This window comes from Cellvibrio sp. QJXJ (genome assembly GCF_024452345.1).
GTDB lineage: Bacteria > Pseudomonadota > Gammaproteobacteria > Pseudomonadales > Cellvibrionaceae > Cellvibrio.
Genome location: NZ_CP101662.1, coordinates 4,092,365 through 4,195,000, shown reverse-complemented (window position 1 = coordinate 4,195,000; position 102,636 = coordinate 4,092,365). Strand labels below are relative to the sequence as shown.

General features: G+C 50.0%; 85 protein-coding genes (2 of these 85 only partly in view). 29 read left to right on the top strand and 56 right to left on the bottom strand.

Going from position 1 to position 102,636, the window contains the following annotated elements; all coding sequences use genetic code 11:
- Positions 1 to 533, bottom strand: the beginning of a protein-coding gene (gene tyrS / locus NNX04_RS18140) for a tyrosine--tRNA ligase (RefSeq protein WP_261946710.1). Its footprint begins 775 nt before the window's first position; 533 of the gene's 1,308 nt are visible here — the first part of the coding sequence; the start codon lies at positions 531 to 533; the stop codon falls past the left edge of the window.
- 207 nt (positions 534 to 740) lie between these two features.
- Here tyrS and NNX04_RS18135 point away from each other — a divergent pair, with 207 nt between their 5' ends.
- Positions 741 to 2,144, top strand: coding sequence for an OapA family protein (locus tag NNX04_RS18135; RefSeq protein WP_007644855.1), 1,404 nt, complete (start codon positions 741 to 743; stop codon positions 2,142 to 2,144).
- A gap of 55 nt (positions 2,145 to 2,199) precedes the next feature.
- Positions 2,200 to 3,309 (top strand): anhydro-N-acetylmuramic acid kinase, encoded by a 1,110-nt coding sequence (locus NNX04_RS18130; RefSeq protein ID WP_261946709.1) that lies wholly within the window; start codon positions 2,200 to 2,202, stop codon positions 3,307 to 3,309.
- 20 nt (positions 3,310 to 3,329) lie between these two features.
- On the opposite strand, the gene erpA is transcribed toward NNX04_RS18130, so the two are convergent.
- The 4 genes from erpA to argC form a co-directional block, all read right to left on the bottom strand.
- Entirely contained in the window at positions 3,330 to 3,683 is a 354-nt protein-coding gene (gene erpA, locus NNX04_RS18125) for an iron-sulfur cluster insertion protein ErpA (RefSeq protein WP_040393300.1), read from the bottom strand.
- A 74-nt stretch (positions 3,684 to 3,757) separates the two neighbouring features.
- Positions 3,758 to 4,138 carry a bactofilin family protein gene (locus tag NNX04_RS18120; protein ID WP_007644858.1) on the bottom strand — a complete coding sequence of 127 codons (381 nt, stop codon included), beginning with the start codon at positions 4,136 to 4,138 and terminating at the stop codon, positions 3,758 to 3,760.
- Positions 4,139 to 4,159: 21 nt separating this feature from the next.
- Positions 4,160 to 4,906 carry a DUF6776 family protein gene (locus NNX04_RS18115; RefSeq protein ID WP_261946708.1) on the bottom strand — a complete coding sequence of 249 codons (747 nt, stop codon included), beginning with the start codon at positions 4,904 to 4,906 and terminating at the stop codon, positions 4,160 to 4,162.
- Between the two features lie 69 nt (positions 4,907 to 4,975).
- The gene (gene argC / locus NNX04_RS18110) at positions 4,976 to 6,022 is read right to left on the bottom strand and encodes an N-acetyl-gamma-glutamyl-phosphate reductase (protein WP_040393347.1); all 1,047 of its coding nucleotides are present in this window, start codon (positions 6,020 to 6,022) and stop codon (positions 4,976 to 4,978) included.
- Between the two features lie 218 nt (positions 6,023 to 6,240).
- Here argC and NNX04_RS18105 point away from each other — a divergent pair, with 218 nt between their 5' ends.
- From NNX04_RS18105 to hemL, 4 genes are read left to right on the top strand one after another with little or no spacing between them, the layout of a single operon-like run.
- Entirely contained in the window at positions 6,241 to 8,058 is a 1,818-nt protein-coding gene (locus NNX04_RS18105) for a chloride channel protein (protein WP_261946707.1), read from the top strand.
- A gap of 47 nt (positions 8,059 to 8,105) precedes the next feature.
- Positions 8,106 to 8,528 carry a CopD family protein gene (locus NNX04_RS18100; protein WP_007644872.1) on the top strand — a complete coding sequence of 141 codons (423 nt, stop codon included), beginning with the start codon at positions 8,106 to 8,108 and terminating at the stop codon, positions 8,526 to 8,528.
- 1 nt (position 8,529) lies between these two features.
- Entirely contained in the window at positions 8,530 to 9,147 is a 618-nt protein-coding gene (thiE, locus tag NNX04_RS18095; RefSeq protein ID WP_261946706.1) for a thiamine phosphate synthase, read from the top strand.
- 14 nt (positions 9,148 to 9,161) lie between these two features.
- Entirely contained in the window at positions 9,162 to 10,445 is a 1,284-nt protein-coding gene (gene hemL, locus NNX04_RS18090; RefSeq protein WP_261946705.1) for a glutamate-1-semialdehyde 2,1-aminomutase, read from the top strand.
- A gap of 80 nt (positions 10,446 to 10,525) precedes the next feature.
- Here hemL and NNX04_RS18085 read toward each other — a convergent pair whose 3' ends face one another.
- The 7 genes from NNX04_RS18085 to NNX04_RS18055 all read right to left on the bottom strand — a co-directional run bounded on the left by NNX04_RS18085 (position 10,526) and on the right by NNX04_RS18055 (position 15,867).
- Positions 10,526 to 11,125: a Yip1 family protein gene (locus NNX04_RS18085; protein WP_261946704.1), complete on the bottom strand. Its 600-nt coding sequence runs from the start codon at positions 11,123 to 11,125 to the stop codon at positions 10,526 to 10,528.
- A 272-nt stretch (positions 11,126 to 11,397) separates the two neighbouring features.
- Positions 11,398 to 12,075, bottom strand: coding sequence for an SCO family protein (locus NNX04_RS18080; RefSeq protein WP_261946703.1), 678 nt, complete (start codon positions 12,073 to 12,075; stop codon positions 11,398 to 11,400).
- A complete protein-coding gene (locus tag NNX04_RS18075; RefSeq protein WP_191966543.1) occupies positions 12,068 to 12,493 on the bottom strand; it encodes a copper chaperone PCu(A)C in 426 nt (141 codons plus the stop codon). Before NNX04_RS18075 ends, NNX04_RS18080 begins: the two co-directional genes overlap by 8 nt.
- 25 nt (positions 12,494 to 12,518) lie before the next feature.
- Positions 12,519 to 13,445 carry a heme o synthase gene (gene cyoE, locus NNX04_RS18070; RefSeq protein ID WP_261946702.1) on the bottom strand — a complete coding sequence of 309 codons (927 nt, stop codon included), beginning with the start codon at positions 13,443 to 13,445 and terminating at the stop codon, positions 12,519 to 12,521.
- A 34-nt stretch (positions 13,446 to 13,479) separates the two neighbouring features.
- Complete coding sequence (locus NNX04_RS18065; protein WP_261946701.1) at positions 13,480 to 14,601, bottom strand: COX15/CtaA family protein; 1,122 nt, start codon at positions 14,599 to 14,601, stop codon at positions 13,480 to 13,482.
- The gene (locus NNX04_RS18060; protein WP_261946700.1) at positions 14,598 to 15,116 is read right to left on the bottom strand and encodes a hypothetical protein; all 519 of its coding nucleotides are present in this window, start codon (positions 15,114 to 15,116) and stop codon (positions 14,598 to 14,600) included. Before NNX04_RS18060 ends, NNX04_RS18065 begins: the two co-directional genes overlap by 4 nt.
- Positions 15,103 to 15,867, bottom strand: a complete 765-nt coding sequence (locus NNX04_RS18055) for an SURF1 family protein (RefSeq protein WP_261946699.1) — start codon at positions 15,865 to 15,867, stop codon at positions 15,103 to 15,105. Before NNX04_RS18055 ends, NNX04_RS18060 begins: the two co-directional genes overlap by 14 nt.
- Positions 15,868 to 15,935: 68 nt before the next feature.
- On the opposite strand from NNX04_RS18055, the gene NNX04_RS18050 reads away from it, so the two are divergent.
- Positions 15,936 to 16,103 carry a DUF2909 domain-containing protein gene (locus NNX04_RS18050; protein ID WP_410004065.1) on the top strand — a complete coding sequence of 56 codons (168 nt, stop codon included), beginning with the start codon at positions 15,936 to 15,938 and terminating at the stop codon, positions 16,101 to 16,103.
- Between the two features lie 55 nt (positions 16,104 to 16,158).
- Here NNX04_RS18050 and NNX04_RS18045 read toward each other — a convergent pair whose 3' ends face one another.
- From NNX04_RS18045 to NNX04_RS17995, 11 genes are all read right to left on the bottom strand, one after another.
- Complete coding sequence (locus NNX04_RS18045) at positions 16,159 to 17,040, bottom strand: cytochrome c oxidase subunit 3 (protein WP_007644904.1); 882 nt, start codon at positions 17,038 to 17,040, stop codon at positions 16,159 to 16,161.
- Positions 17,041 to 17,067: 27 nt separating this feature from the next.
- On the bottom strand, positions 17,068 to 17,595 hold the full coding sequence (locus NNX04_RS18040) for a cytochrome c oxidase assembly protein (RefSeq protein ID WP_040393305.1): 528 nt from the start codon (positions 17,593 to 17,595) through the stop codon (positions 17,068 to 17,070).
- Positions 17,596 to 17,655: 60 nt separating this feature from the next.
- Positions 17,656 to 19,275, bottom strand: coding sequence for a cytochrome c oxidase subunit I (ctaD, locus tag NNX04_RS18035; RefSeq protein WP_261946697.1), 1,620 nt, complete (start codon positions 19,273 to 19,275; stop codon positions 17,656 to 17,658).
- Between the two features lie 2 nt (positions 19,276 to 19,277).
- Positions 19,278 to 20,441: a cytochrome c oxidase subunit II gene (gene coxB / locus NNX04_RS18030; protein WP_261946696.1), complete on the bottom strand. Its 1,164-nt coding sequence runs from the start codon at positions 20,439 to 20,441 to the stop codon at positions 19,278 to 19,280.
- Positions 20,442 to 21,006: 565 nt separating this feature from the next.
- Positions 21,007 to 21,819, bottom strand: coding sequence for a putative porin (locus NNX04_RS18025; RefSeq protein WP_261946695.1), 813 nt, complete (start codon positions 21,817 to 21,819; stop codon positions 21,007 to 21,009).
- Between the two features lie 147 nt (positions 21,820 to 21,966).
- Positions 21,967 to 22,779, bottom strand: a complete 813-nt coding sequence (locus NNX04_RS18020) for a symmetrical bis(5'-nucleosyl)-tetraphosphatase (RefSeq protein ID WP_007644915.1) — start codon at positions 22,777 to 22,779, stop codon at positions 21,967 to 21,969.
- Between the two features lie 11 nt (positions 22,780 to 22,790).
- Complete coding sequence (gene apaG, locus NNX04_RS18015; RefSeq protein WP_410004064.1) at positions 22,791 to 23,159, bottom strand: Co2+/Mg2+ efflux protein ApaG; 369 nt, start codon at positions 23,157 to 23,159, stop codon at positions 22,791 to 22,793.
- A gap of 1 nt (position 23,160) precedes the next feature.
- Positions 23,161 to 24,003, bottom strand: coding sequence for a 16S rRNA (adenine(1518)-N(6)/adenine(1519)-N(6))-dimethyltransferase RsmA (gene rsmA / locus NNX04_RS18010; RefSeq protein WP_261946693.1), 843 nt, complete (start codon positions 24,001 to 24,003; stop codon positions 23,161 to 23,163).
- Positions 24,000 to 25,016, bottom strand: a complete 1,017-nt coding sequence (gene pdxA / locus NNX04_RS18005) for a 4-hydroxythreonine-4-phosphate dehydrogenase PdxA (RefSeq protein ID WP_261946692.1) — start codon at positions 25,014 to 25,016, stop codon at positions 24,000 to 24,002. The genes rsmA and pdxA overlap by 4 nt, the downstream gene beginning before the upstream one ends.
- A 151-nt stretch (positions 25,017 to 25,167) precedes the next feature.
- Positions 25,168 to 26,472 carry a peptidylprolyl isomerase gene (locus NNX04_RS18000; RefSeq protein ID WP_151056187.1) on the bottom strand — a complete coding sequence of 435 codons (1,305 nt, stop codon included), beginning with the start codon at positions 26,470 to 26,472 and terminating at the stop codon, positions 25,168 to 25,170.
- 15 nt (positions 26,473 to 26,487) lie between these two features.
- Entirely contained in the window at positions 26,488 to 29,103 is a 2,616-nt protein-coding gene (locus tag NNX04_RS17995) for an LPS-assembly protein LptD (RefSeq protein WP_261946691.1), read from the bottom strand.
- A gap of 167 nt (positions 29,104 to 29,270) precedes the next feature.
- On the opposite strand from NNX04_RS17995, the gene NNX04_RS17990 reads away from it, so the two are divergent.
- From NNX04_RS17990 to NNX04_RS17970, 5 genes are all read left to right on the top strand, one after another.
- The gene (locus NNX04_RS17990; protein WP_261946690.1) at positions 29,271 to 30,359 is read left to right on the top strand and encodes an aminoglycoside phosphotransferase family protein; all 1,089 of its coding nucleotides are present in this window, start codon (positions 29,271 to 29,273) and stop codon (positions 30,357 to 30,359) included.
- Entirely contained in the window at positions 30,356 to 31,075 is a 720-nt protein-coding gene (gene murU, locus NNX04_RS17985; RefSeq protein WP_261946689.1) for an N-acetylmuramate alpha-1-phosphate uridylyltransferase MurU, read from the top strand. Before NNX04_RS17990 ends, murU begins: the two co-directional genes overlap by 4 nt.
- Positions 31,076 to 31,190: 115 nt before the next feature.
- Positions 31,191 to 31,460, top strand: coding sequence for a 30S ribosomal protein S20 (rpsT, locus tag NNX04_RS17980; protein WP_007644930.1), 270 nt, complete (start codon positions 31,191 to 31,193; stop codon positions 31,458 to 31,460).
- A gap of 288 nt (positions 31,461 to 31,748) precedes the next feature.
- Positions 31,749 to 32,135 (top strand): DUF413 domain-containing protein, encoded by a 387-nt coding sequence (gene maoP, locus NNX04_RS17975; protein ID WP_007644932.1) that lies wholly within the window; start codon positions 31,749 to 31,751, stop codon positions 32,133 to 32,135.
- Positions 32,136 to 32,337: 202 nt separating this feature from the next.
- The gene (locus NNX04_RS17970; protein WP_261946688.1) at positions 32,338 to 32,697 is read left to right on the top strand and encodes a TFIIB-type zinc ribbon-containing protein; all 360 of its coding nucleotides are present in this window, start codon (positions 32,338 to 32,340) and stop codon (positions 32,695 to 32,697) included.
- A gap of 89 nt (positions 32,698 to 32,786) precedes the next feature.
- On the opposite strand, the gene NNX04_RS17965 is transcribed toward NNX04_RS17970, so the two are convergent.
- The 3 genes from NNX04_RS17965 to NNX04_RS17955 form a co-directional block, all read right to left on the bottom strand.
- On the bottom strand, positions 32,787 to 35,156 hold the full coding sequence (locus tag NNX04_RS17965; protein ID WP_261946687.1) for a GH36-type glycosyl hydrolase domain-containing protein: 2,370 nt from the start codon (positions 35,154 to 35,156) through the stop codon (positions 32,787 to 32,789).
- Between the two features lie 89 nt (positions 35,157 to 35,245).
- Positions 35,246 to 36,613: a glycoside-pentoside-hexuronide (GPH):cation symporter gene (locus NNX04_RS17960; protein WP_007644945.1), complete on the bottom strand. Its 1,368-nt coding sequence runs from the start codon at positions 36,611 to 36,613 to the stop codon at positions 35,246 to 35,248.
- A 31-nt stretch (positions 36,614 to 36,644) separates the two neighbouring features.
- Positions 36,645 to 37,682, bottom strand: coding sequence for a LacI family DNA-binding transcriptional regulator (locus tag NNX04_RS17955; protein WP_261946686.1), 1,038 nt, complete (start codon positions 37,680 to 37,682; stop codon positions 36,645 to 36,647).
- A gap of 157 nt (positions 37,683 to 37,839) precedes the next feature.
- Here NNX04_RS17955 and NNX04_RS17950 point away from each other — a divergent pair, with 157 nt between their 5' ends.
- Both NNX04_RS17950 and NNX04_RS17945 read left to right on the top strand, forming a co-directional pair.
- A complete protein-coding gene (locus tag NNX04_RS17950; protein WP_261946685.1) occupies positions 37,840 to 38,415 on the top strand; it encodes a gluconokinase in 576 nt (191 codons plus the stop codon).
- 119 nt (positions 38,416 to 38,534) lie between these two features.
- Positions 38,535 to 38,828, top strand: a complete 294-nt coding sequence (locus tag NNX04_RS17945) for a hypothetical protein (RefSeq protein WP_261946684.1) — start codon at positions 38,535 to 38,537, stop codon at positions 38,826 to 38,828.
- 31 nt (positions 38,829 to 38,859) lie between these two features.
- On the opposite strand, the gene NNX04_RS17940 is transcribed toward NNX04_RS17945, so the two are convergent.
- Together NNX04_RS17940 and NNX04_RS17935 are read right to left on the bottom strand one after the other, a co-directional pair.
- Positions 38,860 to 40,842 carry a phytase gene (locus NNX04_RS17940; protein ID WP_261946683.1) on the bottom strand — a complete coding sequence of 661 codons (1,983 nt, stop codon included), beginning with the start codon at positions 40,840 to 40,842 and terminating at the stop codon, positions 38,860 to 38,862.
- Positions 40,843 to 40,940: 98 nt separating this feature from the next.
- On the bottom strand, positions 40,941 to 43,700 hold the full coding sequence (locus NNX04_RS17935; protein WP_261946682.1) for a TonB-dependent receptor: 2,760 nt from the start codon (positions 43,698 to 43,700) through the stop codon (positions 40,941 to 40,943).
- 175 nt (positions 43,701 to 43,875) lie between these two features.
- On the opposite strand from NNX04_RS17935, the gene NNX04_RS17930 reads away from it, so the two are divergent.
- Together NNX04_RS17930 and NNX04_RS17925 are read left to right on the top strand one after the other, a co-directional pair.
- Positions 43,876 to 44,871 (top strand): GGDEF domain-containing protein, encoded by a 996-nt coding sequence (locus tag NNX04_RS17930; protein WP_007644964.1) that lies wholly within the window; start codon positions 43,876 to 43,878, stop codon positions 44,869 to 44,871.
- 1 nt (position 44,872) lies between these two features.
- Positions 44,873 to 45,916 carry an AraC family transcriptional regulator gene (locus NNX04_RS17925; RefSeq protein WP_261946681.1) on the top strand — a complete coding sequence of 348 codons (1,044 nt, stop codon included), beginning with the start codon at positions 44,873 to 44,875 and terminating at the stop codon, positions 45,914 to 45,916.
- 15 nt (positions 45,917 to 45,931) lie between these two features.
- Here NNX04_RS17925 and NNX04_RS17920 read toward each other — a convergent pair whose 3' ends face one another.
- From NNX04_RS17920 to NNX04_RS17900, 5 genes are all read right to left on the bottom strand, one after another.
- The gene (locus NNX04_RS17920) at positions 45,932 to 46,330 is read right to left on the bottom strand and encodes a GFA family protein (protein WP_261946680.1); all 399 of its coding nucleotides are present in this window, start codon (positions 46,328 to 46,330) and stop codon (positions 45,932 to 45,934) included.
- 11 nt (positions 46,331 to 46,341) lie between these two features.
- Positions 46,342 to 47,151, bottom strand: coding sequence for a class I SAM-dependent methyltransferase (locus tag NNX04_RS17915; RefSeq protein WP_151056167.1), 810 nt, complete (start codon positions 47,149 to 47,151; stop codon positions 46,342 to 46,344).
- Positions 47,152 to 47,211: 60 nt separating this feature from the next.
- Complete coding sequence (locus NNX04_RS17910) at positions 47,212 to 47,814, bottom strand: flavin reductase family protein (RefSeq protein WP_261946679.1); 603 nt, start codon at positions 47,812 to 47,814, stop codon at positions 47,212 to 47,214.
- A gap of 89 nt (positions 47,815 to 47,903) precedes the next feature.
- Complete coding sequence (locus NNX04_RS17905; protein ID WP_261946678.1) at positions 47,904 to 50,093, bottom strand: hypothetical protein; 2,190 nt, start codon at positions 50,091 to 50,093, stop codon at positions 47,904 to 47,906.
- Between the two features lie 184 nt (positions 50,094 to 50,277).
- Complete coding sequence (locus NNX04_RS17900) at positions 50,278 to 52,194, bottom strand: L,D-transpeptidase family protein (protein ID WP_261946677.1); 1,917 nt, start codon at positions 52,192 to 52,194, stop codon at positions 50,278 to 50,280.
- Between the two features lie 216 nt (positions 52,195 to 52,410).
- Here NNX04_RS17900 and NNX04_RS17895 point away from each other — a divergent pair, with 216 nt between their 5' ends.
- The 4 genes from NNX04_RS17895 (at position 52,411) to NNX04_RS17880 (ending at position 59,588) form a co-directional block, all read left to right on the top strand.
- Positions 52,411 to 53,190: a murein L,D-transpeptidase catalytic domain family protein gene (locus tag NNX04_RS17895; RefSeq protein ID WP_157152625.1), complete on the top strand. Its 780-nt coding sequence runs from the start codon at positions 52,411 to 52,413 to the stop codon at positions 53,188 to 53,190.
- 206 nt (positions 53,191 to 53,396) lie between these two features.
- Positions 53,397 to 54,182 (top strand): 3-keto-disaccharide hydrolase, encoded by a 786-nt coding sequence (locus NNX04_RS17890; RefSeq protein WP_261946676.1) that lies wholly within the window; start codon positions 53,397 to 53,399, stop codon positions 54,180 to 54,182.
- 117 nt (positions 54,183 to 54,299) lie between these two features.
- Positions 54,300 to 57,551 (top strand): cytochrome c, encoded by a 3,252-nt coding sequence (locus NNX04_RS17885; RefSeq protein WP_261946675.1) that lies wholly within the window; start codon positions 54,300 to 54,302, stop codon positions 57,549 to 57,551.
- A 174-nt stretch (positions 57,552 to 57,725) separates the two neighbouring features.
- The gene (locus NNX04_RS17880) at positions 57,726 to 59,588 is read left to right on the top strand and encodes a TonB-dependent receptor plug domain-containing protein (protein WP_261946674.1); all 1,863 of its coding nucleotides are present in this window, start codon (positions 57,726 to 57,728) and stop codon (positions 59,586 to 59,588) included.
- Positions 59,589 to 59,719: 131 nt separating this feature from the next.
- Here NNX04_RS17880 and NNX04_RS17875 read toward each other — a convergent pair whose 3' ends face one another.
- The 7 genes from NNX04_RS17875 to NNX04_RS17845 all read right to left on the bottom strand — a co-directional run bounded on the left by NNX04_RS17875 (position 59,720) and on the right by NNX04_RS17845 (position 67,489).
- Positions 59,720 to 60,586, bottom strand: coding sequence for a hypothetical protein (locus tag NNX04_RS17875; protein WP_261946673.1), 867 nt, complete (start codon positions 60,584 to 60,586; stop codon positions 59,720 to 59,722).
- Positions 60,587 to 60,719: 133 nt separating this feature from the next.
- Positions 60,720 to 61,493: a YesU family protein gene (locus NNX04_RS17870; RefSeq protein WP_261946672.1), complete on the bottom strand. Its 774-nt coding sequence runs from the start codon at positions 61,491 to 61,493 to the stop codon at positions 60,720 to 60,722.
- Between the two features lie 77 nt (positions 61,494 to 61,570).
- Entirely contained in the window at positions 61,571 to 61,882 is a 312-nt protein-coding gene (locus NNX04_RS17865; protein WP_315973058.1) for a 4a-hydroxytetrahydrobiopterin dehydratase, read from the bottom strand.
- 5 nt (positions 61,883 to 61,887) lie between these two features.
- The gene (locus tag NNX04_RS17860; RefSeq protein ID WP_261946671.1) at positions 61,888 to 62,658 is read right to left on the bottom strand and encodes an arylamine N-acetyltransferase family protein; all 771 of its coding nucleotides are present in this window, start codon (positions 62,656 to 62,658) and stop codon (positions 61,888 to 61,890) included.
- Positions 62,659 to 62,733: 75 nt separating this feature from the next.
- On the bottom strand, positions 62,734 to 64,290 hold the full coding sequence (locus tag NNX04_RS17855; RefSeq protein WP_261946670.1) for a S41 family peptidase: 1,557 nt from the start codon (positions 64,288 to 64,290) through the stop codon (positions 62,734 to 62,736).
- A 316-nt stretch (positions 64,291 to 64,606) separates the two neighbouring features.
- Positions 64,607 to 65,938 carry a xylose isomerase gene (gene xylA, locus NNX04_RS17850; RefSeq protein WP_261946669.1) on the bottom strand — a complete coding sequence of 444 codons (1,332 nt, stop codon included), beginning with the start codon at positions 65,936 to 65,938 and terminating at the stop codon, positions 64,607 to 64,609.
- Between the two features lie 66 nt (positions 65,939 to 66,004).
- The gene (locus NNX04_RS17845; protein WP_261946668.1) at positions 66,005 to 67,489 is read right to left on the bottom strand and encodes a xylulokinase; all 1,485 of its coding nucleotides are present in this window, start codon (positions 67,487 to 67,489) and stop codon (positions 66,005 to 66,007) included.
- 412 nt (positions 67,490 to 67,901) lie between these two features.
- On the opposite strand from NNX04_RS17845, the gene NNX04_RS17840 reads away from it, so the two are divergent.
- The 3 genes from NNX04_RS17840 (at position 67,902) to NNX04_RS17830 (ending at position 72,410) form a co-directional block, all read left to right on the top strand.
- The gene (locus NNX04_RS17840) at positions 67,902 to 68,618 is read left to right on the top strand and encodes an NUDIX hydrolase (protein ID WP_410004093.1); all 717 of its coding nucleotides are present in this window, start codon (positions 67,902 to 67,904) and stop codon (positions 68,616 to 68,618) included.
- Positions 68,619 to 68,943: 325 nt separating this feature from the next.
- Positions 68,944 to 70,356, top strand: a complete 1,413-nt coding sequence (locus NNX04_RS17835) for a sugar porter family MFS transporter (RefSeq protein WP_007645017.1) — start codon at positions 68,944 to 68,946, stop codon at positions 70,354 to 70,356.
- A 194-nt stretch (positions 70,357 to 70,550) separates the two neighbouring features.
- Positions 70,551 to 72,410: an endo-1,4-beta-xylanase gene (locus NNX04_RS17830; RefSeq protein ID WP_261946666.1), complete on the top strand. Its 1,860-nt coding sequence runs from the start codon at positions 70,551 to 70,553 to the stop codon at positions 72,408 to 72,410.
- A gap of 82 nt (positions 72,411 to 72,492) precedes the next feature.
- On the opposite strand, the gene NNX04_RS17825 is transcribed toward NNX04_RS17830, so the two are convergent.
- Together NNX04_RS17825 and NNX04_RS17820 are read right to left on the bottom strand one after the other, a co-directional pair.
- The gene (locus NNX04_RS17825) at positions 72,493 to 73,023 is read right to left on the bottom strand and encodes a cytochrome b/b6 domain-containing protein (RefSeq protein WP_261946665.1); all 531 of its coding nucleotides are present in this window, start codon (positions 73,021 to 73,023) and stop codon (positions 72,493 to 72,495) included.
- A complete protein-coding gene (locus NNX04_RS17820; protein ID WP_007645023.1) occupies positions 73,023 to 73,289 on the bottom strand; it encodes a PepSY domain-containing protein in 267 nt (88 codons plus the stop codon). Before NNX04_RS17820 ends, NNX04_RS17825 begins: the two co-directional genes overlap by 1 nt.
- Before the next feature lie 355 nt (positions 73,290 to 73,644).
- Between NNX04_RS17820 and NNX04_RS17815 the strand changes: the two genes are divergently transcribed.
- From NNX04_RS17815 to NNX04_RS17805, 3 genes are read left to right on the top strand one after another with little or no spacing between them, the layout of a single operon-like run.
- Positions 73,645 to 76,548: a glycosyl hydrolase 115 family protein gene (locus NNX04_RS17815; protein WP_261946664.1), complete on the top strand. Its 2,904-nt coding sequence runs from the start codon at positions 73,645 to 73,647 to the stop codon at positions 76,546 to 76,548.
- A 55-nt stretch (positions 76,549 to 76,603) separates the two neighbouring features.
- Complete coding sequence (gene manD / locus NNX04_RS17810) at positions 76,604 to 77,812, top strand: D-mannonate dehydratase ManD (RefSeq protein ID WP_007645027.1); 1,209 nt, start codon at positions 76,604 to 76,606, stop codon at positions 77,810 to 77,812.
- 54 nt (positions 77,813 to 77,866) lie between these two features.
- Positions 77,867 to 78,985, top strand: coding sequence for a glycoside hydrolase family 43 protein (locus NNX04_RS17805; protein WP_261946663.1), 1,119 nt, complete (start codon positions 77,867 to 77,869; stop codon positions 78,983 to 78,985).
- A gap of 77 nt (positions 78,986 to 79,062) precedes the next feature.
- Here the strand turns inward: NNX04_RS17805 and NNX04_RS17800 are convergent, their stop codons facing one another.
- From NNX04_RS17800 to NNX04_RS17735, 14 genes are all read right to left on the bottom strand, one after another.
- Positions 79,063 to 80,577, bottom strand: a complete 1,515-nt coding sequence (locus NNX04_RS17800; protein WP_261946662.1) for a tryptophan halogenase family protein — start codon at positions 80,575 to 80,577, stop codon at positions 79,063 to 79,065.
- A gap of 197 nt (positions 80,578 to 80,774) precedes the next feature.
- Entirely contained in the window at positions 80,775 to 84,104 is a 3,330-nt protein-coding gene (locus NNX04_RS17795) for a TonB-dependent receptor (protein ID WP_007645033.1), read from the bottom strand.
- Positions 84,105 to 84,303: 199 nt separating this feature from the next.
- Positions 84,304 to 85,983, bottom strand: a complete 1,680-nt coding sequence (locus NNX04_RS17790; RefSeq protein WP_040393319.1) for a family 15 carbohydrate-binding domain-containing protein — start codon at positions 85,981 to 85,983, stop codon at positions 84,304 to 84,306.
- A gap of 554 nt (positions 85,984 to 86,537) precedes the next feature.
- The gene (locus NNX04_RS17785; RefSeq protein ID WP_040393320.1) at positions 86,538 to 87,836 is read right to left on the bottom strand and encodes an adenylosuccinate synthase; all 1,299 of its coding nucleotides are present in this window, start codon (positions 87,834 to 87,836) and stop codon (positions 86,538 to 86,540) included.
- A 46-nt stretch (positions 87,837 to 87,882) separates the two neighbouring features.
- Positions 87,883 to 89,055 carry an ATP phosphoribosyltransferase regulatory subunit gene (locus tag NNX04_RS17780; RefSeq protein WP_261946661.1) on the bottom strand — a complete coding sequence of 391 codons (1,173 nt, stop codon included), beginning with the start codon at positions 89,053 to 89,055 and terminating at the stop codon, positions 87,883 to 87,885.
- A gap of 173 nt (positions 89,056 to 89,228) precedes the next feature.
- Positions 89,229 to 90,104, bottom strand: a complete 876-nt coding sequence (gene hflC / locus NNX04_RS17775) for a protease modulator HflC (protein WP_007645037.1) — start codon at positions 90,102 to 90,104, stop codon at positions 89,229 to 89,231.
- Positions 90,104 to 91,234: an FtsH protease activity modulator HflK gene (hflK, locus tag NNX04_RS17770; protein WP_261946660.1), complete on the bottom strand. Its 1,131-nt coding sequence runs from the start codon at positions 91,232 to 91,234 to the stop codon at positions 90,104 to 90,106. The genes hflC and hflK overlap by 1 nt, the downstream gene beginning before the upstream one ends.
- Positions 91,235 to 91,280: 46 nt before the next feature.
- Positions 91,281 to 92,609, bottom strand: coding sequence for a ribosome rescue GTPase HflX (hflX, locus tag NNX04_RS17765; protein WP_007645039.1), 1,329 nt, complete (start codon positions 92,607 to 92,609; stop codon positions 91,281 to 91,283).
- A gap of 36 nt (positions 92,610 to 92,645) precedes the next feature.
- Positions 92,646 to 92,909 carry an RNA chaperone Hfq gene (hfq, locus tag NNX04_RS17760; protein WP_007645040.1) on the bottom strand — a complete coding sequence of 88 codons (264 nt, stop codon included), beginning with the start codon at positions 92,907 to 92,909 and terminating at the stop codon, positions 92,646 to 92,648.
- 118 nt (positions 92,910 to 93,027) lie between these two features.
- Positions 93,028 to 94,029: a tRNA (adenosine(37)-N6)-dimethylallyltransferase MiaA gene (gene miaA / locus NNX04_RS17755; RefSeq protein WP_261946659.1), complete on the bottom strand. Its 1,002-nt coding sequence runs from the start codon at positions 94,027 to 94,029 to the stop codon at positions 93,028 to 93,030.
- A gap of 4 nt (positions 94,030 to 94,033) precedes the next feature.
- Positions 94,034 to 95,920, bottom strand: coding sequence for a DNA mismatch repair endonuclease MutL (mutL, locus tag NNX04_RS17750; RefSeq protein ID WP_151056118.1), 1,887 nt, complete (start codon positions 95,918 to 95,920; stop codon positions 94,034 to 94,036).
- 23 nt (positions 95,921 to 95,943) lie between these two features.
- The gene (locus NNX04_RS17745; RefSeq protein ID WP_315973057.1) at positions 95,944 to 97,602 is read right to left on the bottom strand and encodes an N-acetylmuramoyl-L-alanine amidase; all 1,659 of its coding nucleotides are present in this window, start codon (positions 97,600 to 97,602) and stop codon (positions 95,944 to 95,946) included.
- A gap of 136 nt (positions 97,603 to 97,738) precedes the next feature.
- Entirely contained in the window at positions 97,739 to 98,203 is a 465-nt protein-coding gene (gene tsaE, locus NNX04_RS17740; protein ID WP_151056114.1) for a tRNA (adenosine(37)-N6)-threonylcarbamoyltransferase complex ATPase subunit type 1 TsaE, read from the bottom strand.
- 10 nt (positions 98,204 to 98,213) lie between these two features.
- A complete protein-coding gene (locus NNX04_RS17735; RefSeq protein WP_261946657.1) occupies positions 98,214 to 99,707 on the bottom strand; it encodes an NAD(P)H-hydrate dehydratase in 1,494 nt (497 codons plus the stop codon).
- A gap of 139 nt (positions 99,708 to 99,846) precedes the next feature.
- On the opposite strand from NNX04_RS17735, the gene NNX04_RS17730 reads away from it, so the two are divergent.
- From NNX04_RS17730 to NNX04_RS17720, 3 genes are all read left to right on the top strand, one after another.
- On the top strand, positions 99,847 to 101,661 hold the full coding sequence (locus NNX04_RS17730) for a DUF1631 domain-containing protein (RefSeq protein ID WP_261946656.1): 1,815 nt from the start codon (positions 99,847 to 99,849) through the stop codon (positions 101,659 to 101,661).
- A gap of 45 nt (positions 101,662 to 101,706) precedes the next feature.
- Positions 101,707 to 102,105 carry a PilZ domain-containing protein gene (locus NNX04_RS17725; protein WP_007645050.1) on the top strand — a complete coding sequence of 133 codons (399 nt, stop codon included), beginning with the start codon at positions 101,707 to 101,709 and terminating at the stop codon, positions 102,103 to 102,105.
- 162 nt (positions 102,106 to 102,267) lie between these two features.
- Positions 102,268 to 102,636: the beginning of an alpha/beta fold hydrolase gene (locus tag NNX04_RS17720; RefSeq protein ID WP_261946655.1), read on the top strand. 564 nt of this gene lie beyond the right edge of the window; only the first 369 of its 933 coding nucleotides appear in the window; its start codon is at positions 102,268 to 102,270; its stop codon lies beyond the right edge, outside the window.

The window sequence follows — 102,636 nt, the reverse complement described above, 5'->3', positions numbered from 1 at the left end:
ATGTAGGTGAACTCGGTAAAAGAAATCCCCTCCCCCTCACGTTCGATACGCTGCTTTACCGATTCTTTATTAATCATGTTGTTGACAGAGAAATGCTTACCCACATCGCGCAGAAAGGTAAGTACATCGATTTTTCCAACCCAATCCAGATTATTCACAACCTCGGCCGAATTTTGGCCGCAAGAAAAATCGATAAATTGACTCACCTGACATTTAAGCTTATCAACCCAATTAGCAACCACATCAGCAGTATTGAGCTTACGCTCCTGCGCTTTGAAACTTGGATCACCAATCAACCCCGTGGCGCCGCCCACCAGGGCAATAGGCTTGTGGCCGGCGAGCTGGAAGCGCTTGAGCATCAGCAACGGCACCAAGCTACCAATATGTAAACTGTCCGCAGTCGGATCAAAGCCACAATAAAGGGTGCGACTGCCAGAATTGAGATGCTCGACTATGGCATCGCCGCCAGTCATCTGTGCAATAAGTCCGCGGGCTTGCAACTCTTGCAAGAAATTAGTGTCAATTGCTGTCATAACGCACCAACCAAGGTTAAAAAAAGTGTTTCGATTAGGAACAAAAAGGCGGCAAAGATACCTCAACTTTCCTCAATTACAAGACCAAAACAGACCCTTGTTACGGAGTGATGAACTTTTGGGGTGTTAATGGCATATTTTTCTGCTATAAATGCTCTTTCTTGGATCACATTCCTATAAAGAATTACGACTTTTACGATGCCACCAATGAAACACTATTACACCATTGCCCGATCGACCCTGCTTGAGCATGTGCCGCGCGGACACCTTGCGGCCGCAGCATTGCTCTCTGCTGGTCTAGTGATTTTGTTAGGTACGGATAGCAATACAACACAATCCTCAACGATAATACAAAGCAGCAATATCCCAGGACTGGAAATTCAAGGCACAGAAACCCAAGCCGCCCCCATAGCTATTCCTCCTGTAGAAACCATCATCCAGCAAATTGCCGCTCCGGCAGAAAAAGAACCTGTCGATGTGGTGCCACCAAAACCCCAATGGAAAGAGTTTACTGTTCAGAATGGCGACAACTTGTCGGTTTTGTTCAAGCGCGCTGGCCTCAATGATCGCGCCATCTACGAATTATTTAGCGATGCCAAGGATGCCAAGGATCTGCGCAATATTCGCCCGGGCCAAAAGATGGCATTCCTTGTCGAAGACGGCCACCTGAATGGCTTGAAATATGTTGTCGATGAACTCAATAGCTTGACCTTTGATCGCGGCACCAAAGGCTTTACCAGCAAAGAAATTGCACTTAAGCCCGACGTGAAGTATGCCTTCCGCCAAGCATCTATTGACAGCTCTCTTTATATGGCCGGCAAACGCGCAGGCATGCCAAGCAATTTGACCATGGAAATGGCAAATATTTTTGGCTGGGATATCGACTTTGCTCTGGACATACAAAAAGGCGATAGCTTTAAAGTGATGTATGAAGAGCAATTTCTAAATGGAAAAAAAATTGGCGTCGGCAAAGTAATAGCGGCGGAATTTACTAACGGCGGCAAAACATTTAAAGCAGTGCGCTACACCGACAAAACTGGTAATAGCGCCTACTACACGCCGGATGGTCGCGGCATGCACAAGGCATTCCTCCGCACCCCCATTGAGTTCGCTCGCATTAGCTCTCACTTTAATCTGGCACGCAAACACCCTGTTTTGCATATTATCCGTGCGCACAAAGGCACAGACTATGCTGCTGCACGCGGAACACCTATTCGCGCCACAGGTAATGGTAAAGTTTCCTTTGCGGGACGCAAAGGTGGCTATGGCAACACAGTTATCATCCAACATGGACAAGGTATACAAACACTCTATGGCCATATGAACGCATTTGCCAAAGGTATGCGGAATGGCGCCAGAGTGAGCCAAGGGGATGTGATTGGCTATGTTGGCTCTACCGGTTTAGCCTCAGGCCCGCACCTACACTATGAATTTCATGTGAATGGACAGGTACGCAATCCGGTTACAGTTCCGCTGCCAAAATCTATTGGCATAGAGAAGACCGAGCTTGCACGATTCAACGAAACCACACGCCCACTGATTGCCAAACTGGATCAATTCAAATCATCTAATCGTCTGGCAGTTGCAAACAACGGCACCAGCGGCAATTAGCTCTTTAAATGATGCCACCTGCAAGGTGGCATCATTGCACATCGGGAATAATCCAATGTCCCACTCCAATCTCTATATCGGTTTAATGTCTGGCACAAGTGCGGATGCAATAGATGCTGTGCTGGTGGAATTCGGAGCGCAGCCGCGTCTGATCGCTAAATATAGTGAGCCATTGAGCAATGCCATTCGCCAGCAAATCCATGCGCTTGCACTACCTGCCGCCAATGAGATTGATCGCATGGGCGCACTCGATATTGACTTGGCACGACTATTTGCAAACACAAGCCTAAAACTGCTCGATCAAGCTAATATCCTACCCGATCAGGTAATTGCTATAGGCAGCCACGGGCAGACTATCCGCCATCGCCCACCAGGCTCCCCTGAAGGTTGCTTCACCCTGCAAATTGGCGACCCCAACACTATTGCCGAATTAACCGGGATCACCACAGTTGCGGATTTCCGGCGGCGCGATATAGCCGCAGGTGGCCAAGGCGCCCCATTGGTACCGGCTTTTCATCGCGCCATTTTTCAAACACCTGAACAGCATAGAGTTATTGTGAATATTGGCGGCATGGCCAATCTCACCTGGCTCCCCAAGCTAGGGCTTACATTGGGCTTTGACACTGGCCCCGGCAACGCCCTGATGGACGAATGGACACTACTGCATACAGGCAAACGTTATGATGAATCGGGAGCTTGGGCGGCAACAGGCAAAATTAATCAGGAGTTACTGAACAGGCTTCTACAGCATAGTTTCTTCGCACTAGCCGCCCCCAAGAGTACCGGGCGCGAAGCATTTAATCGTCAATGGTTAGACCAAGCATTGGCCGGAATTAATATCCCAGCCAACGATGTGCAGGCAACACTGCTTGAACTAACAGCCATTACGATTAGCGATGCCATTACAGCACTCAGTACTGAATCCAAAGCAGTTTTTGTCTGCGGGGGCGGAACCTACAACTCGCATTTAATGAGGCGCCTGCAAGCTCTACTGACAAGAGATAAGCTAGAAACCACCGCCACCCTTGGTGTAAACCCACAATGGGTAGAAGCCATGGCGTTTGCATGGCTGGCCCAACAAACCATGAACCGGCAGCCAGGAAATTTAAAGGAAGTAACGGGGGCTAATAGAGAGGTAATTCTGGGTGGCGTGTATTACGCGTGAGCAATACACGCCAGATAAACCTAGACAGTAAACGATGAACCACAGCCACAAGTGCTGGAAGCATTGGGGTTTTGAATAACAAATTTGGAACCTTGCAATCCCTCTTCGTAATCTACTCGGGCACCGACCAGATAAGGGTAGCTCATAGCATCAACTACAACCTTTACCCCCTCCCGCTCAACTACAGAGTCATCCTCAGCAACTGCCTCATCGAACGTAAAACCGTACTGAAAACCTGAGCAACCGCCACCAGTCACATAAACACGCAGCTTGAGGTCCGGGTTATCTTCTTCCTCAATCAGGCTTTTGACCTTCGCCACCGCACTGTCGGTAACAGTGACAACTTGAGGGATATAAATTTCAGCGGTAGACATAAACACTCCGGATAACAACAAAGCCCGCAAGGGCGAGATTTATTATCCCTTTACCCTAGTAAAACAGTCAACTATTAAGCTTGATCGGCCGCTATTTCCAGAGCACTGGCGGTTTGCTGCTGGGTATTGATCATACTGCCATTCACTTGCGCACCTTTTACCATTTCTATCGAGTGATAATGTACCGTGCCGATAACATTCCCCTTGGCCGCGAGCTCCAGATGCTTGGTGGAGTAGATATTGCCCTGCACCTTACCGTTTACTATGACTACCGGAGCGCGAACTTCGCCTTCAACAACACCGGTATCCGCGATCACCAATTTGGCATCCTTTTCATTCTCGGCAATGATATTGCCAGTCACCTTGCCCTCCAGTTGCAGCTCACCAGTAAAGTACAAATCGCCGACTACTTTGGTTGCGCGCGAAATCAAGGTGTGGTTATTGGAAAATGCCATCAGGGGCTCCTCAGTAAAGGTCTATTTATGTTTCGGCCATTCCAGCTGCGCCTCTACCGTTACGGGATTCCGGCGCGCATTGGACTTTACCGCCAATTCAAGGCGATCTGGAGTAAAGCCATCTGGCATAAGGATTTCCGTATCAATATTTTGAAAGAATTTGAAATTCAGGGGGATGGTGGCGGCCATCGATTCGCCTTGGTTTATCGCTAGTTCGTGCAATGAAAATCTGCGCTCTTTGCCCTCTTGCTGACCGACTACTGTTGCCTTGAGATCGCCCACAAAATCATCATCCCCCTCGGCCAGTTTCTGTATCACCAACTTGAACTGGTGTTTGCTGTCAGTAGTTGGCGAGACTGAAAACACACCAAAACTAATTCCCTTGGGATTGCTGTTCTTTTTGGAGGTCATAATGCGGTATACGTCGATATCCCGCTGCAATGCAGCTTTTTCCTCGCGCAACTCCATTACCCGTTGACGCAGCTCCTCACCAGCTTTGCGATCCACCTCGGCACTGAGCTGATAGGTTGCCAGCTCACGCCGCAACTCAGCCGATTCTGTGGTCATAACGTCCAATTGACCGCGCAGCGCTTTGGCTTCGGCGGGTGAAAGTCGCTCAATACTGGCCTTATATTCCGCATAGCGATAAGCGGCAACAACCGCAGCCAAGACCAAGGCAATAGATAGCAGGGCAATAAGCGCCGATTTCAACGGGCGATGAGGCACCAGCTTGAGACGGTAAACGGGAGAACCTTTAACTTTGGCCATAGCAGATTTCATCTGTCATCGTTTTTATTATTCGCGGGATGACAGCTCATCCCGCGCGCTAAACCGTCATTAGGGCATTAAAGCCACAACATCCAGACCGGCAGTCTCTTCAAAACCGAACATAATGTTCATGTTTTGGATCGCCTGACCAGAAGCGCCTTTGGTGAGGTTATCAATCACCGATAACACCACCACTGTATCGCGCTGTTGCGGGCGCACAATGGCGATACGGCAAACATTGGAGCCTTTCACACTGCGGGTTTGCGGCAATACACCTGCGGGTAACACATCCACAAAAGGTTCATTGGCATAACGATCTTCATACAGCTTTTGCAGATCTGGCACTTTGCTGGCATCAAGCAGAGTTGCATAAAGCGTCGCGTGAATTCCGCGAATAATCGGCAACAAATGCGGTACAAAAGTCAGCGCTACTGGCGCAACACCGGCGGGCTGTACATCGCGTAAGCCCTGCTCGATTTCTGGCAAGTGACGATGCCCCGCCACACCATAGGCTTTGAAGCTATCGCTGATTTCCATTAATAGATTGTCGATTTTGGCCTGCCGACCGGCACCACTCGCGCCACTGGCGGCGTTGGCGATCAAACGGGTTGGATCGACCAGATTGTTTTCAATCAGCGGCAGATAACCCAATTGGGTGGCGGTGGGATAACAACCGGGGCAAGCGACCAGTTTGGCCGTGCGAATCGCCTCGCGGTTCACTTCGGGCAGGCCATACACAGCTTGTGCGACCAAATCGGGGGCACCATGGGGCTGGTTGTACCATTTTTCCCACAGCGGCACATCGCGGATACGGAAGTCAGCGGACAAATCGATAATGCGCGCCTTGGTATTCATCAAACCGCTCATCATGTTCTGTGCGACACCGTGAGGCGTGGCAAAAAAGATCACATCGCATTCGCCCAATAGCGCCACGTCTGGCTCGGTAAACGCCAGATCGACATGGCCACGCAGATTGGGGTACATATCAGCAACCTTGGTGCCCGCTTCGGCGCGTGAGGTGATTATAGTCACCTCAACCTGCGGATGTTTGGACAGCAGGCGCAACAACTCAACCCCTGTATAACCGGTTCCACCAACAATCGCCGCTTTAATCACCTCAACCCCCTGAAATTTGCTCAATATCATCGCTGTGTTTCTAACTATGGAGAATCATAAGGGCCATATGACTCTGGTATTCTGAGCGCGCCCTGTGCCATGGTTAGTAATAAAGAGGGCTATCATAAGAGCCTTATTCATAAATCGAAAGTAAAAGCTGCCGCCGCATCCGGAAAACGCTGGTGGCGTCGCAGTTAACGCTTTAGCAGGAACACACTGTGCCCGCCAACCTTCCACCGAACGCCACCAATACTCCCACTGACAGCAACCGCGCCAACAGCGGCCGCCTTGGTTTTAGTCGATATGCCGAATCCCTGCGCGATCAACTGGCGGGGGCGGAATCCCTGCCGCAATTGACGCTACTGGGGTTGCTCACCGGAATTATCGCCGGCGCAGTGATTGTGTTGTTTCGCTGGGCGGTGGAATTGCCACTGGGATATTTCCTGCCGGGTAGCTTTGAAAACTTTGAAGCCATCAGTTCCCTCATGCACTTTGCGTTACCGGTCGCCGGAGCAATCCTGCTGGGGTTGATATTGCAACTGGTCGATAAGCGCCATCACGCCACCAGCATTGGGCATGTCATGGATCGCCTGCAGAACCATCAAGGGCGATTGCCTCTGGGCAACGTAATCACCCAGTTTTTCGGCGGCGCCGCCTGCTTGCTAACCGGGCAATCGGTGGGTCGCGAGGGCCCAGCCGTGCATCTGGGTGCAGGTAGCGGCAGTTTGCTCGGCCAATGGTTAAAGTTGCCTGCCAACAGCTTGAGACCACTGGCTGGCTGCGGAGTCGCCGCTGCCATCGCTGCCTGTTTTAACACGCCGATGGCGGGAGTAATTTTTGCGATGGAAGTGGTGATTATGCAGTACACCATCGCCGGTTTTATCCCTGTCACCCTCGCGGCCGTTGCTGGCGCCACCATGACGCGACTGGCCTTTGGCCCCGAAATCGCGTTTATCAATGCACAATCCGTCATGGGGGATTTACGGGAGCTGCCGCTGATGGGTTTGGTCGGGCTGGTAGTCGCCGTCTTTGCGGCGGCCTATATTCGCCTGCACGGTGCCAGTTGTCGCTGGGCGTTAAACCGGCCTATCGCCCTGCGCTTCGCCTTGGCGGGATTGTTTACCGGTATCTGCGCCCTGTGGATTCCCCAAATTATGGGCGTAGGCTACGACACTATTAGCAGCGCCCTCGCAGGCGAAATAGGCTTTGCGCTGCTTCTGGCGATTGCAGTCGTTAAGCTGCTCGCCACATCCATTAGCCTTGGCGTGGGCATGCCCGGCGGTGTAGTAGGACCATTGCTGTTTATCGGCGCCTGTATCGGCGGCGCAGTGGGTAGTGCCGCGCAAATACTGATGCCCGGCTCCGCCAGCGCCATCGGTTTTTATGTGATTTTGGGTATGGGCGCAATGATGGGCGCCACACTCAATGCCCCACTCGCCGCGATGATGGCAATACTCGAACTCACCTATAACCCAAACATTATTTTCCCCAGCATGCTGGTAGTGATTGCCGCTTGCCTGACCACCCGCTGGGTATTTCGCTGCGATGGCTTGTTCCAACACGTACTGCGTATTCAGGGAAAATTCCGCAGTACCGAAGCAATGGAACAACTCCTCGGCAGTACCGGTGTACGCGGTTTAATGGATCGCCATTTGGTGATAAGCGATAACCTCATCAACGTCTCGACCGCGCAGCAACTGCTCAGTCATCATCCACACTGGATTTTACTGCGCGAAAATAATCAGCTGCTGCAACCGGCGGACCTGCATAGCTATTTACAAACACTGCAAAACGATCCGCAAAATTTAGGCAGCGATTTGCAAACCAGTGCTAGCGAAGATCAAATCAACCTGCAGGAAATTCCCGCGCGTCGCTACGACCTTGAACGAATCCCTGCGGATGCAAATCTATTTGAAGCCTTGGAATTGATGAATCGCCAACAGCTGGATGCACTTTGGGTTGAATCACTTAGCGATTCACACCAGCCACTGGGTATAATCAGCCGCCGCAACATCGATAACTACTATCGAATCTAGCGTTTGTTGAATTGAACCCTTGCCGAATTTATCGTTGAGATGCACTTATGCTGTGGATAAAAGCACTACACATTATTGCTGTCATCACCTGGATGGCGGCGCTGTTTTATTTGCCGCGGCTGTTTGTGTATCACACCATGAGCGAAGATGAAATCAGCCGCGAGCGTTTCAAAATTATGGAGCGCAAACTGCTACGCGGTATCGCCAACCCCTCAATGGTCGCGGTATTTATTTTTGGGATTTGGATGAGCTGGCTCGGTTGGAGCTATTACTCAACCCAAGGCTGGTACTGGTGCAAATTAGTTTTGGTGGCCATTCTCACCGGTTATCACCACGCCTGCGTCGCCTACTGGAAGCAGCTGCGCGATGATCGCTGCACCAAAAGCCACGTATTTTTTCGCTGGTTTAATGAGTTCCCGGTATTGCTATTAATTGGCATCGTCATTTTGGTGGTGGTGAAACCTTTCTAATATGAACAATAAACTCTACGCGATTACCGACTCACAATTGCTCCCGGGGGATCAACTCTTCACCGCCGTAGCCGCCGCATTAAAAGGTGGCTGCAAGCTGGTGCAATATCGAGACAAAACCTCGGACAAAGTACGCCGATCATTTGAAGCCAGAAATTTGCTTGCGCTATGCAATCAATATCAGGCGCAATTATTAATTAATGATGATGTAGAGCTTGCAAAAGAAGTTGGCGCACATGGCGTACACTTGGGGCAAGGTGATACTAACCCAGTGGCGGCACGTATTATTCTCGGCAATCGCGCAATCATCGGTGTCACCTGCCACGATTCACTGACACTCGCCCAACAAGCAATAAAAGACAGCGCCAACTACATCGCCTTTGGTCGATTCTTTCCATCGAGCACCAAACCCAACGCGCGCCCTGCGCCAATTTCATTGATTGGCGAAGCCCGCCAACAATTTAGCGCTATACCGATTGTGGTAATTGGCGGCATCACATTAGAGAATGGCAAACAATTACTGGATGCCGGCGCTGATATGCTCGCCGTTTGTCATAGTTTATTTGCGGCGGATGACATTACCGCCCAAGCCAAAAAATTTACTGAATTGAAAAATTAATTTAAGGATTCACCATGAGCCGCTCCGAAGAACTATTTTTACAAGCCCAAAAAACAATTCCCGGTGGCGTGAATTCGCCAGTACGTGCATTTAAAGCCGTGGGCGGCACACCGGTATTTTTTGAACGCGCACTGGGCGCCTATGTGTGGGACGCAGACGGCAAAAAATATATCGATTACGTCCAAAGCTGGGGGCCGATGGTTCTGGGCCACGCACACCCGGACGTGATCAACACCGTGATCGAAACCGCCAAGTTTGGCTTGAGTTTTGGTGCGCCTACTGAACGCGAAACCACGCTCGCTGAAAAACTCTGCACTTTAATTCCCAATATGGAAATGGTGCGCTTCGTAAGCTCCGGTACCGAAGCCACCATGAGTGCCATCAGGCTCGCGCGCGCTTTTACCAAACGCGACAAAATTATAAAATTCGAAGGCTGTTATCACGGCCACTCTGATTCTTTATTAATTAAAGCCGGTTCCGGCGCACTGACCCTGGGTGTGCCCAGCTCACCGGGTGTGCCAGCCGTATTGGCTGATCACACACTCACTCTCGATTACAACAATGCCGAACAAGTGCGCGAATGTTTTGCCAAGCTCGGTGACCAAATCGCCTGCATTATTGTTGAGCCGGTAGTAGGCAATATGAATTGTGTGCCACCGGTGCCAGGCTTTTTGGAATGCCTGCGTGAAGTGTGTGATGAGTACGGCAGCGTCTTGATTTTTGATGAGGTGATGACCGGTTTCCGTGTTGCGCACAAAGGCGCACAAGGCCACTACGGTGTAAACGCCGATGTCATCACTCTGGGCAAAGTCATTGGGGGCGGTATGCCCGTGGGCGCTTTTGGCGGCCGTCGCGACATTATGCAAATGATTGCGCCCTCAGGCCCGGTTTACCAAGCTGGCACCTTGTCTGGCAACCCCGTAGCCATGGCCGCTGGTTTAAAAACTCTGGAGTTATTGGAACAGGAAGGCTTTTACAACAACCTTTGTGCACGCACTACGCAATTAGTAGAAGGCTTACAAAAGCTGGCAGATGAAGCGGGCATCCCCTTCACCACCAATCATGTAGGTAGTATGTTTGGTTTCTTTTTTACCAGCGAGAAAAAAGTCACCAACTTCAAACAAGTCATGGCCTGCGATATTCCACGCTTTAATAAATTTTTCCACGGCATGCTGGAGCGCGGCGTTTACTTGGCACCAGCATCCTACGAAGCAGGTTTTATGTCAGGTGCGCACACCGAAGCGGACATTAACGACACCTTGCAAATTGCTGCCGAAGTATTTGCCAGCCTGAAATAATTATCGGAAGACCACAAAAACAAAAAAAGCCGACGCAGTTTTGCTGCGTCGGCTTTTTTATTGCGACCAAATTTTAATTGCTAACCTGTATAGGCAGGCCCGAAACCAAAACTCCAAATCAACACAGTAATCGCCATTAAGGCTACAAACATTACCAACCCGATAGTGAGGATGGAACTGGCGTAAACGAAGCCTTCATCCTCAGGGATTTTCATAAAAATGGGAATGCCGGTATAGAGCAGATAAACGGTATAAAACACCGCGCCTATACCGACCAACATGGTCAAAATCACATTGGGATAAAGTGCACAAAGCCCTGCAACAAACAAAGGCGTGGCCGTGTACGCAGCGAATACAATCGAGCGTGCAAGCCCGGGAGCCGAATCATAAGTGCGCGACATCCAATCGATAAACGCGCCCATAACGCCCACACCTGCCAACAGCGCCAAGTACATTAAAACACTCATAGTTAATGCGCTGGATTCAGTGAGCATCACTGGCGCACCATCGCCAATTACCCACCCCACCTTCGTGGTGCCTACATACATTGAGATGGGCGGGATAAGCGCAAGAAATAAAACATGCGCAAAGTACAAGTGGGACACTGTCTCTTGGGTATCGCGAATTTCTTCCCACTCTTTATGTGGATGGGTAAAAAGCCCTGCAACATGAGAAATCATATTTTCCTCCAACAACTCTGCGACTGGTTATTCACTATTAGATTGTTCGACTAAATTGTTCGACGCGTTTCTGGTAGGGCGAAAAATAAATGCATTCGTCTTACAGATTCAGTATATAGCGTGATTGAAATGGCCTCCTCCACCCCGCTAGATCAAATACTGTTAAAAATTCAGCAGTAGATAACTGCTTCATCTAGCCCTACAAGTTCTCTCTCTAAGCAATTTATTGCTAAGTACTTTGCTGCCTATACCGAAACGACAAACAACAGAATTTAGTGTGTCATCATCAGGTTGAGGTCGGCCTCAAGTTGTTCGACATCGAACGGCGGCATAAAACTGCCACTGTAAGCGCCCTCAGGGTTGACGATAAAAATGCGTGTAGAATGATTTACTTGATACACATCGCCACTGCCATCAGGCATATCTATTCCCGCAGGCACACTTAATAATTTACTGTCAATAATCACCGAGCGATCATACGCAGCACCAAAAAATTGTGCAGTTCGGGCAAGCTCACTGTTGCTTCCCTGGAGTGCCACAATGTCCGGGTGAAAAAAACCGACGTAGTCGCGCAGCTTAGTGAGAGTATCACGCTCGGGGTCAACACTGATAAAAACCACTTGTAATCCGGTATTTCCCTGCATCACTCGCAACAATTTTCCCAGCTTTTGTAATTCCAGCGGGCAAATATCGGGGCAAGAGGTAAAGCCAAAAAAGACCAGCGACCAGCGACCTCGCCAAAGACTTGAACGGATTGCTTCACCATAATGATTGGTCAAATTGAATTCCGGCAGCATTTTCGGTGCTGGCAATAACTGTGCGTTGTTATAAACCGGTTCGGGCGACAGCTGGCGAGCCCCCACAAAAATGCCAAGCGTTAGGCTCACCACAATAACCATTGCATAGAGCCAATAATGATGAAGTTTGCGGGTGGCATTCACACTAATCATCTGCAGCCTTTTTCACCGGAATACTGACGCTGTGTTGTGTTCCATCAGCAAAATCAAAATGAATATTTACCTTGTCGTTTAGGGTCAACGGAGCGTTTGCACCCAACAACATTAAATGTAAACCACCGGGCGCCAACTGAAGCTCCGATTGCGCAGGAATTATCAGCCTGTCGTGATGATCCATATACACTTTGTCGCCCTCGCGCCGCGTTTGGTGCATCATCACTTGCGTGCAGCAATCTGCACTGACTGCCACAATTATTTTTTCCTCCGGCGAATCATTGCGAAGATTCATATAAGCCGCATTCACGGAGGCGCCCGGCGGTGCCAATTTAACCCATGGGTTTTGCACAGTAAGTTCAGCCTGGGCAATCGCTACGCCAGGACACAACAGTGGGCTGAAAAATAAGATCACCATAATTGCGATTGGTTTAAATATTGTATTAACCGGCAAAAAAGGCAATAACATAATGATCCACCAACAGTGCTAAAAACAGCAGCATTAAATGCACAATAGAAAAACGGAATGTTGCCATAGCACTATTTGCATCAGGCTTGAATTTCAACCGCCAGGCATGGCGAATAAAAACAATATTTAAATAAAGGCTTGCGCACAAATACACGACTCCAGCCATGCCAATTAAATAAGGGAGCCAGCACACTGCCATAAGCAACAAGGTGTAAAGCAAAATAAGCGTTTTGGTAAATTCAATGCCGTGCGTAACAGGCAACATGGGAATATTGGCTTTGGCATAATCATTGACGCGGTGAATTGCCAGCGCCCAAAAATGTGGTGGTGTCCAAGCGAATACAATCATCATTAACAATAGCGCTTCGCTGCTGACGCTGCCGGTGACAGCCGTCCAACCCAACACCGGCGGTAGTGCACCCGCCACACCGCCAATTACAATATTTTGCGGTGTGGCGCGCTTTAATAGCATGGTATACACCACCGCATAACCAAATAAGCCAAGCAGCGTTAAATAGGCAGTGAGTGCATTTACGGCCAGCATCAACAATAAGAATCCGGCAACGGCTAACAAACAGGCAAAAATCACAGCTTGATTGCTTGTCAGCCGACCTTTAGGCAAAGGCCGCATGTGAGTGCGTGCCATTTGTGCATCAATTTTTTGATCAAGCACATGATTAAATGCCGCCGCCGCGCCGGACACCAATGCAATACCCACGCTGGCCGTGGCAATAAGCAAGAAGTCTGGTACTCCCGGGCTTGCCAACATCATGCCGACCACCGCCGTCAGCACCAAGAGTGCAACGACTTTGGGTTTGGTTAACTGATAATAAGCACGACCATAGCTACTTATTTCTGCGCGCCAATTCACACCGGGCGATACACTTTTTGTTATGGCCATGTTATTTCTCCCCCTTAGTTTGAATGATCCCTATCTAAATTTTATTTGGTGTTTGTGAAAATTTATTTTCATTCACAACAGAACGAACAACACTATGCCTTGGCGACGAAATTTCTGTTTGTGCTGGCATTACTGACGCAGGGAAAATAACATCCCTACGCAAAGCAATTTGTCGTAAAAAAACTACCAGCATCATTAACAGATTAGCTGCAACCACATTATGTGCAACTGCATTCCACAGCGGCACCAAGGCAATAATATTGATTAAGCCCAAGGTCAATTGCAGTAATAACAATAAACTCATTGCGATTACCATCTTGCGCATTACGTGGGATTGGGCACGGCGCCAACAGGCGTATAAAAAAGCACCGAACACCAGGAGCGTAACAATCGCACCCACGCGATGCGACACATGAATACTCATGCGCGCTTCGTAAGGTAAAACTCCATATTCATAAGTTTCATGCCCTAACGGCAAATGAAAAACTTGTGCCAGAGAAAAGCGCTCCTGCCAACCCGCTTCACAAAAAGGCAGTTGGTTGCAAACTGCAGCCGCGTAATTGGTAGAAGTCCATCCGCCCAATGCAATTTGCGCGATTAATACCAACAACACCACAAAACCAAAACCGGCCAAGCGCGACAAAGCCGGTTCAGCGAAGTTATTATTCTTAGGGGTTGAGTTTTGTGCTCGATCCCATGCTATTTCTGCGCGCAATAATGCCAACAAACACAGCAGTGTGAACCCGCCCAACAAATGCGCTAATACAATTAGCGGTAACAGATTGAGCGTTACTGTCCACATTCCCAAGGCTGCTTGAAAAATTACTAGCAACAAAAGAGCCGATGCCAAACGGCGATAGCGTTTAATGTAATGACTGGTAATAAAAATGGCCAACACTGCCAGGCCCAATAAACCAGCAATATAACGGTGCAGCATTTCATTGCGCGCCTTGTAAGGATCAACTTCCAAGTGCGGAAATTTTTCTTGCGCATCGGCAATGTGATGATCCAGCACTGGCGCATGATATTTCCCATAACAGCCCGGCCAATCCGGACAACCAAGTCCGGCATCGGTTAAGCGTGTATAAGCACCTAGCGCGATGACAACCAACGTTAATACCAGCGTAAAACTGACTAAAGTAGAAAAATATTTCATGTTCCGCTCCGGTCATAATTCATTAAACGCAATAGATCGGTGCGGATATCTTTGGCAATATTCTGCATTTGCTCAGGATCGGCATTCACCGGATAGCGCAAAAGAGCAAGTCCGTCACGATTCACGATCACGATTTGATTTTGCAAAGATTCGGCAAGAGTATTTTTTTTCAACCACGAAAGGGATGAAAATTTCTGGAGTGAATTCGGACTTTCTGCCGCAATCACCAGCGGTTGAATATTCAATTGTTTACGTCCAAGGCCAGTATAAAGCTGCTGCATAGTGAATAACGCTTGCTCGCAATCTTTTGCGCAGGACTCTGGTGCCACATAAACCAAACGCCACGCGGGAGTATTCACCTCGGCGTTGGGTAACAATTCAATCTCACGCTCCAGCCAATAACCTTTATTCACCGAGTCGTGACTAAACCATCCAAATGCCAGGCTGACTTTGGCCGCAAGTAATGGCACCAAGGCGCAAAGTAGAAATAAACTAAAAAATTTACGACTGGTCATGAATCAACTCCTTTTTTGCACTTGCACTCAGCGCAATCACAATGACTGCTACTGCCAACAGCGCCCACTGCAATGCATAAGCTCTATGGCGTTCGGGTGGTAATATCACGGGTTGATAATGCACGCGGTAGGGCGATTGTTGTTGCTGAAAAATCACACCCAAGGTAGTTAATGACGGGAGATAGGGCGCAAGGCTTAATGCATCCAATTGCTGAATGCGCATTGGCCAGTGCCCCTTATCTTCAATATTAGTTCCTAACAATAACCCTTGAGGGGCGGTACGAAAAACTCCATCAACCATTAATTGCGCTGGAATCGCAACATCCGGTAACTGCTCGCGCCCACCAACCGCAGCAACCCATCCAAGATTAATCAACACCGGAGGAACTAAGTTGGTAGATGCGGAGTTTGATAAGTCAGCAGGAATTTCTTCAACCGCAATCACCACATCGTAACCGATGCGGCCATCGACTAATTGATTGTCCAACAACCAGATAATGGGGGAGACCCAACGGGCAGCGAATTTGACGTGCACACCGTCCAGATCCTGATCGCCAAGTGCTAATAGCTGCTGTGAAGTCAGTGCTCCGGCCGCTTGCCATTGCGCAATGCGCGCCAGAGTTTGTTTTTTTTCCGTGGCGCGCGACAATTGCCAAAACGACAATGACATAAGAAAGGCAGTGGCGAGCAAACAGATGAATACCCAATGCCACCGCATAACCCAATAGCGATTGAACGCTATAATTGTCATACCTCCACTCCTGCAAGGGATTTATTATGTTTATAAAAATAGTCTTAATCTGTTTACTGGCATTGGTTGTGTTTAGCTTGTTTCAGGCACTAGTTGTGATGATTAAAAATGACGACAAAGCTCCGCAAATGTCCAAGTTTTTAGGTCGTCGCTTATTTTTTTCTGCCGCCGTTGTTTTACTACTCATCATCCTCTTACTGACTGGTGTTATTACACCTAATCCACGCCCTTACTAACCGATATCCAAACCTAACCACAAGCTTGTAAACGAACCAGCAAGGTTGTGGTTAGTTACAGTACATACACAAAAATAAATAAGTTAAGCCATACCACGTCCACAAAGTGCCAGTACCAGGCAGCGGCCTGAAAACCGAAGTGCCGCTCTGGAGTAAAATGTCCTTTAATCAAAATTCGTAAAAAAATAACTAATAAAAACACCGTTCCCAAGGTCACATGCAGCCCATGAAAACCTGTCAGCAGGAAGAAGGTATTGCCATAAACACCAGAATCTAGCCGTAAGCCCAAGTCGCTATAGGCATGCATATACTCATAACCCTGCAAATATAAAAATACTGCGCCCAGCACTATGGTTAACATCATAAAAAAACCCAACTGGGCATGTTTATTTTTCTCTATGCCTATATGCGCAAATTGCAGTGTGATTGAAGACGCCAACAAAATAAGTGTGTTGTACAGTGGAATCCCCTCCCACGGCATAGGCTGGGTTTCTATACCGCCTGGGGTTTTTGTCAGCGGCCACATTGCCTCAAAATTCGGCCAGAGAATTTCGCCCGTCATCACATTATTACTTGCCCCATCCAACCAAGGCACCGCAATCATTCGGGCGTAAAAAAGCGCACCAAAAAACGCCGCAAAAAACATCACTTCCGAAAAAATAAACCAGCTCATGCCTTGGCGAAATGAGCGATCCATTTGCGAACTATAAAGCCCTTCCATAGATTCGCTGATTACATTTTTAAACCAGCCAAATAACATATAACACAAGAGTGCAAAACCAATGGCTAACACATAGCCTCCGGCGCCGTGCTGGTCTTTGGCCAGGTCATTCACCAATAGCGCGGCACCAATACCAATAAAAAATAACGACACAGCCCCCACTATCGGCCAAATACTTTGCTCGGGAACATAGTAACGCTGATGATCTACACGCATAGTGATTCCTCCAATCGCACAAGCAAACTACCGCCCGACTACCTGTGGTGTATTTTTGTATAAACGATACGAGAGAGTGATGGTGGTAAAATGCGCAGGTAGTTTTGGATCTATATAAAACTGAACCGGCATAGCTCTGCGCTCATGAGCATCCAATGGTTGCTCGGTAAAACAAAAGCATTCAATTTTTATAAAGTATTTGGCGGCCTCACCGGGCGAGACTGATGGCACGGCGCGCCCTACCATTGCTTCATCGGTTGGATTTTCCACAATAAAATTCACTACTTTTATCTGCCCGGGGTGAAGGCTTATATCCGCCATTTCCGGCGAGAAACCCCAGGGAATAGAACTATCGCGATTAGCCAAAAATTCCACTTTAATCGCACGCGACTCATCAACCTTGGCTCTGGTAGTTGCAGGTTGATTGCTGGTTTTGCCATTAATACCGGTAATTTCGCAAAACACGTCGTAGAGCGGAACCAAGGCATAACCGAAGGCAAACATCGCAATACAAATAAGTATTAATTTGCGCATTAATGTTCTGTGCGAAACCATGCGCCCTCCGGACTCTGTGTGAAAACCAATTAGGCCAAACAATCAACCATTCACAACCTGTTATTTCACATGAGGTGGTGTTTGAAACGTGTGATAAGGCGCTGGCGACGGAATTTCCCATTCCAACCCCTGAGCACCTTCCCATACTTGGCTACTTGCCTTTTTACCTTTTCCGCGCATGCAGCGAACCACCATCCACACAAAAATAAGCTGTGACAAACCAAACAATAATCCACCAATGCTGATAAACGCATTCATATCTGCAAACTGCAACGCATAATCAGGAATGCGCCGGGGCATTCCCGCCAAGCCGACAAAATGCATAGGGAAGAACAACATGTTGACGGAAACAATTGAACACCAAAAATGAAACTGGCCAATTTTTTCGCTGTACATTACTCCCGTCCACTTGGGTATCCAGTAATAAACACCGGAGATAATGCCAAACACAGCGCCCGTCACCAGCACATAATGAAAATGTGCCACCACAAAATAGGTATCGTGGTATTGAAAATCGGCGGGCACTATCGCGAGCATCAAGCCGGATAAACCGCCAATGGTGAATAACACAATAAATGCCAAGGCAAACATCATCGGCACTTCAAACGTCATCGAGCCGCGCCACATAGTGGCTACCCAATTAAATACTTTCACGCCGGTTGGAACTGCAATCAGCATGGTCGCGTACATAAAAAATAATTCAGCCGCTACCGGCATGCCAGTCGTAAACATATGATGCGCCCATACAATAAACGACAAGAACGCAATACTTGCGGTGGCAATCACCATGGATTCATAACCAAACAAGGGTTTACGCGCGAAGGTTGGAATAATGCTGGAGACAATCCCGAAGGCGGGCAGAATCATGATGTAAACTTCCGGGTGCCCAAAGAACCAAAAAATATGCTGAAACATAACCGGGTCACCGCCGCCCGCCGCATCAAAAAAACTGGTGCCAAAATATTTATCGGTAAGCACCATGGTGACCACACCCGCCAGTACCGGCATCACAGCAATTAATAAAAATGCGGTGATTAACCAAGTCCATACAAACAGCGGCAATTTCATCCACTTCATGCCTGGTGCGCGCATATTAAAAATGGTGACTATCACATTCATCGCTCCCATGATGGAAGATATCCCCATCAGGTGAACTGAAAACACAAAAAATGCGGTGCTATCGCTACTGTAAGTAGTGGAGAGTGGTGCGTAAAAAGTCCAGCCCGCTGCCGGTGCGCCCCCCTCCATAAAAAAGGTAGAAAGTAAAATCGTAAAGGCAAAAGGTAAGATCCAGAAACTCCAGTTATTCATACGCGGCAACGCCATATCGGGCGCGCCAATCATGAGCGGAATCATCCAATTCGCCAAACCAACAAATGCAGGCATAACTGCACCAAACACCATCACCAAACCATGTACTGTGGTGAGCTGGTTAAAAAAATGTGGATCAACAAATTGCAAACCCGGTTGAAATAATTCGGCGCGAATCATCATTGCCAAAATGCCGCCGGTAAACAGCATTAGCAGCGAGAACAACAAATAAAGCGTGCCTATATCTTTATGGTTAGTCGTAAACAACCAGCGGGTGATGCCGTGTGGCTTGTGGTCATGCGCATGATGATCATCGCTCTGGTGATGATCTAATTCACTACCCAATGCGCTGCTATTTTCGGTGCTCATTATTATTCTCCTCCCTTAACTGCGGCGACATCGGCAGCTTGCACCAACTCACCGGTATTATTACCCCACGCATTGCGCTCGTAAGTAATAACCGCCGCCAATTCGCTATTGGTTAATTGCTTACCATAAGCTTGCATGGCGGTACCGGCTTTACCGTTCACGACAATTTGAATATGTGCAGGAATATCGGTTGTTGCCATCACACTACCTTTGAGTGCGGGAATGACACCGGGCAAACCTTCACCGGAAATTTGATGACAAGCGGCACAATGGGTTTCATAGGTTTTTTGCCCTTGTGCCATTAGCTCATCCATTGTCATATTTCCGCGCGCTGCCTCTGCAGCCTTTTCTTGTGCCTGACGCTCCAACTCCTGCGCCACCCACAGATCAAAATCCTCCGGGCTGCGCACATCAACAACAACGGGCATAAACGCGTGGTCTTTTCCGCACAACTCTGCACACTGCCCGCGATAAATACCTGGCTTATCCACCTTGGTCCATGTCTCGTTGATAAACCCGGGGTTGGCATCTTTTTTCACGGCAAATGCAGGCACCCACCAGGAGTGAATTACGTCATCCGCAGTAACCAGAAAACGAATTTTTTTGCCGGTTGGCAACACCAAGGGCTTATCCACATCGCGCAGATAAAGATCGGTTTTTTCGGCTTGATTATTAATAGCGTCGCGCGGAGTCGCGAGCAGGGAATAAAACTCTATAGGGTAATCGAGATATTTGTAGTGCCATTTCCATTGTGAGCCGGTGATCAATACGGTGATATCGGCTTCGGAGGTATCCTCCATAGCGATTAACGTTTTGCTCGCCGGGATCGCCATAGCCACCAAAATTACTACCGGTATGGCGGTCCAAATAATTTCGATTTTTAAGCTGCCGTGGAATTGCGCGGGAGTGACTCCCTTGGCTTTGCGATGATGCAAAATGGACCAAAACATCAACCCAAACACTATGGCTGCGATGGCACAACAAATATAAAAAATGATCATGTGCAAATCGTAAACCTGACCACTGATGTCGGTAACACCGCGTGTCATGTTGTATTTTGCATCCTCTGCCAACAGAGGGTTAATGCAAGCCAATAAAAAAATGGGCAAGGCATAGCGAGCAGAGTGCATGTAAAAATAGCGCAGACTGGATAAACAATATTTCACTGCACAACTCCTTTATCCCATGGGTTATCGTTTTTATTACAGGCGACTAAGAAATAATGTTTGAGCAATAGCGTCCAGCTTATAAATGCCGGAAATACTGGTTTCGCAGACGGGCCACGAACAATAGCTATTACTTTTTCAGGCGTTGAGTTTCGACTCAACAGAGGAATCAGGTGTTCTTATCCCAAAACAGGCGCGACCTGACAACAGAAAAGCCAACTGGCAAAAACGGGGGCAGAGACTGACGGAAGCGACTGCTAACCGAAGGCTCTAACGACACAGCCAGAACACAGGACGTACCAGAACTAACAACCGGACACCTTAATTCCACGACCACGCGGGCAAACCTAACTCTAAGCTGAAAAAATGCTGAGAACAAAACACTACCCGACGGATTAACTATAAACCCATCGACTTAAAACGCAAGGGTAAAGATAAAAACAAAAAATGCATTTAAAAAATGTATTTATATAACAAAAAAGCCAGTTCAAAACTGAACTGGCTTTTGGTGCAACAGACGACTAAGAAAGCGAATGCTACTAGCAACCCTCACTAAAAGAGAACACTAGAAACGAATGGTTCCGCCGATCATTAAACTATTCTCGACTTCACCATCCACATAGCTGAGCTCCAGGCTAGCCTTGTCGGTGAAGAAATTACGCGCACGCACAAAGTAATCCGTCTCTGCGCCACTCACCGCAGTGTAAGAGGTATTAACAAATCCGGTGCCGATACTCAGGTTGCGATCTATGTAATAATCTGCAGCCATAGTGATAGTATCGTCAGTAAAACCCAGTTTGGATTTTTCGTAACTGGCCTCTACATTTAATGCCTGCTCACCCGAAAGCGGCAATACATACTTACCGTTAATATTCCACTCTTCCGACACATCAACATCTTCAACAAATTCAGACCACACCAATAAACCGGTGACAGGCGCGACACCCGCTTTTATAAACCAATTTGATTCCCAATCAGATGATTGACCTACAACAGCGGGCACTTTGGATTTAAATTCTTGTACTCCGGCACCAAGGAAAAAAAGTGAATTAGGGATGTAAAAATCAACACCAATTAAACGCCCATAAAAATCAGCTTTTTGCCCTGCAAACTTAACTTCTTCAGTAGCAAGCTGAGCATACACATTGCTTGATTTTTCGATAAATGCTGCTTCGGCAAGCGGATGATTAGAAGTATCTACCGGGGCAAAATAATATTTTCCTTCGATCCCAATAACACGACCGTCTGCATCTGAATCCTCATAATCAACATCGTCATATGCAGCAGACAATTCACTTTGATAGGTTGCAGCAAGTGCAAAGGGGGCGCTTAAAAAACCAGCAGCAGCGATAATAGCGGGAAGCAATTTAATTTTCATAATCTATCCTCGAAGAATTACAACGGCATCTGCATTGATGCACGGTTTCATACTAGCGATAGAAAATTGAATCAAAACTGAATGGAACAACTTTTTACAGAGCGGGATAAATTCATATATTTTTTATAACGGACAAAAAATATACATCTACGCCAAGCAATTACAGGAAAATAATACTTCATCTTCCAAGCGCAAAGCCGTTAACTCCCCGCCCCACACACAGCCGGTATCCAAGGCGTAAATATTTTTGGTATTTGCTTGCCCTTCAAGCGCAGCCCAATGTCCAAAAATAATTTTATGGTTGCGCATTTTACGCCCGGAGAGAGAAAACCAGGGGGCAAAACCGGTTGGCGCTGCATCGGCACTTTCTTTAGTTTCCAACTCAAGCTCACCTTGTGCAGAGCAAAAGCGCATACGGGTAAAATAGTTGGTAATGACACGTAACCGTTCGGCGCCTTGCAGCTCATCACTCCAGCGCGCCGGGGAGTTACCATACATATTTTCCAAAAGCAGTTCAGGCGAATTACTCTGTAACACAGTTTCCACTTCGCGCGCGCGCGCCAGCGCATCGTCCAATGACCATTGCGGTGGTATACCTGCGTGAACCATGGTGAAATTTAATTGTGCATCGTGATGCACTAACTTTTGTTGGCGCAACCAATAAATTAAATCGGCGCGATCAGGTGCGAGTAACAGCGGTTCGAGCGTATCGTTTTTACCTGCTTTCCGCAGGCCGTAGTAGACCGCAATAAAATGTAAATCGTGATTACCCAATACCAACGTAATGGAGTCGCGCAATTTGTATAACAAACGCAATGTCGCCAGTGAGTCTGGCCCGCGATTAATTACATCACCAGCAAGCCACAATTTATCTTTAGCGGGATTAAAATTAATCTTTTTTAACAGACATTGCAGCGGTTCAAGGCAACCTTGAATATCGCCAATTGCATAGGTAGCCATAAATTTATTTATCAGTGAATCGCATGGGGAGGCACAAGGGCAAAAGCGGGAATGTCAGCATCGAACAGCGAGCCGTCTTCAGCGCGCATTTGATAACACCCCTGCATAATACCCGTTTCGGTTTCAAGAATAACACCACTGGTGTAAGTATAGCTGTCACCGGGTTTAATATGCGGCTGCTCCCCCACCACACCTATGCCTTGCACTTCTTGCCGCTTGTCATTTGCATCGGTAATTAGCCAATGGCGACTAATTAACTGCGCAGGTACATCACCTTGATTGGCGATGGTGATGGTATAAGCGTAGACGTAACGATGCGCCAAGGGCTCCGACTGGGCATTAATATAAGTTGTTTTTACTGATACCTGGATCGCACACATTTTATTTATCACCGCTGCTGATGACCGCAGAATTTAACGAAAGCTCGCCCAATAAATTGCTCATCGCCACATATTCGGGCAAGCTGATTTCCTCTGGACGCAGGCCAAGATCAACCGGTAGCGACTCCATTTGCTCAGCGCTTAATAATTGTTTAAGCGAATTGCGCAAGGTTTTACGGCGCTGCTGGAATGCAACGTTCACTAATGTCTCCAAACTTTTTATATTGTTTGCAACATAGGGTAATTGCGTATAAGGAGTAAGGCGCACGATCGCCGAATCCACTTTTGGCGCTGGGTCAAACGAGGTAGGCGGCACATCAAATAAATCTTCTACCGCACAATAATATTGCACCATAATTCCCAAACGGCCATAGGCGCCATCGCCCGGTTGTGCAGCCATCCGTTTTACGACTTCTTTTTGCAGCATAAAGTGCATGTCTTGCACTTTATTGGCGTAAGTCAGCAGGTGAAAAATTAATGGCGTGGAAATGTTATAGGGCAAGTTGCCCACAATGCGCAGAGGCTGTTCGTTTTTAATTAACTGATTAAAATCAAACTGCAGCGCATCGGCCTGAAACAATTGAAAGTTGGGATGATGTTCAAACTTTACTTTTAACCAGGGAACCAAATCGCGATCCAGTTCAATCACACTGAGATTGTCGCAGCTATCAGCAAGCAATTGGGTAATCGCGCCTTTACCTGGACCGATTTCGACAATTTGATCTGTTTTTTGCGGGTGCACTGAACGAACTATGTCGCGAATAATACCGTGATCAATCAAAAAGTTTTGACCAAAACGTTTGCGCGCTTTGTGTTGGGATTCCTGAATAACATTTTTGCTCATGAAATTTGTTCCAATAAATTAGCGCGTGTTTTTGCTTGTACCATTGCCATGGCGTAAGCCAGCGCGGTGCGCAAGCTGCCTAAATCAGCTTTGCCGGTGCCGGCCAGATCCAACGCGGTGCCGTGATCGACTGAGGTGCGAATGATCGGCAGGCCGAGCGTGACATTCACCGCCTGACCAAAACCTTTATATTTTAATACGGGCAACCCTTGATCGTGATACATGGCCAGCACCGCGTCGGCCTTGTCCAAATATTTGGGCGTAAATAAAGTGTCGGCGGGCAGCGGACCAATCAGATTCATGCCGCGCGAGCGCAGTTGCTCCAGCACCGGTTCAATCACCTCAATTTCTTCGCGCCCCAAATGACCGCCCTCCCCCGCATGGGGGTTTAAACCGCAAACCAAAATGCGCGGCTGCGCTATGCCAAATTGCAACTGTAAATCGCGCTGCAGAATTTCCGTCACCTGTGTGAGTTCATCACGGGTAATTGCAGCAGCAACATCTTTGAGCGGCAAATGGGTTGTTGCCAGTGCCACACGCAACCCCTCAGTTGCCAACATCATGACGACTTTCGCGGTATGGGTTTTATCGGCGAGATATTCAGTGTGACCACTGAATGGAATACCCGCATCATTGATCACACTTTTTTGCACCGGGCCGGTTACCAGCGCGGCAAAATTCCCCGCGAGACAGCCGTTAATCGCCGCATCCAGTGTTTGTAAAATATAGGGCGCATTACGCACATTCAGCTTACCGGCCTCAGCAGGCTCCGCCAAAGCAACAGGCAATACCGCCAGCTCCCCGGCAACACTTGGACGTGGGACATCCTGCAGATCGATAATACGCAACCGCAGCGGCATACCTAATTGAGCCGCACGCGCTTGCAGCAGCTGGGGATCGGCAATAACTACAATTTCATAATCCTGCGGTTCCTGCGCGAGAGCGATTACCAAATCCGGGCCTATGCCCGCCGGTTCACCGGGAGTAAGTGCGATACGAAAACAGCTGGTCATAAATATCAGTGCCTGAAGAAGTCGAGTGAAAAATAATGCGCAACAAAAAATGATTGCTCAAAAAGCACAGCGGCCAAAAACAAAATTGCAGTGTGCAATCCCATTTTTAGCCGCGCTTATTGCCGATGCACCGCTCAGGCGGCGCACTCGCTTAGAGCTTGATTTCGACGTAAGCCTCTTCGCGAATTTGGGTCAACCAAAGCTGGAACTCTTCATCAAAACGACGCGCACGCAAAACGTTTGCAGCCTGGTTGCGCTTCATCTTATCGCTCATATCTTCTTTGCGGCGCTCCAATACTTGCAGTATGTGCCAACCAAATTGACTCTTGAAGGGGCGGCTGATGCCGTTGATTGGCGTATTTTTCATAGCCTCTTCAAACTCTGCTACAAACATCCCGGGCATGGACCATCCGAGATCCCCACCACTTAACATCGAACCTGTGTCTTCTGAGTTTTCCCGTGCAAGCACAGCAAAGTCTTCGCCTTTTTCAATGCGCGCTTTCAAGTCCAACAATTTCTGGCGCGCCTGGGCGTCATCCATAATTTCAGAGGTTTTAACCAGAATGTGGCGCGCATGGGTCTGTTCAACCAACTGCTCGCCACCACCACGCTGCTCAATATTTTTCAGGATATGAAAACCTGCACCACTGCGGAATGGTTTGGACACCTGTCCTTCAGCCAAACCAAGCATTTGATTGCCAAACAACTCCGGCAACTGCGCGAGTTTGCGCCAACCGATATCACCACCTTGCAAGGCGGCCTGATCATTGGAGAAACTGATTGCCATTTGTGCAAAGTCACTGCCATTCAGCAGTTTCTGATAGATATCGTTAGCTTGCTTTTCCGCTTCCGCAATCGCTTCGGCATCGGCGCTGCTCGATACCGCAATTAAAATGTGGCCTATATGATAGTCGGGTGAGGTGGCATATTTCCCATCACTGGAGGCCAGGAAGTTATTGATATCCTGCTCGGTGATTTTAATGCGGCTATTAACAACACCCTGCTGCAAATTATTGATGGTCAACTCATTGCGCATCTGCTTGCGCAAACCATCCAGATTCAAACCCTGACGCTGTAAATCGGCCTCAAGTTGCGCCAATGTGATCTGGTTTTTTTGCAGCACACGGCCAATCGCCTGATCGATTTCAGATTCTTCAATGGTGATCTCATAGCGCTCGGCCATGCCTAGCTCAATGCGCTCAATAATCAACTGCTCCAGAATTTGTTTATTGAGCACATCTTCCGGCGGTAGCTGTTGATACTGGCCACGCAGCCGCTCCATGATTGACACTTTGCGGGCATTCAGTTCACTTTCCAGCACAACATCTTTATCGACAATTGCTACCACACGATCCAGTGATACAGCACCGTTTTGTGCCATGCCGAGCTGGCTGCCAATCAATAAGAGGCCACCCAGTACTACTTTCCAGCCCAGAGGGTTTTGACGCTTACTCATAATTCAATCACTGTTTTATTGTAAAGATGCTTCACGCTCGCCGTAGCCGTACATGGCATTGTCGAGCAGGTTACTAATACGCTGACTCAAGGTGCCAAAACCACGCAACTGCACTTCAAAGAAGATGCCGCGGTCATAGTCATTGCTCTTGAGGTTTTCCATAAAGTTTTCGCTGAAATCAAAATCCACCCACTGGCGCGCCAGAATGCGAACCCGATAACAACAATCGGTATATTCGAGCCCGGCAAAGGTGTCGAGTTCCGCATTGTACGTAAAATCGTAGTTGGTACGGGCAATAACCGCCCATTGGTTGCTGACCGGCCAGAGAGTGGTGACATCCAATTGATTGCGGGTTTTACCAATAGATGAGCTGGTATCGAGTGGACTCAGGGATACTGGATCGCGATTGTAACGATAGCCAAGGTTAAAAATCCGATAGCGATCATCCATGTAATGCAAACTGCTGCTGAGCGCACTGAGTTTTTCACTTTGATGATCGTAGAGCACATCATTGGTCAAACGAAAATGATCGCCAAGCTGCGCGCTTAGCTCACCCGCAATAGCAGAGCTGGTGCGGGTATTCGCATAGTCATCCGGTTTATCGAGTATTCCCACACGGCGATCATCAAAATAGGTGATTTGACCAACACTCATGCGCAGCCGCTCTACCCCGGTAGTAGATTCTACAAAACGACTGGTCACCCCCAGCGTAAGGTGATTTGCATCATCAATACGATCACCACCGGAGAAGCGAGTGTCGCGAAACAGCTGGTTGTAGGTAAACACTATATCCGAGGTATCGAAGTTCACGTAACTCGTATCAGAGGTCAAACGATAAAGCGAAGACTGGTCTTCGTAGTCGCGGTAGAGATAGTAGGCGCGAGGTTCAAGCGTTTGGGTAAAGTCTTCTGCAAAGAGATTGGTGTCGCGCTCAAAAAACAACCCCATATCGAGGGAGCCTTGAGGGGCGGCAAATTGCTGCTCAGTCTCGGCATCAGCGCGCATGTTGCCGGCGTCCAAGTGATAGGCCAGCGTTTTCACTCCTGCGCCAGGCTTGATATAACCGGCAGTGTATTTTTTATCCCAATGAAGACTGTAGTTGGTACGCAGACGCTCACCGACAATCAAATCCCCCAGCTTCGACGCATTGGCAGGATCATCACTGAAATAACGGTTCATTGAGAAGTTAACATACTCGTTTTCCAACCCAACAACCCAGTCGTCAAAGCGGTAGTTACCATCCGCCGACAAACGCGGCAGCTCGCGATAGGGCAACTGACGATCAGTCAGGAGCCGGAATTCCTCGATTTTGCCGTCCAAGCGCCAATTATCGGTACGATAACCTGCGGCAGCACTCTGGCGAATGTAGGCCTGGCGATTGAGATCGACTGATCCCCGATCGACATCGCGCAGGTAATCTGTGTCACTCACTTCAGTGTAATCAACGAGCGTTGACCAGCGCTGATTGCGCCCACCGGTCTGAACCAGGCTGTATTGCCAGCGATCCTTTCCTTTGTAAGGGTAGGCTTGCGCCTCACTGATTTCACCCGCCTCAATTTGATCCTGTAAGCGCTCGCTGAATCCACCACGATCATTGCCCAGGGAGCTGCCGCTCAATTCAGTATCAAAATACACCGACTTGTGGCGGAATTCGCTCAACAACATGTAGCCGTGATCTGCCAGGTAACGAGGCGTAAATGTGGCGTCGTAGTTGGGGGCAATATTCCAATAAAAAGGGGCAGAGAACTCATCAATCCCATCACTGGTATCAAAGCCGACAGACGGAAACAGAAACCCGGTAAGACGATCTGGACCAATCGGGAAGCGAAAATACGGGGCGTAGGCAATCGGGATATCTTTGACTTTCAAACGCATATGGCGGGCAGTGCCATAATGCTTATCGTTGTGCAGGGTGATATTGGACCCTTCAATCAACCAGGTATTGTCGCCCGGCTCACAACTGGTGAAGGTTCCCTGATCCAGGCTGATAATTTTATCGCCAAACTTCTCCAAGCTTTCAGCTCGCCCACGCACTCGCGTTTCATACATTACAAAACGCGCATTATCGAGACGGGCATTGCCGCTTTGCGTATCGACATAAGCGCTATCCGCACGCAACAGCAAACCCGGTTCGCGCACCTGAATGTTGCCATCCAGCTCGGCCTCCCGGCTCACCTTGTCAAAGGTAAATGTATCGGCATAAAAAGAGCGACGCCCTTGAGTCAGGCGAACATTGTCGCGCATGATAAATTTGGTCTGCTTTTCGGATTCAGAATAATCTGCCGTACCAAAAATACTGGCCTTCTCAGGATCAAGCTCTGACTCTGCATCATCGCGTGCGGGAGCTATATAAGCACCACAGCAGGCAGCAGGGACCAGTGCTCGCTGCTCCGCCGTCAACTCTTCCAGCGGCACCCAATCCAATTCGCGCAACTGCTGATTGGGGTCTGGCTTTACAGCTGCTGCATCAACAACTGCCACCTCATCCTGTGCATAGGCTAAAGGCGCCAAGGACAGGAGAGCACCAGCACACTGCGCCGCCACAAGGAGTGCCAAGCGGGAGCGGGAGAAGGGACTGTGCAATTTCTGTGTGGGGTAATTCTGGGTTGGAGCCATTAACCGCGGTCTCATATACGTGACACTGCTTTCTGTCACCTAAAAAATTGCAGCGATTCTACTGTAAAGCCGCTGTACAGGGAATGAATTGGGGGAAATCACCCGAGTGGGGTAGAATTCAGTCAATTCCAAGCCCCCCCCTAGGGAGAGGCTCGCTCACATTTATCCAATGCGGATACTACATGTCATCACACAATATAAAGACTGACTCGCCACAGACAGCCAATTTGCAACAAGATTCCCGCACCCGTGCGCTGGCAGAGTGGGTAGCTGAACAAATTGCAGACAACAATACCTCCGTCGAACTGCGCAGCCTCGGTAGCGATGCAGGATTTCGTCGCTACTTTCGTTTCAATCAAGGCCCAACCCTTCTTGCCGTGGATGCCCCGCCCACCACGGAAGACAGCAATCAGTTTATCGCCATAGCAATGTTTATTGCCCAGCAAGCCGTACGCAGCCCGCGCATTATTGCTACCGATACAAACCAAGGTTTTTTGCTGGTGGAAGATTTTGGCGATCAACTGCTCTTCAAGATTGTTGACTCCCAAAATGCAGATGGACTCTACCAACTGGCAATGCAAAACCTGCTCAAATTGCAACAAAGCACTGATGATCCCTTACTGATTCCACGCTATGACCGGGCCCTGTTGCGGCGCGAACTGGAGATTTTCAGCGAGTGGTTTGTCGGCCAACTGCTGGATTACTCACTGACACCCGAAGAGCTCGCACTGCTGGATAACACGTTTAACCAACTGGAAGCTATCGCCCTTAACCAACCGCAGAGCTTTGTGCACCGCGATTACCACTCGCGCAACCTGATCCTCTGTGCGAATGGCGAATTGGGGGTAATAGATTTCCAAGGCGCACTCTGGGGTGGCATTACCTACGATCTGGTGTCGCTCTTGCGCGATTGTTATCTGCGCTGGCCAACACACAAAGTAACAACCTGGGCACTGGATTATCGCCAACAAGCGATTGCCCGTGGACTCATCAATCAACACATTAGCGAAGCGGAATTTATGCGCTGGTTTGACTGGCTAGGCCTGCAGCGTCACATCAAGGTACTGGGTATATTTGCGCGACTGAATCTGCGCGACGGCAAAGCTGGCTATCTACAGGATCTACCACTAGTCATTCGCTACACCTTGGAGGTAGCTGAAGCCTACACTGAACTCCGCCCTTTTGCCGATTGGTTTAAAACCACACTTTTGCCCATTGCAACCACTCAAGACTGGTATCGCGACTACCAAACTGCAGGAGACCGCACATGAAAGCCATGATTCTTGCGGCAGGCCTTGGCAATCGTATGCGCCCACTCACCGACCACACCCCCAAACCGCTCCTGCGGGCAGGCGGAAAACCGCTGATCGAATATCACCTACTCAACCTGCAACGCGCAGGTATTCGCGAGGTCATCATCAACCTCGCCTATCTGGGCGACAAAATCCGCCATCACCTGGGGGATGGCAGTGGATTTGGCTTGAACATTCACTACTCAGTCGAACCCGAACCACTGGAAACCGGCGGCGCCATAGTGCACGCCAGTCAGCTATTAGGTAGGGAACCTTTTCTACTGGTCAACGGTGATGTGTGGTGTGATATTGAATTGAGCGATTTTGTCGGGCGCGCCCTCGCGCATAACGACAATAAAGGCCACCTGCTATTAGTGCCTAACCCGGATTTTCATCCGCATGGTGACTTTGCGCTCGCCGATAAGGGCAAGCTGCTTGATGACCCGGAAAAAAACGCGCCGCATCGCTTTACGTTTGGTGGTATAAGCCTGCTTCACCCTTCGCTCATCGATGACTACCCGCTCAAGCGGCAGAAATTCCCTCTGGTTGAAGTATTTCGTCACGCGATAAACGCAGGGCAATTGACTGGCGAAGTGTACAATGGTCACTGGAGCGACGTAGGAACCCCCGAGCGGCTCAACACCCTTGATGACTACTTGCACCACCAACGCACCACAATAGGCGCAGGAGTTTGAACAAAAAACCATATGTTTGGTTGACAAACCGACCGAACACGGCATAATGTCGCGTCCTTGAATTTAGACCCTTTTTCGATAGTTTTATCCAGAATTTATATATAGGAGCACTAAGGTGGCAAACTCACCCCAAGCCAAAAAACGCGCGCGTCAAAATGAAAAAGCTCGCAAGCACAACGCAAGCATGCGCTCTATGGGGCGTACTTACCTCAAGAAAGTGCTGAGCGCTATCCAAACTGGTGATAAAGAAGCAGCTACCGCCGCTTATGTATCAGCAGTTGCCGTGATCGACCGTATCGCCGATAAAGGTCTGATCCACAAAAACAAAGCTGCTCGTCATAAGAGCCGCTTGAATGCAAAAATCAAAGCATTGGCTGCCGCCTAATTATTTGTTTTGACTCAATGCATAAAAAAACCGGCTAAGGCCGGTTTTTTTATGCCCGTCGTTTGTTCAAACGCTTCTCGTATTGCACACAAAGCACCCGACTGACTCTATACACTGCAATAAAAACAGATTATCTTCGGCAGCAACTTTTCACCGGAACAAGAGTCCGGCGCCACACGAACGGACTTATGGGGCAATAACTGATTACAGCCGGTCATCCCAAAAAAAGATGCACCACTGACAACAGCTTTGCCACCAAAGTGCACATACTAATAATGGAGATAACCTATGCTGCCACGCGAACATTATCTGAAACAAACCTTTCAGGATGCAGTGAATTTCCCCGAAGGATTTGAAAAGGGCGGATTATCTGACATTCAAGCGCGCCTGGTGCGCAAACACGGCGCACTTATCAATGCGATAACCCAGGAAGAGGTGTCCGACCCCACCACCGACGATCTGCATATCCTCAAAGTTGTTGCCAATCAAAGCGTCCCCAAAAGCCCCATTGAACAAGCCTGGATCAAATACCTTTCAATTGTTAAAGCCCGTCAAGCTGCAGCACCAGCAAAAGTCAGCAAACCCAAAGCCCCCAAAACCAAAGCAGCAGAACCTGCCGCCGCAGAAACAGCAGCAAAAACCGTAAAGAAAACTAAAAAAACCGAAGCAAGTTGACAGCGCCGGTGTGTTACTAAAGAATTCACCTACCGAAGGGGAGTAGTTCCCGCTGTGGATGTCGTCATCACGAGCCAGTAGCTCCGGCGCCACAGGCAGTTGCATAGCAACTGTGAACGAGACCTTTGTCGTAATGACAAAGGTTTCGCGTGCCCGGTCGTTACGTATTTAACCTTACGCGCAAACACCGGAGAATCAGAACATGTATTGCCCAAACCCAAGTTGCAGTGAATCCCCTGATCGCCCCCACCTGCTTATTGCTGATCGCAACGGCATTGAGATTGATTATTGCCCGAAGTGTCGCGGCGTTTGGTTAGATCGCGGCGAGCTGGACAAACTGATTGAACGCGCGCAGGCCGATGCAGCACCCGCACCACAAGCGGCACCGCAACGTGAGCAGTATCGGGAACCGGAACGCGACTACCGCCCCCAAGAGCGGCGCGACGATCACCAGCATATTGACCATCGCCCACACTATGGCGCCCACCATAAAAGTTCTGGGTATGACAGCTACGGCAAGCCGCGGAAAAAATCCATTTTGAGTGAGATTTTTGATTTTTAAACCAATGAACAATCCAAAATTACCATTAATAAAAAAAGGCGTGTGAGAAACACGCCTTTTTTGTTTTTTACAACCAGATTAATTTTGCACTAAACCATCGGCACGACGACATTCAATAAATAAACCTGACCCACCTGAATATTCCGCACGCAATTATCGGCCAACAACTCACCATTGCAGCTCAGCAGAATTTTGTCGGTTGCACCGCGTGCAATCGCCACATGGAAAGTCGCACCGCGAAATTGACGCACCGCTTTGACCTGACGCCAAGCGGACGGCAACTGCGGCGCAACACGTAAGCCTTCATCGCAGCCTTGTAAACCGAATACACCTTCTACCAAACAGCGATATACCCAGGACACAGTGCCGGTATTAAATAATTGTGATGATCGCCCTGCCGTGCGTGGATACTGATGATAAGCGCCACGATAATAATTCGGGATATACACCGGCAACTGACCGCGCTGGAGATAATCCGCCTCGCTTGGGCCGGGAATCATTTGGCGCAGCAATTTATAAGCGCGATCCCGCTCCCCGATGCCAAACAAACTGAAAATATAAAACACCGCCGCATGATTATAAACAGAACCATTTTCGGCTGAGCCGGGGTGTTTTTGGGTCACACGCCCGACATCATCGCGCATGGCGGTATAAGCGGGAGCAAGCATGGCAACACCGTAAGGTGTCTCCAATTGTTGCTCTACCGCGGCGATCATTTTTTCACGCTGTTCCGCGTTTGCCGCCCCCCCTAAAATCGCCCAGCTTTGTGGATTCAAAAAGATGCGCCCCTCCTGATCCTTGCTAACACCAAACACCACATCATCATCGGTAATACCGCGTCCAAACCAATTGCCATCCCACAAGTATTTATTCACGGCCACATTAATTTCCTGTGCACCCGCACGAAACTCCTGCTGCAAATTTTCCTCCGCAAGTTTTGCGCAAACATCTGCCCACAAATTCAATGCGTAAGCGGTGGCAACCGAAAGCCAGCCGGAAACACCTTTACCTTTGTAACCCACCATATTCATGGGGTCGCACCAATCACCCTGGGCGATAAAACTTAAACCGCGCTGATCACGCGCCTGTAATAACCAGCGCATTGCATTGCTAATCCGCTCAAATACCGACAAGGTTTTGCCGTCATGACCTGTGACCATTTCCTGCAAAAGCGCATAGTCATTAGTTTCATCAAGGTAGGTTTTTAAACATACCGGCAGCCATACGCAGTGATCTGTATGGGGAATTTGGTTGATATATTTCAACTCAGCCTCCGCACTCAACAAAATGCCATCGGGCATTGCGCCCGACACTTCTTGCTGACTCAGCGCATGCAAAAATGCCGCGCGCGCAACCTGCGGTTTAATAAAGGTCATGCCCATATTATCTTGCAAGTAATTACGCGTTTGCGGATCGGTCGTTAACCGATTGACATCGCCGTGATAAAAAACCTGCCGCGGCAGCCAGTGGTTTACAAAATTATCCAATTCGGCATCGGGAGTTTCGATCTGCAAGCAACCACTACCTTTTTGGATATAGTCAGCGTAATTCGCCTGTGCCTGCGCAAAACCGTCGGCACTTAAATATTTTTCGCGCAACTGCTGTATTTCCGCATCATCAAATGCGGGGCCAAACATAAACCGGTATTGCTGTTGGGCTGATTCAGCCAATTCCAAACGATATTGCAGTACCGCCGCTGGCGTTTCATAGCGCGCATCGCCGCCACGCAATAAATCTTCCTGCAGCGCAGAGGGATTGTGCAAGCCGCCCTCGCCTTCAAAAGTTTCTTGTTTAGCCTCCCAGGCGACGGGGGCTCGATCGTGCAAGAAAAACGTTTTGTCTTTGAAAAATTTATTTTTAAAATGATCCGCGACTTTTTGATAAGGCGTTACGCAGGTGGCGACAATACCGCCCAAGTCTGCACGATACTCGGCTGACTGATTCATCCACGACATATAACCCACCGGGAAATAGGGATAAACACTAATGCGGCGTGCACGCTTAGAGCGATTAGTGATTTTTACATCCCAGAGTTCAACTACATCTGCCACAGGCAGTGACAAACCGAGTTCAACTTCAACACCCAACGCTTGCACAGTCCAGCGCAAATCACTTTTACCCACTGAAAATACAAAATTTTCGTAAGGTGCGCGCACCGGTTCATAAGGCGCAGAAAAAATCTCACCGGTCTCTTCATCTTTGATATAAAAAAAACGGCCGGGGTGATGGGCGTAATAGGGTTGCTCTGGCTGCATAAATGTTTTTGCTTCCAGATTTGGTGCGTAGGCATATTTCGCGGGCTCTGGCTGCATAAATTGGGCAACCGCATAACCGCGACAGGTAACCTGAATCATCATGCGCTGATTCCACAAAAAACCGGCAGCGCGTGGCAGCGAGGTGGGGGAATACAATTCATAGCGCTGCCCCTGCTGGGCGGGCTGCAATAATGGTTTGGACATAACACACTCCGGCAAAATAACGGACAAAAAAGCGGGCAAAAAAAATGCCGCAATCCGGTACTAAACCAGTGCGGCACAAGGGAGAATAATCAGGGAGTCGGCACTTCGCGGTTTTTCAAATCGGACTGAATTTGCGCGAGCATGGCGTTGGTTAAAGGATAAAAACTAATAACCGCTACCGCGATCAATGCAATTACACCGGGGATAACTGTTTGCAATAATGCAATACCGGTTTGCGAAGCGTCAGACTGCGCTTCTTTAGCAACATAGCCTATGCCCGCCAACACCCACAACATTACCGCCGAGCCCAATGCACCACCCAATTTTTGTGCAAAAGTGGCAGCAGAAAATGTCATGCCTGTTGCGCGGCGCCCGGTTTTCCATTCGGTGTAATCTGCAGAATCCGCGTACATTGACCAAGCTAGCGGCGACTTGGGGCCAAGCGCCAAACTGATCAAAATATTCAGCACAAAAATAACCGACACATACTCTGCCGGAACAAAATACATAGCGATCGAAAGCACGCCCACAATCGCCATCAGTAGCATTAATAATTTGGTTTTATCAACGTATTTAGTGAGCAGCGGGGTGATGGCAGCGCCCACACCAAGCGCCAAACCTTGTACAAATAAATAATCAGAAATTAATTCCGGGCGCAGCAAATAATATTTGAGATAGTAGTAACTCGATCCGCCGCGCAGGGTGATAGTCATCATAATCACAATGGCTAACCCGATTAAAATCAACCAGGGGCGATTATCGAGCAGATCTTTAATGTCACCCCAAGGTGAGGTTTTTTGTTGCGGCGGTGGCGCAATGCGCTCGCGGGTGGAAAAAAAAGTAATTGCAAATGCGGTACCCGCAATCAGGCCATAGAGCGCCATGGTGAGCTGCCACCCTAAAGATTCATCGCCCGCCCCCAAATAATCCACCAGCGGTAAGGTAAATTTATTCACCAATGTTGTGCCCGCAAACGCGGCGATAAAACGAAAACTGATCAGGGTATTGCGCTCTTGTGGATGCGCTGTCATCACTCCTGAAAGCGATGAGTAGGGTGTGCTCAAAATGGTGTAACACAACATCATCAACGAGTAAGTGATGTAGGCATAAATAATTTTCCCACTATCACTTAATTCCGGCGTACTAAAAGTGATGACCGCAGCGCCCGCCATGGGTGCACCGGCAAAAATTAAATAGGGGCGAAATTTTCCCCAACGGGTTTTGGTGCGATCCGCCACCGCGCCCATAATCGGATCGGTAATCGCATCGATAATTTTGGTCACTAAAAACATGGTGCCAGCCGCCGCGGCGGGAATGCCAAATACATCGGTGTAGAACACGGCTAAAAACGAGGCGATACTGGCCCAATACAAATTAAAACCCAAATCGCCCAGCGCAAAGCCCATTTTTTCGCGCAGCGAAAGCCGCGCCAAGCGATCATTTGTTGAAGTAGTCATAGACTGTCCCGGTTTTGATTATTGTTGAAAATTAGGCTTGGCGATTAGTAGAGTCGCGCTGTTTGATGGCGTAACCCATATCGATTTGTTTGTGCTCCGACGGCTGCTTGTTGAGTGATTGAATAATCAATTCGGCAGCCTTAATACCCATTTCGTAACGGCCCACCGCCACACTGGTGAGCGAGGGGTTAACGTAAGCCGCGGCTTCAATATCGTTAAAGCCACAAATCGCCAATTGTTTGGGCACCGCAATATTCATGCGCTGGGCCTCAAATAATGCCCCCAGTGCCAAATCATCGTTCGCGCAAAACACGGCATCAATACGGCCTTCGTTGGCTGCCATCAAACTCTTGAACAAGGCGCCACCCAAGGCGATGGAGGAGGGTTCGGGCGAGGTAGCGATCAGGCTGGCCTCAAATAGATCCTGCTGGCTAAGCGCCTGGGTGTAACCGCGAATACGCTGCTGCACCCGTGAATCCATACGCGCACCAATAAAACCAATGCGCTTGCAGCCTTTGGCCAGCAAATGTGCGACCACATCAGTACCCGCCAAGAAGTGGGAAAAACCGATATTCATATCTATGGGGTTAGGTAACAGCTCCATGATTTGCACCAGCGGGATACGCGATTTACGCAGCAACTGGTCGCAGGCGGGCGTTTGGTCGCCACCGGTAATGATGAGCCCTTCGGGAGATTGGCTGAGCAGAGTGCGCACCATTTTTTCTTCTTCGAGGGGCGAGTAATGGGTGTCGACCAACAAGACCTTATAACCCGCCGCCCCCATCACCTTATAAATACCGCGCAATACATCAGTAAAGACCACGTTGCTGAGCGAGGGAATGGCGACGCCAATCACGCCCGAGCGCGAAGAGGCAAGCGAGCTGGCATGCTGATTGGGGATATAACCCAGCTCATCGATAGCCTTCTGCACCTTGAGCCGGGCGGACTCAGACACTTTATCCGGCTGATTGATAACCCGTGACACAGTGATGGGGCTGACCGCTGCAGCAAGCGCCACATCGACCAGAGTAATTTTGCCGTCAGAACCGCCTTTTCTCGATTTTTTCATGGTTTTTAGTGCTTTTTGGCAGGATGTAGTGGTTGGTTATTGATTATTTTTTTATACCCTACCACGATCAAAATGATTGCGCTATCATTCGATGGCTAATTAGGCGCCAAGCCGCTAGTATCCCAGCCTTATCAACACCCATCCCAGGAAGATCGCGATGCAATCTCACCGCCAAGCGCAACCCAGCAACCCTGACGCCCAGACCTGCCTGATTATTGTGATGGGTGTTTCTGGCAGTGGTAAATCCACCCTCGCCCAAGCGCTGGCAGCTCACTATGGCTACGCGTATTTGGACGGTGACGACTTTCACAGCCAGGAGGCGCGCGACCGCATGGCCCAGGGCTTACCGCTGGACGATGCGATGCGCCTACCCTGGGTAATGCGCATGCGCGATTACTTTAGCGCCGCCGCCAACGAAGGCAAACATGCCACCCTCGCCTTCTCCGGCTTAAAACGCGCGCATCGCAAGGAATTACGCAACGCGGGCCGCAAAACCCTGTTTTTGTTTCTGCACAGCGATATCAGTACCATCCAGCAGCGGGTTGATAATCGCGCCGGGCACTTTATGGCACCGAGCCTGGTCAGCAGCCAATTCGATAGCCTGGAGCGCCCGGTTGATGAAACAGATGTGGTGGATATTGATGTGCGTGCGCCGTTCAATGAAGTACTGCAGCAGGCCATTGCGATTATTGATCAGCAGCTGCTCGGTGCAACGCAAATCCAGCACGCCTGAAATCGCAAATGACTGCTTGCATTCGCGAGCACGCGGTAGAGAATAGGAACTTCAGCACCTTGTCTTAATCAAAGTTCTTGATTGATACAACAATCCCGTTCACTTAGATGGAGCAACCTATGCCAGCCGTAAAAATACCTTCAATCAGCGCCCTGCTTGTTATTGCCCTGTTGCTCTCTGCTTGCGCGGGCAAAACCCAGTATCGCACTGCATGCGCCAGCGAGGTGGATGCGGCCTGGAGTGAACTGTCGATCGCCAAAGCAGAAGGTTTTAGTGGCACGGTCAGCTACGGCAAAGCCTTAGGGTTAATTACCAGTGCACGCACCATGCAAACCGTGGAAAATTTTGACAACTGCTATCGCCACGCCAAAGACGCACGTTTTTATATTCGCGAATCGCGCAAGGGCCAATAAAGCCCTTGCCCGAAACATCGGCGCGCATTAACTATTCTGTAGGCAAATTTAATGCGCGACGAATTTTTTCCCAACTTACATATTTAAAGTTTTGCGGTGCTTCCGGCATCACCTTGTGGCCGTCTTGCACTACCAACATACCCTCTGGAAATGCAGCGCCAAAATCAATACTGCTCACTTCCAAGCCATCGGTTTCAGAAACACCATCAATATTTTTAGTGGCATCCAGTGCGATGCGCACAATGCCGCGCAACGCGTAAGGTGCGGCTGCATCCAAAATCACAAAACTGTTATTGCCCTGACTGGAGATCACCAAATAGGATTGGCTTTTGCCCTGATAAACACCGACACCTTCAATATCCGCGACCAGAATTTCACCGGCACCAAGCACTTTCTCCAAACGAGTTCCGCTGTCGGGTTCAGCACCAATAGTCCAGAGCGCAACGTCCTCCTCACCTACAAATAAACGTTGGTTTTTATCGTCGGCGACACAGCCCTCAGGTTGGCTCTCTACAGAAAAACGGCGCTTGACTTGCCCCTGCCACTGCACAACATTTTTATCTGCAGCACTCACTGCGGCGCTCAAATGAATTTGCTGAAACTCACCACTTTTATCGTTGGGAATCGCATAGAGTGCACCTTCAGCTTGCGCTGCACTGGCAGGCGCTTGATACATACAAAAACCATAGATTTCTTTCATGTCGGTCGCAACACTGCCAGAAAAGGCTAATTTACCGCTGCGAGGATCAATAGTGTAAATGGACAAACTATTATCATCACGGTTAGTTGCCACCGCCAGATCAACTACTTTTTTGCCTAGGCGCACACCGTAACGCACATCGACGTTATTGAGTTTGCCCGTATTAAAATGCTGCACCTCACGGCCCTGCAAGTCGTAAACAAATAAACCCTGTTGTTTATTGGTGCCGAGTATCAAACTTTTTTGCGGACGCTTTTTATTGACCCAAATCGCAGGGTCATCTGCCGCATCGCCAAAACGCAGCATCGACTCGGTTTGCACATCAGCAGTAACGGTCACAATCGGATGTGCGGGTGATTGTTGAGCTGTCGGATTCCACGGCAATTGCAGCAAATGATTACCGGTTTTTTCATCGTTTACGATTAACGCCAGGCTTTTTTGCTCAGCCACATACGCAGCCTTCACCACTTCCGGCTCATCGGTTTGCGGTAAGTCGATTAGTTGCTGCTGCGTAAATTTACCCTGTTGCACGGAATAAACCGCGAGCTGTTTTTCCTCAGCAATCGCTGCGACTAAACCTTGTGGCATAACCGTCAGCGATTCCACACTGCCCGGCAATTTTCCAAACGGCTGCTGCATATCCACCGCAATACGACCGGGCGATGACTCCTCACTCGCGCCCTGCGCCCAAATACCCACGCCTTCTTCGGCGATAAATAATAAATCCTGTGCATCATCTACGGCGCAGGCTTTGCTATTCGGCGCAATCGGTACACGGCGCAACAGTTTTGCATCCGGCTTCCCATTGGCATCAATAACTAACCAATGCTCGGCAGTGCCGCGCTCATCCAATAAATACAGCGACAAATTATCGCCCACCGCGCGACTCAAACAAATATTTTCAATTTTAAACGCGGGGGTCGGCACGCGCAGCAATTCACTCAGCTCACCTGTCACAGGGTTTAATGCAACCAAACCCGGCTGTTGTTCCGGTAAAAATACGGTAGCGGCGATAAGACCAGGTATGGATTTGCCTTGCGCTTGCACAGTCACCGGGTAGCGCCAATCCAATAACTCAGCGGCTTGATCTAACTGCGCTAATGATTCACCACTTGCCGCACGCCAATGAATTTGGTTGTTATCACCCAGAGTTAAATACGTAGCTTGCTGATTTTTTTGCAGCGGGAGCGGCGCAACCAGGTCTGCATTCAACTTGGCAGTAAGCAATTTATTGCCTGGTGAAATCGCCATCACAGAGAATGAACAAACCCCAAGAACAACCGCCAGGATTTGCGGAAAATATTTTTTATTCATAGCTTTACTCTCAAATTAAAAGTGACAGCTGTGATTATTATAAAAAATCGATTAATCACAACCATCACACAAATTACAGCAGCAAACTTAATTCATTATTAAAATTGCATAAAGGTAATGCCCAACTTATAAGTTGCACCGTAGCGCTCATACTGGGCATTGTAATTATGCTTGTTCACGTAGGTGTAATAGACCTCATCGGTTAAATTCAGCGCTTCAAAATGCAGCTTAATGGTTTCAGTCAAGTAATAACGCAGGGAGAAATCCAGCTGGACTTGATCATCCACATAGGCATCGTAATTTGCTTCCATGGGATCAAGCACTTCCAACAAATAATTGGATTTGTAATTGGCCGATAAACGCATGCTGATCAAATCAGATTCATAACCCACCATCAGGTTAGCCGAGGTATCCGACTGACTGGGCATGGGGATATCGCGTGCAATAAATTCACCGTCGTCATAACCACCAATTTCTGCAGTGGAGTCCACAAAGGTAGCGTTACCGCCAATCAATAAACCATCCCAAGGCGCCGGCAATTGCGTGAATTGTTTGGATGCCGCCAATTCAATGCCCATTAATTCTGCTGAATCACCATTGACATAAGTGAAAGCCTTATCAAATTCTTCATAACCGGCGGTGCCGCCCAAATCCGTTTGATAGGCAAAATTTTCTATATCTTTATAAAACACAAATGCAGAGAGCACGCTCGCCATGCCCGGGTAATGTTCAATGCCCAAATCAATATTGCTGGACTCAAGCGATTTTAATGCCGGGTTACCAAATTCTGCTTCAACATCACCGTCGTCCTCTTCGATTAACTGACCGGGTGATAACTGTGCAAAACCGGGGCGCACCACGGAATTAGTCCAGGCCGCACGCACTTGGGTTTTATCATCGATACTGTAGCGAATATGCAGCGCCGGTAAGAAGTAATCATCAGAGTTACTAAAGTTTTGCGTGGTTATTGCCTCATCTTCGCTGTTATACGAAAAGCCTTCTGCAGTGAAGTCTGTATTTTCATAACGCACACCGGTGAGTATGCGCCAGTTATCAATATCAATTCGCCCCATTAAATAGGCTGCAGAGGTATCTTCGGTAATCTCGTAATCACCAATACTGGATTCAGCGGTATCCTCTTCCAGCTCACCTATAGCTGCCTTTATCGCACGGGCATTGATTTGATTACCAAACTGACCCAGTTTGTAATCCACGGCCTCGCCGGAAAATGCGCTCAGGGAGGTATCACCCACAAAATCTTCCGACGTCCAGACAGCCAAATCGTTATCCTTGCTGCGCGCCTGATGTTTTGCCCCAAATTTTAGTTGCGCAGCATTGCTACCCAATTCCAATTCGCGGGTGAAATCCATATTTACCGCCGTACTTTCGTCGTTGGTATTAGTGCTGCCTAACTCGACTTCATCCAATTTATAACTGGCACTTTGATAAAATTCGGAGGGCGCGGTCAAACTGATTTTTTTGCTATTGTTAAAGGAGAGATCAAATGTCTCATCGGCAATCACGTCATCGTCAATTTTAAATACGGCGCCCGCGATATTCTGCGGCTCGTCTTCGCTGGATTTGCTGTAAGCAACGCGATAATCCACCGTCCAATTATCCAGACGGGTCTGACCACCCAATGACGTAGAAAGAATTTTTTGCGTTTCAGTGCGATCTTTTAATTCACGTTGGACTTCTGCAGCGCGTGTTTGACCGGCAACAACCTCCTCTTCAAATTCAATAACGTTCGCTAAACGAATTTCCGCATCCGTGTATTCGCTATACAAATTACGCCAAAACAAATCGGTATTTTCGCTAGGTTTGTAATCAAGATTCAAAGTCAAACCAGAGCGCTCACGGGTAATACGATAATCGCGCTGCTCCATTTCCTCCAGGCGCGCCGCATCCTCATCAAAATTCCATGCACCGCCGGTTTCGACGTTATCTGAACCGAATTCGCGCTTAAAAGAACTCACACCAAACGCAACACCTACATTATTGTCGTCATTACCGATACTGAATTGGTTACTCGCTGTGGCAGCAACTTTTGGGCTGTATTCCTCGGTGTTTTCATCAAAGCTACCTTCGGCGGTTAATTGATAGAAAAAACCATCGCGATCAAATGCCGACAAACTCTGTACATCAATAGTGCCGCCGAGAGAGTTGGCATCCATATCCGGCGTCAAACTTTTTGTCACCGTCAGGTTTTCTAATAAGTCAGAAGGAATTACATCCAACGCCACCGCGCGACGATCGGCATCCGGCCCCGGCACACCAACGCCATTAATTGTCACCGCGTTGTAATCCGGGCTCATACCGCGTACACGTACGTAACGGCCCTCACCTTGATCACGCTCAATCGACAAACCCGGTAAACGTTGCAGCGACTCGGATACATTGGTATCCGGAAATTGGCCAATCGCATCTGCCGACACCGAGGTAATAATATTGTCGGCGCTACGCTGTTTATTCAGCGCCTTATTAATGCCCGCCGCCTGACCAATAACAATGACGTTTTCAACCAAACCGGACACACCCTGCAACTGAAAACTGGCGCGCGTGGTTTTTAAATCTTCAACCACAATGGTGCGCGAAATATTATCCGCACCGATATAACTCGTCTCCAAGGTGTATTGACCGGGCTTTACATCCAAAAATACAAAACGGCCATCGCGCTGGCTTACCGCTTCGCGTTTTAATTCTTTAATGCGTACCTTGGCGCCCTGCAGGGCAATGCCTTTGTCAGTCGCTTTAATTTCACCTTCAATGCGCCCGTCGGCTGCAGCCTGAGCAGCAACACCGGCAACAACTAATGCCAGACAGGTTTTAGCAAATAGATTAGGTAATACGTTTTTCACAATGAGTCCCCAAGCGAGTGATTGATTTCAACAGCGCCAAACTAGGGTTGCTCTGTGACACTTCTGTTACCTGTAGCGCTTGCCCAGCAAAAATCACCTGAGCTGATTTGCCTCCCTTTATCACTCATCTCACTAAAAAAATATAACGAAAGAATCGCCCCGAGCAGTCACAAAAATGTCACAACAATTTGTTAAGGGTGTCAGCCATTATTCATATTTCACTGCTGTGGATTCACGCTCTATGCTCGCACTACACAAATGGAAACTGCTTTTTCTCGCACTGGCGGCCAATCTGGCTTTAGTTGGCAGCCTTGCCAGTGGCGATATAAAAACCACTAGCGAATGGAATTGGCTAGACATAGTTGGCGAGGGCGGCTTGGCGTTGCTGGCATTAATTTGGTTGTTATTGATTTTGCACAGTCGCCCCGCTGGGCGCGTGACACAATTTCTCAGCTTGGGGCTGAGTGCGGTATTTATTGCTGGCTTTCAGGATTGGCTGGACGAATTCATTTATTTTCCCGAAGGGGCACTCTGGGATCACTGGATTGAATCGGGCTTTATGCCGATAGGGTTAATTTTATTAACCTTGGGTATTTATCACTGGCACAAAGAACAGCTATTAATTACTGAACAATTGCGTAAACGCGAGCGGCTTTTTCGTGAGCACCGCGGGCTTGACTTCACCACCAGTTTAAGCGGCGCACATTATTTACGCGTGCAATTACAGCACGAATTGGCACAGGGTAATCAGGAAAATCCGCTGGCGTTAGTGCTGATTGATATTGATAATTTTGCGCAGATTAATCGCCGCTATGGTAATCGTGAAGGTGACAATCTATTACATTCGTTGAGCGAGTTATTGCTGCTCAATATTCGCCGCAATGATTTACTCTGCCGTTATGCAGGCGATCGCTTTGCGCTGTTGCTACCGAACACGGGCAAACTCATGGCCAATACTATTGCGGCGGAAATATCCCAGGCCGTGCGCCATTTTGCATTTAAACCCCAACAGCAGCAGGATAGTATTTTTCATTCCGTGAGCATTGGTATCGCCTTCAGCTGCGGGCAAACGGCAGAAGCAGATACACCCGACAGTTTAATCGCCCGCGCCACCCAGGCATTACTCCATGCCAAGGAACAGCGCGACTCGCAACAATTGCGCGCAGCTTGATATGAGCGAGTCTGTAGAATTTCCGCTGTGCCCTGTGCCGCCGGTTTACTACGAGCGGGACAGCGCTATAGTGCACTCCCACTTTTGGCCAGCAGAATTAATCGACCTAGCACAGACAAGGGCAATTCCAGAGCACAAGCTGCTGCGCCACACCGGTATTTTTTGCGAAGACATTCATCGCCCGGATCACCGCATCTGCCCCGAACAACTGCTGCAATTAATCCAAAACATCACCAAAAATACTTCCGCTGACGACCTCAGCTTTTTAGTGGGGCACCAATTGTTACCGGGCAAGATTGCGGTTATTAGCGATCAATTAATGTCTTCAACCAATCTCGATGAATTGATTGATGCCCTAGTAGAACACCAAGCGTTTTTAAGCCCACTGATTAATATTCGCTGCTGCTATGAAGGTGATGCGCTAGTGCTCTATTGGCAAGATGCCTGTGGCGTGGAGGATTCATTTATTTTTTTAGTAGAAGCGTTAACTACTGCTATCAGCAGCCTTGCGCGCTGGCTTTCCAACAGCCGCCTGCCTTGGCAATTTTATTTTTCCCATAAGGCACCGACCTATATCGAACAGTATGAAGTACATCTCGGTGGGAATATTCACTTTGATTGCCAGCGCAATGCCATGGCTATCCACCGCGAATATTGTTATCAACCCTGGGTAAAAAATACAAATACGTCAGCAGAAAATTTTATAGGCACTTCAAGCAACATGATGAATGTTCCCACGAAAGGCTTTCTTGCCGCCGTCTATGATTACCTGAATAGCAATATCGCCACTGATCCGAATTTAGAACAAACCGCTGCCGACTTCGGCATGAGCAGCGCGAGCTTTAAACGCAAACTCAAAAAACATCGCAGCCACTTTCAGGCCATTTACGATCAGGTACGCAAAGACCTAGCCGTTTATTGGATTAATCAGGAAGGCTGGAGCAGCGAGCAAGTCGCAAAAAAATTACATTTCCACGATGTCGCGAATTTACGGCGCGCGTTTAAAAAATGGACGGGGCTGACACTGCTGGCGGCGCGCAGTTAGCAGGAAAGGAAATATTTACTGTCGATCAGCCGGATGATTAACGCCATCATTCACTGGCACATTGGGAATAAGAAAAGGATTCACTCCCTCTAAACATCCCACGTTGTAACCATAAAGTTCTGGATTGGAGCGGCGCTGGTGGTGGGTGTAAATACCACATACCGAACAAAAATAATGCTTTGCTTGATGCGTATTAAATTGATAAAACCGAAGCAGCGCCTCCCCTTTTACCACCCGAATTCCTGACAACAATGCAGACGCAACTACAGCACCTTTCCTGCGGCAGATAGAACAATCACACCGACGCGGATCAACAATGCCATCTGGCAAATCAATCTCCAACTCCACTGCCCCACAATGACAAGTGGCTTTGTGTTTTGGCTGGATATCAGTATTACCCACACGCTTGATCATAGAAATATTCCTTAAGTTTTTCCTTCAAACCAGTTATCCATTTTTTCTGCAACGATAAAACAGTAATCTCCTAAATCATTTGCATAATTGTTAAGAATAGATTCAATCTTACCAGTTTCAATATCTGCTTTTAATTTCAACAACCCCGATTGCAGCTCTGCATCCGAACATAAGTTACGGAATGAGGAAATTCCAGACCTGACAGATTGGGATAAATAGATCTCAGGCTGATATTTTCCGCTGTAGAGAAAAAGATCCTTAATTGTAGGTGACACTGAAAATCTCTCAATCTCAACTACTCTAAGCTTCGCCACATGTAGCGCACACTGAATATTATCCAACAACGGCATTTGCTCAACAGAACGAGCAAGCATGTTAGGAAAATAATGATTTAACCAGTAACGGTTCATTTGCTCTGGCAAAGAGGTAAAAATAACAAACTTGCCAGAAGGTTGCAGCAGCCTTGCCACCTCGGCAAAAGCTCGCCCTAAATCAGCAAAATGGTGAATCGCCAATGAGCACAGAGCCGCATGAAAAGCATTTGAGCTATAGGATGTTTGTTCAACATCAAAAATGCTCCACTGAACGAGTGAACTTTTAGCTTTCGCCTGTGTAATCATCAACTCCGATTGATCAAACGCACACCACTCTCCACCAAGGCGCGCAAGCTCAACCGTATAGTTTCCCGTGCCGCAACCTATATCAATATATAAACCATCTTTCCTCACTGATAGCAGACGCGCCATAGCACTTAAAATTTCAGGATCAGCACATCTTGTTGTGTCATATCCATTTCCAATTTGGTTGTATATCGCAGTCATAACCTCATCCACAGGAAAGTTATTATTTAGCACAAGGTCGATGGCAAAAATCACGTTATTTTAAGGTCGTGACAATTCAACCAAATCGTTAGTAAGACTATAAAAATCCTTCCCCATTTTTCCCACACTATTTAATTGTGCTTGATTGATAAAACCATCCAGCCAAACAGCATCATCCACAAAAATAGTTTTTACATCCAAGAGCGCAGCGCTGCCGCCCACGGGGAGGCTGCTGAAACGCACTACTTCGCGCAGTGTGCATTCGTAGCGGACTAAGGTGCCGCGTACCGAGGGAGGTTTAACACTGTGACTTGTGCATTGCTCAAGTTGGGCGAAATCGAATTCGCTTTGTTCAGCGGGAAGTGAGGCGCAGGTCTGGTTCATTTTTTCCAGTAATCGTGCGTTAACAATATGTACCACGCATTCTTTGGTATCGAGCAAATTGACCAGCGTATCTTTATCGCCACCCTCGCGCGGGTTAACTTGGGAATACCAGAGGATTGGCGGGTTGCAGCTGGCCACATTGAAAAAGGAATATGGCGCTATATTGGCCACGCCAATTTTTGACAGGGTACTGATCCACGCAATTGGGCGCGGCGTGACACCACCTACGAGCAGACGATAAATTTCTTGCGGGTTTAGCTGGGCCGTATCGAACAACATAATAAAAGTCCGGAAAAGTGTATTGCTGAATTTTCAGCGATACTAACAAAAAAGGAGCCTTGCGGCTCCTTGATTGCGGATCATGTAATTTAGTTTTTCCCGTCTTTCGGCAGCGAGTTGAGCGATACGATACGGGTTTTGCTGATTTTGTGGCGATAGATTTCGCGCAGGTATTTGATTGCTTTTTTCACGCTGTCGCGCGAGAGGCGAATATCGTTGATCGAGCAGAATTTTTCCGAGTCGTTGATTAACTCGCGGTATTTTTTCTCGTACATAGGTTTGATGGCGTACCAATTAGTATCGAGAATTTTTGCCGGGTTTTCGTATTCGTTAAGCATTTTATCTACGAGTGCCTCATCGAACTCCTCAGCGCGGATAAAGTCGAGCATGGCGCTATCCAGCTGTTCATCAAAACGGTAGGAGTCTTTGGCGAAGCAACGTTTGATAAAGGCGACAATTAAGGTGAGAAAGTCATCGCTCAAGCAGGGGCTTTTTACAATAAGCGTGGTTAAGGAAATATTCGCCGAGGCGCCAATCACCAAGGCATAGCGTTTTAATGTGGTATTGGGGAAGAGTGCGTTCAAATGGGATTTGAGTTTATTCAAATCCATGTAGCTGAGTTTGTAATCTTTTGGCAGGGAAATAATGGATACCACTGACGAGCAATTCTTGAAGAAGTGCAGGTCTTTTAAGGCGTTGGCGTCGTAACCTTTTTGCAGGTAGTTCGCCAGCGCCTCGCGGTAGCGTGCTGATTCAATCGGCAGCAAACTGATGCCTTCAATCGCCTGGGTCACTTTATTAAAGTGCGGCAAATCGATGGAGCGATAGAACAAATCATCGATGTTTAATTCGCCGATTTTTTTGGTATCTATGCCGCGCAGTTTATCTACACCCTGCGGAATACTGGCGGGAATAACGGATTCCGCGTAAGCAACCGCGACGGGGCCAGCGAGGCTCATAAATAAATCGTTCGCGTCGAGGCGAATGGTTTCGCCAATATCGATACCCGCGCGGCGGAAATAATTTTCGTCGTAATCAGTAGTCACTGCTTGTGCGGTGAGGATGTTAAAAATTTGCTGGGAGATATATTGGTTAGCGTATTTCTCCATGGCGTTAACATCAATGTGCTGGATCGCGCCTTCATCGGTTTCTTCGGCGTAGCGCATAATGTCGTTGGAGATCAGCATCATCGCGTTCCAGGGGCGAATGCGATGCATCACACTGGCTTCACTGCTGTCTTCGTTATCGAAGTTGTAGGAGAAATCCCACTCTTCCGATAAATATTTACACAGCAACCGCCCGGCGTTGATATGCAGCGCTTCCGACATTTCCACGCCGTGGTCGGAAATATTGGGCAGGATACAAATACCGCTGGTAAAAATCGGCTCAAACACAAACGAGTGGCCGCGATTACTGCTGTCCTCGGACTGGGCGCGCACATCAAATGTTTTGCTCATATAAGCGTACTGCTGAGCCAAACCAAATTCACTGGCCATACCTGAACCGGTGCCGCCGCCGGCGCTGAAAATGTAAAAATACAAGCGCGATTGGTTGGCTTTTATGCCGCAGGAATCGATGAGGTAAGAGTGCACAAATTTCCAATCGGGATTGGAAAAGCGTTGGGTATCTTTATTGAGAATAATTTTGGCGAGGTACTGACCAAGAATGGGCGCGTTGCCTGAACCGCCCGCATGGACTTCCGACAAGTCCATGATTTTCATTTTGGTGTAATCCTTGAGGAAACCGGCGCGCTCACCTTTATGGGAGAAACGGATGCGGCCTTCAATATCTTTATCTAAATCGCCAAGCATCACCAAGGGTTCGATTAAAAATACCGGCTTGAGTTGATGCGAGCCTTTTAAATGCAAGCTGCGTTTGATCCAGCGCATGGGCATGTGATCCGGCTCGCGCACTTCTTTTTCTTCGCTCAGAAATTCATTCAGATAAAAGTTGCGCGCGTTATAAACCAAGCTCGCCACATCTAACGCGATATTGGAACCGCAACGCCCCAAACCAATGAGGCAGACCGAGGGAAATTGCGGCTGCTTTTGGTTGTCGGCATCCTGTTGGTTTGCAAGGTGGGGGTAAACGCTATCGCGCAGGGTATCGAGGTTATGCAGAATTTTATTTAAATCCCGCTCGGTGAAGTACATGTAGCCATTGCCGTTAGCATTGGTGAGTGGACGACTGATAACCTCTACTTCCACCTCGGGACTGGCAGTGATTACGTCGTCCAGTTCGGTGGATTCAGTGGTGCGGGAGGTCTTTTTGGTGGCCATCGATAGGGTTCCTTTTACATGCGACAAGGTTACGAGCGACTAAGTTAAGAGCGAAGGAGAGCGATATTTTTATAGCTATTCAATGGCCGATATTAGCCAAAGTACCAAACACTCTTAACGCTAGTCGCGACTGGCGATAAATACAAATCGCCAACCCTGTCACAGTAAAAAAAACACCTGATTGTTAAAGATCGCCCGCAGGTTCGAGCAAGTTGATAACCGGCTGGCTCACGCGCCGATTCAACGCCGCGAGCACCGCGCCATCGCGGGCGTAAATATCTGGCTTAAATGCCACTTTGGTGTCGCTCACGGCATCCACCGTCCAATAAGCAAGCATGATGGGCACCCGCTTGGCGAGCGTCACATTACGGGTTTTGCCAGTCGCCAGGGTTTTGTTGATGGCCGCACCGTCCCAATTGGGGGTTTCCTCCAGCAGCAACTCCACCAGTTCCAATGTGCGCTCCACACGGATACAGCCCGAGCTAAACGCGCGCTGGCTTTTATTAAACAGGCGCTGGTGCGGCGTGTCGTGCAGGTACACCGCGTAAGGGTTGGGGAAACGAATCACCGCCTTGCCCAACGCCGCATCGTCGCCCGCATCCTGGCGCAGGGTGACATTGCCGGGGCGATACCAGTCGATGGTCGCCGGATCCAATTGCTGGCCGTTGCTGTCGAGTACGCGGATCTTATGCTCGCGCAGGTAACTTAAGTCCTTGCGCAACTTGGGCAATATATCCTTGCGCAAAATGGTAGGTGGCACTGTCCAGGTGGGGTTGAGGGTGATGTAGTTGACCTCGGACTTGAACACCGGCGTAGTGCGGTAGGACATGCCCACCTGCACCCGGGACTTCCACAGTTCTTTGCCACCCTTGAAATAGGTGATTTTGAAACCGGCGATATCCACCAACAACAGCTCGTCGGGAATGTTGTGCAGCAACCAACGCGCGCGATCCAGATTGACCCGGATTTGATCCACCCGCGCCTGAGCAGAAATATTCAGCGCCGCCCGAGTCGCCGGGCCTATGGCACCATCGTCCTCCAGATATTGATCGCGCTGGAATTGTTTGACCGCCGCCACCAGGTATTCATCAAAGACCTCATCATTATTAACTGCCGCAGCGCTACTACTGGCAGAACTGTCACTTGATGGGTTCGGCTGTGTGCTGCCTTCGCTGCTATCCGACTCTTCAAGCTGGGCACCCAGCTCGCCAGTGATGGCAGGATCCAGTACTGCGTAGTTGTTCGCCTCGCTTGCACCTGCCGAGCTAGTGCTCTTGGTTTGTGCCACCTTGGCATTCGCGGCAAGGCACGCCGCCACTGCCTGCACCTGCTCTTCGTCGCCCGGGTGTTGATACTCACCGGTTACACGCAGGCGATCACGCAAGAGCGCAACTTGAGGGTCGATCATGCAGGGTTTTAGCGTGGGGCCCGCGGGCAGTGAGAACCATCCCCCCTGAGCGGCAAGCTCGCGGTAGCGGCTCAACCCGGCCTGCAAGCTGGTATAGACGGGGTGTTGGGGGCGCGTTTGGGCAAACACATCCTCTATCCGGCGAGATTCAACGCCCTCACTCATCAACCCCGCCACCACGGCAGGCGATAATTCGTGCAGCTCGAAATTCCACTGGGGGTCCAGGCCGGCGGGATCGACCTTGCCGTTAAATAAATGATAGAGCGCGCGTAAATAAGCATTAGTAGCCAGCAGTTCCCACTCCACCAACTCACTGGCGATTGGCCGCTGACCGGTTTTTAACAAGCTGTGCATTTGGCGCAGAAAGCTGATGGAGTAATCCTCGGGGTCGAGGCCATCGGCGTGCAGCCCCTCCAGCGCTGAGATCAACTCCTGTAGACGGTTCAGATCAGACCAGGCCGGTTGAAAGCCACGCTGCTGATAAAAGCTGCTTACCGCCTGCGCCACCGGGCTGACCGTAGGCAAAGAGGAAGGGTCACCTGCTGGCGCCTGCAATGCCTGCACCCGGGCCTCCAACTCCGCAACTAACAAGGTGTTAGCCGCACCACGCAAATTCGTACCAGAATCCCTGGCCGCTTGCGCGGGTAATTCAAGGCTTAGTATTAAGCCCAAGGTTAGCAACAACAACCGCATAAACGAGCGCTCCTGCACGCTTAAAAAACAACGATGTATTTCCCAAAATGACTAAAAAAGGTCTAGAGACGGCATATTTTTTGATCAATTATTATTTGCCGCCTCAGGTTCATGATGCTAGCATTCAACAGCTTAACCCTGCTGCAAGGGTAAAAACATAATCTCACCTAGCAAGGCCGCTACAACTTCAATGACCCAGTGTGTCCGGGGATGTCCATGTTGTATTCACTATTGAAGGCCTTGTTTGTCTCGGCCGGTTTAACATTTTTGTGCTCTTCCGGCACCTTCGCCGCTCAGGATCGCCCCCTTACACTCCCCAAGCACACAGCTAACAACCCCTTTACGCACCCGGCCTTCGGCAAGGATCAATCCTTCCTGAACTTGCTGGATCGCCTTACCCGCGCGGCGCCGGGAGCCAATCCGCAAGTGATCAACATGGCGCTCACCGCGCTCGATTGCGCCCTGAAAAACGGCATGGAACCGGCGCGCAACCTGACCATGATCGACTATTCACTGGTCTCCACCCAAAAACGCCTGTGGGTATTTGATTTGGTGAGCGGCAAGCTGTTGTTCCACGAATTGGTCGCCCACGGCAAAAATACCGGTGAACACGTTGCCCGCCACTTTTCCAATACCTATGGCAGCCTGCAAACCAGCCTTGGCCTGTTCCGCACCAAGGAAACCTACATGGGCGCCAATGGATATTCCCTGCGCATGGAAGGTCTGGAAGAAGGGTTCAACGACAAAGCCATGGAGCGCGCCATTGTATTCCACGGTGCTCCCTATGTGGACTTAAAACTGGCTAAAAAACTCGGCCACCTGGGGCGGAGTTATGGCTGCCCGGCAGTGCGTAATGGCATCGCCCGTAAAGTGATAGACACCATTAAAGGCGACCAATTCCTGTTTTCCTACTATCCTGATAAACACTGGCTAGCGTCGTCCAAGTTTTTGAACTGCAACCGTCGCGAGCAGTTGGCCCAGCAAAACCTGCGTTAATCCCCCGCCTACCCGACAAGGCTGGTTTGCGCAGGATGATGCAAGCGCCAGTCTTAGTCTGTTAAGACATGTTAATCAAACCTTCATTAATCAGATTAATTTATCAAGCTGTGTAAAACCTGTCGCTGATCGGCGATGGAGCAGCTATATAGCCACTGTAATTACAAAACATAACAACGACCTGCAATCCCAAGGGAAAACACTTCATGAAAAACACACCACTAACACGCGCTATTGCACCTGTTTTATTCGCTTTTGCCGCCTGCTCTATCAGCACCCTGAGCACTGCTGCCGAAAGCAAAAAAGAGCCATGGCAGCTCGCTGAAGAAACCGAAGTCTGGGAGCCGGTACCACCGGTGGTATCCGCCCCTGCTAACGGCGTTCCCTCCGACGCCGTTGTATTGTTTGACGGCAAAGATTTAAGCAAATGGGAATCGGTTAACGGCGGCGGCGCTGCCTGGAATCTGGCCCAAGGCGCAGTAACCGTTGCAGCGGGCAAGGGCGATATTCGCACCAAAGAATCCTTCTGCGATGTGCAACTGCATATTGAGTGGAAAACCCCCACCGAAATCAAAGGTGCCGATGGCAAGTTGCTGGAAGGCCAAGGCCGCAGCAACAGCGGTGTGTTCTTCCAGGAACGCTACGAAATTCAGGTGTTGGATTCCTACAACAACAAAACCTACCCCAACGGTCAGGCGGCATCGGTTTACAAACAAACCATCCCCTTGGCTAACGCCACCCGTGCACCGGGCGAATGGCAGACTTATGACATTATCTTCACCTCGCCCAAGTTTGACGGCGACAAGCTCAGCAAACCCGGTTATGTGACTGTGCTGCACAACGGCGTATTGGTGCAGAACCACGTTGAAATTCAAGGTGCTACCGAGTGGATTGGCAAGCCGGTTTATAAAGCCCACGGCTGCGCCCCGATCCGCCTACAGGATCACAGCAACCCGGTGAGCTTCCGCAATATTTGGCTGCGCAAACTCTAAGATTTGGCTGATTTTTTTATCTGTCCGCTGACAGTTTTGTTTTGCCTGAACTGTCACTTCTTTGCGCCGCAGCTAACACTGCGGCGCTTTTTTCATAAAATCGTACTGGTATAGATTATGTCTTTACTTAAAAAAACAGCACTGCTGGGCTCGCTGATTGCCTGCAGCCTGCCGCTCTATGCACAAAGCCCCGCCGATTTTTTCAAGGAAAACAAAGCGTGGGTCACCACCACCAAAGCCAGTGCTGTGGGCAACAAATTACAACTGGCACCCACCAGCAAAGATGGCACCATCCTCGCACTTAGCGCCAGTAACGACGAGCACTTGGTCGCCCACGAATGGCTGGGGGATTCCGTATTGGATATGGAGTTTTTGGTCACCGAAGGCAGCGACGCCAAACTGTTTATCCAAGGCCGCTACGCGGTAGATTTAAAAAACGTCACTAACGAATGGCAGCACCTGCGCGCCAAATTCCGCGCACCACGCTACAACGAAGCCAGCATCAAAACCGAACCCGCATTGATTCTGGAAGTCACGATTAACGGCGAGCCAGTGCTGACCAACGATATTCGCACCGGCCTGAGCGAAGGCTCCAGCATTCCGTGGGAAGGTACGGGCGGCCCCACCAGCTTGCTGGTCAAAAAAGGTCAAATGGCACTACGCAATTTCACTCTAGCCGGCGCCGATTTCTCGCTGGTAACCCTGCCTAAAAACTCCGGTGAAGCTACCAACGAAAAAGAACTGGTGGATTTTGTGGCCTTGGGTAAAGAAACCTTTGGCGCTGTAGGCTGTAACGCCTGTCACTTGGTTTCCGCAGATGACAGCGGTGTCAGCACCGGCCCCAACCTCTATGGGCTGTTTAAACGCGAGCCACGCAACCGCGAAGTGGTTGAGGGCGGCGAAGGTCATCGCTTTACGGTAAAAGCCGATCGCCAATACCTGCACCGCAGCCTGCGTGAACCCGAAGCACAGTTAGCAATTGCCGAGAGCGGCGCCAAAAAAGGCGAAGCTTACTTGCCAATCATGCCCGCATTTTCGGCGCAAGTATTGAGCGATGTACAAATCGATGCAATTGGCGACTATTTGGCCACGCTTAACCCACCGGCAGAACAAGGCCCGGCGATTAAATTACTCGCGCAAACCGGCGCGGAAGAATACGACCCGGTAAAAGATCGCCTGCAATTTTTAGTAGGTGATGAAGTGCGCATCCAACGTGGCCCAATGGTGCTGAGCGATGGCTTTGGCAGCTCGGGCCGCGCCATCCATGTAGGCACCCCCTGGGGCGTGAACTACACCTTTGATCCACGCCTGCTAGCCGTTACCAAAATTTGGCAAGGTGGCTTCTTGGATATGAGCGGCGAGTTTTTGAATCGCGGCGGCAAGGGTTTAAAAATGGGCTTTGAAAGCCGCGAGATCAGCCTTGGCAACAAAGCGTTTTTGATCGCCCCACTCAATGCTAAAGGTGAAGTGATCGATTTCTCCTTCAAGGAAGCCCAGTATGGGGATGCAGCCACGGTAAAAGCCTCGCTGGAAAGCAAAGAGGATCACCTGCCCCGTGTAGCGGCGATGGACGCACAATTCCTCGGCTACTTCCGCGATTCCAAACAGAAGCAGCAACTGCCCAGCTTCAAGTATCGCGTAGGCAAAAACACGCTGGAGATTCAAACCAACATCGCTGCCGATGGCACAGTGACGGTCAACCTCACCGGTGAATTGGCCAGCCCGCAAACCTTTGCCCTTAACGGCGATGCGCTGCAAAACATCAGCAGCAAACAAGGCAAAATCGCCAACCAACAATGGACTTTACCCGCCGGTAAAACCAAGGCCAGCCTGAGCGCCAAAATAACCCTGACAAACAACCCCTGGCGCCCGGAAGTGGTGAAGTTTGATCACTACAAACAGCCGGTAAAAATCACCGAGTCCAAAGCCAATATGCCTGCCGGTTACAAAGTGGAAAGCTACTATCCGCCCAAAGATAATTTTGGCCGCGAGCAATTGTTTGAAGCCCTGGGTTTGAGCCTGACCGAAGACGACACAGTAGTAATCGCCACCCGCACCGCCGGCATTTGGCGCATGGTGAAAGGCCAGTGGCAATTGTTTGCGGAAGGCACTTTTGACAGCCTGGGCGTAATCGCCGAAGACAAAAAAGGCCTGACGGTTGTGGTTGGCCAGAAAGCCGAATTGACGCGCATCAGCGATACCAATGGCGACGGCGTGGCCGACAAGTTTGACACCCTGTTTGATGCCCACTCCTACCACGGCAACTATCACACCTATATGCACGGCCCGGCGCGCGGTAAAGACGGCGCTTACTACATTAGCCTCAACCTCGCCCACAACGAAGCTGGCTCCAGCTACAAGGCCGGCGGCCAATACATGGGCACCGAAGGCGGCTTGGGCGGCTGGAATATTCGTGTCGAACCCAACGGCAAATTCACGCCATGGGCTTACGGTTTGCGCAGCCCCGCTGGCTTGGGCACTTCACCGGATGGCCGCCTCTGGTATTCAGATAACCAGGGCGAATACATGAGCACCTCCAAGATCTTTGTGATCGAAAAAGATACCTACTACGGCCACCCATCGGCCTTGGTTGACCTGCCCGGTGTAACACCTGAAATGGCGGAAAAAACCCGTGACAGCATGCTGGATAAACGCGCCGATGCGATTATTTTGTTGCCACATAACCGCGTCGCCAACTCACCCGGCCACCCGGCGTGGGATACCACCAAAGGCAAGTTCGGTGCTTTTGCCGGGCAGATGTTGATGGGCGACCAGACCCAATCCAACCTGTTGCGCATTGCGGTGCAAACCGTGGATGGCAAAGAGCAAGGCAGCGTGATGCCGTTTATCGATGGTTTGGAATCCGGCGTAATGCGCCCACTGTTCCTGAAAGATGGCAGCCTGTTACTCGGCCAAACCGGTCGCGGCTGGCAGGCGAAAGGTGGTCATGTCGCAAGCCTCCAACGCATAGTGTGGGATGGCAAAACCGTCGCACCAGCGATTCATGAAATGCTGGCAACAGCTACCGGTTTTAGTTTGCAATTAACCCAACCACTGGCCGCGCAAATCACCGCAGAGCAGTTGCAATCGCTGCTGGCATTGGAGTCTTGGGTGTATCGCGATGCGGCGGATTACGGTTCGGATGAGCTGGGTATGCAGAAAGAAACCATCAAAGCCCTGCGCATCAGCGCCGACCGCAAAAGTATCGAGATTGATTTAGGTTCGCTCGTGCAAGCCAAGGTTCACCCACAGCAAACCGCGCGGGTGTATCATGCCAACCTCAACAGCAAAACACTGTTTGCGAAAGATGCACCGGAAAAAATGGAGGCTTATTACACACTCTATAAATTTCCCGCTGCGAAGCAATAGCTCTACGCTGTAAGGTAGAAGCCGGATAGCGGCATTTACTCTGGGACACGCCGTAAACCCATCCATGGGGGCTCGTCGTCGACATCCTGTCTCCCACGGTCCCAGAGTAAACACCGTTATCCGGCTTTTTCACGTCTGATGGATCGGTATTTTTAATTTTATAAAAGGCTTTATATGAAACACTTCCGTTTGACGCCGCTAATTGCAGCACTAATTACCCTGCCCGCAGTATCCGCCACCGAAGAATTAATCATTACCGGCAGTTACAACCCGGTCACCAACGAACAACTTTCTTCGTCCGTCTCGGTGTTAAATCAAGAACAACTGCTGCAACTAAGCAATCACAGTTTGATTGATGCCCTGCGTCAAGTCCCCAGCTTATGGGTGGAAGAACAAGGTGGCCCCGGCGGGGTTACCTCGATTAATTTGCGCGGTTCCGAAGCAAATCACACGCTGGTATTGCTCGATGGTGTGCAATTAAATGACCCCACCAATACCCGTGGCGGCGCCTTCGATTTGAAAGGCATTAACATCGAATCCATCGAGCGCATTGAAATTATTCGCGGCGCACAATCTGCCATTTACGGCTCCGATGCACTCGCTGGCGTTATTCATATCATCACCCAAACCCCGGGCAAAAAATCCACCACTCTCAATGCAAGTATCGGTGAAGATGACTACGCCAGTACCGGCGTTGCGGCAAGCGGCGCAATCGGCCAAGTGGGTTACGCATTCAATATTCAAACGACTGACGCCGGTGAACCGGTTGCCGGTAGCACCGCTAAAAATAAAGAATTTTCTGGCCGGTTAAATTGGCAGCAAGAAAATCACGCACTGAATTTTAGTTATCGCTATTTTAATGGCGAACGCACCAGTTTCCCCGAACAAAGTGGCGGCCCGGAATACGCACAGCAACCGGATTTGGACAGCGGCGAATACACCGATAAAAGTGCAGCGCTCAGCTGGACTATGCAGGTCAATAATTTCTGGCAAAGTAAAACCACTGCAAGCTGGTATCAGCGCGATGAAAATCAAACAACACCCGGCATTTTGCCGTTTGATCCCATACCACCCAACGGCGCCGTTATCGATTTTGAACGCACCCAATTTAGCTGGATCAATACCCTCGGTGATCAACAAAAAATCTGGGCGAATATTGGCGTAGAAACCAAACGTGAAGACGGCATCAGCGAAGGTTATCTATTCGCGCCAGATGTATTTCCCTTAAATTTTGCATTGGATCGCGAAATCAATAGCGCGTTTATTAATGTGAATGCTTACGCAACGGATGACTGGTTAGTGCAAGCCAGTGTGCGCCGCGACGACGCCGATAGCGCTGCCGCCAACGACTCAGGCCACATAGGTACCCGCTATAAAATAAATGACAACATTTCCTGGTTTGCCAATTGGGGGCAGGGCTTCAAATTGCCCAGCTTTTTTGCACTCGGCCACCCGTTTGTCGGCAATGCGAATTTAGTGGAAGAAACCGTCACCACCAGCGATACCGGTTTTGAATACACTCGCGATTTAATCAGTGCACGTTTGGGTGTGTTTCACCACAAATACAAAAACCTGATCGACTACGATGGCGAAAACAATACCAACGTCAATCGTCCACCGGTAAAAACCCAAGGCGTAGAGGCGGAACTGAATTGGCAATTGCTACAAAACCTGCACTGGCGCGTTCACGGCAGCTACGCAGACATCGACATGCCCAGCTCGGAAACTCACCTCTTGGGCCGCCCACAATCCACCTACGGCAGCGCGTTTTACTACACACTGAATAATGCCTGGTCACTCAACCTGCATTATTCGCATGTAGACGAACGCTTCGCCGTAAGCCGTTACACCGGAACCGGCGTAGAAGAAATTCTGGCTGCCTACAATCGCATCGACGCTAACATCCGCTGGAACGTCAATGCTAACACCCAACTGGGTTTAACCTTGGAAAACCTCGCCGACGAAACCTACTACACCGACATAGGCTTCCCCGCATCCGGACGTTTGGCAAAGTTGAATTTGCGCTTGAGTTTTTAAGATTTAACTGCAGAAACAAAAACGCCCAAGCAATTTTTTACTTGGGCGTTTTTCAGGTAAAAGCACAATGTAAAACAAGGAATAACATTAACTAAATTAGAGGTTCATATGTCTCTATCTGATTTTAACTCTTAAATAATTAAGGAACCCTCAAGATTTGAAAGCGTCAACTCCTCTGGATTAGCAATACCACTGTGATCCATTATTAATTTTATAGCTGTCTTAATCTTATTTTCATCGACAGCAACCAAATCATTTTCTTTCTCATACTCAGGAACTACCCATTTATATAAGCTGTAAATTTCTATTATGGCAGAAAGAGATACCTGTAATGATTCATTAGGACAAACGGGGCGAGAACCTAAGTTTTTCACCAATGTCATCAACCGCTCTCTCGTAAAAACACAAAATCTGTAGCTGTGGCAACTAAGCTCATAGCCATTTTCAGCCAGCTGGAGAGATTCAAAATGATCAATAAATAGATCCAACGATTCAGTTATATTTCTCAAATACAACTTGATTGACTCCAAAACCACCGGATTTGGCGTAAATTCACCACTATTATTAAGAAGACTCTGTAGAAAAAGCTGCCGGTGAATTACCGGAACATCCTCTGCCTCCAGATAAAACCATTTATGCGTTTTTATAAACCGCCCAAATGTTTTTGCAAAGTAATCAGAGTGGTCATAATACAAATCATAAAGTCGCTTTTCTTCCTGCTTTTTTATCGTTTCAACCAATTGAGCCGAGCGATGATTGGCAATTACCCAAGAAGCAAGAGGAATACTCAATGACGCAATGGCAATTGGTATTTTAAGATACTCCCAAAATAGCTCTACGGATTTAACGCCACTGGAAAGAGAAAAAACGAGAGACTCCGCCTTGCCAATATAACAAGCAAGCGACCCACCCAGTATTATGGGAACAAACAAGGCCAACCGAAAAAACGGGGTCTTAAAAACAGGCTTATCACTTCCAACCAAGAAATCGCTTCTCATTAACACTCCATTTTTATGTAAACTTTGCTACTGAGGCAGCCATATAGCACCTCCAATATCTTGCAGCTCACTTTGGCCCGATAATTAGCGGTATTATCAGTAAACACACTACAGCATAACTTACTCAGACACCCTAATCACCCACCAACCCCCACACCTGAAAATTGCGATAGCGGAAATGGCTCCACTGCATTTGGCGGAAACCGATTTTCCCACCGGCCAGTGGGCCGCCGGTATCGACACCCTTAATGAGCGGTTGGTTATCGATGTAATCAATCACGCTGCGCCCATCAATCAACAAGCGAATATGTGCGCCCTGTTTTATCAAGGTGATGTTATGGATGGCGGTGGACTGGGTAGGAATACCTTCGCTGCCGGACTGCAGCAAACTGAACGTATTATTTTTGCGCAGGTTAGCGTGGACTCGCCCCGGTTCATGGGCGACATTGGCGTAATAAGAGATGTGATAACTTTTTATGTTGCCGTTGGTATATTGCGTAAAAGTGCCGTCGCGCGCGGGCAAGGTAGGCGCAAAAATATCTTCGCCGTTTTCACCGGTTGCGGCGAAAAATACAATTAATAATCCGGCATCGGTAGCGAGATTTTGTGCTTCCCAGGTAGCAATAAAACTGTCGGGGAAATCCTGCGGACACCAAAATACATGGTGTGCCGATTTATCTGGCGACCACATTTCCATCCAGCCATCGCGGAATTTTACCTGTGCGTTACCTTCCATGATCCAATTGGCAACCGTGCCCTTCTCACTCATGGTTGATTGGTACAGCAATTCACCTTTGGCGGGCAAGGTGTGAGGGACTGGCGGTGTACTAGCTTCGGCAGCATACATATGCGACGAAGAAAACAAAGTGGCGACCACGATAAATACGCGTGCAATTGACTGTGCCATGGTGACTCCCGGAATACTATTTACCGCAGTATTCCAAATAATCACGCGTGATTCATCCCCATTTTTAACGGCGGCAATCAATAGGCAAGCAAGGCAAATACATCATCCATGTGCTGCGCCAGTGCAACATCCTTTTCGCTAATACCTGCTGCGTCATGGGTGGTCAGTTGCACAGTGACCCGATTATAAACATTGCTCCACTCCGGGTGATGATTCACCTTTTCACAATAGAGCGCACAGATCGTCATAAACCCAAAAGCATGTTGAAAATCAGAGAATTTGTATTGCTTACTTAACTTGTCGTCCTGCAGTGACCAGCCACCCTTGGTTTTATTCAATGTATCCAATGCTCGGGCAAGCTGTTCAGCTGTTAATTTTAATGTTGGCATATTCATCACCCTTCGCGCGTCAGATTAAATTCCCGCAACAGTACATCATCCAACTGCTCCGGCAAGACATTAACAATCACATCGTTTGCTCCCTGCATTTTTTTTAATTGATCCCCCGAAAGCAAGGTCCGCCCCTGCGGGTGCTGTTGCATCACTAAATATTGTTTTACAAATACAGCGTCAGGGTGAGTAGAGTTGTAGTAATTAGGAAGTGAGAAATCCACCCACTCCATGGGGTAGAGATCAAAACAAAATTGGTTCGCCCACTCGCCTTTTACCAAGGCTTTTAAAACATATTCGCCCTGCTGATTTTGTACCAACATAAAGGTTTCATCGTCCTGCACCAGGGTTTCGCCAAGCTGATGCAAACCAATCGGTGCGCGCAAACCAAAACTGCCAAACCCGGTATCACATAACCAATGCTGCTCACCGAGTGAAACCAACAACACCATATGGCTCTTAGGGCGACGGTAGGGATAAAACATAGGGCGCGCACCAATAAGCCGATATTCAAACCCGAGCGCAGCCAATGCCATTGCAAACACACCATTCACTTCATAACAGTAACCACCGCGCTGGCGATAAACTATTTTTTCTACGATATCTTCTGGTACCAATGAGACAATCTTGCCCGCTTGCACATCCAAGTTCTCAAAAGGCACAGTGTGCAATTGCGCGCGCATTAATTGACGCAATCCCTCTGCATCGCATGCAGGCAGAGTTTCAAGGTTAATTCGCTGAAGGTAATCAGCCAGGGAGAAATTATTCGCGTTCATTTCAATCACTATCCATAAAAACATACATCATCGAGACAAACAAAAAGGCTTCCACAGTGGGAAGCCTTTTTGTTTTTACCTATCCAACACCATAATTTTTCGGGTGTCCGGTAAAATTAATTCTCCGTTATTAAATTCAGCCTGTGTTTTTTGCTGGCTGCGAGTAACTGCTGAGGCGCAATTACCGGTGGCTCTGAACCTGAGCGCGGTGGCGAGCATGGCTTCACTGCTGTCGCCGAGCTGATGATTCAGGTCGTCCTCTACACTGCAACCTTTGACGCGCGTGGTGCCGTTATCGCTGTTGGAGGGAATAAAACCATCGCTGTATTCACCAAAACCTTTGGCGTTAGCGCCTTTAAGCTGGATGGTGTAGTAGGTGGTGCCGCAATTATCTTCCGGATAAAAACCATAGGGTTTGCCACAGGTGGTCGCGCCGATTAAAAACACTTCCACATTGGCGCCGCGCAGGCCGTTGATAATCGCCTCACTCGCGGAGCAGGTGGATTCACTGGAAAGAATAAATACGCGATTTAAGTGGAGCGAGGGCAAGGCAACATTTTTATTTAACCCGTACAAGCCCTCATCCAGAAACGGGAAAGGCTCCAGACGCGGCTGTTTGGAATTTTGGATTTGTTCGTAAAACACCTTGTCCTGTACATTGGTGCCCGCAATCATGAAGGACGCGAGACTGGCGATGGATAACAAACCGCCGCCGTTGTAACGCAAATCCACAATTAAATCGCTGACCTCGGCAAACTTGAATTGACTGATCACCGTAACCCATTCGTCTTGCGATTTTTCCACGTGGGAATTAAATACCAAATACCCCACCTTGCCGCTGTCGGTATCGATCACCGAGTTGTGCAATACGGTTTTGCTTTCAATTTGGCCGGCCTGTAGCGATACCATTTTGCTGCTGCCATCCACTGCCTGCAATTCAAAATTGTGCGCTGCGCCCAACTCACTGGGAAACAGCCCTTCGTTGAGCGCCATTAATCCTGCATTGCTTTCCTCTGTCACCAAATCATAAGAATCGATTTTCATAATGCGATCACCGCGCACAACACCAGCGTTAGCTGCCGGTGAGCCCGGTTCGACATAGGCGATGAAATAACGGCGCGGTGGTGTACTGGAATAGACTTTCAAGCGAAAGCCGTAGTCGTAACTGATACCCGCTTCCCAGGCTTCCGCGTCCTCAGTGGGCTCGTAGAAATGGAAATTATCTTTGGGCGCACCGGAGCTGGTAGTGCGATTGGTTTTTAGCAGCAGAAAATAATCCTGCGGGGTTTGACTATCGATAGTGGGCGAGCGGTCGGTAACTTCGTCAAACCATAAATAGGTTTCGTTAGTCCAGGCACGCAAAAAGTTTTTCTCGTCAGTGCGAGTGCCCCTTTTATCGGGAAAGGTCAGGTTGGTGAATTGACTACGACCCGAGCGCGGTGCTTCGCAGAGGTTTTTAAAGGTGTCCGCATCGCGGTAAACACCGGCCACCCAGCCATTGTTATCGCCATTACCGCTAGTGTCTGCCGGCTTGGGGCCTAATACCTGGCTATCGCCACCGCCACAGGCGCTCAATACCAATGCCAGGGCACTCAGAGCCATGCCGTTTATCGCGTACTGAAATTTTTTCATCAAGACTGCGCCTCTGTGCCGACGTTGTAGATTATCCATTTGCGTTTCCTTTTAGAGCAAAGTAAGTCCAATTCATGTCAAACCGATCACACTGAACCCATTATTGTTAAAACTGTTTTCGCGGGGCAGCCCAACCCGGATCAGCGCGGGCAACCAGCATAAAAGAGCGGCCAACAAGACACCAGCCCTGCCGCCATAGGATGAGAAATGAAGGGCAAAAAAAACCGCTAGCAACACCGGCAAAAATGCAAGTGTTGTAGCGGCAGAGGCTTTGCGAGGTAATTCAGTGCGAGCAGGGCCCGCACTAAAAAATAGCTTAACGAATGTAGCGGTTGATAATGTTTTCGTAGAGTTCCTGACGGCCACTTTGCAGGGTGATTTCACCACCTTTGTTGCCCAGGTCTGCCAGTTGTTGCAGAGTCAGTTTGCCCTGCTCATAAGCAGCGCCGTTACCCGCATCAAATGATGAGTAACGCTCTTTGCGCAAACCTTCCAGCGGAGACTGCTGAATCAGGCTGTCAGCGATAATCAATGCGCGAGCAAAGGTGTCCATGCCGCCGATGTGGCCGTAGAACATATCGACTGGATCAGGTGAGTTACGACGCACTTTTGCATCAAAGTTCACACCGCCACCTTGCAGGCCACCAGCGCGCAGGAATACCAACATCATCTCAACCGTTTCGTTGATGTTGTAAGGGAACTGGTCGGTATCCCACGCATTTTGGTAATCGCCACGGTTGGCATCCAATGAACCCAACATGCCCGCGTTAGCAGCGGCTTGCATGTCGTGACACATGGTGTGACCAGCGAGAGTCGCGTGGTTAGTTTCTAAATTGAGTTTGAAGTCTTTATCCAGACCGTGATGACGCAAGAAGCCGATAACGGTTTCTGCATCAAAATCGTATTGGTGCTTGGATGGCTCCATCGGCTTTGGCTCGATGAAGAAGTAACCTTTAAAGCCCTGCGCGCGCGCATAATCGCGAGCCATGGTCAGGAAACGCGCCAGATGCTCTTGTTCGCGTTTCATGTCGGTATTGAGCAAGCTCATGTAACCTTCACGACCGCCCCAGAACACATAGTTTTCACCGCCAAGAGCGATGGTTGCGTCCAACGCATCTTTCAATTGCGCACCGGCGTAAGCCACTACGTTGAAATCCGGGTTGGTAGACGCGCCGTTCATGTAGCGTGGGTTGGAGAACAGGTTGGCGGTACCCCACAACAATTTCACGCCAGAAGCAGCTTGTTTTTGTTTGGCGTATTCAACGATGGTTTGCAAACGCTGAGAAGTTTCTGCGCGGCTGCTGCCTTCATCAACCAGATCGATGTCGTGGAAGCAGTAGTAAGGTGTGCCCAGTTTGGTGATAAATTCAAACGCCGCATCCATTTTTTCGTGAGCGCGGGCGATTGGATCTTGCGTTGCCATCCACGGGAAAATTTTGGTGCCTGGACCAAAAGGATCGTGACCTGCGCCGCAGAAGCTGTGCCAGTAGCAAGTAGCAAATCTGAAATGCTCTTTCAGGGTTTTGCCGGCAACTACACGATTCTCGTCGTAGTATTTAAATGCGAGTGGATTATCGGAGTCAGGGCCTTCAAAGCCGATCTTACCGACACCGGGGAAGTATTCTTTACTACCGAGAACAATACTCATGTTTATCACCTTATGGGGTTTTGCTGTAAAAAGTTTATCGCTTACTGCACTGCATACTTGTACCGATTAACGCGGCAAAAGTTCACACCAGTGTTGGTAGGCATCCTGATATTGCGCAAACAATTGCGCTTCCGGTTCGATCACATTTAAACGGGTCAAACCGGTAAAAGCTTCACTCGCCGAGGCGTAATAACCACTGCCCAATGCCGCCGCGCGGGCAGCACCTTCGGCGCCGTCGGTTTCAAACATTTCCACCGCTGCCTGCGTGGTATTGGCAAAGGTTTGCGCAAACACTTCGCTTAAAAACATATTGCCCTTGCCCGCGCGCACCACCTCGCAACTGCCCCCCAGGGATTTCAACACATCAAAACCCTGGTTGAGCGAGAACACAATGCCCTCTTGCGCCGCGCGTACCATGTGACCCAAACCATGGCGGTTGAAGTCCAGATTGCGCAGCTGTGCACCCAAATTTTTATTTTGAAAAATTCGCTCGGCGCCGTTGCCAAAAGGATGAAACAACAACCCTTCGCTACCCACGGGCACCGCTTGAGCCAGTGCGTTTAATTGTGGATACGCCGGCGTAGAACCACCCTCGCCGAGGGTTTGGCGCAGCCAGGAATACAAACGGCCACAGCCATTCACACACACCAGCACACCGTTACGTTTTTGCGCGGCGGTATTGGTCACATGCAAGAAAGTATTCACGCGGGATTGCACATCCGCAGCGGGTTGATCGGTCACACCGTAAATCACCCCCGAGGTACCCGCGGTTGCGGCCACTTCACCCGGTTCCAATACATTCAAACTAAACGCGTTGTTGGGTTGATCGCCCGCGCGATAACAAATTTTCACCCCTTTGCGCAGGCCTAATTCCGCGGCAACGGCATCACTCACGATGGATTGCACACCAAAACTCGGCACCACATCGGGAATCAAATCCGCTGAAATGCCCCAGTGATTTAACAATTCCGTGGCGATGCGGTTTTCTTTGAAATCCCACAGCGTGCCTTCGGATAAACCTGAGGCGGTGGTGTTAATCACACCGGATAATTTCATCGCAATAAAATCGCCGGGCAGCATCATTTTATGAATGCGCGCAAACAGCTCTGGCTGATTTTCCTGCACCCAACGCAACTTGGCGGCGGTGAAGTTGCCAGGAGAATTCAATAAATGGTCAAAACAATAATCACGCCCCAAATCGGCGAGCGCTTTTTCGCCCAAAGGCACAGCGCGGCTATCGCACCAAATAATGGATGGACGCAGCACTTGTTGATTGCTATCGACCACTACCAAGCCGTGCATTTGGTAAGAGATACCTATGGCATCAATCTGGTCGAGTTTGATCTGGTCACGCGCCGCCAAGCGCACTAAACCCTGACGCACACAATCCCACCAAGTGTCAGGGTTTTGTTCGGCAAAACCAACGGCGGGGCTATCAATAGCCAATTCAGATTCAGGGTGAGACAGCGCGCCCAAGCTCTTGCCGGTTACGCCATCCAGCACCGACAACTTCACCGAGGAACTACCAACATCAATACCAAGAAACAGCATAGGGACTCGTTTTCTTTTATAGGTTTAGGGAACTTTAGGTTTAGGCAACTTTAGCTTTGAGAACTTTTAGCAGGCAAAAACCTGTGCGAATGCGGGTATCGGGTGCAGACCAAATACCAGCGCTTCAACTTATAGAACCAGAATATCTTATTGTCTAACTGACAACAAGAGGGCGCACGTTAATTTTTACAAAGTAATCCACCGCCGCTGGCGCAAGTGGCACCCAATAACCTATACCTGAACGGAGCGCCCAACCTGTACAGAGGGAAGAGGCGCCAGGTATCTAAGGCTCGACCATTGCGAACATGGCTTATACAATGCCCACAACTTGAGCTCATCGGTCGTGCTCACACCAAACACCTATCCATAAAATGCAAAGCCCTTGAGGACATTGCTCGTGCCTAATAACCATATTCCCGGCAGTCTCAATACCCAAAGTTCCCCGCTCCTTGACGACCACGTCATCAAGGCACTTTCGATCGACAACCTGATTTTTGGCTTGGATGAAGACGAGCTGAAAATTCTGCTGGTTAAACAAACCGACCCACTGCACCAAGGCAAATGGGCGTTACCCGGTGGCTGGATTCGCTACGACGAAAACCTGCGTGATGCCGCTTATCGCCTTCTGGAAGAATTGACCGGGGTGCGCGATTTGTTTTTGGAGCAGCTGAAAACGTTTGGTCGCGTTGACCGCTTCCCCAACGAACGGGTAGTTACCATTGCTTATTACGCCCTGGTGAGCGCCGACAAGTTTTCACTGGTGGCTGGTCAAAGCGCGGCCGATGTGAGCTGGCAGAGCGTGAATAACTTGCCCGAGTTGGTATACGACCACGCGGAGATAGTGGCTCACGGCTTGAAGGTGCTGCGCCATCAGGTGTGCCACCAACCCATTGGCTTTAACCTCTTGCCGGAAAAATTTACGCTGTTACAGCTGCAGGCACTTTACGAGGCAATCCTCAATACCAAGTTGGATAAACCCAACTTCCGCCGCAAGATCATGAAAATGAACCTGCTCAGTCCCTGCAATGAAAAACAACAGGGTGTTCCCCACCGCGCCGCTAGCCTCTACCGGTTCGATTCCGAGGCTTACAAGCATTTGAGCGAGTCGGGTTTTGCGTTTGAGATCTAATCCATCGCGTTTTTTGCACTCACCCAAGATCGCCATATAGTCAATAAAACCATAATGCATTAGTATTCATGCCACCCAAGGCGCCGGTTCGCAAGACCGGCGCCTTTTTGTAAGACCCGCAAGCGATAGCAAAACCCGCACGCCATGGATAGCGCAAGGAAATAATCATTACGGAGACAATCGCTTGACTCGTTAAAGCCGTACCCCGGTATCAACCTGCCCGCCACTGGGCAACTGTGGTAAGGTCGCGCCGTCGAACCAGCGGCATACACAACGACAGGCAGCCCACGCCTGCAACACTATAATTTTTATAACAGGTATCACCATGAACGAGACCAGTACCAACAATCAGGCGAATACGCCGTTTATTATTTTGATCAGTGTCATCGCCACTATCGGCGGCTTTCTTTTTGGCTTTGATAGCGGCGTTATCAACGGCACGGTAGATGGCTTGCGCTCGGCGTTCAACATCAATACCGCCGGTTTTGAAGTGTCCTCCATGTTGCTTGGCTGTGCGGTCGGTGCGTTTTTTGCCGGTACTCTGGCCGATAAATATGGCCGCAAGGCGATTTTGATTGTCGCGGCGGTATTTTTTATCGTGTCGGCGTGGGGCTCAGGCATTGCCACCGGGTCGATTGAATTTGTTATTTACCGCGTGCTTGGTGGTTTGGCGGTAGGTGCAGCCTCGGTCATGTGCCCGGCGTATATCAGTGAAGTAGCGCTGGCACGCTATCGCGGCAAACTCAGTTCCGTGCAACAGGTCGCCATCATCACCGGCTTAACCGCCGCATTTGTCAGCAACTACTTCCTCGCTAAATTTGCCGGTTCATCGCTGGCGGTATTCTGGCTGGGTTACGAAACCTGGCGCTGGATGTTCTGGATGGAACTGATCCCCGCGGTAATCTTTTTTGTGGCGCTGTTATTTATCCCGGAAAGCCCGCGCTTTTTGATGGCCTCTGGCCAGGTCGATAAAGCCAAAGCTGTCCTGGTGAAACTCTATGGCACCGCTGAAGGTACTGCCAAGGTCAGCGAGATTGAAGCCTCACTCGCCGCTGACCATCACAAACCGCGCCTTGCGGATTTGATCGACAAAACGACCAACCGTGTGCGCTCCATTGTGTGGGTTGGTATTGGCCTTGCGGTACTGCAGCAATTTGTGGGCATCAACGTGGTGTTCTACTACGGCTCAGTGCTGTGGCAAGCAGCGGGCTTCTCTGAATCCGACTCACTGTTAATCAACGTGGTGTCTGGTGTGGTGAGTATTGGTGCCTGCTTTATCACCTTTTTGGTGGTGGACAAAATCGGTCGCAAACCGCTGCTGTGGATTGGCTCGCTGGGCATGACCGTGACCCTGAGCTTGGTGGCTATCGCCTTTTATGGCGCACCGCTGGATGAGCAAGGCAAGTTGATGCTGTCCACCGAAATGGGCACCCTGGCATTGGTTGCCGCCAACCTCTACGTGATTTTCTTCAACGTATCCTGGGGCCCGGTGATGTGGATTATGTTGGGCGAAATGTTCCCCAACCAGATTCGCGGTTCATCGCTGGCGGTGGCTGGTTTGGCACAATGGGGCGCCAACTTCCTCATCACCTTCACCTTCCCCTACTTGCTGGCCTCATCACTCGGCTTGCCGGGCGCTTACGGTATTTACGCGTTCTTCTCGGCCTTCTCGATCTTCTTTGTCCTCAAGCTGGTCAAAGAAACCAAAGGCAAAGAACTGGAGCAAATGGAGGGATAAACCTCTCCGTTTTTACCCTGCAAAAAACCACCTTCGGGTGGTTTTTTTATGCATGAAATTAGTTTCCTTACAAAACTAAAATAAACACAAGGAAAGCTGCGCCATGAGCGGCTCACTGGTATACAACTCAAATTTTCTTATGGTTTAATTGACTAGAACAATACCAATAACTAGCAATACACAGGAAAAAAACCATGCAGCAAGTACATCAACTCTTATCAATCGGTCTATTTACGCTTTTGCTCAGCGCCTGCGGCGGCTCGGGTGGTGGCGATAACAATAACTCCAGCGCCAATAACTCAAGTGCCAATACCAGTGCAACTAACAGTAGCTCCAGCACCCCCGCGAGCTCGGTCGAGCCCAGCTCAGCCCCGGCAAGTAGTATCGCCTCGGAAGCAGCCAGCTCTATCGCCCCCAGCTCAGTAGCAGCGAGCAGCGAGCCCGCCAGCAGCTCGGCTCCGGCTAGCTCCAGTAGCGCGGCCAGTGCAACAGTGTTAACCCTGGATATGACCAGCGGTTGGCGCGGCAATGGCACTGGCAATAGCGGCGTAACTCTCAATAGCGATGGGGTCAGCTTTACCGCCAGCGGCGATAACATAGGCGCCGTGACTGATATGCTCAAACCCATTCAGCTGGAAGATGCCATCGTTACTATGGTGGTTAATGTCAGCAGCGAATTCAAAGCAAGCGGCGCCAGCTTGCAACCAATCGTGCAAATCAAGGGCGGCAGCTATCCGGGTGAATGGGGCTGCTGGGCGGGCAACGAGCTATTCACGGCTGGGGAGGATGCAACCATCTCCTGCACCGTTACTGAAGGCGACAAAAAGTTCAACCAGACAGAGTTTGACGTGCAAGTCGGCGTGCAAGCCAAGGGAACACCAACCGGCGTCGTAACCATCAAAAGCGTCACCGTTACCCTTGCACAAGCAGCAAGTAGCTCATCGGCACAAAGCTCCAGCTCCAGCACCGGTAGCGTTTACTCTGCCAATGTGACCCGACTGCAAGCCTTGGCCGCATTCCCAATCGGCGCGGCAGTCACCAACAACGACGGCCCCAGCTTTAACATCGTGACCAATACCTCGGAACAAGCCGTGGTGGAAAAGCATTTTGGCGAGATGACGGCAGGCAACATCATGAAAATGAGTTACCTGCAGCCGAGCAATGGCAACTTCACCTTCACCAATGCGGACACCTTTGTGGATTACGCCAAAGACAACAACATCAACGTACACGGTCACCCGCTGGTTTGGCATTCAGACTACCAAGTGCCTAACTTCATGAAAAACTGGAGCGGCTCGGCAGCAGACTTTATCGCTGAGGTTGAAGACCATGTGACGCAGGTGGTTACCCACTTCAAAGCCAAGGGTAATGTGGTGAGCTGGGATGTTGTGAATGAGGCCATCAACGACGGCTCTCCGGTGGCTAACTTCCGCACCACCGATTCCCCCTTTTATGTAAAAAGTGGCAATAGCTCGATTTACATCGAAAAGGCTTTCCAGGCGGCACGTGCTGCTGATCCCAGTGCGATTCTCTACTACAACGATTACAACATTGACCAAAACAACGCCAAAACCACCAAGATGATTGAAATGCTGACCGACTTCCAAACACGCAGCATTCCCATTGATGGTGTGGGTTTCCAGATGCATGTGTTTATGGATTACCCGAGCATCGCCAGCATCAGTGCCGCGATGAAAAAAGTGGTGGATAAGGGCCTGAAAGTAAAAATCACCGAATTGGATGTAGCGGTAAACAACCCCTACAGCGGCGGCTGGCCTGGCAACAAAATTACCAGCTTCACCAACACTGTCGCTTTGGCACAAAAGAAACGCTACTGCGAAATCGTGAAAGCTTATATGGACACAGTGCCCGCAGCACAGCGCGGCGGTATTAGCGTGTGGGGCACCACCGATGCCAACACCTGGCTAACAACCGCAACGGCCGCCTATAACGGTGAAGCAATTGCCTGGCCATTATTATTCGACAACAACTACAACGATAAACCCGCACTGCGCGGATTTGCCGATGGTTTGGAAGGCGCAGCGTGTAATTAAAACGCCAAGTCAGCGTATAACAAAAAGGCCAACCGCATCCGGTTGGCCTTTTTGTTGTTAGCAGAGAAAAGTAATTACATGATTAATCCAAAGGACGACGCTTCCCCGTCACCATCGACAGGGGCAGATTCTCCTTGAGGCGATAACTCTCCAGTAGCGCCGCACTCACATGCACGACAACCAATGCCATCACCGCATTAGCAATCCACTCATGCAAGTCCTCTACCCACTGCACGCCCCAGAAATAATCGATCTCTTCCAACATATAACCTGTGATGCCCAGCATTAAGATTCCGGTCATCATTAATATCATCACCAGTGCCCCCACAGGGGAATGCCCCATACGGTGATACGCTTGCCCGGTGCGCAATGCGTTGACATGAGCCGAGAGCCGCGCCGGCGTGGGGAAGAAATCTGCCCAGCGCGCTGCACCGTTCCCAACAAAGCCCCATACAAAGCGCACCAGCAACCAGCCCACTGCCACATAACCAAGCCATTGGTGCCAATCGTCGCCCGCTTCATTAAAAAAATAATTGGCGATAAAAATCAGCGCAATCGACCAATGAAACAAACGGACTAATGGATCCCAAAGTGGTACCAGTTGCGCACGCATTAATCTTCAATTTCCTCTTTCACAATTTTACCGCTGACCGGATCAAAATAAATTTCTACCTTTTGTTTGTCCTTATTCCAGCCATAAATTTCATAGCAGTTGCCATCAGTCACTTTAAAAACCTTGATCTCGTAACCCTGCTCTTTGAGTTGCTCCTGAAACTTGGTTTGATCCAGCCACTCAGATTTATCTGCCTGGGTACATTCCGGGCCAGCAAATGCCGTTGCACTCAACATTGCCAAGCTTGCAAATACTAATTTACGCATAACGATTCTCCTTGAGAGGACAAAATTGAAAGTAAAAAACGAACTACAGGCCACTAATAAAACATTGCCACCCAACATTGGGTTAAGAACCGTAAGGAAAGGTTATATAACCAACCAGACCACAGATTCTGCGCAGGCATGACACCAAACACCCACAAGGTAGCCGACACTAACCAAGCCAGCAGCCCGCGTCAACCGAGGCGGATTTTAACGGGCAAAGCTTAAATAATCCTTAATCACCGCTGCCAACCGCGTTAACCCTTTGGGCATACCAGGCTTAACTAGTATACAAGTACACATCATCTATGCTGTAATTTCACCCACGCTTATTCCCCCCTATCCCGAGGAACGTTTCATGGCGCACTCACTCCGCCTCACGCCGGTTTTGCGCTGGCTCACCACACCCCGCTTAATTACACCCTTGCGGTATTTACTGCTGCTATTGGCGATAGTCAGCCCCACCAGCTGGGCGCTGGGAGAGGAGCCTTGGCTGGCAACCAGTGCACGCGGCAATCTGGTGCTGGTGGATAAACAGCAAGCGCTGGATATTGTTATCGACAGCAGCGAATTACCCGGCGTAGTGCGTGCGGCAAAAAATTTGCAAAGCGATATTGAAAAAGTGACCAGCAAACAACCGGCGTTAAAAAATACTCTCGCCGGGCAAAAGCAATTGGTGTTGGTGGGAACACTGGGCAGCAGCCAACTTATCGCGCAATTAATTGCCGCTAAAAAATTGGATGTCAGCAAAATCCAACATCAATGGGATGCCTTTCAAGTCGCGGTGATTGATAAACCCTTTGCCGATGTAGAGCGCGCGCTCGTGATTGTCGGTGCCAATAAACGCGGCACTATGTATGGCATTTACAGCCTGAGCGAGCAGATTGGCGTATCGCCTTGGTATTGGTGGGCGGATGTGCCCGTTAAACAAAAAGCGACTATTTTTATCGACAAAAAAATAAATGTTGTTGAAATTCCAAAAGTGAAATACCGCGGTATTTTTTTAAACGATGAAGCACCCGCCCTCACCAACTGGGTCACTGAAAAATATGGCAACTACAACGCAGAATTTTATGAAAAGGTGTTCGAGTTATTGCTGCGCTTAAAAGCCAATTTTTTATGGCCAGCGATGTGGAATAACGCCTTTGCCGATGATGATCCGCAAAATATGATCCTCGCCGATGAATACGGCATAGTCATGAGCACCTCGCACCACGAACCCATGATGCGCGCTGACAAAGAGTGGAACCGCTACGGCAAAGGCCCCTGGGAATATTCCAAAAATCCGGAAAATTTATATAAGTTTTGGGTTGATGGTGCCACGCGCAACAAACCCTACGAAAGCATTTACACCCTGGGCATGCGCGGCCAACAAGACGAGCCGATGAGTGAAGGTGAAAATATCGGATTGTTGGAAAAAATCGTCAGCGACCAGCGCAACATCATTAGCGATGTGTTTGGCAAAGATCAGCTCACAAAAGTGCCACAAGTCTGGGCGCTGTACAAAGAAGTGCAGGGTTTTTACGAGCGGGGCATGCGTGTGCCGGACGATGTCATCCTGCTCTGGTGCGATGACAACTGGGGCAATATTCGCAGGCTACCCACACCCGATGAACGCAAACGCAGTGGCGGTGCCGGCGTTTATTATCACTTTGATTATGTCGGCGGCCCGCGCTCTTATCGCTGGATTAACACTATTTCCATCGCCAAAATTTGGGAGCAAATGCACCTCGCCTATACCTTTGATGCCAACCAAATCTGGATTGTGAATGTGGGCGATTTAAAACCCATGGAGTACCCGATTGAATTTTTCCTGAACATGGCCTGGAACCCGGAGGCCTGGCCCAAAGAGCGCATACCCGAATTCGCCCGCCTGTGGGCCGAACGTGAGTTTGGTGCGCAACACGCCCAAGAAATTGCAGCGATTATGACCGGCTACACGCGCCACAATTTGCGCCGCAAACCGGAACTGCAAGACGCCACAACTTATAGCCAACTGCATTATCGCGAAGCAGAACGCGTTACCGCCGAGATGAATGATTACGTTGCACGCGCCGAAAAAATTTACGCACAGTTGCCCGCTGCACAGCGCGCGGCGTTTTATCAATTGGTGTTATTCCCAACCACCGCCAGCGCCAACATTACCGCACTGTATAACGCGCAAGCCAAAAATCATTTGTATGCTGCACAGGCCCGTGCCACCACCAATGATTACGCCGATAAAGTGCGCGAATTATTTGCCAAAGATGCCGCGCTGGAACAGGAATACCACCAGCTCAACGGCGGCAAGTGGAACCATATGATGTCGCAATCGCACATTGGTTACAGCCACTGGAATCACCCACCGGAAGATACGCTACCCGTCACCCATCATTATGAGCCACATAATTCAGCGGAAATGGGCATAGCGATTGAAGGTGTCGCCTCCGCCTGGCCCAAGCCCGGCAATTATCTACTGCCGCGTTTTGATCGTTTGGGAACACAGTCGCGCGTGATTGAAATTTTTAATAAAGGTAAAGAATCCTTCCTCGCCACTGCCAAAACCACTACGCCCTGGATTATACTGAGCAAGACTAGTATACAAGTTGACAAGAGCACGCGGCTGGATGTGAGCATCGACTGGAGCAAAGCGCCCATAGGTCGTGCCACTGGTCGCATTGACATCAGCGGCACCAGTTGGGGCAGTGCGAGCATCGGCGTGGAAATCGTAAATAACCCGATCAACAAAAAAGCATTGCGCGGTTTTGCCGAAGCCGATGGCTACATCGCTATCGAGGCGGAAGATTTTAGTCGCCAGGGCGCGAGTGGTCATTTACGCTGGGAAAAAATCCCCGAGCACGGCCGTACTATATCGTCCATGTCGGTGTACCCGATTGGCGATTGGCAATTTAACGATGCCACCAACGCGCCCTACCTTGAATACGATATTTACACCCACAGCAGTGGTGAATTTACCTTACAGGGATTTTTTGCCCCGAGCTGGCCGTTTATGCCCGAACGCGGTTTGCGCTACGCGGTGGCGATTGATGATGAGCCAGCACAAATTGTGAATTTGGTGGCCGACATGAGCGATGCCACTTGGGCGGAAACCGTGCGCAGCGATGTGCGACTTGGCATTACCAAACACAAGGTTGCACGCGCAGGCGCGCACAAACTGCGCATTTATAGCCTGGACCCGGCAGTCACGCTGCAAAAACTGGTGCTGGATACCGGCGGTTTACAACCCAGCTATCTGGGCCCGCCACCCAGTAAGCGCTATTAATTGTTATTCATTTTTTAAACAAAAATCTTACAGACACTTTTTGAGACGCCATTGAATGAAAATTGTTGATGCTAAAGTCATTGTGACCTGCCCCGGCAGAAATTTTGTCACACTAAAAATTACGACCGACCAAGGTGTGTATGGGATTGGCGATGCAACACTCAATGGCCGCGAAAAAGCGGTGGTGTCCTATTTGGAGGATTATTTAGTCCCGGCATTAATTGGTCGCGACCCACAACAAATTGAAGACATCTGGCAATTTTTTTATCGCGGCGCTTATTGGCGTCGCGGGCCAGTAGGTATGACTGCACTGGCGGCAATTGATGTGGCGCTGTGGGACATTAAAGCCAAACTCGCCAACATGCCGCTCTATCAATTGCTCGGAGGAAAAAGTCGCGAGCGCATCCTCACCTACACACATGCCAATGGCAAAGACCTGGACTCCACCCTGGACGCCGTGCGTAAAGCGCGCGAAAAGGGTTACGATGCAATTCGTATTCAATGCGGCATCCCTGGCATTGAAAAGACCTACGGCGTTGCCAAAGGCGATAAAAGTTACGAACCGGCCGATGCCGATTTGCCCTCTACCGAAATTTGGTCCACCGAAAAATATTTGAATTTTATTCCCGAAGTATTTGCGCAGGTACGCAAAGAATTCGGCAATAACATTCATCTGCTACACGACGTGCATCACCGTTTAACTCCCATTGAAGCGGCGCGCTTGGGCAAAGATTTGGAACCCTATCGTTTATTCTGGATGGAAGATGCGGTGCCTGCGGAAAACCAGGAATCATTTAAATTAATTCGCCAGCACACCACCACACCATTGGCGGTAGGCGAAGTATTTAATTCCATTCACGATTGCCGCGAGCTTATCCAGAATCAGCTCATTGATTACATTCGCTCGACCATTGTGCACGCTGGCGGCATCACCCACGTGCGTCGCATTGCCGATTTTGCCAGCCTGTTTAACGTGCGCACCGGTTTTCACGGCGCGACGGATTTATCGCCGGTATGTATGGGCGCCGCCCTGCATTTTGATTATTGGGTGCCTAATTTCGGCATTCAGGAGCATATGGCCCACAGCGCGCAAATGGACGAAGTATTTCCACATGCGTATGAATTCAATCGCGGCTACTTCACCCCCGGCGAAACGCCCGGCCACGGTGTGGACATCGACGAAAAACTGGCAGCTAAATACCCCTATAAACGCGCGTGTTTGCCTGTGAACCGCTTGGAAGATGGTACTCTCTGGCACTGGTAACATGGTTGGTGTTACCACACCATAATCCATTAAAAATAATGACCGGAGCAGCGAATGAATTTTTCTAAAAGCTTACTAACCCTGGCGCTAGGCGCCGCACTTTTGAGCAGTGGCTGCGGCGATAAAAACGCCCAGCCAGGCACCGCTACAACCATCAGCAGCGCCGCCAGCAGCGAAAGCGCACCGGCAATCGACACCACAAAATTTATCGGCCAACCGCTGGTGAGTCATATTTACACTGCCGATCCATCGGCCCACGTGTTCAATGGCCGCATTTATATTTACCCGTCACACGACATCGACAGCGGTATCACCAGTGACGGTGAAGGCGACAAATTTGATATGAAGGATTATCACGTATTGTCTATGGAAAAAATCGGCGGTGAAGTTACCGACCATGGCGTCGCATTAACATTGGAAGATATTCCATGGGCCAGTCGCCAGCTGTGGGCACCGGATGCCGCAGAAAAAGAGGGAAAATTCTTTTTATATTTCCCCGCAAAAGATAAAGACGGCATTTTCCGCATCGGTGTCGCTACCAGCGATTCTCCAAGCGGCCCCTTTGCAGCAGAGCCCAATCCCATTGAAGGTAGTTTCAGTATCGACCCCAGCGTTTTTAAAGACGACGATGGCAGTCACTACTTATATTTCGGCGGCATTTGGGGCGGGCAATTACAACGCTGGGTAAGCGGCAGTTATGTGGAGGAAGACAAATATCCCGCGAGCAATGAACCTGCACTCAGCCCGAAAGTAGCGCGCCTGAACGACAACATGCTGCAGCTCGCAGAAACCCCGCGCGATATTCAAATTCTGGATAACGCCGGCAAACCCTTATTGGGCAGCGACACTAATCGCCGCTTTTTTGAAGGTGCCTGGTTGCACAAATTTAACGGAAAATATTATTTTTCCTATTCCACCGGCGACACCCATTACATTGCTTACGCCACTGGTGATAGCCCCTACGGCCCCTTTACTCATCAAGGTATCGTGCTCATGCCAGTGCTCGGCTGGACCAATCACCACTCCATTGTGGAAGTGGAAGGCAAATGGTTTTTGTTTTACCACGACAGCCAACTCTCCGGCGGCAAAACCTATTTGCGCAACGTAAAAGTCACCGAATTAATTCACAACGACGACGGCACTATTCGCACGGTGGATGCTTATTTGGATTAACCTTGCTGTAACAAAAAATCCCGATCAACTGCTGATCGGGATTTTTACATTTAACAACAAATCTTCTGCACTCGATATTAATAGATCTTTTCCGCCCTACAGTTTTCAGCAATATACTGTGCATGCGTTGGCATGTATTCGACGGACTTTTCAATCACCCTTCTAATCCCCTCCAGCCGTTTAGCAATTTCATCGTCTGTCATTCGATCAACCAAGGGATGATAAGTTCGAGGGTAGATACCTTGGCCGTGCATCACTTCAAGCCAACTTAACTCATTAAACATTTCAACGTTATTACGATAGATGCGTCCGTTCTTTTTGAATTGTTCAATTTTTTGAGTTAATTCCTTAGGTATGCTCATGTTGCGGCAGTAATTCCAAAAATCGGAATCGTTCCGCTCGGTTGCGTGATAATGCAGAATCAAAAAGTCACGAATTTTTTCAACCTCAAAACTAGCCTGACGATTAAACTCATCAATATCTTCTTGATCAAAATATTTGTTTGGAAAAAAACTCATTAAACGCGCAATAGTCGATTGCACCAAATGCAGACTAGTGGATTCCAATGGTTCCATAAAACCACTTGCCAAGCCCACTGCCAAACAATTTTTATTCCAGATTTTTTTTCGCTTCCCAGTCACAAATTTGAGCAAACGTGGCTCAGCCAAGGGCTTTCCATCAAGATTGTTTAATAGGATGGAACAGGCTTCATCTTCACTCATAAATTTACTGGAAAAAACATGCCCATTACCAGTGCGGTGCTGCAGCGGAATTCGCCACTGCCATCCCGCCGAATGCGCAGTAGAACGAGTATAGGGCGTTGGCTCTCCCACGCGTTCGCAGGGAACAGCCCAAGCGCGATCACATGGCAACCAGTGGGACCAATCCTCATATCCCGTTTTTAATGCCTGCTCGATTAACAGCCCACGAAAACCGGAACAGTCGATGAAAAAATCCGCTTCAATTCGTTCACCCGACTCTAATTGCACTGATTCAATAAACCCATCACTCGCACGTAAAATTGTATCTACGACCTTGCCTTCAGTACGTATAACGCCGCGCACTTCGGAATATTCACGCAGAAACCGTGCATACAATCCCGCATCAAAATGAAATGCATAGGCGATATTAGACAAGGGTGAATTACCCGCATCGAATGGCCGCATAAATTTTCCGCGATCAGAAGCAAGACCACCGATGGTATAGTTCCCCAGTTCTTCTGCTTTACCTAACTCCGCCATTTTCAGCCAGTAATGATAGAACTGAACCCCCTCCATGTCCTTGCCCACTTCACCAAATGCATGAATGTATTTGTGCCCAATTTTTTTCCAGTTAACAAATTGGATCCCGAGTTTAAATGTGCCTTGGGTTTTGCGGATAAATTCATTTTCATCCAAATCCAGCAATTTATTAAATAACTGAATTTGTGGAATAGTCGCCTCACCCACACCAACCGTCCCTATCTCTTCGGACTCGATAAGTTGTATTTGGCAATAGTCAGGTTTAATTAGCTTGGATAGTGCTGCAGCAGTCATCCAACCCGATGTTCCACCACCGACAATGGCGATGCGTCTTATATTGTTATCCTGCATTGTAATCACCCAATTTCGTTACTTACTTAACCCCATAAAATTCACGGCTGGTCGCAAAATAAAAATGACGGCGCATGAGTTTTCCAAGTTGGATTAGTTTCAGTTATCGTTATTTTTTACTTAACCATTATGCGGAACCAAAAAAAAGGCACAACCCCATTGTGGTTGCGCCTTCTTTAGCCTCAGCCCTAGAGAGATTAGAACACAGCTTTCACTGTCAGAGCCACGCGGCGGTCATTGACGAACCAAGAGCGACCAGTCTGACGACCTTCTCCATCCAGTGTCATCAGGGTTTCTGTCTGGGTATTCGCCAGATTGGTACCCTGTAAGCCGAGAGAGATTTCTTCAGTTAACTGGTAGGTGATCGCACCATCCAGAAAGCCCGAAGCACTATTCCAGATCGGCTGACCGCTGATCACATCACGCGTAGTGAGAAGATATTCGGAACGCCAGTTGTAAGCCAACCGCGCAGACCAGTCGTTCTTCTCGTACATGAGCACCAGGTTAGCAGTGTGCTCTGACTGACCGCGTAGCGGCAGCCCTTCCAAAGCAGCGGGATCAAAGGGCTCCAAACCGGGCTGCGGCGTTACGTTCTCTTCCGGCTCCGCTTCAGTGGCAGTTCCACTAGAAGAAAAGTTCGGAATACCCTCTGAGTCAACAAAGGTGTAGTTCGCCTGAATACCAAACCCGTCGAATGGCTCTGGGAGCATATCGAAGAATTGTTGGTAAGCCAGCTCGATACCCTGCAACTTGCCTTCTCGTCCATTACGCGTAGTGGTGAAATCAACGGTCTGAGTTACACCAGTATCAGGATTGGTGAACGTTCTGGGCAGCGCGCCTTCAATAAAGAAGTTCTTCAAATCTTTATAGAAAACAGTCCCCGTAAGGGAGCCAACAGGCGCGAAATACCACTCCAAAGACGCATCCCACTGGGTAGACTCCATGGGTTTCAACGCAGGGTTGCCACCGTTACCGGTCCAAATCGCCGGATCAACAGACACTATGTCTACACCAGAGTCGACCGGACCTGGCAATGCCGGAGCATTCGGATCTGGAACTACCCGCGTAACGTTCAAGCCGCGCGCACCAAGAACCGCCTGGTTGCGAACTTCAGACATATCCGGAAGAGCAATAGCCTTGGATACCGCAAAGCGACCAATCAGATCATCTGTCAGCTCAACCTTCAAGTTGAAGCTCGGCAACACATCATCCCATTTGGCACTCGACTCCAACTCACCCTCATCGTAGTCATTACCGAACGCTTTTTCATCTGGAGTTAACCAGTTATTAGCGTCGCGCGAGTAAGAGAGCAGAGTAGTCACTTCATCCAACCAATCCTGTTCCGACTCAAACAGGCCCGGATCGAAAGGCCCAACTTGATCCTCTGCCCACTTGCGGATAGCGCCACTGTCAGTCAAGTCAGTAGGTGCCCCCGCAGGAATAGCTTGACCAATCATATCCGGGAATTGAACCGAACCTATCGCATCGCGATCTAACCTAACGTAGCGCAAGCCGACATTACCGTTGAATCGGAAAGCACCTTCATCCGAACCAAAATCCAAGCGAACATAAATAGCCTCGTTGGTTTCAGTGGTGTCGTAGACTTCAGCCGGAACGAAATAGGTACCTGGGATAACATCTGGGCGATTTTGGTAGGGCTCCCAAATACCCTCACCATTGGGGTTATTTTGAGGTAATTGACGACCAGCAATCACATCCTTCAAGAGATCCTCTGTGGGGAAGATAAAACCATCGCCAGGAATGGAGACCACGCCACCACGATGGAAGTCAGACCAATCAACATACTGGAACTCGTCATAAATGCTCTCATCCAGCTCGGATAACCAGAGAGCACCCTCGCCACCACCCGGAGCCCATTCTGCACCGAGACTCCCCCAGTTATAAGAAGTATTGCGCACTACCTGGTTACGTTCGGCGTAGCGAACCCCAGCCTTAACAGCAGTCAGGAAACCGTCATCAAAGTTATGGGTTACGTCAAAGCGTCCAGCGCGGGATTCCCCTTCAGATCGCTCGTAATGGTCCATGGCAGAACGTAGCCAGTAGGAATCACGATCTTGGAAGTAGTTAGAGTCGCCGGCTGGGTCATTGGAGAAACCAGGGAAATCGGTTGCATACCACTCGGGGTTAGCATCACGACGGCCGCCCCAGGGTTCAATGACCGTAAGGCTAGGTGTATCGCGGCGCAAATCCAAGATTTGCAATGCGTGAATACCAAGTGCAACCTGCAAGTCATCATCTGAAGTGGTTGCATCAACAAACTGCAAATCAGCCTCAAATTCCCAAGCGTCGCTTGGTGTCCATTGCAGATTAAAGCTAAGGTCTTCAACGATAGTACGCGTATCTTTGTAGCGTGTATCAGTCTGATATTTCTGACCGAAATAGTCATTCTGAGTGACGTAGCCGTCCGGAGCAGTGTCACCCAGCCCCCATGCTGCGTCCCAAGCGGTCGGCACTCGGCCTTCACCACCACGCCAGCCACCGCCATCAGTGATATAACCAGATTCAAAAATACTGTCGCCGTTGAAGGTAAACTCGGTACCAGGATAAGGGCGCGCACGACGGTTTTCACTGACTGTGCCATCGTCGTTAGCATCACCATAGCCACCCTGATACTTAACGGCATTTTCCTTCCAGCTCAGGCGTGCATCTGAGCGCAAGAACTCAGCAGTAGCCAGTAAGGTGTCATCCGGACTCGCCCATTGCAGCGATGCGCCGAATCCGCGGCGGATACGCTCATCTTCTTTGGTAAAAAAGTTAGAGCCGTTGGTCATCCACACTTGGCCATCATCCATCGCAGCGCTAGCTGGAGCACCTAAGGTATCGGCGCGATACTTCACAAAAGCATCACTCTGGATACCATGTGAGGTACCGATCAGCTCGGAATAGGATCCGTTAAGAAGCAATCCGAACTCACCGGCAGTTTCAGTATCCCAACGATTACTGTAGAGACCCGAAACCGTGGGAGAAGCCTCTTCAGCCATATCACCGTAGGAGACATCACCGGTAAAAGCGAACATCTGACCATCACGGTCAAAGGGTTTACGGGTTTTCAAACTGACAGTGCCGCCAATACCACCTTCAATCATGTCGGCGGATTGGTTTTTATACAGATCCACACCACCCATCAATTCTGGTGGTACGTCCTGAAAGTTCAGGCCACGGCCAGAGTTAGCAGTAAAGGAGTCACGACCATTGAATTCACTTCGGGTCGCACTCATACCACGGATAACGGCACCGCTACCTTCCACACCAAAGTGATCGGGATCATCCGGCGCCTGAAAACGTTCAATAGACACACCTGGCATCCGCTGCATAGCTTCCAATACACTGCGATCCGGTAGAGAACCAATGTCTTCTGCTGAAATAGCATCCACAAAGGTGTTCGCGTTACGTTTAATGTCCTGGGCGTTCTCAAGATTTTGGCGGACGCCACTAACTACAACCTCCTCTACCGCTTGGTCTTGTCCAGATGCATTCTGCGCAAGCGTGGGAGAGCTTATTGCCATGACGCACATGGCAAGTATCGACTTCTTGAAAGTGATGGTTTTCTTGGCGTTGTCTAAATAGACCATAGCGCTTTACCCCGATGTTATTTGGTAACCTTGTTATTATTTACACAGCATCGACCGGCGATATTTCGCATATGTAATGCTTCTCATCGCCGTTCAACGCTCACTATTTGTTTTTGTTACGACCTTGCACGGATTACTCGACAGTAAACCTGCGGAGCAGAATCGGATCTGCGGATGCCTCCCGAGTGGCTAAATCCGCGCCTTGAAGCTTAATGCCCATGCGCAGGGCGGTCGGCTCGGTGGGAACACCTTCCATAACCCGCTCGAATCGGTACCAACCGTTACCCAGGTCTTCCGCCGCACTCAGAGCGATATTGCTACCAAAGTTGCCGGAATAACTGCCACTGTTCTGCTGAATGTAGATCTGTATCGCCATACCGGGGTTCTCAGTGATGTAGTAGTCACTGAGGTACAGCTCTACACCCACTGTCGCGCCCTCTAAATCCGGCAGCTCATTTTCAGCAGCAACATACATTACGGTACGTTCGTTACTGTCAGTTGCCTGCCAATTCGGAGCAATACTCAAGGCACCACTTTCGCTGTCGTAGGACAAATCAGGAGCACTCGCAAGGCCCTGCCAGTTGTCATTACTCCAAGCACCCGAATCAACCGATGCTTGAGATGGGATAATTGCAAATGGCCCAGTATCACTCGAAGAAACGATATTGATCTGCATACTGTTAATAGTCAGGCGACCTGCTGGTTGGTTTTTAACTTGCAACCCGACCCGGATGTTCTGACCTTCTTCAGCCACGAACGCATCATTGTCTGTAGCGCAATTAATTGTTTGGGGAACGCCAGGTGTCAGGGAGCCGTTGCCCACATAACAGCCAAATTCACCGGTATAGCTGCCGAAGTTCAACTGGATGATTGGCTGAACATCCGCACCGGAGTCTTTGAAGGCTTGATCCACAGTGAAGGTCATGTCAAAACTACGACCAACAAGGTCAACCGGGCCTTCAAGCAGATAAACCAGCTTCTGGTCACCAGCGGTAGGCTCGAAGTAAACACCGGTATCATCGCGCTGTACTGTAACGGCAGGGGTCGCATCCATCACCGTCCAAGCTGCATCATCCATATCGACGATAAGCGGACCGGTGCCAGACGCTGGTGTCAGGGTGACATTGTCTAACCACACTTGCCCGTCAACCTCTGGCGCCTTGCCGTTAGCCACAAAGCGCACACCAATCTCATTGATGTTGCGCAGGGTGAAGCCCTCGTCATGCCATGCGAAGGTGCCGTAATCGATTGCCTCCACATCGCCCACCATAACGGTTTCGCCGGTGCCAGCTGCCATTTCCCACATTTCAAGGCGGTTCCAACCAGCTTTTGGTTGGTAGCCGAGACTTACAGCCTTACGGCCCTGAGCATTACCCAGCAATAAATGCATGCTCATCTTGCCGTCGTTGGCGTATTCCTCTGTAACAAAGACCCAAACTCTGGCCGCAGAACCCGCCATATCGCTGACTTCGCCCACAGATCCGACGATATCTAACTGATCAGTATCGCTAGCCCACTGTGGATCTACCGCCAGCACTTGTTCATTAGCATTCCAGCTTAGCGTGGCAGTGGCACTACAGGCATCAACGCAACGGCTGCTCCAGTCGTAGGTGTCAGCTTCTTCGCTAAACGCAATAAAGGAAAAAATTCGCGGCTCAGCGGGTTCGGGTTCGGGTTCGGGTTCGCCCCCACCTCCATCGCCTCCATTATCAACAGGCGGTGGAGCTTGTTTCGGCCCCAAATCATTACTCCCGCCACCACAGGCAGAGAGCACGAAGATTGTGCAGAACACGATGAGTAGTTTTTGAAACATATTGAGACCCTCTATTATTCTAGTCTTGGATTTAATTGTTCTAAGCGCAAGCTGACTGAATCCGGCTGGCTTTCCACTGTCTTCACTTGTTGCAGCCCTTAGCGACCTGCCACTTTTGGAGCGGTAGTGCACATAGCGAATATGGATTTTTTAAACGTTAAGCCCTGCTGATTTACGGTCTTTTGATTTTTATGGAAAACCATAGCCAACCCCTTTTTGTTAAATTTATCTTTAGGTGATTTTCATATTGCTTTTTATTTCAGGAAGTTCCGGACCCTCGTGTGTACTAGGATTCTAGTGCCAGACTCCATCTTGCATACTTGTAAACACAGGTCACAAGATGAGCACATGCTACGCCAATGATGATTATTGTGTCAATCTGACCATAAGTCATTATTAGATCACTTCCCACGATAAATATTAGTCTTTATGTACTAAAGTGACAGCGCTATCAACAAAAAAGTAGCGCGCAAATTTATCTGCAATTGTTATTTTTATTCACAAAAAAGCCCGCTCTGAAAGCGGGCTTTTTGGGGCATATAAGGAGGCGAGAATTAGGCTTGAAAGGGATGACGCAAAACGATAGTTTCGATGCGGTCAGGGCCAGTGGAGATAATATCAATTGGAGCCTTAATCAATACTTCCAAGCGGCTGATATAGGCACGCGCATTGGCAGGTAATTGTTCCAGGGTTTGTGCGCCTACAGTGGATTCACTCCAGCCAGGCATCTCTTCGTAGATAGGCTTGAGATCAGCCCAACCTTCGGCATCGTAGGGCATACCGACAATCGCATTGCCTTTAGCATCCTGATAGCCGATACAGATTTTCACTGTTTCCAAACCATCGAGTACGTCGAGTTTGGTCAGGCAGATGCCAGTCACACTATTGATACGATTGGCGTGGCGCACTGCAACAGCATCAAACCAGCCACAGCGACGCTTACGACCAGTAGTGGCGCCAAACTCATGACCTTTTTTACCCAGGTATTCGCCGATTTCACAACCCAACTCAGTGGGGAATGGGCCGGAGCCAACACGGGTGGTATAGGCCTTGGTGATACCAAGGACATAATCCAGATAGAGCGGACCAAAACCTGACCCTGTGGCAGTGCCGCCAGCTGTGGTATTAGACGAGGTCACAAAGGGATAGGTACCGTGGTCTATATCGAGCAGCGAACCTTGGGCACCTTCAAACAGAATGCTTTCACCTTGCTCGCGTGCGCTGTGCAACAGCTCGGTGACATCGGCCATCATCGGCATTAATTGCGCCGCCCAGACTTTGCAGTCGGCCAGCACCTTATCAAAATCCACCGCCTCAACCTTGTAGTACTGGGTCAGGGCAAAGTTGTGGTACTCAAGAATCGCTTTGAGTTTGATAGCAAAACTGTCCATATCGACCAAATCGCCCAACCGCAGGCCGCGACGGGCAACTTTATCTTCATAGGCCGGGCCAATACCGCGACCAGTGGTGCCAATTTTGGCATCGCCGCGCGCCAATTCGCGCGCCTGATCCAAAGCAACATGGTATTGCAGGATCAAGGGGCAAGCAGGTGACAGACGCAAGCGGCTGCGCACTGGCACGCCAGTCGCCTCCAACTCGGTAATTTCTTTTAACAGGGCTTCGGGTGATAACACCACACCATTGCCGATCAAGCAGGTTACGCCATCGCGCAAAATGCCGGAGGGAATCAGGTGCAACACGGTTTTTTTACCGTCGATCACCAGTGTATGACCCGCATTGTGACCGCCCTGAAAGCGTGTCACCAGAGAGACCTGATCGGTCAACAAATCCACGATCTTGCCCTTGCCTTCATCACCCCACTGGGTGCCCAATACCACGACGTTCTTGCCCATGACTGGTTTAACTCTCTGTGCTAGATAAATAAAGAAAACTGACCGATTAACAGGCTACCAGCTGGTAGCTGCCATTTCGTAACAGCAGTTGACGATCACAACCCAGCTCCGCCAGATCGGCCTCGCCACTTACCGCCACAACTCGCTCACCTTGCTGGCGCAAATCTTGTACTGCTTGCCACTGGGCTGGATCGCTGTTTCCAACTACCGCAATCGCGCTCACCTGCCCTTTGTGCAACAAGCCTAATTTACTGATAGCAGTGATATCCACTGCAAAACCGGTCGCAGGGCGCGCACGCCCAAAGACCTCGCCGATGTGATCGTAGCGGCCGCCGCTGGCGATGGGGTTGCCATAGCCGGGCGCAAACGCCGCAAATACCAACCCGGTCAAATAGTGATAACCGCGCAACTCGCCCAAATCGAAATAAAGCTCAGCATTGGGGTAGCGCTGTTCAATAACCTGCGCCACTTGATCGAGCTGATCAACTGCTGCCTGTGCGGCGGGCAGCGCAACAAATAGCTCACGCGCTTTTTGCAAAACGGTTTTATTGCCAGCCAGACCGGGCAATGCCAAAAACAGTGCAGCCGTGCTGGTGTCGTCGATATTTGTATCAACCCAGACGCGAATTTCTGTAGTGGCTTTACGCTGTAGCAATTCAAAGAAGGCATCTTCCTGTACCTTGCTCAAACCAGCTGCGGCAGCAATAGCGCGATAAATGCCAACATGGCCTAAATCGATATGTTGTCGCGGCAACCCCGCCACACTGAGCGACTCCAGCAGCAATGACACCACTTCTATATCAGCCGCGATAGTTGACTCGCCGTAAAACTCAAGGCCAGCTTGAATAGGTGTACGCGTAGCGAGCGGATTCTTGGGGCGGGTATGAACTACATGACCGGCGTAACAAAGGCGGTTAGCGCCAGTACGCTTAAAACTGTGAGCATCCATACGCGCGGTCTGCGGCGTGATGTCAGCGCGAATCCCCAAGGTACGGCCACTGAGTTGATCGGTCACCTTAAAGGTGAGCAGATCAACATCGCGCCCCAATCCGATTAATAAGGAGTCGGTGTATTCCAGCAGTGGTGGAATCACCATGTCATAGCCCCAAGTGCTGTACAAATCCAGCAAACGGCGGCGCAAACTATCTATAGCTTTGGCTTCGGCGGGCAGGATTTCTTCCACTCCGTCCGGTAACAGCCAGCGATCAGCGTAGGTCATAAGCGACTCTGGTAGAGAAACAAAACCGGATGGTCCGGCACGCACGCATAAAAAAACCGAGCGATCGGCTCGGTTGCGGCATTTTAACACTGTTTGGTGCGGGATTTGTAGGCCAATTACACTTGGATCATCCCGCCCCAAAAAGAATCGCCCGCAGAGCGGGCGATTTCAACTTAGTTCTTGCCTTGAGGGTCTTTTAAGTAGCGGAAGAAATCGCTGTTGGGGTCAACCACCATCAAATCCTCTTTACCACTGAAACTCTGGCGATAAGCATTGAGGCTGCGCACAAAACTGTAGAACTCAGGATCTTTACTGTATGCCTGGGCAAAAATTGCCGCGGCCTGGGCATCGCCATCACCGCGAATACGCTCCGCATCGCGATAGGCATTAGCCTCCAATATTGACACCTGCTTGTCTGCATCCGCACCAATAACTTCAGCCTGCTCCTTACCCTGTGAACGATATTCACGCGCCTCTTTTTCACGATCAGCAGCCATACGGGCGAATACTGGCTGACTTGCCTCGGCCGGGAAATCAATACGTTTAACACGAATATCTTTTACTTCGATACCCAGTAGCTTCACGGCATCAAGATTAATACTGGCGGTAATCTCGCTCATTAATTCATCGCGCTTACCCGACACCACATCATGCAATGTGCGACGACCAAACTGGTTACGCAAGCCATCGGCAACCCGCTGGGCAAGCCGGTTTTCTGCGGTTAACTCATCACCACCCGTTGCCTTATAGTAAACCTCGACATCTTTCACTTGCCACTTGATGTAGGAATCCACCATCAACCGCTTATTTTCAACAGTAAAGAAGCTTTCTGTTGCCATATCGGCGGTCAATAAACGACCATCAAACTTGCGCACCTTTTCGGCAAAAGGCACTTTAAAGTGCAAACCTGGCGGCACATCTGCTTTCACCAAACGACCAAATTGCAATACCACTGCGCGCTGGTATTCAGTGACTACGTAAGCCGAGTTAGCAAAAATAACCAAACCGACCAACAGCGCAACTATTGATAAGAGACCTTTACTAGACATTAGCGCATCTCCCGACGAACAAGTGGCGTAGCCGATTCAACTGGCTGAGCAGCACGACTATTGAAATTTTCTGGTTGTGATTTTGGTTCGGCGACCGACTGACGATTCACCATGCGATCCAGAGGGAGATACAACATGTTATTTCCCCCAGCGACATCCACCATTACCTTGGACGAGTTAGTCATCACACTTTCCATGGTTTCTATATACAGTCGCTGACGCGTCACTTCGGGGGCACGCTTATATTCTGTTAGCAAGCTTTCAAAACGATCCGATTCACCTTCGGCACGTGCAATTACTTCAGCTTTGTAGGCTTCTGCTTCTTCGATCATCCGCTGGGCGCGACCACGAGCTTCAGGAATAATACCGTTAGCGTAGGCCTGAGCCTGCGCCTTGAATCTGGCCTCATCTTCTTTAGCCCTGATCACATCATCAAACGCCGAGCGAACCTCTTCTGGCGGGCGAGCATCCTGAATATTGACCGTGTTGACTTGAATACCTGCACCATAGGCATCAAGGTAAGACTGCAAGCGCTGCTTAACTTCCACTGCAATCGCCTGACGCCCTTCGGACAAGACTTGATTTAACTCGCTGGAACCAACGACATGGCGCACCGCTGAATCTGTGGCATGACGGAGACTGGTTTCAGGGTCGCGCACGTTCAATACAAATGCTTTTACATCAGAGACGTTGTATTGCACAGAGATAGGCAGCTCTACGATACTTTCATCCTCAGTCAGCATCAGACCACGTGATGGATACTGACGCTCACCGGTGACATTGACCTTGATTACATCGGTAATCAGTGGCGCGTTCCAATTCAGGCCTTCCGTTTTGATTTCCGAGAAGGCGCCAAATTTCAGCACCACAGCACGCTCTTTGGCGTCCACTTGGTAGACTCCCGAGCCGATATAAATCAGCAAGGCAACCACAGCAAAAACGCCAAATAGTGGCTTCATATTCGCGTTGCCAGTTGAGCGCCCACCTGATCCGCCGCCGCCAAACATGCCGTTGAGTTTGTCTTGCAACTTTTTAAATGCCTCATCCAAGTCCGGCGGGCCATCGTTGCCATTTTTATTACCGCGACCACTCCAGGGGTCTTTGTCTTTTCCCGGTTCGTTCCAGGCCATACTATTTCTCCACATAGAAAGTAAAACTGGTTTGGGATTTAATTAACTATTCCTGTGCAACCGGCATATCCGGCAGTGTTCCTGACTCATCCCACAACAGACTCTCAAAAGCTATATTTGCCGCACTGAGAATCCGCAATAAATCATCTTTGGGTATACGTACTTGCAGCAGACTTGCGCCATCAGCGCGGTGATTTTCGCTCACTACCGCCTGTTGTGCATAGAGCATAGCGCGCAAGCGCCCCTGTGTTGGCGGGACAACCAGGCAACCGCTGACAAGCTCTTTTCCCAGCACTTCTGAGATCGCCTGATTTAACAGCTCACAACCAGCACCTGTCTGCGCAGACAGCCAAACCGCAATAGGTTTGCCGGTTTCATCGCGATCGATATGCGGGCCGGTATCTGCCAGCAAGTCTACTTTGTTATAGACGCGCAATTGCGGTAAATCTGCCGCCTCAATTTCTTCCAGCACCAATTCCACCTGTTCAATATTGCGCAGGCGTTCTTCAGCTGCTGAATCTATCACATGCAAGAGTAAAGTTGAGTTGCTAGCTTCTTCAAGTGTCGCTTTGAATGCCTCCACCAGTCGGTGCGGCAAGTGACTAATAAAACCTACCGTATCCGCCAGCACTACTGCACCAACATCAGATAGTTCGATTCGGCGCATGGTTGGATCAAGGGTGGCAAATAATTTATTTTCAGCGTAAACGTCAGCACCGGTAATACGATTGAACAGGGTAGATTTACCCGCGTTGGTATAGCCCACCAGCGACACGGTCGGAATAGCCGCGCGTTGACGCGAACGCCGCCCCTGCTCACGCTGGGAGCGAACTTTTTCCAGGCGCTGCTCAATTTGCCCAATACGATTACGCAACAAACGACGGTCAGTTTCCAGCTGGGTTTCCCCCGGGCCGCGCAAACCGATACCACCTTTCTGACGCTCAAGGTGAGTCCAGCCGCGAATCAAGCGCGTGGCACTGTGACGCAATTGCGCCAGCTCAACCTGCAACTTACCCTCAAAGGTTCGTGCGCGTTGGGCGAAAATATCAAGAATTAAACCGGTGCGATCAAGTACGCGGCACTGTAGCTCGCGCTCCAGATTGCGTTCCTGACTGGGGGTTAAAGTATGATTAAAAATAACCAGCTCGGCGCCGTTATCGACGACCAACTGTTGCAGCTCCTGCAATTTGCCGGTGCTGATAAGGAATTTTGCAGTGGGGACAATTCGCGATCCGGTTAAAAATGCCACAGGGTCGCCCCCGGCAGATAAAACCAACTCTTCGAATTCACGTGGGTCTTCGGCGTCTTGGCCGTGAGACAAATTCAGGTGAACCAGCACTGCTAGCTCACCCGATTCGGGACGATCAAAAAACAATTAGCTACCTCGAGTCAGTATCAATGATTTGATAGATTACTCGGCTTGCTCGTCTTCTTCGCCTTCAACGCCGCCTTCGTTCAACAGCGGAACGCGAACAGCACGGGATGGAACAACAGTGGAGATTGCATGCTTGTAAACCATTTGGCTTACGGTGTTTTTCAACAGCACGACAAACTGATCAAATGACTCAACCTGGCCTTGTAACTTAATTCCATTTACCAGGTAAATGGATACAGGCACACGCTCTTTGCGCAGAACGTTCAGGTAAGGGTCTTGTAAGCTATGCCCTTTTGACATGTTTATCTCCTAGGGACAATAAAAATTATAGTAATTTACCCACCTAAAACACCCAACGAATCCATCGGGAGGAGGTGGAAGAAAGCATGAAAATCAGATTAGGCTTCTCACGTAGGCATTATATGGCGGTGCGACCTATAAAATTCAAGGCGCAATGCACAATTTCTTCCTTCGTGAGTGAAATTCCCTGATCAGTCTCCGTGCATAACCAGTGTAGTTCACTATTTGAGCTTGTCGACCAACCGCGCAACCAAGTAAATTGTCGCTTGGCTAACTGCCGGGTAGCGATAATTCCACGCTCACGCATTTCGTTGTAATCGACTCGCCCATCAAGATAATCCCACACATGGCGGTAACCCACCGCACGAATGGCGGGCAAATCGGGTTGCAGATCACCGCGCGCATAAAGCGCCCGCACTTCATCTACTAAACCACTGACCAGCATTTTTTCGAATCGTTCAGCAATACGCCGATGCAAGGTGGCGCGATCACGTGGAGCTATGGCAATTTGACAAACAGTAAAGCGCTCACAAAACGCACTGGTTCGCGGCTGTGCATGTTGCACCTCACGCAATTGCGCCATGGTTTTACCACTCACGCGATAAACTTCCAGCGCGCGACTAAGCCGCTGCGAATGATTGGGGTGAATGTCGGCCGCAGTCTGCGGGTCAACTAAGGCGAGCTGGGCATGGATATGCGGCCAACCGAACTCTGCCGCTTCACGTTCAATTTGCGCACGCACTTCAGTATCTGCGGCAGGCATTTCGGCCAAGCCATCGAGCAGCGCACGAAAATAGAGCATGGTGCCGCCAACTAACAGTGGAATTTTTCCCTGCGCGTGGATCGCATTAATTTCGCGCTCGGCATCGGCGACAAAATCGGCAACGGAATAGGGCTCTGCCGGGTCGCGGATATCAATCAGGCGATGCGGGGTTTCCGCCAATTCGGCGGCACTGGGTTTGGCCGAACCAATATCCATACCGCGATAAACCAACGCCGAATCCACACTGATTAATTCCACCGGCAATAATTTGCTCAAGCTAATCGCCAGATCGGTTTTGCCCGACGCGGTTGGCCCCATCAAAAAAATCACCAGCGGTTTCTGCGCAGAAGTAGCCATGATCTTATTGCCCACGCATAAACATTTTGTCGAGATCGTCGAGCGATTGCAGCAGCCAGGTGGGTCGGCCGTGGTTGCACTGACCACTGCGCTCGGTCGCCTCCATATCGCGCAGCAGCGCATTCATTTCGGGAATGGTCAGTTTGCGATTGGCACGCACCGAGCCGTGGCAGGCCATGGTGCCAAGAATTTCGTTGATGTGATGTTGGATGCGCTCGCTGCTACCGTGCTCAATCAAATCGGATAAAACATCGCGCACCAATTGCTCAACTTTGGCGCGATTTAAAATGACCGGTAGCTGGCGAATTAATAAAGTTTCCGGGCCAGCGCGCTGCAACTCAAAGCCGAGCGCTTTGAATACCTCGCTAAAATTTTCGGCAAAGTCCGCTTCTTTTTCGCTGACCGCTATCGACTCAGGCACTAGCAGTGGCTGGGTTTGCAAACCGCCACAGTGAAACGACTCTTTCATACGCTCGTAAGTCACGCGCTCGTGCGCCGCGTGCATGTCAACCACAATTAAACCCTGCGCATTTTCCGCGAGAATATAAATACCTTTTAATTGTGCGATGGCATAACCCAGTGGGGGAATCTCGTCGCTAGCAGATTCCGGCAAAGCATAAGTTGCCGTGGGATTTGCGGGGCGATGCAACTCGCCATAGGTCGCCATCTGTTCACGCACAGCACCGGGATTAATTTGTGCAGGCTGGTAATTTGACGATGAATAATGACTCGCGCCGGACGCCGCACGAAAGCCCATACTCTCCTGCCCTTTGAATTCGCCCGCCGCAATGCCTTGAATCGGTTTGGTGGATGAAAGTGCAAATGGATTTATACCGGAAACTTCATCGGCGCCTTCACCCAGTTCGCGTTTTGCAAGCGTATCTTCCGGGCGAACTTTTGCGAGTGCGTGATGCAAGCTTGAGTAGATGAAGTCGTGTACGTTGCGATTATCGCGAAAACGCACTTCGTGTTTGGTGGGATGCACATTCACATCCACCGTCGATGGATCCAGTTCCAAATACAATACAAACGCCGGATGGCGGCCGTGGTACAACACATCCTGATAAGCTTGGCGTACAGCGTGGCTGACGAGCTTGTCGCGAATCGCGCGACCATTCACATAAAAGTGCTGCAAGTCTGCCTGGCTGCGCGAAAAGGTGGGCAGCGCCACCCAACCCCACAAACGAAAACCATTGCGCTCTATATCAAGATGCACCGCATTTTCCATAAACGCCGGGCCACACACCTGGGCGACGCGACGCTCTTGCTCGAGCTGAGAATCACCCGCACGCCAGGAATAAATGGCACGGCCGTTGTGGCGCAAATTAAACGCGACATCAAAACGTGATAATGCCAAGCGTTTTACGACATCCTCAAGATGGGTGTATTCCGTTTTATCGGTGCGTAAAAATTTACGGCGCGCAGGCGTATTAAAAAACAAATCGCGCACCTCAACAGTAGTGCCGCGCGGGTGTGGTGCGGGCGATAACTGCGTTTCCATATCGCGCCCTTCGGCAACTACCTGCCAACCTGCGCTGTCATCATTGGTGCTACTAATCAACGCCAGACGCGCGACCGAACTGATACTCGCCAATGCTTCACCGCGAAAACCTAAGGTGGCAACTGCTTCGAGATCATCCAGTTCATAAATTTTACTGGTGGCGTGACGGCTGAGTGCGAGTGGCAAATCGTCTTTATCAATGCCGCCGCCGTTGTCACGCACACGCATGAGCTTGATGCCGCCCTCTTCAATATCAATTTCCAAACGCGTTGCACCGGCGTCGAGTGAATTTTCCAGCAGCTCTTTAATCACCGAGGATGGACGTTCAACAACCTCGCCAGCAGCAATCTGGTTGGCGAGGCGCGGGCTGAGCAATTTAATTTTTCGCATGGGAAACCAATCGCGGCGATGAATCAGGAAGTGGGAATTTTCAGGGTTTGACCCAGTTTTACGGTCGTACTTTTCATATTGTTATGGCGCTGGATCGCGCTGGCACTCACGCCGTAACGGCTGGCAATACGCGACAAGGTATCGCCGGCCACCACGCGGTGCATCCGCGGTGCAGTGGCGATTTGCGCTTGTGGGCGCGCGGTAGGCGCAGGTTGCGACTGGGCAACGGCAGGTGAGTTGGTCGCCGGAATTTTTAAGGTCTGGCCGATATTCACGCTGGTTGAACGTAAATTGTTGTACTGCATCAACCGCTGCATGCTCACGCCGTAGCGATTGGCAATGCCGGATAAGCTGTCTCCAGCGGCCACCGCATGCTGCCGCTCAAAACCGCCGCCGGCACCGGATTCCACTTGCGCCGCAACATAAGTGCCCGCTGGCGGATGCTGGTAAAAATGCTGGCGAATACCTTTAAATACCGATTGCGCCATTTGTTTGCGATACGCCGGTGTGGCCAATTTGCGCGCCTCACCGGGGTTGGAAATAAAACCGGTCTCCACCAGAATCGACGGCACATCAGGCGATTTCAACACCAAAAAGCCCGCCTGTTCCACATGGCGCTTGTGCAAATGCGCAATACCACCCATGGAGCTGAGCACCTGCTGGCCGACCTGCAAACTGGAATTCAACGTTGCCGTCATCGACAAATCCACCAACACCCCGGCCAGTACCTGATCCTTATCATCAAGGCGAATATCGCCCACCCCGCCGATCAAATCCGATTCATTTTCACGCTCGGCCAAAAAGCGCGCGGTTTCCGAGGTGGCGCCATGACGCGACAAGGCAAACACCGAGGCGCCGCGCGCGCTGGCTTTGGTAAAGGCATCGGCATGAATAGAGACAAACAAATCCGCCTTCATATTGCGCGCCAAATCGCGGCGTTTTTTCAGCGGGATAAAATAATCGCCGGTGCGGGTGAGCTTGCCGGTAAACCCGGGCTGGGCGTTAATCGCCGCAACCAGCTCTTTGGCGATCATCAGCGTCACATCTTTTTCGCGCAGGCGATTGGGGCCGAGGGCGCCTGGGTCTTCCCCGCCGTGACCAGCATCCACCGCGATAACAATAAACCGTTTGCCGCTAAGATCAGCTTTGGCTACTGGCTTACTAGCGGATTGTGCGGGGGCTACTGCCGGTTTATCGACAACGGCAGGTTTGGTGGCTGCTGGAGTGGTGGTTGCGGAGGCGGCAGGAACCGCTGCAGGGGTAGTCGCCGGCACAGCGGTGGCGGTTGAGGGTGTTTCGTCGTAGAGGTCGATCACCAGACGGTCATGCATTCCGCCGTGGGCTTTGAGTAAAAAACTGTTGGGCGCGACCTTGGCTTTTAAATCAAATACCAGACGCAAATCGCCATTCGTTTGAACCGAGGAGCGCACCGCCAACACCGGCGTATCCGCCAAAGGCAACTGGCCCAGCGGGGCTTTGAGGCTGGTTTTGGGAACATCGACAATAATGCGCTCAGGGTTAGCCGCGAGCGTCAGGCTGTGCTGCACGGGCGCATCCAGATCCAGCACGATGCGCGTGTGATCCGGCGCGCGCCACACGCGCACACCATCCACTTTCGCCGCAAAAGCCAGAGGCGCAAGTAGCACCCCCAGGCAGCAAACCCAGTTCAGCCAGCGAACCATAGATATAGACAATCTCAACAGACAAACACCCATTCAGCAGTTTTTATAGGGATATGGCGTACCAAACAGCGCTAAACGCCGTGGCACATGGCTCGCACTCTACCGCAAAAGGGGCTTTTGCCCCTAGCAAAAAAGGCTAACGCTTGGCCAGCAGTGCGTGCAATAGCGGATTGGTGGCACGCAATTCCAAGCGACGCCCCTCGCCCTGCACGAAAATATTGATCACCAGATCCGGCGTGGGCAGCACACCTTCACCGCGCTCAGGCCACTCCAGCAGACAGAGGTTTTGCTCGATGAAGTAATCGCGAATACCCATGTATTCAAGCTCTTCAGGATCGCCCAGGCGGTATAAATCAAAGTGGTATACCCGGCGCACGCCAAATTCATAGGCCTCCACCAAGGTGTAGGTGGGGCTTTTTACTGCACCGGTGTGACCAAACGCTCGCAGTATGCCGCGTGTGAGGGTGGTTTTACCGGCGCCCAGGGTGCCGCACAAATGCACCGAGAGCGGGCCGTCATGAGCAGCGAAGATAGCGCCGAGCTGCTCGCCAAAGGCGACCATGTCGCTGTCGTTATCGATGATGTATTCCAATGTTTCCACCGCCGACTCCTTAGAGCAATTCGCCCAAATAGGGGATCAAATCGGTGGCGAGCAGGCTGCGCTGGCCCACGTCATCAGCCGCCAAATCTGCCGCGCAGGCATGAACTACTGCACCCAACCGTGCTGCATCTGGCTGACTCAGGCCTTGGGCGATAAGTGCGCCGAGAATACCGGAGAGCACATCACCCATACCGCCGGTAGCCATACCGGGGTTGCCGTCGGTGACTACCGCGATCTTGTCGCCATTGGCGGCGACCAAACTGCCAGCACCTTTAAGAATGACTGTGGCGTTGTAACGGACTTGGATCGCCTGCACGGCGGCGAAACGGTCGGCTTGAACTTCCGCGGTGGTGATGCCTAGCAAACGAGCGGCTTCAGCGGGATGAGGTGTGAATACCCAGTTATCGCGTTTAACGCTCGCTGGCACCACTCGACCTTCGGCGAGGATGTTAAGTGCATCCGCATCCAGCACCATGGGCAGGCCACTTTTAACCGCCTGCTGCAACATCTGCTCAGACCACGGCGAGCGACCAAGACCGGGGCCGACCACCAACAGGGTTGGACGCGCTAGCAGCGGTTCCAGCTCCTGACCGGAAACCACACCGCAAGCCATAATCTCCGGGCGACGAGCAAGGATTGCCGGGATGTGTTCGGGGCGCGTGGCGATACTCACCAAACCGGCACCAGAACGCGCTGCCGCTTCTGCCGCCATCAGCGCCGCGCCGCCATAGCCGGTATCGCCACCAATCACCATCACATGGCCAAAATCGCCTTTGTGCGCATCGGCCGCGCGCGGTGCGAGCAAGCCTTGCAACTCTGCCAATTGCACACGTTCGGCACTGGGCGATGCCGCCGTGTAAGTCGCTTCAGGCACATCCAGATTGGCAAGCACTAACTCACCACACACCGCCGGGCCGCGCCCCGTGAGCAGGCCGCGCTTGGTGGCGATAAAAGTCAGGGTCAGGCTGGCGTTGACTACCGCACCGGCAACAGCACCGGTATCGGCGTTTAGACCAGAGGGAATATCCAGCGCCAACACCGGCAAACCGCTGGCGTTGATCTGTTCAATCGCCGCCGCAAATTCCGCACGCGGTGCATCGCGCAGGCCAATGCCCAGCAGTGCATCCACAATCACACCCTCCGCAGGCGCACTGGCAGCCGTGAAAACCTGCATGAGCACACCTTCTTGCACGGCAAAGTCATACGCCTGGCGCGCTTCGCCACTTAGCTTATCCGCGGGAGTCAGCTGTATTACCTGCACCGGCACTAACCGCTGGGCGGCGAGCGCCGCCAGAATGTAGCCATCGCCACCGTTATTGCCGCCACCGCAGTAAACCGTGACGCGGGCGGGCGATGGAAAGCGCTCTAGCAACAAATCATAGGCCGCTCTCCCAGCGCGCTTCATTAGCTGGATCGCGGGAATACCGCTGGCGATAGCAGCCGCATCCAGCGCGTAGGTTTCAGCGGCGGTATAGAGCAGGGGCGAACTGGCGATAATTTTCATGAAAGGATCAGCCTGGGCAGCAAAAAATAGGGGCAACTTGAATGAGGCGCGATTATACGCAACTTGCTTCACAAGGGTTAAGGCAGAACGCCGGTGAATTGGCTATATTGAAGGCCGCAGCAGATACCAAGAGACCCTCATGCCCAGTTTTGATGTACAGGCTATTTTGCGCGGTGATGGCAATCAACTCGGTGACGCCCTTGCCACCCTCGCCAACACTCCGGCCGCCAGCGATAAAACGATCGATACAAGAACGCCAGACGAGCTACGTCAGGAATTGGCGACTCGGGTCTATCGCCAGCTAATTGCCCGACCACAGTTGGATCTGCAACTACTGCCGCTGTTTGCCGCTGTTGAAACTGCTCTGGTCGCACAAATTGCACAGGACGACCGCTTTTACAGCGACATCGATCACCCTTTGCGCCGCACCTTGGAATCGATACTGCCCGCCGCCAGTCACTGGTATGCGCGCGATGCCAAACCCAGCCAGCAGTTCTATGATCGAATCAGTAGTCTCCTCAATACCCTGACGGCGCACTGGCAAAACAAAACTGCTCCCGAGAGTGCACTGAGCGAATTTAGCCAGTGGCTCGCCAGTGAAGACAAACGCGCCGCACTGCTGGAGAGTCGCCTGTGCGAAACCGAACTGGGCAACCAGAAGCTTACACTCGCGCAAACACGGGTAGTGACACTGCTCAATAATCATCTGGCGCAGCGCCCACTGCCACTCGATCTGCATTCAGCCATCACCCTCAGTCTCAAAAGCGAATTGCAATACTGGGCGTTCAATACACCAGCCACCGCATTGAACGAGCTGCCACTCTGGGTGCACTGGCAGCGCATCTTGCCCTCACTGGGGCAACTATTTTCACATGGCAATATTCAGGTTGATGATCAACAGCTCTATAGCCAAATTCCGGCATTGCTCACTGAACTGGAGCGCAGCCTTGCACACACCACCAGCAACACCCAAGCCTACCAACAGCTAGTCGACCAGCTCAGCCAGTGCTTGATGATGGCGATACAAAAGCAACCACAAGAGATCGCCCTCTTCCCTGCACTGCCGCTGCCCGACGGTCAAACCACCGCCAACACCAAGGTACCACTGGCGCTATTACAGGCCACCGAAACGGTGAAGCTGGGCGATTGGATTGTGATGCGCGGCGATGATCAGGAGGCGATTCGCTGCAAATTGGTACTCAAGGATGCCAACCTCGACCAACTGCTATTTGTCGATCACACTGGGCGCAAGGTAATGAGCAAAACCAATAAGGATTTTGCTCTCTGCCTCTCCACCGGTCTCGCCCAGCCATTGCAGTTAACACCGCTGGGAATGATTATTGAGCAGCAACTCACAGCACTCATTACTCAAGCTAATCAGTGCGTAAAAGTCCAACTGCTCAAACAAAAACAAAAAGCCGAAGCACTCGTGCGCGCCTTTATGGCGGAGCAAGAAGCACTGAAGGAAGCGGCTGAGCGCGAGCGTCAGGCGGAGCAAGCGCGCCTGCAAGCCGAGTTGGACGCACGCCAGGCCGCCGCGCACAAAGCCATGGCCGAAGCCCGTTTGCTCGCCGACGAACAGCAGCGCCGCGCCGCTGAACAAGCCGCCGAACAAGCGCGCCTCACCCGCGAGCGGGAAGCAGCGCAAGCCGCAGAAGCCCTGCAACGTGAACAGACAGCAGCGACAACGGCAAATGAGTTACAAGTAGGTGCCTGGCTGGAAATTAATAACGCCAGCACCGCCCCCGGCCTGCGCGCCAAACTCTCGGTGATTATTGGTGCCACGGGCAAATATATTTTCGCTGATCAGGTTGGGCGCAAAGTTGCCGAATACAGCCGCGAACAACTGGTGCAACAACTGATTAGTGGCGAGTTAAAAGTGTTGCGCAACGGTGACAACTTTGAAGAACAACTCGCCAAAGTGATTCGCGGTTTACGTCGCGATGTCAATTAACCCGCGCTATAACAATTAACCCTAGCGGTGTACAGGAAGATCACTATGAATAATAACGAGACACAAAAACATTCGCCGGAGCAACAGGAAAAACAACCGGAAGAGCAGCGTCAGGAATATCGCCTGAACAATCAACTCACGGTAATTATTGAACTCGACAGCCCCGCCGACAGCGAGCCCACACTGGTGGTTAGCAACAGCCTGGATATTTCCGCCAACGGCCTGCGCGCCATAGCACCGCAAGCTGTACCCACCGACAATATTTTGCGCTGCTGTATTCGCGATGCCGCGAGTGACCGGCAATTTTTATTGGTCACTGAAGTGAAATGGTGTCGCCCCTACGGCGATGATGGCGACTTTTTGATTGGTTTGAGCCTGTTTGATTCCGCCGGAACCGATATTGTGGAATGGAAGGAATTTATTGCGCAGCGTTGTGCCGATTAGTCGGTTGCCTCAACCCCTGTTTTCTAGCGCGCCGCTCAACAACCATTTTGACCGCTAGCCACGGTGTACAACCATTGCCACGAAACCTGCCCCGCGTCTTTTGTACTGCTCATAGAGTGATGTTGAGTTAATCAAATCAACGTCAGAATTAGGGAGCAATATATGTTGTGCAAAAAAAGAAGTGGGTTGAACATGGGCGTACTCACCGCGATCATCATTGCCGTTCTGGCAAGTGTGTTGTCGTCCAATCAAAGTTACGGCGAAACAATGCCGTCCAATAAACCCAAGAGTGCATTATCGGCTGAAACCAAAGGTACTGGTCCAGCGCTAATTTTTATTCCGGGCCTCAACAGCGGCAAAGAAACCTTTCGCGCTACCTGCAATTACTTCCAACAAAACTATCAATGCCATTTGTTGCAGTTACCCGGTTTTGCGGGTCACCCTGCCGTACCGGATTTGCAACAGGATTTTTTAGTCGCCATGCGCGATGAAGTTCTGGTGTATATCAACACGCATAAACTACACAAGGTA

Excerpts from the sequence above, each read along its gene's own strand:
- NNX04_RS18135 (WP_007644855.1), top strand. The coding sequence starts at position 741 with ATGAAACACTATTACACCATTGCCCGATCGACCCTGCTTGAGCATGTG.
- NNX04_RS18130 (WP_261946709.1), top strand. The coding sequence starts at position 2,200 with ATGTCCCACTCCAATCTCTATATCGGTTTAATGTCTGGCACAAGTGCG.
- erpA (WP_040393300.1), bottom strand. The coding sequence starts at position 3,683 with ATGTCTACCGCTGAAATTTATATCCCTCAAGTTGTCACTGTTACCGAC.
- NNX04_RS18120 (WP_007644858.1), bottom strand. The coding sequence starts at position 4,138 with ATGGCATTTTCCAATAACCACACCTTGATTTCGCGCGCAACCAAAGTA.
- NNX04_RS18115 (WP_261946708.1), bottom strand. The coding sequence starts at position 4,906 with ATGGCCAAAGTTAAAGGTTCTCCCGTTTACCGTCTCAAGCTGGTGCCT.
- NNX04_RS18100 (WP_007644872.1), top strand. The coding sequence starts at position 8,106 with ATGCTGTGGATAAAAGCACTACACATTATTGCTGTCATCACCTGGATG.
- thiE (WP_261946706.1), top strand. The coding sequence starts at position 8,530 with ATGAACAATAAACTCTACGCGATTACCGACTCACAATTGCTCCCGGGG.
- hemL (WP_261946705.1), top strand. The coding sequence starts at position 9,162 with ATGAGCCGCTCCGAAGAACTATTTTTACAAGCCCAAAAAACAATTCCC.
- NNX04_RS18085 (WP_261946704.1), bottom strand. The coding sequence starts at position 11,125 with ATGATTTCTCATGTTGCAGGGCTTTTTACCCATCCACATAAAGAGTGG.
- NNX04_RS18080 (WP_261946703.1), bottom strand. The coding sequence starts at position 12,075 with ATGATTAGTGTGAATGCCACCCGCAAACTTCATCATTATTGGCTCTAT.
- NNX04_RS18075 (WP_191966543.1), bottom strand. The coding sequence starts at position 12,493 with ATGGTGATCTTATTTTTCAGCCCACTGTTGTGTCCTGGCGTAGCGATT.
- cyoE (WP_261946702.1), bottom strand. The coding sequence starts at position 13,445 with ATGGCCATAACAAAAAGTGTATCGCCCGGTGTGAATTGGCGCGCAGAA.
- NNX04_RS18065 (WP_261946701.1), bottom strand. The coding sequence starts at position 14,601 with ATGAAATATTTTTCTACTTTAGTCAGTTTTACGCTGGTATTAACGTTG.
- NNX04_RS18060 (WP_261946700.1), bottom strand. The coding sequence starts at position 15,116 with ATGACCAGTCGTAAATTTTTTAGTTTATTTCTACTTTGCGCCTTGGTG.
- NNX04_RS18055 (WP_261946699.1), bottom strand. The coding sequence starts at position 15,867 with ATGACAATTATAGCGTTCAATCGCTATTGGGTTATGCGGTGGCATTGG.
- NNX04_RS18045 (WP_007644904.1), bottom strand. The coding sequence starts at position 17,040 with ATGCGTGTAGATCATCAGCGTTACTATGTTCCCGAGCAAAGTATTTGG.
- NNX04_RS18040 (WP_040393305.1), bottom strand. The coding sequence starts at position 17,595 with ATGGTTTCGCACAGAACATTAATGCGCAAATTAATACTTATTTGTATT.
- ctaD (WP_261946697.1), bottom strand. The coding sequence starts at position 19,275 with ATGAGCACCGAAAATAGCAGCGCATTGGGTAGTGAATTAGATCATCAC.
- NNX04_RS18025 (WP_261946695.1), bottom strand. The coding sequence starts at position 21,819 with ATGAAAATTAAATTGCTTCCCGCTATTATCGCTGCTGCTGGTTTTTTA.
- NNX04_RS18020 (WP_007644915.1), bottom strand. The coding sequence starts at position 22,779 with ATGGCTACCTATGCAATTGGCGATATTCAAGGTTGCCTTGAACCGCTG.
- apaG (WP_410004064.1), bottom strand. The coding sequence starts at position 23,159 with ATGTGTGCGATCCAGGTATCAGTAAAAACAACTTATATTAATGCCCAG.
- rsmA (WP_261946693.1), bottom strand. The coding sequence starts at position 24,003 with ATGAGCAAAAATGTTATTCAGGAATCCCAACACAAAGCGCGCAAACGT.
- pdxA (WP_261946692.1), bottom strand. The coding sequence starts at position 25,016 with ATGACCAGCTGTTTTCGTATCGCACTTACTCCCGGTGAACCGGCGGGC.
- NNX04_RS18000 (WP_151056187.1), bottom strand. The coding sequence starts at position 26,472 with ATGAGTAAGCGTCAAAACCCTCTGGGCTGGAAAGTAGTACTGGGTGGC.
- NNX04_RS17995 (WP_261946691.1), bottom strand. The coding sequence starts at position 29,103 with ATGAGACCGCGGTTAATGGCTCCAACCCAGAATTACCCCACACAGAAA.
- NNX04_RS17990 (WP_261946690.1), top strand. The coding sequence starts at position 29,271 with ATGTCATCACACAATATAAAGACTGACTCGCCACAGACAGCCAATTTG.
- murU (WP_261946689.1), top strand. The coding sequence starts at position 30,356 with ATGAAAGCCATGATTCTTGCGGCAGGCCTTGGCAATCGTATGCGCCCA.
- maoP (WP_007644932.1), top strand. The coding sequence starts at position 31,749 with ATGCTGCCACGCGAACATTATCTGAAACAAACCTTTCAGGATGCAGTG.
- NNX04_RS17970 (WP_261946688.1), top strand. The coding sequence starts at position 32,338 with ATGTATTGCCCAAACCCAAGTTGCAGTGAATCCCCTGATCGCCCCCAC.
- NNX04_RS17965 (WP_261946687.1), bottom strand. The coding sequence starts at position 35,156 with ATGTCCAAACCATTATTGCAGCCCGCCCAGCAGGGGCAGCGCTATGAA.
- NNX04_RS17960 (WP_007644945.1), bottom strand. The coding sequence starts at position 36,613 with ATGACTACTTCAACAAATGATCGCTTGGCGCGGCTTTCGCTGCGCGAA.
- NNX04_RS17955 (WP_261946686.1), bottom strand. The coding sequence starts at position 37,682 with ATGAAAAAATCGAGAAAAGGCGGTTCTGACGGCAAAATTACTCTGGTC.
- NNX04_RS17950 (WP_261946685.1), top strand. The coding sequence starts at position 37,840 with ATGCAATCTCACCGCCAAGCGCAACCCAGCAACCCTGACGCCCAGACC.
- NNX04_RS17945 (WP_261946684.1), top strand. The coding sequence starts at position 38,535 with ATGCCAGCCGTAAAAATACCTTCAATCAGCGCCCTGCTTGTTATTGCC.
- NNX04_RS17940 (WP_261946683.1), bottom strand. The coding sequence starts at position 40,842 with ATGAATAAAAAATATTTTCCGCAAATCCTGGCGGTTGTTCTTGGGGTT.
- NNX04_RS17930 (WP_007644964.1), top strand. The coding sequence starts at position 43,876 with ATGTCACAACAATTTGTTAAGGGTGTCAGCCATTATTCATATTTCACT.
- NNX04_RS17925 (WP_261946681.1), top strand. The coding sequence starts at position 44,873 with ATGAGCGAGTCTGTAGAATTTCCGCTGTGCCCTGTGCCGCCGGTTTAC.
- NNX04_RS17920 (WP_261946680.1), bottom strand. The coding sequence starts at position 46,330 with ATGATCAAGCGTGTGGGTAATACTGATATCCAGCCAAAACACAAAGCC.
- NNX04_RS17915 (WP_151056167.1), bottom strand. The coding sequence starts at position 47,151 with ATGACTGCGATATACAACCAAATTGGAAATGGATATGACACAACAAGA.
- NNX04_RS17910 (WP_261946679.1), bottom strand. The coding sequence starts at position 47,814 with ATGTTGTTCGATACGGCCCAGCTAAACCCGCAAGAAATTTATCGTCTG.
- NNX04_RS17905 (WP_261946678.1), bottom strand. The coding sequence starts at position 50,093 with ATGGCCACCAAAAAGACCTCCCGCACCACTGAATCCACCGAACTGGAC.
- NNX04_RS17900 (WP_261946677.1), bottom strand. The coding sequence starts at position 52,194 with ATGCGGTTGTTGTTGCTAACCTTGGGCTTAATACTAAGCCTTGAATTA.
- NNX04_RS17895 (WP_157152625.1), top strand. The coding sequence starts at position 52,411 with ATGTTGTATTCACTATTGAAGGCCTTGTTTGTCTCGGCCGGTTTAACA.
- NNX04_RS17890 (WP_261946676.1), top strand. The coding sequence starts at position 53,397 with ATGAAAAACACACCACTAACACGCGCTATTGCACCTGTTTTATTCGCT.
- NNX04_RS17885 (WP_261946675.1), top strand. The coding sequence starts at position 54,300 with ATGTCTTTACTTAAAAAAACAGCACTGCTGGGCTCGCTGATTGCCTGC.
- NNX04_RS17880 (WP_261946674.1), top strand. The coding sequence starts at position 57,726 with ATGAAACACTTCCGTTTGACGCCGCTAATTGCAGCACTAATTACCCTG.
- NNX04_RS17875 (WP_261946673.1), bottom strand. The coding sequence starts at position 60,586 with ATGAGAAGCGATTTCTTGGTTGGAAGTGATAAGCCTGTTTTTAAGACC.
- NNX04_RS17870 (WP_261946672.1), bottom strand. The coding sequence starts at position 61,493 with ATGGCACAGTCAATTGCACGCGTATTTATCGTGGTCGCCACTTTGTTT.
- NNX04_RS17865 (WP_315973058.1), bottom strand. The coding sequence starts at position 61,882 with ATGCCAACATTAAAATTAACAGCTGAACAGCTTGCCCGAGCATTGGAT.
- NNX04_RS17860 (WP_261946671.1), bottom strand. The coding sequence starts at position 62,658 with ATGAACGCGAATAATTTCTCCCTGGCTGATTACCTTCAGCGAATTAAC.
- NNX04_RS17855 (WP_261946670.1), bottom strand. The coding sequence starts at position 64,290 with ATGAAAAAATTTCAGTACGCGATAAACGGCATGGCTCTGAGTGCCCTG.
- xylA (WP_261946669.1), bottom strand. The coding sequence starts at position 65,938 with ATGAGTATTGTTCTCGGTAGTAAAGAATACTTCCCCGGTGTCGGTAAG.
- NNX04_RS17845 (WP_261946668.1), bottom strand. The coding sequence starts at position 67,489 with ATGCTGTTTCTTGGTATTGATGTTGGTAGTTCCTCGGTGAAGTTGTCG.
- NNX04_RS17835 (WP_007645017.1), top strand. The coding sequence starts at position 68,944 with ATGAACGAGACCAGTACCAACAATCAGGCGAATACGCCGTTTATTATT.
- NNX04_RS17830 (WP_261946666.1), top strand. The coding sequence starts at position 70,551 with ATGCAGCAAGTACATCAACTCTTATCAATCGGTCTATTTACGCTTTTG.
- NNX04_RS17825 (WP_261946665.1), bottom strand. The coding sequence starts at position 73,023 with ATGCGTGCGCAACTGGTACCACTTTGGGATCCATTAGTCCGTTTGTTT.
- NNX04_RS17820 (WP_007645023.1), bottom strand. The coding sequence starts at position 73,289 with ATGCGTAAATTAGTATTTGCAAGCTTGGCAATGTTGAGTGCAACGGCA.
- NNX04_RS17815 (WP_261946664.1), top strand. The coding sequence starts at position 73,645 with ATGGCGCACTCACTCCGCCTCACGCCGGTTTTGCGCTGGCTCACCACA.
- manD (WP_007645027.1), top strand. The coding sequence starts at position 76,604 with ATGAAAATTGTTGATGCTAAAGTCATTGTGACCTGCCCCGGCAGAAAT.
- NNX04_RS17805 (WP_261946663.1), top strand. The coding sequence starts at position 77,867 with ATGAATTTTTCTAAAAGCTTACTAACCCTGGCGCTAGGCGCCGCACTT.
- NNX04_RS17800 (WP_261946662.1), bottom strand. The coding sequence starts at position 80,577 with ATGCAGGATAACAATATAAGACGCATCGCCATTGTCGGTGGTGGAACA.
- NNX04_RS17795 (WP_007645033.1), bottom strand. The coding sequence starts at position 84,104 with ATGGCAATAAGCTCTCCCACGCTTGCGCAGAATGCATCTGGACAAGAC.
- NNX04_RS17790 (WP_040393319.1), bottom strand. The coding sequence starts at position 85,983 with ATGTTTCAAAAACTACTCATCGTGTTCTGCACAATCTTCGTGCTCTCT.
- NNX04_RS17785 (WP_040393320.1), bottom strand. The coding sequence starts at position 87,836 with ATGGGCAAGAACGTCGTGGTATTGGGCACCCAGTGGGGTGATGAAGGC.
- NNX04_RS17780 (WP_261946661.1), bottom strand. The coding sequence starts at position 89,055 with ATGACCTACGCTGATCGCTGGCTGTTACCGGACGGAGTGGAAGAAATC.
- hflC (WP_007645037.1), bottom strand. The coding sequence starts at position 90,104 with ATGTCTAGTAAAGGTCTCTTATCAATAGTTGCGCTGTTGGTCGGTTTG.
- hflK (WP_261946660.1), bottom strand. The coding sequence starts at position 91,234 with ATGGCCTGGAACGAACCGGGAAAAGACAAAGACCCCTGGAGTGGTCGC.
- hfq (WP_007645040.1), bottom strand. The coding sequence starts at position 92,909 with ATGTCAAAAGGGCATAGCTTACAAGACCCTTACCTGAACGTTCTGCGC.
- miaA (WP_261946659.1), bottom strand. The coding sequence starts at position 94,029 with ATGGCTACTTCTGCGCAGAAACCGCTGGTGATTTTTTTGATGGGGCCA.
- mutL (WP_151056118.1), bottom strand. The coding sequence starts at position 95,920 with ATGCGAAAAATTAAATTGCTCAGCCCGCGCCTCGCCAACCAGATTGCT.
- NNX04_RS17745 (WP_315973057.1), bottom strand. The coding sequence starts at position 97,602 with ATGGTTCGCTGGCTGAACTGGGTTTGCTGCCTGGGGGTGCTACTTGCG.
- NNX04_RS17735 (WP_261946657.1), bottom strand. The coding sequence starts at position 99,707 with ATGAAAATTATCGCCAGTTCGCCCCTGCTCTATACCGCCGCTGAAACC.
- NNX04_RS17730 (WP_261946656.1), top strand. The coding sequence starts at position 99,847 with ATGCCCAGTTTTGATGTACAGGCTATTTTGCGCGGTGATGGCAATCAA.
- NNX04_RS17725 (WP_007645050.1), top strand. The coding sequence starts at position 101,707 with ATGAATAATAACGAGACACAAAAACATTCGCCGGAGCAACAGGAAAAA.